The 111,182-nt window shown below is 71.9% G+C and carries 110 protein-coding genes and 1 pseudogene (2 of these 111 only partly in view); 48 read left to right on the top strand and 63 right to left on the bottom strand.

Annotated elements, in window-relative coordinates; all coding sequences use genetic code 11:
• Nucleotides 1–324: the 5' portion of a CoA-binding protein gene (locus EJC51_RS08900; protein WP_126270569.1), read on the bottom strand. Its footprint begins 87 nt before the window's first position; only the first 324 of its 411 coding nucleotides appear in the window; the start codon lies at nt 322–324; the stop codon falls past the left edge of the window.
• A 262-nt stretch (nt 325–586) separates the two neighbouring features.
• Between EJC51_RS08900 and EJC51_RS08895 the strand changes: the two genes are divergently transcribed.
• From EJC51_RS08895 to EJC51_RS08870, 6 genes are all read left to right on the top strand, one after another.
• Nucleotides 587–1,345: a hypothetical protein gene (locus EJC51_RS08895; RefSeq protein WP_207924940.1), complete on the top strand. Its 759-nt coding sequence runs from the start codon at nt 587–589 to the stop codon at nt 1,343–1,345.
• Nucleotides 1,342–1,884, top strand: coding sequence for a SixA phosphatase family protein (locus EJC51_RS08890; RefSeq protein ID WP_126270568.1), 543 nt, complete (start codon nt 1,342–1,344; stop codon nt 1,882–1,884). The genes EJC51_RS08895 and EJC51_RS08890 overlap by 4 nt, the downstream gene beginning before the upstream one ends.
• Nucleotides 1,881–2,312: a DUF6210 family protein gene (locus tag EJC51_RS08885; protein WP_126270567.1), complete on the top strand. Its 432-nt coding sequence runs from the start codon at nt 1,881–1,883 to the stop codon at nt 2,310–2,312. The genes EJC51_RS08890 and EJC51_RS08885 overlap by 4 nt, the downstream gene beginning before the upstream one ends.
• Before the next feature lie 76 nt (nt 2,313–2,388).
• On the top strand, nt 2,389–3,015 hold the full coding sequence (locus EJC51_RS08880) for a YigZ family protein (RefSeq protein ID WP_126270566.1): 627 nt from the start codon (nt 2,389–2,391) through the stop codon (nt 3,013–3,015).
• 51 nt (nt 3,016–3,066) lie between these two features.
• Nucleotides 3,067–4,230 carry an exonuclease SbcCD subunit D gene (locus EJC51_RS08875; RefSeq protein ID WP_126270565.1) on the top strand — a complete coding sequence of 388 codons (1,164 nt, stop codon included), beginning with the start codon at nt 3,067–3,069 and terminating at the stop codon, nt 4,228–4,230.
• A gap of 73 nt (nt 4,231–4,303) precedes the next feature.
• Nucleotides 4,304–7,318 (top strand): AAA family ATPase, encoded by a 3,015-nt coding sequence (locus EJC51_RS08870; RefSeq protein ID WP_126270564.1) that lies wholly within the window; start codon nt 4,304–4,306, stop codon nt 7,316–7,318.
• Here the strand turns inward: EJC51_RS08870 and EJC51_RS08865 are convergent.
• A complete protein-coding gene (locus tag EJC51_RS08865; RefSeq protein ID WP_126270563.1) occupies nt 7,286–7,732 on the bottom strand; it encodes an Lrp/AsnC family transcriptional regulator in 447 nt (148 codons plus the stop codon). The two genes, EJC51_RS08870 and EJC51_RS08865, sit on opposite strands and share 33 nt — an antisense overlap.
• Nucleotides 7,733–7,888: 156 nt before the next feature.
• Between EJC51_RS08865 and EJC51_RS08860 the strand changes: the two genes are divergently transcribed.
• The 3 genes from EJC51_RS08860 (at nt 7,889) to EJC51_RS08850 (ending at nt 9,942) form a co-directional block, all read left to right on the top strand.
• On the top strand, nt 7,889–8,374 hold the full coding sequence (locus EJC51_RS08860; protein WP_126270562.1) for a rhodanese-like domain-containing protein: 486 nt from the start codon (nt 7,889–7,891) through the stop codon (nt 8,372–8,374).
• 137 nt (nt 8,375–8,511) lie between these two features.
• On the top strand, nt 8,512–9,030 hold the full coding sequence (locus EJC51_RS08855; RefSeq protein WP_126270561.1) for an immunity 21 family protein: 519 nt from the start codon (nt 8,512–8,514) through the stop codon (nt 9,028–9,030).
• Nucleotides 9,031–9,108: 78 nt separating this feature from the next.
• Complete coding sequence (locus tag EJC51_RS08850; RefSeq protein WP_126270560.1) at nt 9,109–9,942, top strand: SDR family oxidoreductase; 834 nt, start codon at nt 9,109–9,111, stop codon at nt 9,940–9,942.
• A gap of 31 nt (nt 9,943–9,973) precedes the next feature.
• Here EJC51_RS08850 and EJC51_RS08845 read toward each other — a convergent pair whose 3' ends face one another.
• Nucleotides 9,974–11,659 carry a DUF885 domain-containing protein gene (locus EJC51_RS08845; protein WP_126270559.1) on the bottom strand — a complete coding sequence of 562 codons (1,686 nt, stop codon included), beginning with the start codon at nt 11,657–11,659 and terminating at the stop codon, nt 9,974–9,976.
• A 33-nt stretch (nt 11,660–11,692) separates the two neighbouring features.
• Nucleotides 11,693–12,184 carry an Lrp/AsnC family transcriptional regulator gene (locus EJC51_RS08840; RefSeq protein ID WP_059198292.1) on the bottom strand — a complete coding sequence of 164 codons (492 nt, stop codon included), beginning with the start codon at nt 12,182–12,184 and terminating at the stop codon, nt 11,693–11,695.
• A 60-nt stretch (nt 12,185–12,244) separates the two neighbouring features.
• Here EJC51_RS08840 and EJC51_RS08835 point away from each other — a divergent pair, with 60 nt between their 5' ends.
• On the top strand, nt 12,245–13,447 hold the full coding sequence (locus EJC51_RS08835) for a trans-sulfuration enzyme family protein (RefSeq protein ID WP_126270558.1): 1,203 nt from the start codon (nt 12,245–12,247) through the stop codon (nt 13,445–13,447).
• Here the strand turns inward: EJC51_RS08835 and EJC51_RS08830 are convergent.
• From EJC51_RS08830 to pdxR, 5 genes are all read right to left on the bottom strand, one after another.
• Nucleotides 13,444–14,838, bottom strand: coding sequence for a GNAT family N-acetyltransferase (locus EJC51_RS08830; protein ID WP_244362567.1), 1,395 nt, complete (start codon nt 14,836–14,838; stop codon nt 13,444–13,446). The two genes, EJC51_RS08835 and EJC51_RS08830, sit on opposite strands and share 4 nt — an antisense overlap.
• 126 nt (nt 14,839–14,964) lie before the next feature.
• Nucleotides 14,965–17,601: a DUF7824 domain-containing protein gene (locus tag EJC51_RS08825; protein ID WP_126270556.1), complete on the bottom strand. Its 2,637-nt coding sequence runs from the start codon at nt 17,599–17,601 to the stop codon at nt 14,965–14,967.
• Entirely contained in the window at nt 17,598–19,070 is a 1,473-nt protein-coding gene (locus EJC51_RS08820; RefSeq protein ID WP_126270555.1) for an SWIM zinc finger domain-containing protein, read from the bottom strand. Before EJC51_RS08820 ends, EJC51_RS08825 begins: the two co-directional genes overlap by 4 nt.
• A gap of 141 nt (nt 19,071–19,211) precedes the next feature.
• Nucleotides 19,212–20,798 carry an alkaline phosphatase D family protein gene (locus EJC51_RS08815; protein ID WP_126270554.1) on the bottom strand — a complete coding sequence of 529 codons (1,587 nt, stop codon included), beginning with the start codon at nt 20,796–20,798 and terminating at the stop codon, nt 19,212–19,214.
• Between the two features lie 202 nt (nt 20,799–21,000).
• Complete coding sequence (gene pdxR / locus EJC51_RS08810; protein ID WP_126270553.1) at nt 21,001–22,407, bottom strand: MocR-like pyridoxine biosynthesis transcription factor PdxR; 1,407 nt, start codon at nt 22,405–22,407, stop codon at nt 21,001–21,003.
• 122 nt (nt 22,408–22,529) lie between these two features.
• On the opposite strand from pdxR, the pseudogene EJC51_RS08805 reads away from it, so the two are divergent.
• A pseudogene (locus tag EJC51_RS08805) lies at nt 22,530–23,366 on the top strand (EamA family transporter); the annotation flags it as partial.
• Between the two features lie 45 nt (nt 23,367–23,411).
• Here EJC51_RS08805 and EJC51_RS08800 read toward each other — a convergent pair.
• Complete coding sequence (locus EJC51_RS08800; RefSeq protein ID WP_126270552.1) at nt 23,412–24,242, bottom strand: alpha/beta fold hydrolase; 831 nt, start codon at nt 24,240–24,242, stop codon at nt 23,412–23,414.
• Between the two features lie 140 nt (nt 24,243–24,382).
• On the opposite strand from EJC51_RS08800, the gene EJC51_RS08795 reads away from it, so the two are divergent.
• A complete protein-coding gene (locus tag EJC51_RS08795) occupies nt 24,383–25,264 on the top strand; it encodes an RNA polymerase sigma-70 factor (RefSeq protein WP_126270551.1) in 882 nt (293 codons plus the stop codon).
• 242 nt (nt 25,265–25,506) lie between these two features.
• A complete protein-coding gene (locus EJC51_RS08790) occupies nt 25,507–26,268 on the top strand; it encodes a GntR family transcriptional regulator (RefSeq protein ID WP_126270550.1) in 762 nt (253 codons plus the stop codon).
• A gap of 117 nt (nt 26,269–26,385) precedes the next feature.
• Here EJC51_RS08790 and EJC51_RS08785 read toward each other — a convergent pair whose 3' ends face one another.
• The 3 genes from EJC51_RS08785 to EJC51_RS08775 all read right to left on the bottom strand — a co-directional run bounded on the left by EJC51_RS08785 (nt 26,386) and on the right by EJC51_RS08775 (nt 29,490).
• The gene (locus tag EJC51_RS08785) at nt 26,386–27,543 is read right to left on the bottom strand and encodes an ROK family transcriptional regulator (RefSeq protein ID WP_126270549.1); all 1,158 of its coding nucleotides are present in this window, start codon (nt 27,541–27,543) and stop codon (nt 26,386–26,388) included.
• A gap of 100 nt (nt 27,544–27,643) precedes the next feature.
• Nucleotides 27,644–28,306 carry a response regulator transcription factor gene (locus EJC51_RS08780; RefSeq protein WP_126270548.1) on the bottom strand — a complete coding sequence of 221 codons (663 nt, stop codon included), beginning with the start codon at nt 28,304–28,306 and terminating at the stop codon, nt 27,644–27,646.
• A 14-nt stretch (nt 28,307–28,320) separates the two neighbouring features.
• Nucleotides 28,321–29,490: a sensor histidine kinase gene (locus EJC51_RS08775; protein WP_126270547.1), complete on the bottom strand. Its 1,170-nt coding sequence runs from the start codon at nt 29,488–29,490 to the stop codon at nt 28,321–28,323.
• Nucleotides 29,491–29,598: 108 nt separating this feature from the next.
• Here EJC51_RS08775 and EJC51_RS08770 point away from each other — a divergent pair, with 108 nt between their 5' ends.
• Genes EJC51_RS08770 through EJC51_RS08760 form a run of 3 tightly spaced genes read left to right on the top strand, consistent with a single transcriptional unit; the run spans nt 29,599 to nt 31,674 of the window.
• Entirely contained in the window at nt 29,599–30,519 is a 921-nt protein-coding gene (locus EJC51_RS08770) for an ABC transporter ATP-binding protein (protein ID WP_126270546.1), read from the top strand.
• Nucleotide 30,520: 1 nt separating this feature from the next.
• Entirely contained in the window at nt 30,521–31,246 is a 726-nt protein-coding gene (locus EJC51_RS08765) for an ABC transporter permease (protein WP_126270545.1), read from the top strand.
• A gap of 41 nt (nt 31,247–31,287) precedes the next feature.
• On the top strand, nt 31,288–31,674 hold the full coding sequence (locus tag EJC51_RS08760; RefSeq protein ID WP_126270544.1) for a hypothetical protein: 387 nt from the start codon (nt 31,288–31,290) through the stop codon (nt 31,672–31,674).
• Nucleotides 31,675–31,678: 4 nt separating this feature from the next.
• Here the strand turns inward: EJC51_RS08760 and mug are convergent, their stop codons facing one another.
• The 9 genes from mug to EJC51_RS08715 form a co-directional block, all read right to left on the bottom strand.
• On the bottom strand, nt 31,679–32,224 hold the full coding sequence (gene mug / locus EJC51_RS08755; RefSeq protein ID WP_126270543.1) for a G/U mismatch-specific DNA glycosylase: 546 nt from the start codon (nt 32,222–32,224) through the stop codon (nt 31,679–31,681).
• Nucleotides 32,221–33,663 carry an adenylosuccinate lyase gene (gene purB, locus EJC51_RS08750; RefSeq protein ID WP_126270542.1) on the bottom strand — a complete coding sequence of 481 codons (1,443 nt, stop codon included), beginning with the start codon at nt 33,661–33,663 and terminating at the stop codon, nt 32,221–32,223. The genes mug and purB overlap by 4 nt, the downstream gene beginning before the upstream one ends.
• Nucleotides 33,664–33,746: 83 nt before the next feature.
• Nucleotides 33,747–34,529 (bottom strand): SGNH/GDSL hydrolase family protein, encoded by a 783-nt coding sequence (locus tag EJC51_RS08745; protein ID WP_126270541.1) that lies wholly within the window; start codon nt 34,527–34,529, stop codon nt 33,747–33,749.
• 100 nt (nt 34,530–34,629) lie between these two features.
• The gene (locus EJC51_RS08740) at nt 34,630–35,643 is read right to left on the bottom strand and encodes a hemolysin family protein (protein ID WP_126270540.1); all 1,014 of its coding nucleotides are present in this window, start codon (nt 35,641–35,643) and stop codon (nt 34,630–34,632) included.
• The gene (locus tag EJC51_RS08735) at nt 35,640–36,974 is read right to left on the bottom strand and encodes a hemolysin family protein (RefSeq protein ID WP_126270539.1); all 1,335 of its coding nucleotides are present in this window, start codon (nt 36,972–36,974) and stop codon (nt 35,640–35,642) included. The genes EJC51_RS08740 and EJC51_RS08735 overlap by 4 nt, the downstream gene beginning before the upstream one ends.
• Before the next feature lie 99 nt (nt 36,975–37,073).
• Nucleotides 37,074–37,499: a GNAT family N-acetyltransferase gene (locus EJC51_RS08730; protein WP_126270538.1), complete on the bottom strand. Its 426-nt coding sequence runs from the start codon at nt 37,497–37,499 to the stop codon at nt 37,074–37,076.
• A gap of 120 nt (nt 37,500–37,619) precedes the next feature.
• On the bottom strand, nt 37,620–38,477 hold the full coding sequence (locus tag EJC51_RS08725; protein WP_126270537.1) for a TIGR03621 family F420-dependent LLM class oxidoreductase: 858 nt from the start codon (nt 38,475–38,477) through the stop codon (nt 37,620–37,622).
• Nucleotides 38,478–38,521: 44 nt separating this feature from the next.
• On the bottom strand, nt 38,522–41,089 hold the full coding sequence (locus EJC51_RS08720) for an ABC transporter permease (RefSeq protein ID WP_126270536.1): 2,568 nt from the start codon (nt 41,087–41,089) through the stop codon (nt 38,522–38,524).
• A 4-nt stretch (nt 41,090–41,093) separates the two neighbouring features.
• Complete coding sequence (locus EJC51_RS08715; RefSeq protein ID WP_126270535.1) at nt 41,094–41,939, bottom strand: ABC transporter ATP-binding protein; 846 nt, start codon at nt 41,937–41,939, stop codon at nt 41,094–41,096.
• A 198-nt stretch (nt 41,940–42,137) separates the two neighbouring features.
• Here EJC51_RS08715 and EJC51_RS08710 point away from each other — a divergent pair, with 198 nt between their 5' ends.
• Both EJC51_RS08710 and EJC51_RS08705 read left to right on the top strand, forming a co-directional pair.
• A complete protein-coding gene (locus tag EJC51_RS08710) occupies nt 42,138–42,365 on the top strand; it encodes an antitoxin (protein WP_126270534.1) in 228 nt (75 codons plus the stop codon).
• Between the two features lie 43 nt (nt 42,366–42,408).
• On the top strand, nt 42,409–42,747 hold the full coding sequence (locus tag EJC51_RS08705) for a fic family toxin-antitoxin system, toxin component (RefSeq protein WP_097273765.1): 339 nt from the start codon (nt 42,409–42,411) through the stop codon (nt 42,745–42,747).
• Between the two features lie 12 nt (nt 42,748–42,759).
• Here EJC51_RS08705 and EJC51_RS08700 read toward each other — a convergent pair whose 3' ends face one another.
• Nucleotides 42,760–43,440 (bottom strand): class I SAM-dependent methyltransferase, encoded by a 681-nt coding sequence (locus EJC51_RS08700; RefSeq protein ID WP_126270533.1) that lies wholly within the window; start codon nt 43,438–43,440, stop codon nt 42,760–42,762.
• A gap of 74 nt (nt 43,441–43,514) precedes the next feature.
• Entirely contained in the window at nt 43,515–44,201 is a 687-nt protein-coding gene (locus tag EJC51_RS08695; RefSeq protein WP_126270532.1) for an esterase/lipase family protein, read from the bottom strand.
• 115 nt (nt 44,202–44,316) lie between these two features.
• Here EJC51_RS08695 and EJC51_RS08690 point away from each other — a divergent pair, with 115 nt between their 5' ends.
• Nucleotides 44,317–46,623 carry a helix-turn-helix transcriptional regulator gene (locus EJC51_RS08690; RefSeq protein WP_126270531.1) on the top strand — a complete coding sequence of 769 codons (2,307 nt, stop codon included), beginning with the start codon at nt 44,317–44,319 and terminating at the stop codon, nt 46,621–46,623.
• Nucleotides 46,624–46,709: 86 nt separating this feature from the next.
• On the opposite strand, the gene EJC51_RS47655 is transcribed toward EJC51_RS08690, so the two are convergent.
• Nucleotides 46,710–46,892: a hypothetical protein gene (locus EJC51_RS47655; protein WP_166682844.1), complete on the bottom strand. Its 183-nt coding sequence runs from the start codon at nt 46,890–46,892 to the stop codon at nt 46,710–46,712.
• 162 nt (nt 46,893–47,054) lie between these two features.
• Here EJC51_RS47655 and EJC51_RS08685 point away from each other — a divergent pair, with 162 nt between their 5' ends.
• Nucleotides 47,055–51,392: an NACHT domain-containing protein gene (locus tag EJC51_RS08685; protein ID WP_166682843.1), complete on the top strand. Its 4,338-nt coding sequence runs from the start codon at nt 47,055–47,057 to the stop codon at nt 51,390–51,392.
• Complete coding sequence (locus tag EJC51_RS08680) at nt 51,385–51,759, top strand: hypothetical protein (RefSeq protein ID WP_126270529.1); 375 nt, start codon at nt 51,385–51,387, stop codon at nt 51,757–51,759. The genes EJC51_RS08685 and EJC51_RS08680 overlap by 8 nt, the downstream gene beginning before the upstream one ends.
• Here EJC51_RS08680 and bioD read toward each other — a convergent pair.
• Genes bioD through bioB form a run of 3 tightly spaced genes read right to left on the bottom strand, consistent with a single transcriptional unit; the run spans nt 51,729 to nt 54,961 of the window.
• The gene (gene bioD, locus EJC51_RS08675) at nt 51,729–52,484 is read right to left on the bottom strand and encodes a dethiobiotin synthase (protein WP_126270528.1); all 756 of its coding nucleotides are present in this window, start codon (nt 52,482–52,484) and stop codon (nt 51,729–51,731) included. The two genes, EJC51_RS08680 and bioD, sit on opposite strands and share 31 nt — an antisense overlap.
• Nucleotide 52,485: 1 nt before the next feature.
• Nucleotides 52,486–53,760 carry an adenosylmethionine--8-amino-7-oxononanoate transaminase gene (locus EJC51_RS08670; RefSeq protein WP_126270527.1) on the bottom strand — a complete coding sequence of 425 codons (1,275 nt, stop codon included), beginning with the start codon at nt 53,758–53,760 and terminating at the stop codon, nt 52,486–52,488.
• The gene (bioB, locus tag EJC51_RS08665; RefSeq protein ID WP_126270526.1) at nt 53,753–54,961 is read right to left on the bottom strand and encodes a biotin synthase BioB; all 1,209 of its coding nucleotides are present in this window, start codon (nt 54,959–54,961) and stop codon (nt 53,753–53,755) included. Before bioB ends, EJC51_RS08670 begins: the two co-directional genes overlap by 8 nt.
• A gap of 147 nt (nt 54,962–55,108) precedes the next feature.
• Here bioB and EJC51_RS08660 point away from each other — a divergent pair, with 147 nt between their 5' ends.
• Nucleotides 55,109–56,242, top strand: a complete 1,134-nt coding sequence (locus EJC51_RS08660) for an 8-amino-7-oxononanoate synthase (protein WP_126270525.1) — start codon at nt 55,109–55,111, stop codon at nt 56,240–56,242.
• 41 nt (nt 56,243–56,283) lie between these two features.
• Here the strand turns inward: EJC51_RS08660 and EJC51_RS08655 are convergent, their stop codons facing one another.
• Both EJC51_RS08655 and EJC51_RS08650 read right to left on the bottom strand, forming a co-directional pair.
• Nucleotides 56,284–56,505, bottom strand: coding sequence for a DUF397 domain-containing protein (locus EJC51_RS08655; protein ID WP_126270524.1), 222 nt, complete (start codon nt 56,503–56,505; stop codon nt 56,284–56,286).
• Nucleotides 56,506–56,514: 9 nt separating this feature from the next.
• On the bottom strand, nt 56,515–57,384 hold the full coding sequence (locus tag EJC51_RS08650; protein ID WP_126270523.1) for a helix-turn-helix domain-containing protein: 870 nt from the start codon (nt 57,382–57,384) through the stop codon (nt 56,515–56,517).
• A 212-nt stretch (nt 57,385–57,596) separates the two neighbouring features.
• Between EJC51_RS08650 and EJC51_RS08645 the strand changes: the two genes are divergently transcribed.
• Nucleotides 57,597–58,055, top strand: a complete 459-nt coding sequence (locus EJC51_RS08645) for an ATP-binding protein (protein ID WP_059198325.1) — start codon at nt 57,597–57,599, stop codon at nt 58,053–58,055.
• A gap of 77 nt (nt 58,056–58,132) precedes the next feature.
• Here EJC51_RS08645 and EJC51_RS08640 read toward each other — a convergent pair whose 3' ends face one another.
• The 3 genes from EJC51_RS08640 to EJC51_RS08630 form a co-directional block, all read right to left on the bottom strand.
• Nucleotides 58,133–58,606 (bottom strand): C40 family peptidase, encoded by a 474-nt coding sequence (locus tag EJC51_RS08640; protein WP_126270522.1) that lies wholly within the window; start codon nt 58,604–58,606, stop codon nt 58,133–58,135.
• A gap of 552 nt (nt 58,607–59,158) precedes the next feature.
• Entirely contained in the window at nt 59,159–59,467 is a 309-nt protein-coding gene (locus EJC51_RS08635) for a hypothetical protein (protein WP_126270521.1), read from the bottom strand.
• A gap of 7 nt (nt 59,468–59,474) precedes the next feature.
• Entirely contained in the window at nt 59,475–60,110 is a 636-nt protein-coding gene (locus EJC51_RS08630) for an ATP-dependent Clp protease proteolytic subunit (protein WP_126270520.1), read from the bottom strand.
• A gap of 63 nt (nt 60,111–60,173) precedes the next feature.
• Between EJC51_RS08630 and EJC51_RS08625 the strand changes: the two genes are divergently transcribed.
• Nucleotides 60,174–60,461 (top strand): type II toxin-antitoxin system Phd/YefM family antitoxin, encoded by a 288-nt coding sequence (locus EJC51_RS08625; protein WP_097261012.1) that lies wholly within the window; start codon nt 60,174–60,176, stop codon nt 60,459–60,461.
• 72 nt (nt 60,462–60,533) lie between these two features.
• Here EJC51_RS08625 and EJC51_RS08620 read toward each other — a convergent pair whose 3' ends face one another.
• Entirely contained in the window at nt 60,534–61,547 is a 1,014-nt protein-coding gene (locus tag EJC51_RS08620; protein ID WP_126270519.1) for an ABC transporter permease, read from the bottom strand.
• A 136-nt stretch (nt 61,548–61,683) separates the two neighbouring features.
• On the opposite strand from EJC51_RS08620, the gene EJC51_RS08615 reads away from it, so the two are divergent.
• From EJC51_RS08615 to EJC51_RS08580, 8 genes are all read left to right on the top strand, one after another.
• On the top strand, nt 61,684–62,346 hold the full coding sequence (locus EJC51_RS08615; RefSeq protein ID WP_126270518.1) for a TetR/AcrR family transcriptional regulator: 663 nt from the start codon (nt 61,684–61,686) through the stop codon (nt 62,344–62,346).
• 111 nt (nt 62,347–62,457) lie between these two features.
• Nucleotides 62,458–62,760: an urease subunit gamma gene (locus tag EJC51_RS08610; RefSeq protein WP_010355509.1), complete on the top strand. Its 303-nt coding sequence runs from the start codon at nt 62,458–62,460 to the stop codon at nt 62,758–62,760.
• Between the two features lie 11 nt (nt 62,761–62,771).
• Entirely contained in the window at nt 62,772–63,083 is a 312-nt protein-coding gene (locus tag EJC51_RS08605) for an urease subunit beta (RefSeq protein WP_059198332.1), read from the top strand.
• Nucleotides 63,076–64,797 (top strand): urease subunit alpha, encoded by a 1,722-nt coding sequence (locus EJC51_RS08600; RefSeq protein WP_097261008.1) that lies wholly within the window; start codon nt 63,076–63,078, stop codon nt 64,795–64,797. Before EJC51_RS08605 ends, EJC51_RS08600 begins: the two co-directional genes overlap by 8 nt.
• Before the next feature lie 15 nt (nt 64,798–64,812).
• Nucleotides 64,813–65,487: an urease accessory protein UreF gene (locus tag EJC51_RS08595; protein WP_126270517.1), complete on the top strand. Its 675-nt coding sequence runs from the start codon at nt 64,813–64,815 to the stop codon at nt 65,485–65,487.
• A 27-nt stretch (nt 65,488–65,514) separates the two neighbouring features.
• Nucleotides 65,515–66,192, top strand: a complete 678-nt coding sequence (gene ureG, locus EJC51_RS08590) for an urease accessory protein UreG (RefSeq protein ID WP_126270516.1) — start codon at nt 65,515–65,517, stop codon at nt 66,190–66,192.
• Nucleotides 66,189–66,944, top strand: a complete 756-nt coding sequence (locus EJC51_RS08585; protein ID WP_126270515.1) for an urease accessory protein UreD — start codon at nt 66,189–66,191, stop codon at nt 66,942–66,944. The genes ureG and EJC51_RS08585 overlap by 4 nt, the downstream gene beginning before the upstream one ends.
• A gap of 158 nt (nt 66,945–67,102) precedes the next feature.
• The gene (locus EJC51_RS08580; protein ID WP_126270514.1) at nt 67,103–68,704 is read left to right on the top strand and encodes an alpha/beta hydrolase; all 1,602 of its coding nucleotides are present in this window, start codon (nt 67,103–67,105) and stop codon (nt 68,702–68,704) included.
• 44 nt (nt 68,705–68,748) lie between these two features.
• Here EJC51_RS08580 and EJC51_RS08575 read toward each other — a convergent pair whose 3' ends face one another.
• From EJC51_RS08575 to EJC51_RS08555, 5 genes are all read right to left on the bottom strand, one after another.
• Nucleotides 68,749–69,765 (bottom strand): NAD-dependent epimerase/dehydratase family protein, encoded by a 1,017-nt coding sequence (locus EJC51_RS08575; protein ID WP_165951415.1) that lies wholly within the window; start codon nt 69,763–69,765, stop codon nt 68,749–68,751.
• 124 nt (nt 69,766–69,889) lie between these two features.
• Complete coding sequence (locus EJC51_RS08570; protein ID WP_126270512.1) at nt 69,890–70,615, bottom strand: lysophospholipid acyltransferase family protein; 726 nt, start codon at nt 70,613–70,615, stop codon at nt 69,890–69,892.
• Nucleotides 70,616–70,888: 273 nt separating this feature from the next.
• A complete protein-coding gene (gene rocD / locus EJC51_RS08565; protein ID WP_126270511.1) occupies nt 70,889–72,112 on the bottom strand; it encodes an ornithine--oxo-acid transaminase in 1,224 nt (407 codons plus the stop codon).
• Nucleotides 72,109–72,933, bottom strand: coding sequence for a dimethylargininase (gene ddaH / locus EJC51_RS08560; RefSeq protein WP_126270510.1), 825 nt, complete (start codon nt 72,931–72,933; stop codon nt 72,109–72,111). The genes rocD and ddaH overlap by 4 nt, the downstream gene beginning before the upstream one ends.
• Before the next feature lie 153 nt (nt 72,934–73,086).
• Nucleotides 73,087–73,596, bottom strand: a complete 510-nt coding sequence (locus tag EJC51_RS08555) for an Lrp/AsnC family transcriptional regulator (RefSeq protein WP_126270509.1) — start codon at nt 73,594–73,596, stop codon at nt 73,087–73,089.
• Between the two features lie 78 nt (nt 73,597–73,674).
• Here EJC51_RS08555 and EJC51_RS08550 point away from each other — a divergent pair, with 78 nt between their 5' ends.
• Genes EJC51_RS08550 through EJC51_RS08535 form a run of 4 tightly spaced genes read left to right on the top strand, consistent with a single transcriptional unit; the run spans nt 73,675 to nt 77,734 of the window.
• Nucleotides 73,675–74,445 carry a LytR/AlgR family response regulator transcription factor gene (locus tag EJC51_RS08550; protein ID WP_126270508.1) on the top strand — a complete coding sequence of 257 codons (771 nt, stop codon included), beginning with the start codon at nt 73,675–73,677 and terminating at the stop codon, nt 74,443–74,445.
• A gap of 1 nt (nt 74,446) precedes the next feature.
• The gene (locus EJC51_RS08545) at nt 74,447–74,809 is read left to right on the top strand and encodes a hypothetical protein (protein WP_126270507.1); all 363 of its coding nucleotides are present in this window, start codon (nt 74,447–74,449) and stop codon (nt 74,807–74,809) included.
• Nucleotides 74,806–76,518 (top strand): sodium/solute symporter, encoded by a 1,713-nt coding sequence (locus tag EJC51_RS08540; protein WP_126270506.1) that lies wholly within the window; start codon nt 74,806–74,808, stop codon nt 76,516–76,518. Before EJC51_RS08545 ends, EJC51_RS08540 begins: the two co-directional genes overlap by 4 nt.
• A 34-nt stretch (nt 76,519–76,552) precedes the next feature.
• Entirely contained in the window at nt 76,553–77,734 is a 1,182-nt protein-coding gene (locus tag EJC51_RS08535) for a sensor histidine kinase (RefSeq protein ID WP_126270505.1), read from the top strand.
• A 13-nt stretch (nt 77,735–77,747) separates the two neighbouring features.
• On the opposite strand, the gene EJC51_RS08530 is transcribed toward EJC51_RS08535, so the two are convergent.
• The 7 genes from EJC51_RS08530 to EJC51_RS08500 all read right to left on the bottom strand — a co-directional run bounded on the left by EJC51_RS08530 (nt 77,748) and on the right by EJC51_RS08500 (nt 85,555).
• Nucleotides 77,748–77,918 (bottom strand): hypothetical protein, encoded by a 171-nt coding sequence (locus EJC51_RS08530; RefSeq protein WP_015662072.1) that lies wholly within the window; start codon nt 77,916–77,918, stop codon nt 77,748–77,750.
• A gap of 23 nt (nt 77,919–77,941) precedes the next feature.
• Nucleotides 77,942–79,771: a serine/threonine-protein kinase gene (locus tag EJC51_RS08525; RefSeq protein ID WP_126270504.1), complete on the bottom strand. Its 1,830-nt coding sequence runs from the start codon at nt 79,769–79,771 to the stop codon at nt 77,942–77,944.
• 28 nt (nt 79,772–79,799) lie between these two features.
• The gene (locus EJC51_RS08520) at nt 79,800–81,137 is read right to left on the bottom strand and encodes a DUF6777 domain-containing protein (RefSeq protein WP_341870638.1); all 1,338 of its coding nucleotides are present in this window, start codon (nt 81,135–81,137) and stop codon (nt 79,800–79,802) included.
• Nucleotides 81,138–81,223: 86 nt separating this feature from the next.
• Nucleotides 81,224–82,174, bottom strand: coding sequence for a cytochrome c oxidase assembly protein (locus EJC51_RS08515; protein ID WP_126270502.1), 951 nt, complete (start codon nt 82,172–82,174; stop codon nt 81,224–81,226).
• A 180-nt stretch (nt 82,175–82,354) separates the two neighbouring features.
• A complete protein-coding gene (locus EJC51_RS08510) occupies nt 82,355–83,380 on the bottom strand; it encodes a 6-phosphofructokinase (RefSeq protein WP_079309500.1) in 1,026 nt (341 codons plus the stop codon).
• A 191-nt stretch (nt 83,381–83,571) separates the two neighbouring features.
• The gene (locus EJC51_RS08505) at nt 83,572–84,300 is read right to left on the bottom strand and encodes a type 1 glutamine amidotransferase (RefSeq protein ID WP_097260974.1); all 729 of its coding nucleotides are present in this window, start codon (nt 84,298–84,300) and stop codon (nt 83,572–83,574) included.
• A gap of 16 nt (nt 84,301–84,316) precedes the next feature.
• The gene (locus tag EJC51_RS08500) at nt 84,317–85,555 is read right to left on the bottom strand and encodes a MurT ligase domain-containing protein (protein ID WP_126270501.1); all 1,239 of its coding nucleotides are present in this window, start codon (nt 85,553–85,555) and stop codon (nt 84,317–84,319) included.
• A gap of 105 nt (nt 85,556–85,660) precedes the next feature.
• Between EJC51_RS08500 and def the strand changes: the two genes are divergently transcribed.
• Nucleotides 85,661–86,200 carry a peptide deformylase gene (gene def / locus EJC51_RS08495; protein ID WP_126270500.1) on the top strand — a complete coding sequence of 180 codons (540 nt, stop codon included), beginning with the start codon at nt 85,661–85,663 and terminating at the stop codon, nt 86,198–86,200.
• Nucleotides 86,201–86,261: 61 nt separating this feature from the next.
• On the opposite strand, the gene EJC51_RS08490 is transcribed toward def, so the two are convergent.
• Nucleotides 86,262–86,906, bottom strand: a complete 645-nt coding sequence (locus tag EJC51_RS08490; RefSeq protein ID WP_097260971.1) for a TetR/AcrR family transcriptional regulator — start codon at nt 86,904–86,906, stop codon at nt 86,262–86,264.
• A gap of 172 nt (nt 86,907–87,078) precedes the next feature.
• Between EJC51_RS08490 and EJC51_RS08485 the strand changes: the two genes are divergently transcribed.
• Nucleotides 87,079–88,305: an acyl-CoA dehydrogenase family protein gene (locus tag EJC51_RS08485; protein ID WP_079309504.1), complete on the top strand. Its 1,227-nt coding sequence runs from the start codon at nt 87,079–87,081 to the stop codon at nt 88,303–88,305.
• Here the strand turns inward: EJC51_RS08485 and EJC51_RS08480 are convergent.
• The 8 genes from EJC51_RS08480 to EJC51_RS08445 all read right to left on the bottom strand — a co-directional run bounded on the left by EJC51_RS08480 (nt 88,302) and on the right by EJC51_RS08445 (nt 95,896).
• The gene (locus EJC51_RS08480; RefSeq protein WP_126270499.1) at nt 88,302–88,823 is read right to left on the bottom strand and encodes a cupin domain-containing protein; all 522 of its coding nucleotides are present in this window, start codon (nt 88,821–88,823) and stop codon (nt 88,302–88,304) included. The genes EJC51_RS08485 and EJC51_RS08480 overlap by 4 nt on opposite strands.
• A complete protein-coding gene (locus EJC51_RS08475; protein ID WP_126270498.1) occupies nt 88,820–90,034 on the bottom strand; it encodes a cytochrome P450 in 1,215 nt (404 codons plus the stop codon). Before EJC51_RS08475 ends, EJC51_RS08480 begins: the two co-directional genes overlap by 4 nt.
• Before the next feature lies 1 nt (nt 90,035).
• Nucleotides 90,036–91,121: a type III polyketide synthase gene (locus EJC51_RS08470; protein WP_279631431.1), complete on the bottom strand. Its 1,086-nt coding sequence runs from the start codon at nt 91,119–91,121 to the stop codon at nt 90,036–90,038.
• A 104-nt stretch (nt 91,122–91,225) separates the two neighbouring features.
• Nucleotides 91,226–91,462: a DUF6213 family protein gene (locus EJC51_RS08465; RefSeq protein WP_126270496.1), complete on the bottom strand. Its 237-nt coding sequence runs from the start codon at nt 91,460–91,462 to the stop codon at nt 91,226–91,228.
• Nucleotides 91,463–91,487: 25 nt separating this feature from the next.
• Nucleotides 91,488–92,873 carry an NADP-dependent succinic semialdehyde dehydrogenase gene (locus tag EJC51_RS08460; RefSeq protein ID WP_126270495.1) on the bottom strand — a complete coding sequence of 462 codons (1,386 nt, stop codon included), beginning with the start codon at nt 92,871–92,873 and terminating at the stop codon, nt 91,488–91,490.
• A 67-nt stretch (nt 92,874–92,940) separates the two neighbouring features.
• Nucleotides 92,941–93,402, bottom strand: a complete 462-nt coding sequence (locus tag EJC51_RS08455; protein WP_126270494.1) for an NUDIX hydrolase — start codon at nt 93,400–93,402, stop codon at nt 92,941–92,943.
• The gene (locus EJC51_RS08450) at nt 93,399–94,937 is read right to left on the bottom strand and encodes an ATP-dependent DNA ligase (protein ID WP_126270493.1); all 1,539 of its coding nucleotides are present in this window, start codon (nt 94,935–94,937) and stop codon (nt 93,399–93,401) included. The genes EJC51_RS08455 and EJC51_RS08450 overlap by 4 nt, the downstream gene beginning before the upstream one ends.
• A gap of 29 nt (nt 94,938–94,966) precedes the next feature.
• Nucleotides 94,967–95,896 (bottom strand): NAD(P)/FAD-dependent oxidoreductase, encoded by a 930-nt coding sequence (locus EJC51_RS08445; RefSeq protein ID WP_126270492.1) that lies wholly within the window; start codon nt 95,894–95,896, stop codon nt 94,967–94,969.
• A gap of 64 nt (nt 95,897–95,960) precedes the next feature.
• On the opposite strand from EJC51_RS08445, the gene EJC51_RS08440 reads away from it, so the two are divergent.
• From EJC51_RS08440 to EJC51_RS08415, 6 genes are all read left to right on the top strand, one after another.
• Entirely contained in the window at nt 95,961–96,542 is a 582-nt protein-coding gene (locus tag EJC51_RS08440; RefSeq protein ID WP_126270491.1) for a helix-turn-helix domain-containing protein, read from the top strand.
• 171 nt (nt 96,543–96,713) lie between these two features.
• A complete protein-coding gene (locus EJC51_RS08435; protein ID WP_126270490.1) occupies nt 96,714–97,691 on the top strand; it encodes an NADPH:quinone oxidoreductase family protein in 978 nt (325 codons plus the stop codon).
• Nucleotides 97,688–98,872, top strand: a complete 1,185-nt coding sequence (locus EJC51_RS08430) for an acyl-CoA dehydrogenase family protein (RefSeq protein WP_126270489.1) — start codon at nt 97,688–97,690, stop codon at nt 98,870–98,872. The genes EJC51_RS08435 and EJC51_RS08430 overlap by 4 nt, the downstream gene beginning before the upstream one ends.
• Nucleotides 98,869–99,942 carry an acyl-CoA dehydrogenase family protein gene (locus tag EJC51_RS08425; RefSeq protein WP_126270488.1) on the top strand — a complete coding sequence of 358 codons (1,074 nt, stop codon included), beginning with the start codon at nt 98,869–98,871 and terminating at the stop codon, nt 99,940–99,942. The genes EJC51_RS08430 and EJC51_RS08425 overlap by 4 nt, the downstream gene beginning before the upstream one ends.
• A gap of 172 nt (nt 99,943–100,114) precedes the next feature.
• Nucleotides 100,115–100,972 carry a phosphatidylinositol-specific phospholipase C/glycerophosphodiester phosphodiesterase family protein gene (locus EJC51_RS08420; protein WP_126270487.1) on the top strand — a complete coding sequence of 286 codons (858 nt, stop codon included), beginning with the start codon at nt 100,115–100,117 and terminating at the stop codon, nt 100,970–100,972.
• Between the two features lie 152 nt (nt 100,973–101,124).
• A complete protein-coding gene (locus tag EJC51_RS08415) occupies nt 101,125–101,319 on the top strand; it encodes a hypothetical protein (RefSeq protein ID WP_126270486.1) in 195 nt (64 codons plus the stop codon).
• A gap of 3 nt (nt 101,320–101,322) precedes the next feature.
• On the opposite strand, the gene EJC51_RS08410 is transcribed toward EJC51_RS08415, so the two are convergent.
• Together EJC51_RS08410 and EJC51_RS08405 are read right to left on the bottom strand one after the other, a co-directional pair.
• Entirely contained in the window at nt 101,323–102,510 is a 1,188-nt protein-coding gene (locus EJC51_RS08410; protein WP_126270485.1) for a phosphodiester glycosidase family protein, read from the bottom strand.
• A 132-nt stretch (nt 102,511–102,642) separates the two neighbouring features.
• Nucleotides 102,643–103,002: a DUF779 domain-containing protein gene (locus EJC51_RS08405; protein ID WP_126270484.1), complete on the bottom strand. Its 360-nt coding sequence runs from the start codon at nt 103,000–103,002 to the stop codon at nt 102,643–102,645.
• Between the two features lie 61 nt (nt 103,003–103,063).
• Between EJC51_RS08405 and EJC51_RS08400 the strand changes: the two genes are divergently transcribed.
• Nucleotides 103,064–103,519 carry an SRPBCC domain-containing protein gene (locus tag EJC51_RS08400; RefSeq protein ID WP_126270483.1) on the top strand — a complete coding sequence of 152 codons (456 nt, stop codon included), beginning with the start codon at nt 103,064–103,066 and terminating at the stop codon, nt 103,517–103,519.
• A 13-nt stretch (nt 103,520–103,532) separates the two neighbouring features.
• Here EJC51_RS08400 and EJC51_RS08395 read toward each other — a convergent pair whose 3' ends face one another.
• Nucleotides 103,533–103,985: a MarR family winged helix-turn-helix transcriptional regulator gene (locus EJC51_RS08395; RefSeq protein WP_207924935.1), complete on the bottom strand. Its 453-nt coding sequence runs from the start codon at nt 103,983–103,985 to the stop codon at nt 103,533–103,535.
• Between the two features lie 230 nt (nt 103,986–104,215).
• Between EJC51_RS08395 and EJC51_RS08390 the strand changes: the two genes are divergently transcribed.
• Nucleotides 104,216–105,184, top strand: a complete 969-nt coding sequence (locus EJC51_RS08390) for an alpha/beta hydrolase (protein ID WP_126270482.1) — start codon at nt 104,216–104,218, stop codon at nt 105,182–105,184.
• Nucleotides 105,185–105,210: 26 nt separating this feature from the next.
• Here EJC51_RS08390 and EJC51_RS08385 read toward each other — a convergent pair whose 3' ends face one another.
• Nucleotides 105,211–106,557, bottom strand: a complete 1,347-nt coding sequence (locus EJC51_RS08385; RefSeq protein WP_126270481.1) for a YhgE/Pip domain-containing protein — start codon at nt 106,555–106,557, stop codon at nt 105,211–105,213.
• A 332-nt stretch (nt 106,558–106,889) separates the two neighbouring features.
• Between EJC51_RS08385 and EJC51_RS08380 the strand changes: the two genes are divergently transcribed.
• Together EJC51_RS08380 and EJC51_RS08375 are read left to right on the top strand one after the other, a co-directional pair.
• Nucleotides 106,890–107,678, top strand: a complete 789-nt coding sequence (locus tag EJC51_RS08380) for an SAM-dependent methyltransferase (RefSeq protein WP_126270480.1) — start codon at nt 106,890–106,892, stop codon at nt 107,676–107,678.
• A 126-nt stretch (nt 107,679–107,804) separates the two neighbouring features.
• Nucleotides 107,805–108,911 (top strand): NAD(P)/FAD-dependent oxidoreductase, encoded by a 1,107-nt coding sequence (locus EJC51_RS08375; RefSeq protein WP_126270479.1) that lies wholly within the window; start codon nt 107,805–107,807, stop codon nt 108,909–108,911.
• An 18-nt stretch (nt 108,912–108,929) separates the two neighbouring features.
• Here the strand turns inward: EJC51_RS08375 and EJC51_RS08370 are convergent, their stop codons facing one another.
• The 4 genes in view from EJC51_RS08370 to EJC51_RS08355 are tightly spaced (at most 32 nt apart) and all read right to left on the bottom strand, a layout consistent with a single transcriptional unit that may run on beyond the window.
• Nucleotides 108,930–109,580 (bottom strand): CoA transferase subunit B, encoded by a 651-nt coding sequence (locus EJC51_RS08370; protein WP_126270478.1) that lies wholly within the window; start codon nt 109,578–109,580, stop codon nt 108,930–108,932.
• On the bottom strand, nt 109,577–110,332 hold the full coding sequence (locus EJC51_RS08365) for a CoA transferase subunit A (RefSeq protein WP_126270477.1): 756 nt from the start codon (nt 110,330–110,332) through the stop codon (nt 109,577–109,579). The genes EJC51_RS08370 and EJC51_RS08365 overlap by 4 nt, the downstream gene beginning before the upstream one ends.
• A gap of 32 nt (nt 110,333–110,364) precedes the next feature.
• Nucleotides 110,365–111,096, bottom strand: a complete 732-nt coding sequence (locus tag EJC51_RS08360; protein WP_126270476.1) for an SDR family NAD(P)-dependent oxidoreductase — start codon at nt 111,094–111,096, stop codon at nt 110,365–110,367.
• Nucleotides 111,093–111,182 carry the 3' portion of a fumarylacetoacetate hydrolase family protein gene (locus EJC51_RS08355; RefSeq protein WP_126270475.1) on the bottom strand. It continues 882 nt past the right edge of the window, so 90 of the gene's 972 nt are visible here — the last part of the coding sequence; its start codon lies beyond the right edge, outside the window; its stop codon occupies nt 111,093–111,095. The genes EJC51_RS08360 and EJC51_RS08355 overlap by 4 nt, the downstream gene beginning before the upstream one ends.

Raw genomic sequence — 111,182 nt, 5'->3', positions numbered from 1 at the left:
CTCGTCGATCACGCCGAGCTGGAACCAGACCGCTGCGGCGCCCTTGGCGATCGCCTCGTCGACGACGGGGCCGGCGAGGTCGCTGTTGACGAAGACGTCGACCACGTCCACGTCGAAGGGGATGTCGGCGAGTGAGGCGTAGCCCTGTTCGCCGTGCACGGTCTCCGCTTTCGGGTGCACGGGCACGATCCGCTTCCCGTAGCGCTGGAGCACCTCGGCCACGCCGAACGCCGCGCGCCCCCGGTTCGTGGACAGTCCCACCACGGCCCAGGTGTCGCCGCTCTCGGTGAGGATCTTGCGGACCGTCGCTTCGTCTCCGTACACCGTGGGTCTCCTGGAGGGTCTCAGCCGCTGTGACGACCAGCACAACAGTGCACCGCCCCCGCTGATTCCCCACGATGCCGGAGTACGACGTCCCGCGCGCACCGCTTGTCCACGGGCCCACGCACCCCTTGTCCACGGGCCCACGCACCCCTTGTCCACGGGCCCACCCACCCCTTGTCCACGGGCCCACGCGCGGCGCCATCCTGTCCGGAATCCGCGCCACCTGCCTGCGGACGGCCACAGTCCCGCCTACGCTCACCCCGTGCTGCGCATCATCGACGCCCGAACCGGCGAGCCCGTCGAGGCCGCCCCCGCCCGCCGTGGCCTGACCCGTGTCGAGGCGCACGTGCCCGGCCTCGACGGCACCGCCCTGCGGGTACTGCTCGTCGCCGACACCCTCGTACGCGCCCTCGAACTCGGCGGTACGCCGGTCTGGGCGCTGCTCGACAGCGCGCAGCGGCGGTCCGAGGTACGGGCGGCCGCCACGGCGCTCGGCGTCCGGCCCTTCGAGGACGGCCGGGAGGCCGGAAGGGGCCTCGGCGGGGCGCAGGCCGTCCATGTGGTGGCTGAGGACAGCGCCGCACCGGACCCGGACGGAATCAGGCTGGCCGTCGCCGCCGTCGAGGGGCCGGTGGAGGGCGTGGCCGGTGCGGTCGGGGCCGTCGACCGGCTGGTGGAGGGGGCCGAGCCCGATGTACTGCGGCTCGCCTTGCTGTCCCAGCGTCGGGGGCAGCCGGCGCGGCTCGACGAGGCCGCCCTCCAGGACGCCCACGACACCCTCGTACGGTGGCGTCGTGCCGTCGCCGGCTGGGCGCGCGAGCCGTCCCGGCCGGTGCCCGACGAGGTGCGCGGAGAGCTGCGCACGGCCTGGGAGGACGACCTCGACGTACCCGGCGTCCTACGAGTCCTGCGGTCGGTCGAGACCTCCGACCTCCCGGCCGGCGCCCGCTTCGAGACGTACGCCTACGCGGACCGGCTCCTCGGTCTCGAACTCACCCGCGACATCGGCGCGTTCGCATGATCGCCCGCGCCGGAGCCGGTCCGCTGCGCCGCCTCGTCGTGCTGCGCCACGCGAAATCCGCCTGGCCGGAGGGCGTCCGCGACCACCAGCGCCCCCTCGCCCCGCGCGGTCTGCGCGACGCCCCCGCGGCGGGCCGGGCGCTCGCCGAGGCCGACTGCCTGCCCGACCTCGCCCTGTGTTCCACCGCCGTACGCGCCCGGCAGACCTGGGACCTGGCCTCGGCCCAGTGGGGCACCCCGCCCCCGGTCCGCCACGACGCCCGGCTCTACGGCGCCGAGGTGCCCGAACTCCTGGAGGTCGTGCACGAGGTGGCCGCCGAGGTCGAGACGCTGCTGCTGGTCGGCCACAACCCCGGCCTGGAGGACCTCGTCCTCGACCTCGCCGGCGACGGCCTCGACGACAGCCTGGACACGGTCCGGGTGAAGTTCCCCACGGCGGCCATCGCCGTCCTGGCCTGGCGCGGCACGGCCTGGGAGGCCCTCGCCCCGGGCACGGCCTTGCTGACGGCGGTCACGGTGCCCCGGGGGAAGAGGAAGTGAGCAAGCGGTATGTGTTCCTGGACCCGGACGGCAGCGGCGCCGATCGCGGCTGGGCCTTCGTGGTCGTGGCGGCACCGACCGGCGTGGTCTACCAGACCCAGGGCGGCGGCTTCGGCTGCGTCCCGTACGAGCAGGAGGGCTATCTCGTCCCCCTGTTCGGACGGGACCTCGACGAGGACCTGAAGGCGATCTTCGTGGGCGAGCTGAAGGGGCAGGGCGCACGCGGCCTGGAGTGGCCGGCGCCGCTCCTCGACCGGCTCCGGGACGCGGTCGCGCAGCTCCGGGTCTACGGCTCGGCGAACCGCGACGACACCTGGCCCGCCGCCCTCGCCCTGGACGGGTCCCGGCTGGCCGAGGCCGACGAGGCGTGGGTGCCGGTGCTGACCCCGGACGGGCCGGGGTATCTGGCCTGGGAGAACTCCGACTGAGCCCGTGGGCATGGCCTGCGGGACTCCGGCTGAGCCGGCCCACAGCCCTGCCCTGGCCACGGACTAGGCTGGCCCGATGCAGGACGAGTACCGCACAGTCGCCCGCGCGGGCGTGCACGAGACCGAGGTCAACCGTTCCCGCTTCCTGTGCGCCCTCGCCCCGGCGGCCACCGAACAGGAGGCCCAGGACGTCATCGCGGCCGTCCGCAAGGAGCACGCCGACGCCACCCACAACTGCTTCGCCTACGTCATCGGCGCCGACGGCGCGATCCAGAAGGCGAGCGACGACGGCGAACCGGGCGGCACCGCCGGCGTCCCCATGCTCCAGATGCTGCTGCGCCGTGACATGCGGTACGTCGTCGCCGTCGTCACCCGCTACTACGGCGGCGTCAAGCTCGGCGCCGGCGGCCTCATCCGCGCGTACGGAGGCGCGGTCGGCGAGGCCCTGGACACCCTCGGCAGCATCACCCGCCGCCGCTTCCGTCTCGCCACGGTGACCGTGGACCACCACCGCGCGGGCAAGCTCCAGAACGACCTGCGCTCCACCGGCCGCGAGGTCCGCGACGTCCGCTACGGCGAGGCGGTCACGATCGAGATCGGCCTCCCGGACGCGGACGTACCGGCCTTCGAGGCATGGCTCGCGGACGCGACCGCCGGGACGGCCGGGTTCGAACTGGGTGGAGAGGCCTATGGAGATGCCTGACATGCAGGTAACCGCCCGTGTTGTCAGACCCGGCCGTTAGTCTCGGGGATCATGAGACTGCTGCACACTTCCGACTGGCATCTCGGCCGGGCGTTCCACCGGGTCAGCATGCTCGGGGCGCAGGCCGAGTTCATCGGCCGGCTCGTCGCGACCGTGCGTGAGCGCGGCGTGGACGCCGTGGTCGTGTCGGGAGACGTGTACGACCGCGCGGTGCCGCCGCTGGCCGCGGTCGAGCTGTTCGACGACGCCCTGCACCGACTCGCCGACCTCGGGGTGCCGACGGTGATGATCTCCGGCAACCACGACTCGGCGCGTCGGCTCGGGGTGGGCGCGGGCCTCATCGACCGCGCGGGCATCCATCTGCGGACCGAGCCGGCGGCGTGCGGGACGCCGGTGGTGCTGCGGGACGCCTTCGGTGACGTGGCCTTCTACGGTCTGCCGTACCTCGAACCGGCCCTGGTGAAGGACGAGTTCGGGGTGGAGAAGCCCGGGCACGAGGCCGTGCTCGCCGCCGCCATGGACCGCGTCCGCGCCGACCTCGCCACACGCGCGCGTGGCACCCGCTCCGTCGTCCTCGCGCACGCGTTCGTGACGGGCGGCGAGGCCAGCGACAGCGAACGGGACATCACGGTCGGCGGGGTCGCCGCCGTACCGTCCGGCGTCTTCGACGGCGTCGACTACGCGGCCCTCGGGCACCTGCACGGCTGCCAGACCATCACCGACCGCGTCCGCTACTCCGGCTCCCCACTGCCGTACTCCTTCTCCGAGGCCGACCACCGCAAGACGATGTGGCTCGTCGACCTCGACGCCGAGGGCGCGGTGACCGCCGAGCGCGTCGACTGCCCGGTGCCGCGTGCGCTGGCCCGGCTGCGGGGGACGCTGGAGGAACTGCTCGCCGATCCGGGACTCGCCCGGCACGAGGAGGCGTGGGTCGAGGCGACCCTCACCGACACCGTCCGCCCCGCCGACCCCATGGCCCGCCTCACCGAGCGCTTCCCGCACACCCTCAGCCTCGTCTTCGACCCCGAGCGCGCCCCGGACGACCCCGAGGTGTCCTACGCCAAGCGGCTCGCGGGGCGCAGTGACCAGGAGATCGCGGAGGACTTCGTGGCCCATGTGCGGGGGGCGGGCCCCGACACGGACGAACAGGGCGTGCTGCGGGACGCGTTCGACGCGGTGCGGGCGGACGAGGCGGTCAAGGAGGTCGCGCGGTGAGGCCGGCGCGGGCTGACGGCGGGGGAGCGGGGCCGGTGCGGCTGCGCCGGCCGAAGACGGGGGAGGGCGCCCGGTGAGGCTGCACCGGCTGGACATCACGGCCTTCGGGCCCTTCGGCGGTTCCCAGAGCGTCGACTTCGACGAGCTGTCCGTCGCCGGCCTCTTCCTGCTCCACGGACCGACCGGCGCGGGCAAGACCTCCGTCCTCGACGCCGTCTGCTACGCGCTGTACGGCTCCGTCCCCGGTGCCCGCCAGTCCGGCCAGGGCCTCACCCTGCGCAGCGACCACGCCGCCCCCGGCACCCGCACGGAGGTGCGTCTCGAACTGACCGTCGCCGGACGCCGGTTGGAGATCACCCGGCAGCCGCCCTGGGAGCGCCCCAAGAAGCGCGGCTCGGGCAGCACCCTCGACAAGGCCCAGAGCTGGCTGCGCGAGTACGACGCCCGGACCGGCTCCTGGAAGGACCTCAGCCGCTCCCACCAGGAGATCGGCGAGGAGGTCACCCAGCTGCTCGGCATGAGCCGCGAGCAGTTCTGCCAGGTCGTGCTGTTGCCCCAGGGCGACTTCGCCCGCTTCCTGCGCGCGGACGCCGAGGCGCGGGGCCGGCTGCTGGGCCGCCTCTTCGACACCCATCGCTTCGCCGAGGTCGAGAAGCGGCTCGCCGAGCGCCGCCGCGCCACCGAGGCACAGGTCCGCGACGGGGACACCGAACTGCTCGCCGACGCCCACCGCATGCAGCAGGCGGCGGGCGACGCGATGGCCCTGCCGGGCGCCGCTCCCGGGGAGCCCGGTCTCGCCGACGCCGTCATGAGCGCCGCCGCCGTCGCCCGCAGCACCGCCCGCGAACAGCTCACCATCGCCCACAGCCGGCTCACGGCCGCCGAGTCCGCGCAGGCCGCCGCCGAGCGCGCGCTGACCGACGTACGCGAAGTGGCCCGGTTGCAGCAGCGGTTCGCCGAGGCGCGGCAGCGGGCCGCGCTGCTGGAGGAGCGGTCCGAGGGCTACCGGCAGGCGCTGGCGCGCATGGAACGGGCCCGCAAGGCCGAGGCCGTGGCACCGGCGCTGGAGCTCAGGGAGGCCGCCGACGCCGAGCACCGCCGGGCGGACGCGGCCCGGGCACGCACGCGTGCCTCGCTGCCGGACGCCTTCGCCGACGCCGGCGCGGCCGGGCTCGCGTCCGCCGCCCGCCGGGCCGCCGAGGAGCTGGGCGGGCTGGAGTCGGCGCGCCGTGCCGAGCAGCGGCTGGCCGACCTGGTCGCGGAGCGGGCCGGCCTGGACCGGCAGGAGCGTGCCGACGACGACGTGCTGCGCGAGGCGGACGACTGGCTCGCCGGCTGGGAGGCGACCCGCGCCGCGCTCCAGGCCCGCATCGACTCCGCCCAGGAGGCGGCGACCCGGGCCGAGCAGCTCGGCGTGCAGCGGGAGCCGGCGCAGAGGCGGCTGGGCGCGGCGCGGCTGCGGGACCAGCTGGCCGGCGACACCGACACCGCCGCCGAACAGGTCCGCCTCGCCCAGGCGGACGCGCTGGCGCTCAAGGCCCGTTGGCTGGACGTCAAGGAGCAGCGGCTGAACGGCATCGCCGCCGAACTCGCCGCCCAGCTGACCGACGGAGAGCCCTGCGCGGTCTGCGGGGCGACCGAGCACCCGGCCCCGGCCCGCAAGGACGCCGGGCATGTCGACCGGGAGGCGGAGGAGCGGGCGCTGGCCGCCTACCAGCGGGCCGAGGAGCGGCACAGCGAGCAGGAACGGCGCCTGGGCACCGTACGCGAGGCACTCGCCGCCGCCACCGCGGAGGCCGGTGACGCCTCCACCGAGCAACTCGCCGAAGCGGCCGAGGAGTTGGAGCGGCTCTACGCGCAGGCCCGGCACGCCGCCTCCGTGCTGCACCCCGCGCACGAGGAGCTGCGCCGCGCCGAGCAGGAGCACGAGCGACGTACCGCCGTCCGCCAGGAGGCCGCGGTGCGCGCCGCCTCCCGCGTCGGCCGCCGGGACCGACTGGACCGTGAACGGGTCGCGCTGGAGGAGGAGTTGGCGCAGGCCCGCGGCGCCCTGGACAGCGTCGCCGCGCGCGCCGCCCAGCTGGAGCGGCAGGTCAGACTGCTCACCGACGCCGCCGACGCGGCCCGCGTCGCCGAGGACACCGCGCAGCGGCTCAAGGACGCCGACGCCCGGCTGGCCGACGCCGCGTTCCGGGCCGGGTTCGACACCCCGCAGGCCGCGGCCGAGGCGCTCCTCGACGACGCGGCCCACCGCGACCTCCAACGGCGGCTCGACGACTGGCAGGCGCAGGAGGCCGCCGTACGGGCCGTCCTCGCCGAGCCCGACACCGCGGCCGCCGCCCAGCAGCCGCCCGCCGACCTCGCCGTGGCGGAGCAGGCCGCCGCCCTCGCCGCCCAGCGGGTCCGCGACGCGGCCTCCGCGTGCGACGCCGCCGCCCGGCGCTGCGCCGACCTCGACCGGCTCTCCGCGCGCGCGGCCGTCTCCGTGCGCCGCCTCGCCCCGCTGCGCGAGGAGTACGACCGGGTCGCCCGCCTCGCCTCGCTCACCGCGGGCACCTCGGCGGACAACGAACGCAAGATGCGCCTGGAGTCGTACGTGCTGGCGGCGCGGCTGGAACAGGTGGCCGCCGCCGCGACGGTCAGGCTGCTGCGGATGTCCTCGGGCCGCTACACCCTCGTGCACTCCGACGACCGCGCCGGACGCGGCCGCAGCGGGCTCGGGCTGCATGTCGTCGACGCCTGGACCGGACGGGAGCGGGACACGGCCACGCTGTCGGGCGGCGAGACGTTCTTCGCCTCGCTCGCCCTGGCCCTCGGCCTCGCGGACGTCGTCACCGACGAGGCGGGCGGGGTGCGGCTCGACACGCTCTTCATCGACGAGGGCTTCGGCAGCCTCGACGACCAGACCCTCGACGAGGTCCTCGACGTGCTCGACTCGCTGCGGGAACGGGACCGCAGCGTCGGCATCGTGAGTCATGTCGCCGACCTGAGACGGCGTATCCACGCCCAGTTGGAGGTCGTGAAGGGGAGGGCCGGCTCGTCCCTGAAGGTGCGCTCAGCGGCCCAGCGGGCGGCGCGGCAGGGGTGAGGAGTAGACGACGCTCGTCGTCACCGCGCCCAGCGAGCCGATCTTGCCGGACACCTCCTCCAGGTGCCGCATCGACCGCGCGGCGACCTTGATGACGAAGCAGTCGTCGCCCGTGACGTGGTGCGCCTCCAGGATCTCCGGCGTCGCCTCGACCAGGTCGTGGAACGGCTTGTAGTTGCCGTTCGGATAACGCAGCCGCACGAACGCCAGGATCGGCAGCCCCAGCCGGTCCGGGTCGACGACCGCCGCGTACCCCTGGATCACGCCCGCCTCCTCCAGTCGGCGCACCCGTTCCGTGACCGCGCTCGCGGACATGGAGACGGCGCGGGCGAGCTCGGCGAAACTGGCCCTGCCCTCCCGCTGGAGGACATCGAGGATGCGCCAGTCGGTGGCGTCCGGGGAAAACTCGGTCATGCCGGAGAGATACCAGGGGAATCACCGGCGGATCAAGTGGAACGCCGGGGATCGCCACTTCAGGGAGATGATCGTCCGACGTAGATTTCTGGGTGCGGGGAGGGCGACGAGGCCCGACGAGAAGTCCCGCGCGTCTTGTCAGGGAAAGGCCCGAGCATGAGCAGCGTCAGCACGAACACCGTCAACCCCGTCCTGCGGGTCGCCCCCGCGGCCCCGGCCGAGGCTGCCGCCTACTTCCGTGCGAGCCTCGTCTTCCACGCCGACGTCTCCGACGTCGCCGCCGCGCTCTCGGCCGAGGGCGACCCCGGCTTCGTCGTCCTGGACTCCCGCTCCACCGAGGCCTGGGACCAGGGCCACATCCCCGGCGCCGTGCACCTGCCGACCGCCCTCATCCCCGAGCAGGCCGAGCAGCTCCTCGACAAGTCCGTGCCGGTCGTGACGTACTGCTGGGGCCCGGGCTGCAACGGCGCCACCCGCTCGGCGCTCGCCCTCGCCGAACTCGGCTACCAGGTCAAGGAGATGCTCGGCGGCTTCGAGTACTGGGCGCGCGAGGGCTTCGCGTACGAGACCTGGGAGGGCAGGCGGACCCGCGAGGCCGACCCCCTGACGGCGCCGGTGGACGCGGAGAACTGCGGCTGCTGAACGGGGCTACGGCGCCGCGTCGGCCGTTGCCGAACGGGACCGCGGCGCGACGGTGCGAAGCCGCTGCTGAATGGTGGATTCCGGATCTTCCCGTGAACGGCGACGCGCACTGTCATGTACCAGGTAGATTCCGCGCCATGGTGCGATACGCGGAGCCGGGCGCGGCGGAGTGGGTGGAGTCGGGCGGCGGGCCGCTCATAGCGGTCCCGGAGACCGTGCTGCCGTTCTGGGCCGGCGCCGACGGCGACGAGACGGCCTCGGACTACGACCGGGCCTGCGAGGTCGACGGCTACGTCGGCCTGCTGCCCGTCGGCGACAGCGTGGCCCTGGTCCTCGGCGACGAGCCCGCCTCCACCACGTATCTGCCGGACCGCGGCGTCTTCGTACGCTGGTCGGCGGCGGAGTCGGAGGAGCAGCTGCTCGCCGAGGTGCCGGCGGCGCTCGACGCGGCGGTGTGGGGGCCGGAGGTCGCCTGGAACGTCCCCGGTCCGGTGCTGTTGTTCGACGCCGCCTGGCCGGGGACCGACTCGCTGCGCACCGACCACGTCTGGATCGCCCTCGACCCCGGCCGCTACGCGGTGCGCGCGGCACATGTGCGGCCCGGACCGGAGACGTGGCTGGGACTCGTCCAACTGCGGCCGCTCGCGCACGGATAGCGACGCGGGCACCCCGGCGCATGGACGGCCGGGAAAATCCCGTGCGCCACACGAAACGCTTCCCCATCATGGTCGTCCATGCCCCGCCTTCCCCACCCCACCCCCGAAGAACTCCGCCGCGACCCCCTGCCCCTGCGCGGCCGTACCGCCCTCGTCACCGGCGCCAGCAGACGCGGCGGCATCGGCCACGCGGTGGCCCGACGGCTGGCCGCCTACGGGGCGAGCGTCTATCTGCACCACCATGTGCCGCACGACGCCGCCCAGCCCTGGGGAGCGGACCGCCCCGAGGACGTGCTCGCCTCCGTGCGGGGAGCGCTCGGCGATCCCGAGGCGCGGGTCGTGACCGGACCCGGTGACCTCACGGAGCCCGCCGCCCCGGCCGAACTGATCGCCACCGCCGCCGACGCGCTCGGCGGCCGGCTCGACATCCTGGTCGCCAACCACGCCCTGAGCGGCGGCGACGGCACCCTCGACGAGATCGACGCGGCCATGCTGGACGCGCACTGGGCGGTCGACACCCGCTCGGTGCTGCTGCTCGTACAGGCTTTCGCGCGGCAGCGGGTCGGCGTCTCGGGAGGCCGGATCATGATGATGACCTCCGGCCAGGACATCGCCGGAGGCATGCCGGGCGAGATCGCCTACGCGCTCCAGAAGGGCGCCCTCGCCTCCGTCACCCGCTCCCTGTCGACGACGCTCGCCGAGCAGGGCATCACCGTGAACACCGTCAACCCGGGCCCGGTGGACACGGATTACCTGACCGGCGAGGTGTACGAGGCCGTCGCAGCCCGCTTCCCCGCCGGACGCTGGGGGATGCCCGACGACCCGGCCCGCCTCATCGCATGGCTCGCGACGGACGAGGCGGGCTGGATCACGGGGCAGGTGATCGACTCGGAGGGCGGCTTCCGGCGCTGAGCTCTACAGCTGTGGCAGCTCAGCCCAGCCCTTACAGCTGCGCCAGCTCGTCGACCAGGTCGTCGAGGCCCAGCGAGCCCTGCGACAGCGCCGCCATGTGCCAGGCCTTGAGGTCGAACGCGTCGCCGTGCCTCTGCCGGGCCTTCTCGCGGCCCAGCAGCCAGGCACGCTCGCCCAGCTTGTAGCCGATGGCCTGGCCGGGGATCGTCAGATAGCGGGTCAGCTCGCTCTCCACGAAGTCCGCCGGCCGGCTGCTGTGCGCGCCGAAGAACTCCTGGGCCAGCTCCGGCGTCCAGCGCTCGCCCGGGTGGAAGGGCGAGTCGGCCGGGATCTCCAGCTCCAGGTGCATGCCGATGTCCACGATCACCCGCGCCGCCCGCATCATCTGCGCGTCGAGGTAACCGAGCCGCTGCTCCGCGTCCGTGAGGAACCCGAGCTCGTCCATCAGCCGCTCCGCGTACAGCGCCCAGCCCTCGGCGTTGGCGCTCACGATGCCGACCGTGGCCTGGTAACGGGAGAGGCTGTCGGCGATGTGCACCCACTGCGCCAGCTGGAGGTGATGGCCGGGGACCCCCTCGTGGTACCAGGTGGACACCAGGTCGTAGGCGGGGAAGCTGGTCTGGCCCATCGTCGGCAGCCAGGTGCGTCCAGGCCGGGAGAAGTCCTCCGACGGGGGCGTGTAGTACGGCGCCGCCGCACCGCCGGGCGGGGCGATCCGCGCCTCCACCCGCCGTACCCGCTCGGCCAGTTCGAAGTGCGTGCCGTCCAGCGACTCGATCGCCTGGTCCATCAGACCCTGCAACCACGCACGCACTTCGTCGACGCCGTCGATGCGGGTGCCGTGCTCGTCGAGGTGCTTGAGCGCCACCCACGGCGTCTCGGCCCCCGGCAGGATCTTCTCCGCCTCCCGCTTCATCTCGCCCAGCAGCCGGTGGAACTCGGACCAGCCGTACGCGTACGCCTCGTCCAGGTCCAGGTCCGTGCCGTTGAAGTAGCGCGCCCAACGGGCGTAGCGCTCCCGGCCGACGGTGTTCGAGGCGCCCTCGATCGTCGGCGCGTACACGTCCCGCATCCAGTCCCGCAGCTCCACGACTGCCGCCGTCGCGGCGCGCGCGGCCTCGTCCAGCTCGGCGCGCAGCGCCTCCGGGCCGTCCGCCGCGAAGTCCTCGAACCAGCCGCGCCCCTCCCCGGTGTCCGCCCACTCCGTGAGCTGTTCGACGAAGGTGGCGGTCGGCCGCGGCGCCGCGTACAGCTTGCGCTCCAGACCGAGCGCGAGGGACTCGCGGTACCCGGCGAACGCGGCCGGCACGGCCCGCAGCCGCTCGGCGATCGCCGCCCAGTCCTCGTCGGTCTGGCTCGGCGTCACCGTGAACACCTCGCGCACCGAGTGCGCGGCCGTCGCCATGTTGCCGACCGAGCGCAGGCCTTCGTCCGCCTCGTGCACGGTGAGTTCCGCGGTGAGCCGCTCGCGCAGCAGCCGGGCGCAGCGCCGCTCGATGTCACTGTCCGCGCCGGGCTGCCGCTCGGCCTCGTCGAGGCGGGCGAGCGTGGCCCGTTGGAGCTCGGCGAGCTTCTCCTGGCCCGCGGGCGAGGTGTCGGGAAGGCGGTTCGAACTCTCCTTCACGCCGAGGTAGGTGCCGGTGACCGGGTCGAGGGCGATGAGGGCGTCGACGTAGGCGTCGGCCACCTCACGGGGCAGGCTGTTGGTCTGTGACATGCGGTCCATCCTCGTACGAGGGGACGCCGCACGTCACCCGGATTGAGCCGAGGGCGTAGGCGGGAGCAGCGGCCCGCAGTCCCACTGCTGGAAGATCAACCGGGTCTCCACCCGGGCCACTTCGCGATGGGCCGTGAACTCGTCGAGGACGAGCCGCTGTAGATCCGTCATGTCCGCGACCGCGACATGGACGAGGTAGTCGTCGGGCCCGGTCAGATGGAAGACGGTCCGCGACTCGGGCAGCGCCCTGATCCGCTCGACGAAGGGCCCCACCAACTCCCGCCGGTGCGGCCTGACCTGCACCGACAGCAGTGCCTCAAGGCCGCGCCCGAGCTTCGCGGGGTCCAGCCGCAGCTGATGGCCGAGGATCACCCCGGCCCGGCGCAGCCGGGTCACCCGGTCCAGACAGGTCGACGCCGCGACCCCCACCTGGGCGGCGAGGTCGCGGTAGGTGGTCCGGGCGTCGTTCTGCAACAGCCGCAGAAGATGAAGGTCCACCGGATCCAGTACGACAGATTCGGCCATGGCCCGAACGTAACACGGTGTTCAACCCCGCCGACCCGTTCGGTGTTCACCCTGTCCCGCATGGAGACGACGCCTGTGCCCACCAGAGCCCTGGCCACCGAGGCCGTCCACGCCGGCCGCGACGACCTCGCCCGGCAGGGACTGCACGCCCCGCCCATCGACCTGTCGACCACCTACCCCTCGTACGACAGCCGCGCAGAGGCCGCCCGGATCGACGCCTTCGCCGCCACCGGCGCCGACCCGGACGGCCCGCCCGTCTACGGCCGCCTCGGCAACCCGACCGTCGCCCGCTTCGAGACCGCCCTGGCCCGCCTGGAAGGCACCGAGTCCGCGGTCGCCTTCGCCAGCGGCATGGCCGCGCTGAGCGCGGTCCTTCTGGTACGGGCCTCGATGGGCCTCCGCCATGTGGTCGCCGTCCGTCCCCTCTACGGGTGCAGCGACCATCTCCTCACCGCCGGCCTGCTCGGCTCCGAGGTGACCTGGACGGACCCGGCCGGCATCGCCGACGCCCTGCGCCCCGACACGGGCCTGGTGATGGTCGAGTCCCCGGCCAACCCGACGCTCGCCGAGGTGGATCTGCGCGCGGTCGCCCACGCCTGCGGCACGGTCCCGCTCCTCGCCGACAACACCTTCGCCACGCCCGTCCTCCAGCGCCCGGCGCAACAGGGTGCCCGGCTGGTGCTGCACAGCGCCACCAAGTACCTCGGCGGCCACGGTGACGTGATGGCGGGGGTGGTGGCCTGCGACGAGGAGTTCGCCGGCCGGCTCCGCCAGGTCCGCTTCGCCACCGGCGGCGTCCTGCACCCGCTGGCCGGCTATCTCCTCCTGCGCGGCCTGTCGACGCTCCCGGTCCGCGTCCACGCGGCCTCCGCGACCGCCGCGGAACTGGCCCGCCGCCTCGCCGCCGACCCGCGCGTCGCCCGCGTCCACTACCCGCGCATCGGCGGCGCGATGATCGCCTTCGAGGTCCACGGCGACCCGCACGAGGTGATCGCGAACGTCCGCCTGATCACCCCGGCGGTGAGCCTCGGCAGCGTCGACACCCTGATCCAGCACCCGGCGTCGATCAGCCACCGCATCGTGGACGCCGACGACCGCCGCAACGCCGGGGTGAGCGAGGGCTTGCTGCGGATGTCGGTGGGCTTGGAGGACGTAGAGGATCTTTGGGCGGATCTTGACGGCGCCCTTGGGGTGACGTCCCTCAGGGGTGCGGGGAACTGCGCGACCAGCGACAGGGCACCCGCGCCCGCGATCCGTCACTAGCCCCTACGGCGCTCGGGCGAACCCGCGCTCACCTGCTCCGCAACACCCTCCGGAGCCAGCCGCGCGGTGATCACCAGGGTCCCCTCCTCGATCTGGTAATCGAGGGGGAGGCCCAGATCCCGCATCGCCGCGACCATGCCTGTGTTGGACGACTGAGTCACCGCGTACACGCTCTCGCACCCGGCCTCACCGGCCATCCCCACCAGCCTGCGCATCAACTCGCCCCCGATCCCACGCCGCTGCCACTCGTCCTCGACGAGCAGCGCCACCTCGGTCTCGTCCCCGTCCCACAGCAGATGGCCGAGCCCGACCAGCCGCCCCGACGTGGTCTGAACGGCCAGCGTCCGCCCGAACCGCGGACTGAGCAGATGGTTCAGATACCGGTCCGCGTCACCGACCGGCCCGTGATAGCGCAGCGACAACGTGCGCGGGCTGCACCGCTCGTGCATCGCCTTCGCGGCTTCCAGATCCCCGATGTCCGCCCGCCGCACCGTGATGTCGTTGCCCTCGGGCAGCGTCAGCACGTCCTGGCTGTGCGGCACGCGCGGTCCGAGGACCGTGTCCAGCTCGACCAGCGCCCGCGCGCGGGCGAACTCGGTCGGGGTGAACGGCAGATACGGCCGCTCCACGGTGATCACTCCGCCTTCCGGTGCCCGCAGCTTCATCACGGTGTCCTCAAGCACCCCTTCAACAGGCACGCCCTCCGGACCTCGGCCCCCTCCGGCCGGCGTGCCGGGAAGCGACCTGATGGTGCACCGGCCCAGCAACTGCCGCAGTGCCAGGGGAAGTTCCGCGGCGTCGAGCGCGGTACGGGTGGCGAGCCCGAGCACCCGCGTCGGCGCGTCGACCAGGTCGTGGGCGTCGGCCCGCTCGATCCACGTGCCGGCACCGCCGGCCTGAGCGATCGCCCGGGTGATCTCCGCCGCCGACAGCTCGCCGGGCGCCCGCAGCAGGAACTCGTCCACCGTGCCCTCGGCCAGCGGGTGCGTCTGGAGGCTGAGAATGTCGACCCGGTGGCCGGCGAGGGCCGTGCACAGCGCGGCCAGCGACCCCGGTTCGTCCTTCACCGTCGTCCGCATCCGCCACAGCACGCTCTCCCCGGTGTCGGCGGACGGCCCGGCCTGCGCCTCCGTGGAGGGCGGCCGGGCATCGGTATCGCTCACCGGCGGCGCGTGACCGTGGTGGCGTGCCCACCATGTGTGGAACGCCGCCGTGGCGACCAGCACGACCGCCGACACCAGCAGCAGCTCGGGACCGTCGGGGCCGTGCCCGATCACATTCGCGAGGGCGTCCGCCACCGCGACCGCCGTGAACAGTGCTGCCAGTTCGATGACGTCCCGGCGCCAGTGGTGGACCGGACGTCCATGCTTCGCACGCGTCACATCAGACATTTCTCGACTCATGCAGCCACTGTGAAGGAAGGGTGTTGCGTGATCACGAACGCTTTGTGACCGGGCGGTAAAGACTGGATCTGGGGTTTTTGTCGCATTCCTTACTGTTCTTTCACGCCTGTTCTGTCACGCCGCCTCCTCGGCCAGCGCCCCCTGGAGCCGCCGGGCCTGCGTCACCAGCCGGGACGACCCGCGGCGGGCCGCCGCCCCGGCGAGATGCGGCAGCTCACCCCGCGCTCCGGACCGCTCGGCGCACTCCGCGGCCACCGCCAGCAGCTCCCCGAGCCCCCGGGCCCTGGCGGCCGGTCCGTCCGCACCGCCGGCCGCGAGGTCGCCGAGCAGCAGCGGCAGGGTGTGGCGCAGCATGCCCCAGATCGTGGCGTTCGCCCCCGTCGCGGCCGCCGTGCGCAGCGAGTCGGCCAGTCGCAGCGGCTTCACCACTCCGTCCCGCACCATCTGCCCGAGGTCGGTGCCCAGCAGTGCCGCGTCGAGCTGCTCCCGCGCCGCGAGCACCAGCAACGCGTCCACCGCGGCGAGCCGGTCCTCCTCGTGTCGGGCGCCGAGCCCGTAGGCCACGCACAGGTGGACGGCGTCACCCGCCTCGCCGCCGGACTCGGCGAGCAGGGGGAGTACGGCCGCGGCACCGCGGGTGTCCTCGACGGCGACCGTGGAGAGGTCGCGGAGCATCCGGGCGGCGACGAGCTCGCGGCGCTCGGGGAGCAGGGCGAGCCAGTGCGGACGTATCGAGTAGTCCCAGTGGTAGCAGTACCAGCGCTCCCGGTAGACGCTCACCGGCTGCCCCAGCGGCCGGAACTCGCGCGGGAAGTCGTCCTGGAGCTCCTCGAGTTGGTCGAACTCGACCAGAACGCGGGCGTGGGCCGTGCGGCGCCAGCCGACCGGGAGCTGCGGGCCGCCGGAGGTGAGCCAGCGGGCCAGCTCGGTGCCTTCCGGGGTGCCGAGAGCTGCCGCGCGCTCTGCCGCCGCTGCCGCCACCGGGTCCCCGCGCCGTACCCGCAGCAGCGCCTGCGCGAAGTCGGCGTCCGAGGGCCGGGCGCCCAGCCGCCGGTAATCGATCAGGCGCTCCACCAGGTCCGCCGGTTCCAGGAGACCCGTGCTCCAGGTCGGCGTGGACAGCAGGAACGGCAGCGGGTCGGTCCGCATCCGGTACGCCACCTCGGCGATCCGCGCCTGGAAGGCACGGTCCAGGGCGCTGTGCACACAGGTCTGCCCCGTCGTCCCCTGGGTGACGGCCGCGTGGAGGGCTGCCGTCCGCACCTTGCCCAGCAGCGAGGCGAGCACGAGATGGAGATGGGTGAAGTTGGTGAAGTACGTGTTCTCCTCGACGCGTTCCTCATTGGCGGTGACCCACCACAGCCGCGCCACGGCCGGGCCGAGCGCCTCGACCAGGGCCTCCCGGTCGTCGTGGGCGTGACGCACCAGCCCGTCCAGGGTGCGCTCGAACGCCGCCACGTCATCGCCGGTCACCAGCAACGCGCCGACCTCCTCGGCGAGTTCGGCCACCGACTCCGGAGCGGGCGCCAGCCGCACGGGCTCCGGCACCGGGGGCAGCACCTCCTCGTACACCACCGGCCCCGTGGCCGCCGGGGTCGCGCCCAGCGAGGCGACCGCCCTGGCGTGCAGCGTCGGGATCAACTGCTCTGCGGCTAGCGCGAGTTCGCTTCGCGCGCCGGGGCCGGCCTTCTTGAGGTGCCGTTCCACCAGCTTCAGCGCCCGCTCCTGGATGTCCGAGTCCTCGTGCCCGAAGGCCTGCGCGGCCGCGGGGAGCAACTCGTCGGCCGTGGCGGTGTCGCGCGCCATGACCTTGCCCAGCAGGACGAGTTGGGCGCGGACGAGCTTCTTCTCGGCGCGGAACAGCACCGCGCCCGACATCTCGGCCAGCTGCCGCGCCGACAACTCGCCCTCCAGCGCGAGGCCGCCCAGCACCGACTGCGCGTACCCGGCCACCACCGAGGGGGCGTCCGCGGCCAGCGCCAGCCACTCCGCCGTGCGCTCCCGCTCCTCGTCGCGGGTGAGGGCGAGGGCCTTGAGGAGTCGCAGGAATCCCCGGTGATCGGCGGCGGATCCGCCCCGCAGCAGCCGGGACACGCACGCCTGGACCGTCGCCGCGCGCTCCAGCGCGCCCTCGGTGGTGAGCTGGGCCAGCGCCCCGGTCCAGCTGTCGGGGCCCTCCTCGGCCGGCCATTGCAGGGTGCCGCCGATGTCGTCCGTCTCGAACAGCGCGGCCACCAGCTGCGGGAGATGCGGATCCTTGCGGAGCCGGCCGAGCAGGGTGTCCCCGCGCTGCCAGGCACTGCCGATGTTCCGGACCCAGCCCTCGACATAGGCCGGTGTCGTCGGGACCCGGCAGGCCGATAGCCGGACCAGGCCCGCCATGAGCTCGTACGGCACCCGCGCACTCGGCGGGCGCTGGGCGAGCCGGTGCACCACATCGGCGAGCCAGTCGGACTCCCGGTCTGCCAGGACGTCGATCAGCACCGCCGGGGGCGCCTGCCACCAGCGCATGTCGGCGGACGCCAGCCAGTTCGCCACGGCGGCCGCACCGGTCTGACAGGCCGCCCCCGCCACCTGGAGCGAGGGGTAGGCGCGCCTGGCCTGCGCATTCCACCGATCCGCCCGCAGTTCCCTGCGCAGTTCCTTCAACTCCGGCAGGAACGCCCGTCGTTCGGCGTCCGTCATCCCGTCCAGCAGGCCCGGCAGCTCACCCATCCGGCCCGCCCGCACCGCCGCCATCAACGCGCTCATCGCACACCCCCGTCGCCCCGCACCGTCTCCCGACCCGCCGCGGCAGCCCGCTCCACCGCGGCACCCCGCTCCACCGCGGCACCCCGCTCCACCGCGGCACCCCGCTCCACCGCGGCACCCCGCCGCACCATCCGCACGGCCAGCGCGTGCTTGCACGGACCGCGCCCGCCCCGGTACTTCGCCCACCACACACAGCTGCACGTGAACACCCCCGCCGTGTCCCGTACCCGGTGCACATGGCCGTCCTCCGCCGTCACCGTGCCGCCCGCGCCGTCCAGCGCGACCGAGCCCGCCGCCACCAGGGCCCGGGCCGAACGCAGCCGGGGGTTGTGACGCTCGACGCGCTCGGCGTCGTAGGGCAGTTCGCGATGGAAGTAGGCCGCCTCCGCCGTGTCGTACCCGACGCGGCCCGAGGTGCCGAGGCGTATCAGGGCTGCCCGGACCCGCTCGGCCGTGAGGCCCGCCGCCGCGGCGAGGTCGGCCACGTCGATCCGGGGCTCCCAGGCCAGGAGGACCGAGATCAGCTCCGCGTCCTCGGCGGCCTCGTCGCCGGCGAGCGCTTCCAGGACGCCGCCCTCGCCGGAGAAACCGCGCGAGGCGTCGGGAGACAGGGTGAGGGTGAGCCGCATGCCCGGCAGGACGGCCTCCCAGGCACTGGCCGTCGCGTCGGCCCCGGTCACCACCGTGGGGCCGTACACCCGCAGCGTGGTCGCGTGCCGGAGCACCCGCTGGAGGGCGATCAGCCGCTCCGGGCCCGGCAGACAGACCGCACCCGGCACCGCACGGGTCGTCGGACGCAGCGTGCCGCCCGCCGGCACCACCCAGCGCGGGCCGCCGCTCCGCGCCGCGGCGCGCGGCAGCGAGCGCAGGAACCGCACGGTCTCGGCGGCGGACAGCTCGGCCCGCAGGTCGAAGCCCGCCGCGATCACCTGGGCCTCCGCGAAGCCCCGCAGCCAGCGGTCGGGGAGCGGCACCTTCTTCTCCACGACCGGACCGTCCAGCGTGGTCACGGCCAACTCCTCGGGCCCGACCCGCAGATGGAGCGGATCGTCCGCGCCGATCCGCGACAGGGCCTCGCGCAGGGGGTTGTTCACGTCGACGTTGGTCGTGCCGTGCCCGACCTCGCCGCCGTCGAGGCCCGCGTCGAGGACGTCCAGGCGGGCGTACACCCCGCCGCAGCCCGAGAAGGACTCGAAGCGCAGCCGGTCGCCGTTGCCCGTCACCACCGGGTCGAGCGAGGCGCGCAGCTGCCGCTGGTAATAGCGGGCCGCCGCCACGTCGGCGACCGCGAGCAGACCCGCGGAGGCCACCTGAGGCGACGTCAGGAAGCCGGTGAAGAACCGCGGATGGTCCGCCATGCCCGCGGGGGTCGCACCCCGCGAGGTCTCCAGTCCCAGGCGCTGGGCACCCGCCGCGGACTCCAGCGCGGAGGGTCGGCGATAGGCCACGGCCTGCAAAGATCGCGTCATGGAAAAACCGTAGAGGCGACCACTGACAATCGGCTCTGACCTGCGAAAACGCCCTGCGGGAGCGGGAGTTGCGACGGCCGCGTACCGGGGGATGACGCCGGTACGCGGCCCACCGTCGAGGGTACGGGAGCCGGTGCGGGGCTACTGACCCACGCGGCCCGGCTGGAGTGTCCGGGTGAACAGCACGGTGCCGTCCTGCTCGCGCAGCCGGACCGTCAGTTCGCCGCTGTCGCCGTCGATGTCGACCTCGCCGAAGAACTGGTAGCCGCCGGCGGGGGAGACGTTCGACGCGGTCGGCGCCTTCACGAACACCCGCTCCGGGCCGAAGGTGTTGTCGAGGGCGTTCGCCGGGAAGGCGCCGGCGTTCAGCGGCCCGGAGACGAACTCCCAGAACGGCTCGAAGTCCGTGAACGCGGCCCGCGACGGCTGGTAGTGCTGCGCCGAGGTGTGGTGCACGTCGGCCGTCAGCCACACCGTGCCGGTGATCCGCCGGTGCTTGATGTGCCGCAGCAGCTCGGCGATCTGCAGCTCACGCCCGAGCGGCGCGCCCGGGTCGCCCTGCGCCACCGCCTCGATGTTCGCCTTGCCCTCGGTGGTGTCCGGCACGACCAGCCCGAGCGGCATGTCGGAGGCGATCACCTTCCACACCGCACGCGACCGCGACAGCTCCCGCTTGAGCCACTCCAGCTGCTCGCGTCCGAGGATGCCCTGCGGGTCCACGGTCTGGTCGTCGGCCGAGTTGGCGTTGCGGTACGTCCGCATGTCCAGCACGAACACGTCCAGCAGCGGCCCCTGCCGCAGCACCCGGTAGACCCGGCCCTCGCGCTTGCCCGTCGGAAGCGTGGAGATCGGGAAGTACTCGCCGAACGCCCGCCGGGCCCGCGCCGCGAGCACGTCGACGCTCTTCTCGGTGTAGCGGGTGTCGGTGCTCGCGATGACCTCGCCCGGGTACCAGTTGTTGCGCACCTCGTGGTCGTCCCACTGGATGATCGACGGTACCTGGGCGTTGAACCGCCGCAGGTTCTCGTCGAGCAGGTTGTAGCGGAAGTTGCCGCGGAACTCGGCCAGCGTCTCCGCGACCTTCGCCTTCTCCTCGGTGGTGACGTTCCGCCACACGCTGCCGTCGGGCAGCGTGGCGGTCGCCGAGATGGGGCCGTCGGCGTAGATGTTGTCGCCGCTGCACAGGAAGAAGTCCGGGTCGAGCGCGGCCATCGCCTTGTAGATGGTGTAGCCGCCGAAGTCCGGGTTGATGCCCCAGCCCTGGCCCGCCAGGTCGCCCGACCACAGGAAGCGCACGCCGTCGCGACGCCCGGCCGACGCGGTGCGGAAGGTGCCGGTGACCGGCTCGCCGGTGCGGCGCGGGTCGTCCGGGTCGGCGAGCAGCACCCGGTAGTGGATCTGCTCACCGGCGGGGAGGCCGTGCAGGCGGGTGGTGCCGGTGAAGTCCGTGCCGGCGCCGAGCAGCGGGCCGTGCCAGCGGTGCGCGTTGCGGAACGACTCGGTCGCGGACGTCTCGACGATCATCCGCGCGGGACGGTCGGATCTCACCCACACCAGCCCGGAGTGCGCGGTCACGTCTCCGGTCTGCACACCCCACCCCGCCTCGGGACGCCCGGACAGCGCGAACGCCGGTGCCGCGCCGGCCGCGGCGGGCAGGGTCAGGGCCGCCGACGCGACCAGGGAGCCGCGCAGCACGCTGCGGCGGCCGGGGAACGGACGTTGGGACATGGATGCGCCTCCAGGGACGGGATCCGGCCAGTGTGCGATGCCATGACTACTGGTGCGCCGCAGCGCACACGGAAACCGCAAGTGAACAACTGACCGCATTCGCAAAGGAACCGGCGTTCGAGACAGAGTCCGCGCGTCTACGGTCGCCGGCGCTGGGCGGTCTCCGGCGGCCCGCGCGTGTACGGCCCTCAGCGCCGGGTGCTCATCCGGAGGCCGCCTCGGCCATCAGCCGTATGCCCGCACGGATGCGCGCGGGCGACAGGTGGGCGTAGCCGACCACGAGCCGCACCTCCGCCGAGTCACCGGCACGCGCGTGCGTGCACGCCGACAGCGGGCGTACGGCCACCCCGGCCGCGGCCACCCGGGTGAGGAAGCGTCCCTCGGGCCCGTACCGCTGCGGCAGCGTGGCGATGACATGCAGCCCGGCGGCGATCCCGGACACCCGCGAGCCGGGGAAGTGCTCCTCCAGCGCGGCCACGAGCGCGTCGCGTCGCTCGCGGTAGGCGCGCTGGCAGCGGCGCAACTGACGGTCGTAGTCGCCGCGCTCCACGAACCGGGTGAAGGCCGCCTGGTCGAGGGTGGGATGACCGAGGTCCATGGTCCGCTTGCGCTCGATCACCTCGTCGGCGAGCGCCTCCGGCACGAGCAGCCAGCCGAGCCGCAGCCCCGGGGCGAGGGACTTGCTGACCGAGCCCGCGTACGCCACCCGTTCCGGGTCGAGGCCCTGGAGCGCGCCGACGGGGGCGCGGTCGTAGCGGAAGTCGCCGTCGTAGTCGTCCTCCAGGAGGAACCCGTCCACGGAGCGCGCCCAGTCGAGGAGTTCGGCCCGGCGCCGCGCGGAGCAGGCGATGCCGGTCGGGTACTGGTGGGCGGGCGTCGTCACGACGGCCCGTACGCCGGACGCCCGCAGCGGTTCCAGGGCGAGCCCTTCGTCGTCCAGGGGGACGGGCACGGGGGTGACGCCCGCCGCCGCGTACAGGTCGTCGTGCTGAGGGCTGCCGGGATCCTCGACGCCCACCGTGCGCAGCCCGCGCGTGTGGAGCGCGAAGCCGAGCAGCGTCGTCGCCTGGGCCACCCCGGAGACCACCACGATCCGTTCGGGGTCGGCGACCACGCCCCGGCGGCGCGCGAGGAGTCCGGCCAGCGCGGTGCGCAGCCGGGGCAGCCCGCGCGGGTCGGGATAGCCGAGCTCGTGGTGCGGCAGCTCCGCCAGCACCGCGCGCTGGGCCGCGGCCCAGGCGGTCCGGGGAAACAACGACAGGTCCGGGGTGCCCGGCACGAAATCGGCCCGGGCGCCCGGCGGACGGGGCGCGAGGTCACGCGCGCGGGGCGGTGCGGCCCGTACGGCACCGCCCACCCAGGTCCCCGCGCCCCGGCCGCTGCGCAGATACCCCTCCGCCGTCAACTGCTCGTACGCCTCCGTGATCAGCCCCCGCGACACCCCGAGGTCCGCCGCCAGATCCCGGCTCGACGGCAGCCGGGTCCCCGGCGTGAGCCGCCCCGACCGCACCGCCTCCCGCAACGCGGCCTGCAACGACCGCCCACGCGCGCGTGCGGGCGCGGAAGCCGCCGGGAGCAGCACCTCCCAGGCGACCGAGCCGTCTCGCATCACCGGCGCCCCTGCCTCTCCTACGTCCACGCCCGGCTCCCCGCACCCGTCCCGATTGGTCCCCGATCACGTCCCGCAAATGGACCTTAAACCGGACCGCCCCGCTGCCTAGCGTCGCTCCCATGAACGCCACCACCACGCGCGGAGCGCTGCTCGCCGCGTTCGCCTGCGTCCTCGTCGGCGCGTCCTTCACGGCCAACAGCAAGCTCGGCGACTACCCGTACGCGGGCGGCCAGTTCCTCCGCTACGGGCTGGCCTGTCTGCTGCTCCTGCCCCTCGCCGGGCGGGGCGCCCCCGCCCGGCTGCGGGCGCTCGGGCCGCGCTCCTGGGGCCGTCTCGCGCTGCTCGCGGCCGTCGGCATGGTCGCGTTCAACATGGCCGTCATCGCCGCCGAACGGACCGCGGAACCCGCCGTCCCGGGCGTCTTCGTGGGCTGCGCGCCGGTCGTGGTCGCCGTGGTCGTCCCGGCGCTCGACGGCCGCCGGCCCCAACGCGCGGTCCTGTACGGGGCGTTGCTCGTGGCCGTCGGGGCCTTCACGGTCCAGGGCTGGGGGCGTACGGACGCGGCCGGGATCGCCTGCTCCGTGGGCGCGCTGGCCGGTGAGGTCGGCTTCGCGGTCCTCGCCGTGCCCGTACTGCGTCCCCTGGGGCCGCGGCTGCTGTCCGCCACGGTGTGCGGTGTCGCCGCTGCCGAGTCGCTGGCGACCGGGCTTCTCCTGGACGGCACGGCGTGGCTGCGCCGGCCCACCGGCACCGAAGCCGCCGCGCTGCTGTGGCAGGCGGCGGTCGTCACGGTCGTCGGCTTCGTGTGCTGGTACATGGGCATGCAGCGGATCGGCGCGGAGCGCGCCACGCTGTTCTCCGGCCTCATCCCGGTCGCCGCGGCCTGCACCGCGCCGCTCGTCGGCACGGGCGCCTACGGCGCCGCCCAGGCGGTCGGCAGCGGCCTCGTCGGCGCCGGAGTCGCCCTGGGGTCAGGGGCGTTCGGCAGAACCAGGAAGACGTCAGCGGCTGCCGTCGAGGATCACGCGCGCGACGAGCGCCGGGTCGTCGTTCATCGGGCAGTGGCCGCAGCCGGGCAGCCGCACGAGGCGGGCCTTGGGGATGATCTGCTTGGCGCGGACTCCCTGGCGGCGCAGCAGGAGCCGGTCCTTGCTGCCCCAGGCCACGGTGACCGGGATGCCGGGGATGTCGTCCGTGAACCGGACGGAGCCGCCCGCACGCAGGGTGTCGGCGAAGCCCGTGGCGTTCACCAGCGCGAGCGTCTCGGCGACGACGGCCTCGGGTGAACGGCGGCCGGGGCGGGCGTAGATGGTGCTCGTCAGCGCGGTCCGGCCGGCCGCCGACCGCGACAACCGCTCGACCAGGGGCAGCGGCATCCGCTGGGCGATGCCCCGCATCGTGAGCAGCACGGAGAAGGCGTAGCGCCGCTCGGCCTCCGACCAGAAACCCGCGGGGGACAGCGCGGTGACGGACCGTACGAGCTTCTCCCGGCCGAGTTCCAGGGCGAGCAGGCCGCCGAGCGAGTTGCCCGCCACATGCGGCCGGTCCAGCTCCAGCTCCTCGCAGAGCGCGCCGAACACGGCGGTCGTGGTGGCCAGGTCGTACGACAGCCCGTCGGGCAGCCCCGGAGAGGCGCCGAAGCCGGGCAGGTCCACGGCGATCACGTCGCGTTCGGTGGCCAGGATGTCCACGACCGGGTCCCAGGCCTGCCGGTGGTGACCGATGCCGTGCAGCAGGAGCAGCGGCTCACCGCTGCCCACGCGCGCGTAGTCGACGGTCACGGACCGCGGGCCGTGCGGGGAAGGGACCTTGAACGAGACGGTGGCGGCCATGGGGGTGTGCTCCTCGTCTGGGGCTCGCTGACGGACGCTGGTGGACAGCTTGTCAGCAATTACTACCGGCGGGTAGCCCTTGTGGGTCGGACCCCTGGCTCCGCCTGGACAGCACGAGGTGCGTCGGATGGGATGGAGCCGTGAGTACCGACACCGTGACCGACGTCTTCGAAGAGCACCGCCCCGTCCTGCTGGGAGTGGCCTACCGCATGCTGGGGCGGGTGGCCGACGCCGAAGACGTCGTCCAGGAAGCCTGGTTGCGCTGGTCCGGAGCCGACCGGGACGACGTGCGCGAGCCGCGCGGCTACCTCGTACGGATCACGACCCGCCTCGCCATCGACCGGCTCCGCCAGATCAAGGCGCGCCAGGAGGCCTACGTCGGCCCCTGGCTGCCGGAGCCGTACGTCACCGACTTCGGGGACGTCGTCCCCGACACCGCGGAGCGGGCCGTGCTCGCCGACTCCGTCTCCCTCGCCGTCCTCGTCGTCCTGGAGTCGCTCTCGCCCCTGGAACGCGCGGTGTTCGTGCTCCGGGAGGCCTTCGGATACCCGTACGCGGACATCGCCACCATGCTGGACCGCGAGGAGCCCGCGGTACGCCAGCTCGCCGGACGGGCCCGCAAGCACGTCGAGGAACGCCGGCCCCGCTACGAGGTCGACCCCGTCCAGCGCCGGGACCTCACCGAACGCTTCCTCGCCGCCGCCGCGGAGGGCGACCTGGAGGGGCTCATGTCGCTGCTGGCGCCGGACGTCCGCCTCGTCGGCGACAGCGGCGGCAAGTCGCGGGCACCGCTGCGGGTCATCGAGACGGCAGACCGCGTGGGCCGCTTCGTCGTCGGTGCCGCCCGCAAGGGCGTCGAGGACATGACGTGGCGCATCGTGGAGGTCAACGGCGGCCCCGCGGTGCTGGTCCTGTCCGGCGGCAAGGCCGACTCGGTCTTCCAGGTGGACATCGCCGACGGCCGCATCCAGTCCGTCTACATCGTGCGCAACCCCGACAAGCTGCAATCGCTTTCCGCCTAGCGGCGCCGACGCCCGAAGCCCCCGTCCGGTGCGACGGGGGCTTTGCCGTCATGTCACGAACACCGCCCGGTACGAACGCTTCGTGAACGCTCCACGGCACCGTCCCTGTGAGTGCCGCGGGGGATCGAGGATTGGTCTTGACCAAGGGTGGGGGCCGCCCTATGGTCGCAGATAAGTGCAACAACCTTTAATAAACAAGGGCGCTAAAACGCCGCCGGACCACGGCGATTGCGGAGGACAGGGTGGGGACCACGCAACTGGAATCGGTGCCGGAACCGAAGTACTGGCATCTCAAGACGGTGCTCAGTGAGGCCTTGGACTCCGAGTTCTCCGTGGGCGAGATCCTGCCCAACGAGCGAGACCTCGCCGCCCGCTTCGGCGTCGCCCGCGCCACGCTCCGCCAGGCCCTCGAACAGCTCGAACTCGAAGGCCGCCTCCAGCGCCGCCGCGGGGTCGGTACGACGGTCGCGCCGCCGCGCGTGGGGGTAGCCGTCGGCACCGAGCAGCACGCCTGGCCGGGCACCGCCACCGACGCCTGGCAGCTCGCCGACAGCGCGCTGGAGGTCCCGCCGGCCGCCGTCGCCGCCGCGCTGGAGACCGGCGCCGAGGACACCGTGCACATCGTGCGCCGCTCCCGGATGACCCACGGTCAGCCGGTCGCCGCGGAACTGCTCTACGTGCCGCAGTCGTCGGTGCCCGAGCTGTCGGCCATCGACGCCCCCTCCGGGACGGCACGCGCGCGTGCGGTGCTGCGTGAGCTCCAGCGACTGGAGCTGGAGGGGCAGGACAGCGCGGTCGAACTCGGCTCGGCCCGCGCGGACGACGCCAAGCAGCTGGACCGGCTGCCGGGCGCCCCGGTCCTCGTCGTCACCACCCGCTTCTTCGCCGGGGGCCGCACCGCGGCGCTCTCCGTCGCCACGTACCGCGCCGACACCTGCCGGCTGACCTTCGGCGACTCCGGCGGCGTGGAGATCCACCAGCAGCCGGAACGCCAGGCGTCCTGACCGTCGCCACGGCCGTCGCACGACACACCTCGCGCCCCGGAGCAGCTCCGGGGCGCGAGGTGTGTCCGTGACGGAATCGGTCACCGCCGCGCGGTCCGTCGCGGTACACCGAATCGGTCACCGCCGAGCCGTCACCGTGCCCTCCACCGCGAACAGCTGCTCCTCCACGTGGTCCAGGGCCAGCCGCAGCGCGCCCGTCGGCACCGCCGCCTCGCCGAGGAGCGACAGGGTGACCTTCGGCGGCCGCAGACAGTAGCGCGCCAACTCGCGTCGCAGCGGCTCCAGTACGCCGTCCAGACCGGCCGCCCAGCCGCCGATCACCACCAGCTCCGGGTCGAGGGCGAGCGCGAGCGCCGCCACGTCGTGGACGAGCCGCTGGATGAACCGCTCGACGGCCGCGCGCGCCCGCTGGTCGCCCTCGCGGGCCTGCGCGAAGACCTCGGCGACCGCCTGCTCGTCGAGCGGGTGCAACGGCTCGTCCGTGGTGGACAGCAGCGTCTCCGGCGTCACCTCACGGCCCAGCAGATGCAGCGCGCCGATCTCACCGGCCGCCCCGCCGAACCCCCGGTGCAGCCGCCCCCCGATGAGCGACCCGGCGCCGGGACTCAGCCCGGCCAGCACGAACACCACGTCGTCGGACTCGGTGGCCGCGCCCTTCCAGTGCTCGGCGACCGCCGCGGCGTTGGCGTCGTTCTCCACCAGCACCGGGCACTTGAAGGACCGGCTCAGCCGCTCGCCCAGCCGCAGCCCCGTCCACTCCGGCAGCGCGGCACACAGCCGCACCGTGCCGTCCGCCTCCACGATCCCCGGCGAGGCCACCCCGACGGCCCGCAGCGAGCCCCGTGACACCCCGGCCCGGCGCAGCAGCTCCGCCACCGCGGTCCGCAGCCGCTCCAGCCGCTCGTCGGCGGGGGCCGACTCGGCCACGTCCTTCGCGACCGCGCCGAGCACCCGGCCGTCCAGGTCCGACAGGAGCGCGGCAACCCGGTGCGAGCCGATGTCGAGGCCCAGCAGATGACCGGCCTCGGCCCGGAACCGGAACCGCCGCGCGGGCCGCCCCTGACGCCGTACGACGCTCTCGTCCGCGGCCTTCTCGACGACGTACCCGGCCTCGATCAGTCCCTCGACCACGCCCTCGACCGTCGGCCGGGACAGGCCCGTCACGCGGGTGATCTCGGTGAGCGTCGCGCAGTCCGTGGCGCGCAGCGCGTGCAGCACCACCGCGGAGTTGATCCTCCGCAGCAGCGAGGGATCCCCGCCGGTCAGCCGCCCCACCGTCCGTCCTCCCAGCTAGTGCGCGTGTTGGGCGGATCGTACTCGGCACGGCGGACCCCGGCGAGCGCGGGGACGCAGAGATCGCTTGCTGCCTCGCCGGTCAGCCGGGTGCCACGAACCCCGACTCGTACGCCGCGATGACCGCCTGGGTGCGATCGCGCGCGCCGAGTTTCGCCAGTACGGCGCTGACGTGCGACTTCACCGTCTCGGTACCGACGACCAGCCGCTCGGCGATCTCCGCGTTCGACAGCCCGCGCGCCATCAGCCGCAGCACCTCCGCCTCCCGCTCGGTCAGCTGCGCCCGCTCCATCGCCGCGCGGGCCGCGCGGTTCCCGCCGCCCTCGCCGTACTCGGCGGCGAGCTGCCGCACGGAAGCCGGGAACAGCAGCGACTCGCCCTCGGCGACCAGCCGCACCGCGTGCACGATCTCGGCCGGCCGCGCCCGCTTCAGCAGGAAACCGTCGGCCCCGGCCCGCAGCGCCTCGTACACGTACTCGTCGTTCTCGAACGTGGTCACCACGAGGATCTTCGGCGGCTCCGCCACCGTCCGCAGCACCGCGCGCGTGGCCTCGATCCCGTCCAGCAGCGGCATCCGTACGTCCATGGCGACCACGTTCGGCCGCAACTGCCGCACCAGCGGAATCACCGCCGCCCCGTCCGCGGCCTCCCCGACCACCTCGATGTCGGGCTGCGCCTCCAACACGGCCCGCAGACCCGCGCGTACGAGGGGTTCGTCGTCGACGAGGAGAACGGTGACCGGCATCCGGCCAGCGTAGATCAGCGCGCCGGCAGCTCTACATGCACCTGCCAGTCACCCTGGTCCGGCCCGGTGTGCGCCCGCCCGCCCAGCAGTGCCGCGCGCTCGCGTATCCCGCGCAGCCCGCTGCCGCGGCCGGGCCCGGGTATGTCCGCGGTGAGCGGATTGCGGACCTCCAGCACGAGCGCGCCCTCGGCCACCGCGACGCGGACCCGGACGGGGACGGCGCCCGCGTGCCGCAGCACGTTGGTCAGCGACTCCTGGAGGATGCGGTAGCCCTCGCGGGAGACCGGGCCCGGGACGGTGTCGAGGGGGCCGGTCATGTCGACCTCGACCTTCGCGCCGGACGCCCGCGCGGACTCCAGCAGCCGGTCGGCGTCGGTGAGCGTGGGCCGGGAGCTGACCGGACGCTCCGACTCGCGCAGGATGCTGAGGACGCGTTCCAGGTCCTCCAGGGCGGCCCGGCCCGTCTCCTCGATGGCGTCCAGCGCACGGTCGGTGAAGGCCGGGTCGGCCGCCGCACGCGCGGCGCCCGCCTGGACCACGGCCACGGTCAGGGCGTGGCCGATGGAGTCGTGCAGTTCCCGGGCGATACGGGTGCGTTCCAGGAGTTGTTCGGTGCGCTCCTCCATGGCGGCCAGGCGGTCGGCGGGGGAGGGGCCGAGGAGGCGGCGGGCGAGCGCGGTGATCAGGTGTCCCGAGCCGACCACGGTGGCCGCCAGGACGGCCAGCGCCGGGAGCACCAGCAGGGCGTGCCACCAGTGGTGGCCGTCGAGCAGGAACAGCACGCCCTCATCGGTGTCGCCGCCGAACGGGGACAGCGCCAGGTCCACCGACGCCAGCATCAGCTGGAAGGTGAACATCGAGGTCACGCAGCCGAGCAGCAGCCGCCCCTCCAGCCACAGGACCACCCGCCCCCGGTCGCTCCAGGACGCGGACGGCGCGACGACGATGTCGGCGCTCTCACTGTCGTGCCGGTGACCGGTGAGCAACAGCCGTGCCTGGAGCCCCTCCACGGTCCGCATCGCGGGTACCAGCCCGGCGGGCACGAGCACCGCGCCCGCCACCACCCAGGTCCACCAGGCCTCCTCGATGAACAGCCACATCGACGGCCACACGATCGCGATGTACAGATGCAGCAATCGTGTGTACGTCACCGCCCGACCGAACGGGCGCAGCAAGCGGGCCATTGCGTCATCCTGCCAGCCGCCACTGACACCGAGCCTCCCCCGCACGGGGGAGACGATCTCCACCCGCGGGGGAGGCCCCGGCCCGCCCCCAGAGGCCAGGCTGAGGCCATGACCAGCATCGAAGTCCAGGCCCTCACCAAGGAGTTCGGCAGCCGGCGAGCCGTGGACGACCTCACCTTCACCGTCCGCCCCGGCCGCGTCACCGGCTTCCTCGGCCCCAACGGCGCCGGAAAGTCCACCACCCTGCGGCTCGTCCTCGGCCTCGACCGGCCGACCTCCGGCACCGCCACGGTCGGCGGCCGCGCCTACCCCACCCTCCAGGAGCCGCTGCGCCACGTCGGCGCCCTGCTGGACGCGCAGGCCGCGCACGGCTCACGCACCGGCCGCGACCATCTGCGCACCCTGGCCGCGAGCAACCGCATCCCGGACCGCCGCGTGGACGAACTGCTGGAGCAGACCGGCCTCGCCCCGGCGGCCCGGCGCCGGGTGAAGACGTACTCGCTGGGCATGCGCCAGCGGCTCGGCATCGCGGCCGCCCTGCTCGGCGACCCCGCGGTGGTCATGCTCGACGAGCCCTCCAACGGGCTCGACCCCGAGGGCATCATCTGGATCCGCGAGTTGCTGCGCCGGCTCGCGGGGGAAGGGCGCACGGTCCTGGTCTCCAGCCACCTCATGAACGAGACCGCGTCCTTCGCCGACCACCTCGTGGTGCTGGGCCGCGGCCGGCTCCTCGCGGACACCCCGATGCGGGAGTTCATCCACGCGCGTGTGCAGCCGAGCGTACGCGTCCGCACCACGGACCCCACCGCCCTCAAGGCGGCCCTCGCCGAGCACGGACATGACGCCGCCGAACACGAGGACGGGCACTGGAGCGTGCGGCACGCACGCGTGGACGACATCGGACGCCTCGCCTCCGCCGCCGGCGTCCCCCTCCTCGAACTGGCCGCCGAGGAAGGCACCTTGGAGCAGGCCTATCTGGACCTCACCGCCACCGAGACCGAGTTCACCGCACAGCCGCAGGAGGCCTGAGATGCCGTTCGTTCCCGTCCTTCACGCGGAGTGGCTGAAGATCCGCACGCTCCGCTCCCTGCTCGGGGCGCTGCTGACGCTGTTCGCGGCGACCACGGCGTTCTCCGCGATCGCCGGCGCCTCCGACACGTCCGACCCCGACTTCGACCCGCTGTTCATGGCGCTGTCCGGCATCATGCCCGGCCAGATCGCCGCGATCTCCTTCGGCGCCATGGCGATCTCCTCGGAGTTCCACGGGGGTGGACTCCGGCTCTCGCTCGCCGCGGTGCCGCAGCGGGGGCGGTGGTTCGCGGCCAAGCTCACCGCCATCGCCGTACCGGCCCTGCTGGTGGGCCTGGTCACCGCCTTCGCCGCCCTCGCCGTCGCCCGCGCGGGTCTCGGCGACGCGGCGAGCGGACTCGACGTCGGCGAGCAGGCGCGCGGCGTCGTGGGCTGCGGTGTCTACGTCATGCTGATGGCGCTGTTCGCGGCCGGCCTGGCGGCGTTGCTGCGCAGCGGGGTGGGCGCGTTGTCCCTGCTGATCCCGTTCATCCTCGTCGTCTCGTTCGTGATCGGGGACGTGCCCGGAGGCGTCACCGACTTCATGCCCGACCGGGCGGGCCAGATCGTGCTGTACGAGACGTACGACGGACGGTTGGGGTCGTGGTCCGGGCTGGCGGTGACCGCGCTGTGGACCGCGGCGGCGATCGCCGCGGGTGCCTGGAGCGTGCGACGCAGGGATGCCTGACGGCACACCAGTTGTCAGTGGGGCCCGGTTTACTGGATCACATGGACATCGCGAAGGACCTGGCCCTGATCGACCTGCTGTGCGCCCGTGACTTTCCCTCGGAGCACGAGCGCTACCACACCGCGTGGTTAGGGCCGGGGGACTGGCCGGACGTGAGCGACTGCTACGCCTACGAAGCCGCGATCGTCGAGCGGCTGACACAGCGTTGGGGGGAGGCGTTCCGCCGGGGGACCGTGACGCTGGAGGAGCGCACAGCCCGGGGTGAGGTCATACCCGAGCCCTGGGCGACGCTCACCGCCCTGGCGATCGACGTGCGCACGTGGGTCGTGCCCGAGAGCGGCCGTCACGTCACCGTGGCGGTGGCCGACCGGGAGGAGGAGAGCCGGCCGCGGCTCTGGCTGGCCGTCACGGAGACGGCCTCGCCGTGACCGGTCAGGCCTCCGCGGCGACCCGCAGCCGCGCGAACTCCTCGGCCATCGTCGCCGCCGTCCAGTGCGCGTTCAGCCCGCTCGGATTCGGCAGCACCCACACGCGCGTGTCCCCGATCGTCCGCTCCTGCGGACCCACCTGGGCCTTCTTGTCGTCGAACGCCGCCCGGTACGCGGTCACTCCGACGACCGCCAGCCACCGCGGCCGCAACCGGGCCACCTTCAGCGCCAGTTGCCGCCCGCCCTCGCGATACTCCTCCGCGCTCAGCTCGTCCGCCCGCGCGGTCGCCCGTGCGACGACATTGGTGATGCCGAGCCCGTACGACAGCAACTCCTGCTGTTCGGCGGGCTTCATGAGCCTCGGTGTGAAGCCCGACAGATGCAGCACCGGCCAGAAGCGGTTGCCCGGACGGGCGAAGTGATGGCCCGTCGCGGCCGTCATCAGACCGGGGTTGATCCCGCAGAACAGCACGCGGAGACCGTCCGCGACGACGTCCGGTACCAGACGGTCGCGGGCGGCCTCCAACTCGGCGGCGGTGAAGCGCGTCAGAGGATGGCTCCGGGGGTGTAACCGGCGGCCTCCGGGTGCTGCTTCGCGATCTCCTCGATCCGGCCGACGACCACGCCGACCTGGTCGGCCGCGGCGCCCGTGAAGGACAGCTTGTCGGCCATCAGCGCGTCCAGCTGGGCGCGGTCGAGCGGGATGCGCTCGTCGGCGGCCAGCTTGTCGAGGAGCTCGTTGCGCTCGGCACCCTGCTCGCGCATCGCGAGCGCCGAGGCCACGGCGTTCTCCTTGATCGCCTCGTGCGCGACCTCACGGCCGACGCCCGCGCGGACCGCGCCCATCAGCACCTTGGTGGTGGCGAGGAACGGCAGGTAGCGGTCCAGCTCGCGGGCCACGACCGCCGGGAAGGCGCCGAACTCGTCGAGCACGGTCAGGAACGTCTCCAGCAGACCGTCCAGCGCGAAGAACGCGTCCGGCAGCGCGACCCGGCGCACCACCGAGCAGGACACGTCGCCCTCGTTCCACTGGTCGCCCGCCAGCTCGCCGGTCATCGACGCGTAGCCGCGCAGGATGACCATCAGGCCGTTGACGCGCTCGCAGGACCGCGTGTTCATCTTGTGCGGCATCGCCGAGGAGCCCACCTGGCCCGGCTTGAAGCCCTCGGTCACCAGCTCGTGCCCGGCCATCAGTCGGATCGTCTTGGCCAGGGACGAAGGCGCCGCCGCCAGCTGCACCAGCGCCGTGACGACCTCGTAGTCCAGCGAGCGCGGATAGACCTGGCCGACGGAGGTGAAGGCCTGGGAGAAGCCGAGGTGCCCGGCGATCCGGTCCTCCAGCTCCGCCAGCTTGCCCGCGTCCCCGCCCAGCAGGTCGAGCATGTCCTGCGCGGTGCCGACCGGGCCCTTGATGCCGCGCAGCGGGTAGCGGCCCAGCAGCTCCTCGACGCGCCCGTACGCCACGAGCAGCTCGTCGGCGGCGGTCGCGAACCGCTTGCCCAGCGTCGTGGCCTGCGCGGCCACGTTGTGGGAGCGGCCGGCCATGACCAGCTCGGCGTACTCGCCGGCCAGCTTGCCGAGGCGGGCCAGCACGGCCACCGTGCGGTCGCGCATCAGCTCCAGGGAGAGCCGGATCTGGAGCTGCTCGACGTTCTCGGTGAGGTCGCGCGAGGTCATGCCCTTGTGGACGTGCTCGTGCCCGGCGAGGTCGTTGAACTCCTCGATCCGCGCCTTCACGTCGTGCCGCGTGACCTTCTCGCGCTCGGCGATGGAGGCCAGGTCGACGGTGTCGAGGACACGCTCGTAGTCGGCGATCGCCGCGTCCGGGACCTCGATGCCGAGGTCCTTCTGGGCCCGCAGCACGGCGAGCCAGAGCTGCCGCTCCAGCTTCACCTTCTGCTCGGGCGACCAGAGCGTGGCGAGCTCGGCGGAGGCGTAGCGTCCGGCGAGGACGTTGGGGATGCGGGGCTTGGCGGGAGCGGAAGTCACGTGTACGGATTCTACTGGCGAATCGTGCAGGCCAGCGCCATGGGTGACTTCGGCGGAACCTACGAGAGCTGCGTCACGCCAGGTCAGGCCGCCGGGCCGTCGTACGGCAGCAGCTCCGGGCGCTTCGGCGGCAGCCCGTCCCCGGACGACCGGCCCGTCAGACGCCGCCCTATCCAGGGCAGCAGGTGCTGCTTGGCGAAGCGGGCGTCGGCGATGCGCCGCGCGACCCAGTGGGGCGGCACCGTGGCCGCCATCGGCGTACGCCACTCGGTGTCCTCGGGGTCGTAGCCCAGCGTCTGCCACACGGCCTCCGCGACCCGGCGGTGCCCCTCGGGCGTGAGGTGCAGCCGGTCCACGTCCCACATGCGCTGGTCGCTCAGCGACGGCGCCCCGTACAGATCGACCACCAGGGCGCCGTGCCGCTCGGCCAGCTCGTCGACGCAGGCGAACAGCTCCTCCATGCGGGGCCGGAAGCGCTGCTGGACGGGGCCCTCGCGGCCGGGGCTGCGCATGAGGACCAGCTGCTTGCAGGAGGGGGCGAGCCGCTCCACGGCCTCGGTCAGCAGGTCCCGGACCCGGACCATGTCGCACTTGGGGCGCAGGGTGTCGTTCAGCCCGCCGACCAGGGTGATCACGTCCGGCTGCATGGCGGCCGCCACGTCGACCTGCTCGTCGACGATCTGCTGGATCAGCTTGCCGCGCACCGCGAGGTTCGCGTAGCGGAAACCGGGTGTGCGGGCGGCCATCCGGCCGGCCAGGACATCGGCCCAGCCGCGGTAGGAGCCGTCCGGCAGCAGGTCCGACATGCCCTCGGTGAAGGAGTCGCCGACCGCGACGAGGCTGGTGTATGTGGGGTTCTTCTCCATGGCGACAGAAATGGTATCCCGTGCACATACCCTCCGGTCGGTCCCCCTGGCGACCTCAGAGCTCAGGCCCTCCGGTCGGTCCCCCTGGCGACCCCGGAGCTCAGGCCCGCTGCCCGAACAGCCTGCGCAGCACGTCCTCCATCGTCACCAGCCCCGCCAGGCGCCCGTCGTCCCCGACCGCCGCCGCCAGATGCGTCCGGCTGCGCCGCATCGCGGTCAGCACGTCGTCCAGCGGCGTGCTCTCCCGCACGCGCGCGATGGGCCGCATCTCCCGCACCCGGAACGGTACGTCCCGCGGCGAGGCGTCCAACGCGTCCTTAACATGGAGGTAGCCGACGATCCTGCGTGTCTCGTCCACGACCGGGAACCGGGAGAACCCGGACTCGGCCGACAGCCGCTCCAGCTCCTCCGGAGTGACCCCCACGCGCGCGTAGACGACGCGTTCCAGGGGGAGCACCACGTCGCCCACCGGGCGGCGGCCCAGCTCCAGCGCGTCGTGCAGGCGCTCCCGGGTGCGGTCGTCGATCAGGCCCGCGTCGTCGGAGTCCTTCACCAGACGGGCCAGCTCGGCGTCCGAGAAGGTCGCTGTGACCTCGTCCTTCGTCTCGATCCGCAGCAGCCTGAGCAGGGCGTTCGCGAAGGCGTTGATCGCGAAGATCACCGGGCGCAGCCCCCGGGCCAGGGCGACCAGCGGCGGCCCCAGCAGCAGCGCGCTGCGTACCGGCTCCGCCAGCGCGATGTTCTTCGGCACCATCTCGCCGAGCAGCATGTGCAGATAGGTCGCCAGGGCCAGCGCGATCACGAACGACACGGCATGCCCGGCGCCCTTCGGTACGCCCAGCGCGTGGAACACCGGCTCCAGCAGATGCGCGATGGCCGGTTCGGCGACGACACCCAGGACCAGCGTGCACAGAGTGATGCCGAGCTGCGCGGCCGCCATCAGCGCTGACACGTGCCGCAGCCCCCACAGCACGCTCTTCGCGCGCCGGTCCCCCTCCTCGGCGTACGGCTCGATCTGGCTGCGGCGCACGGAGATCAGCGCGAACTCGGCGCCCACGAAGAAGGCGTTGACCACGAGGGTCGCGAAACCGATCAGCAACTGGACGACGGTCACGGCCCGACCTCCCCGTCCGCAGGACCGTCGAGCGGCCCGTGCAGCAGCACCCGCGCGGCCCGGCGCCCCGAGGCGTCCACGACGTCCAGCCGCCAGCCGGCGACCTCGACGGTGTCGCCGACGACGGGGATACGGCCCAGCTCGGTCGCCACGAACCCCGCCAGCGTCTCGTACGGCCCCTCGGGCACCCGCAGTCCCACCCGCGCGAGCTGGTCGACACGGGCCGAGCCGTCGGCCGAGTACAGCGCGCGGCCCTCGTCGTCGCTCCCGGCCGGGGCCAGGTCCGGCGTCTCGTGCGGGTCGTGCTCGTCGCGGACCTCGCCGACGACCTCCTCGACGATGTCCTCCAGCGTCGCCACCCCGGCGGTGCCGCCGTACTCGTCGATGACCACGGCCATCGTGCGCTTCCCGGACAGCCGGTCCAGGAGCCGGTCCACGGTGAGGGACTCCGGGACGAGCAACGGCTCGCGCATCAGCTCGGAGACCGGCACCCGGGGCCGCCGCTCGGCGGGGACGGTCAGGACGTCCTTGATGTGCGCGGTGCCCACGACCGAGTCGAGACTGCCGCGGTAGACCGGGAAGCGGGACAGGCCTGTCGCGCGCGTGGCGTTGGCGACGTCCTCGCAGGTCGCCTGCGCGTCCAGCGCGATGACCTGCACGCGTGGCGTCATCACGTTCTCCGCGGTGAGGTCCGCGAGGTTCAGGGTGCGGACGAAGAGTTCCGCGGTGTCGGCCTCCAGCGCGCCCTCCTTGGCGGAGTAGCGGGCCAGCGCCGCCAGCTCCTGCGGCCCGCGCGCGGCGGCCAGCTCCTCAGTGGGCTCCACGCCGAGCCGGCGTACGACACGGTTCGCGGTGTTGTTGAGATGCGTGATGAAGGGCCGGAACGCGGCGCTGAACCAGCGCTGCGCGTTGCCCACCCGCTTGGCCACGGCCAGCGGCGAGGAGATCGCCCAGTTCTTCGGGACCAGCTCGCCGACGACCATCAGGAACACCGTCGACAGCGCCGTACCCAGCACCAGCGCGAGCGAGGAGGCCGTCGACGCGGAGATGCCGAGCGACTCCAGGGGGCCGGCGATCAGCTTGGCGATCGAGGGCTCGGCCAGCATGCCGACGACCAGGTTGGTGACGGTGATGCCGAGCTGCGCCCCGGAGAGCTGGAAGGTCAGATTCCGTACGGCCTTCAGGGCGCCCGACGCGCCCCGCTCGCCGCGCTCCACGGCCCGCTCCAGGGCGCCGCGCTCGACCGTGGTCAGCGAGAACTCCGCGGCGACGAAGGCACCGCAGGCCACGGAGAGCAGGATCGCCACGAGCAGCAGGAGCACTTCGGTCATCGGGTCACCTCCGTCCCATGATCGGACAGGGCGTCGCAGCCCACACCTTGCGTCGGGAGGCCGGGTGACCCACCGACGGCAAAGGAAAAGTAAAGCCGCTCAAACCGTGAGGTGCTTCACCCAGCGCCGCCACTTCTCCTCCGGCGCGTACCCGGCCGCCCGCCACGCCGCCTGCCCCGTCTCGTTGCGCACCAGCACCATCGCGTCCCCGCGGCGCCCGCCGAGTGCCACGAACCGCTCCTCCGCGGCGGCGAGCAACGCCGAGCCGATGCCCTGGCGGCGGCGCTCCGGATGCACCGCGAGCCGGTAGAGATGGCAGCGCCAGCCGTCGAAACCCGCGATCACCGTGCCGACCAGCTCGCCGTCCCGCTCGGCCAGGATCAGTGCCTCGGGGTCCCGGGCGACGAGCCGCTCGACGCCGTCCCGGTCGTCGCTGATGCTCGTGCCCTCGGCGGCCGTCTTCCAGAAGGCCAGCACGGCGTCGAGGTCCTCGGGGACGGCGGCCCTGATGTGCAGATCAGTCATACGACGATCCCATCACGCACCCCGCGACGAGACCCGGAATTCCAGCATCCGGACAGCATGCGGACGGCGTCGGGACAGCACGCAGGCGGCGTTCGGACCGCATCCGGACGCGGGCCGCGGTCACTTGCCGCCCAGCTCCGCGACGACCGGCGCGAACGCCTCCAGGTGCGGCTCCAGCACGGTCAGATAGCTGAACCCGTACTTCTCGCGCAGCGCGAGCACCTTCGCGGTGACCTCCTCCTTGCTGCCGACCAGCAGGATGGGCAGTTCCAGCGCCTGCTCCACGGTGAAGCCCGGGACCCGGTCGACGAGCGGTCGTACGGCGGCCTCCGGGTCGTCGGTGACGGCCACCATCTGGAGGAGCAGGTTCAGTTCCGCCGGTTCCGCACGGTCCGCAGCCAGCTCCCGGTACCGGGCGAACCGCGCGTCGAACTCGTCGAGGGTCGTCGGCACCAGCTTGCCCTCGGTGTTCCCCGGCGCCAGATACGCGCCCGTGAACGCGGCGATGTCCGCGTGCTCGGCGGCGAGCCGCAGCATCCGCTCGCCGTTGCCGCCGAGCAGCAACGGCACCTTGGTGTCGAGGAGGCGCCCCAACTCCTCGACCGTGTGCCGGAGATGGTCCACGCGCGCGCCCGGCGACCCGAAGGGCAGCCCGGCCCGGTCGTGCTCGGCCTGTACGTACCCGGTGCCCAGACCGAGTTCGAGACGCCCGTCGGTCAGCGCCTGCGTCGTCGCGACCTCGCGGGCGAGCAACGCCGGGTTCCAGAAACCCGCGTTGAGCACGAACGTGCCGAGCCGCGGCCGTTCGGTGGCCGCGGCCGCCGCCACCAGCGCCGGGAACGGCGCGGGCATGCCCAGATGGTCCGGGACGAGGATCACGTCGTAACCGATCTCCTCGGCCCGGCGACACTTGGCGCGCCACTCCGCGGCGGGCGCGGGGTCGATCAGGTTGACGCCGAAGCGGAACGGACGCGACATGAACTCTCCTCGGACAGCTACGACTTGAGGTCACGCCGATTCCATCACTCGTGCGCGATGGCCGCCAGCACATTCATGCGCGATGCACGCAACGCCGGCAGCAGGGCCGCCACGATGCCGACGACCGCCGAGCCGACCACGACCGCGACGATCGTCGACCACGGGATCGCCAGCGCGTTCATGCCCTGCAACTCCAGCACCTGCTGCACGCACACCCCCCACACCAGCCCGAGCGCCAGCCCCAGGACCGCGCCGAAGACGGCGATCACCACCGATTCCAGGCGGATCATCCGGCGCAGTTGGCGTCGGCCGAGCCCGATGGCGCGCAGCAGTCCGATCTCCCGGGTGCGCTCCACCACCGACAGGGCAAGGGTGTTGACCACGCCGAGCACCGCGATGACGATCGCGAGGCCGAGCAGCGCGTACACCAGGTAGAGCAGCACGGCGATCTGGTCGTGCACCAGCTTCTTGTAGTCGGCCAGGTCGCGGACCTGGACCTGCGGATAGGGGTCGAGGGACTTGTCGAGCCGGGCGCGCAGCTGGTCGGCGCTCGTGCCCGAGGCCGCGTTGACGTACAGCGCGGAGTCCTGGCCGCCCGGCACGTACTTCTCGACCGTGGCGATGCCGAAGAACAGCCCGCCCTGCATGCCGAACCCGTCCGAGCCGTCCTGGTCGGTGAAGGCGGCGACCTTCATCTCGGTGCGCTGCCCGCCCGGGAACTCCACGGGGAGCGTGTCGCCGATCCGCACGTCGTGGTCCTTGGCGAAGTCGACGTCCATGCCCATGCTGCCGGGCGCCAGCGCCGCCGCCGAGTCCCCGTCCGCGTACGTGACATGGGCGACGTCGTCCACCTTGTCGTCGTAGCCCGCGGCGGTCGTCTCGACGCGCTTGCCGTCCGGCAGCCGCACCGCCAGCGGCGCGAACCGCTGCCGTACGACGAGACCGACGCCCTCGGTGTCGCGCACCGCGTCGGTGACGGTCTGCGAGAACGGTACGAAGTTGCTGTTCTGGACGACGAAGTCGGCGCCCAGCGTCTTGTCGATCTGCTGGTCGAAGGACTTGGACATCGACGCGCTCGCCACCGACATGCCACCGACCAGGGCGAGGCCCACCATGAGGGCCGCCGCGGTGGCGCCCGTACGACGGGGATTGCGCAGGGCGTTGCGCTGGCTCATGCGGCCGATCGAGCCGAACAGGGCCGGGAAGGCCGCGCCGAGAACCCGGATGACCGGGCGGACCAGCAGCGGTCCCGCGATCACGGTCGCGATGAGGGTGAGGACGACGCCCAGCCCCAGCAGGGACGCGGACGAGGACGTCTTCGTCGCCGTCGCACAGCCCACCAGCGCCGCCGCGCCGAGCGCCCCGACGATCGAGCCCACGATCGCCCGGGTCCTGAGCGGTTTTCCGATACCCGCGATCTCGGCGTCCGCGAGCGCGGCCATCGGCGAGACGCCCGCCGCGCGCCGCGCCGGCAGATACGCCGCCACGAAGGTGACCCCGACGCCGACGACGTACGCCGCCACGGGAGTTCCCCAACCGACCACCATCTCCGTGGTCTTGAGGTTCATCCCGAAGACACCCATCAGCTTGATCAGCCCGGCGGCGAGCCCGATGCCCCCCGCCAGGCCCAGCGTCGAGCCGACCAGACCGAGCAGGATCGCCTCCGTCAGCACCGAGCGGCGCACCTGCCGGCGGTCCGCGCCGAGCGCCCGGAGCAGGCCCAGCTCCCGGGTGCGCTGGGCGATCAGCATGGAGAACGTGTTGACGATCAGGAACACGCCGACCAGCACCGCGATCCCGGCGAAGCCGAGCATCACGTACTTGATGACGTCCAGGAACCCGCCGAGATCCTCCGCGGCGGAGTCGGCCTGCTCGTCGGCGGTCCTCACGTCGTAGGTACCGGTGTCGAGCGTGGCGGCGATCCGGCTCTTGAGCTGGGCGTCGCTCACACCGGGGGCCGCGTCCACCGAGATGCCCGTCGCCTTGTCCGGTGAGCCGAGCAGCTGGTCCGGCGCGGTGGCCGGGTCGAGGAAGACCAGGGCCGCGCCCGGGTTGGTCGTGGTGAAGGTGGCGATGCCGACGATCCGGACCTTGAACGTGCCCGGCTGAGCCAGCACGGTCAGCGTGTCGCCGATCCTCACGTGCTTCTTGTCGGCGGTGTCGGCGTCCAGGAGCGCCTCGGCGGCGCCGTGCGGGGCGTGGCCGGAGGTGAGCTTCACGGGGCTGCGGTCGGTGACGTACCAGTCGGAGGCGATGGTGGGGGCGCCGGTGGTCGGGCCGACCGACTCGTTGTCGCTGTCGACGACCGTGATGTTCTCGACGCTCACGTCCGCGTGGGTCGACGCGACACCGTCGACCTTCGCCACCTGCTGGGCCAGTGAGGCGGGCAGGGTGCGGGCCTCACCGGTCGGCACCTGGGAGTCGAGGTCGTCCTTCGGTTCCACGGTCACATCGGCGGACGTGGAGGCGAACAGCCGGTCGAAGGTCCGGGTCACCGTGTCGGAGAAGATCAGGCTGCCCGCGACGAAGGCCACGGACAGGACGATGGCCAGCGCGGACAGCACCAGCCGTCCCTTGTGCGCGAGGAAGCTGCGGAGCGTCGCCTTCAGCACCGATTCAGTCCTTGTCGAGGGAGACGTCGGGGGTTGCCTCGCTGTCGGCCTGGCCTTCAGCGGTGTCCACCTGGCCGCGGATCACGTCGAACCGCTTCATCCGCTCCAGCACCGCCTCCGCCGTCGGCCGCGCCATCTCGTCGACGATCCGTCCGTCCCCGAGGAAGAGCACCAGGTCGGAGTGGGCGGCGGCGCCGGGGTCGTGGGTGACCATGACGACGGTCTGCCCGAGGTCGTCCACGGCGTCGCGCAGGAAGCCGAGCACCTCCAGACCGGCCCGCGAGTCGAGGTTGCCGGTCGGCTCGTCCGCGAAGATCAGCTCCGGCCGGGAGGCCAGCGCCCGCGCGCACGCCACCCGCTGCTGCTGACCGCCGGAGAGCTGGGCGGGCCGGTGCTTGAGCCGGTCCCGCAGCCCCAGCGTGTCGATGACCTGGTCCAGCCACTTCTCGTCGGGCTTCTTGCCCGCGATGTCCATGGGCAGGGTGATGTTCTCGGCCGCGTTCAGCGTCGGGATCAGGTTGAACGACTGGAACATGAACCCGATCCGGTCCCGCCGCAGCCGCGTCAGCTCGCGCTCCTTGAGCCCCGTGATCTCGGTGTCGCCGAGCCAGACCTGACCGGCGGACACGTTGTCGAGCCCGGCCAGGCAGTGCATCAGCGTGGACTTGCCGGAGCCCGAAGGGCCCATGACAGCCGTGAAGCGGCCGCGCGCGATGTCCACGTCCACCGAGTCCAGGGCGAGCACCGTGGTCTCACCCGAGCCGTACGCCTTCGTCAGTCCGCGGGCGCGGGCCGCGATCCCGTCGGCCGAGGCATGGCCGGGGGCGTGCTCCGCAGCAGATGTGGACAAGACTGCCTCCTCGCTCGCTGGACGTACCGACTCCCTTGTCCGGCCGAGGGTAGTGTGACCCCGCCCACACCCGATATCCCCCGTGAGTGCAAGGCCGTCTCCACCCCAGGTCGGGCCCCTGATACCGATGTAAGGGGCAATCTCCATCCCCGGGTGGACCCCTTGCCGGTGCTAGCGGTTCGGCGCTAGCGTCGAGGTATGGCGAAGACCCAGCTGAACGTACGCGTGGACGAGGGCACCGCCCGCGCGGCTCGCGAACGCGCCCTGGCCCGCGGCATGAGCGTCAACCGTTACATCGAAGAGCTGGTCAAGCAGGATGCCGGCCAGGTCGGGCAGACCTTCGTGGAGGCCGCCGCCGACTTCATGAAGCAGTACGAGAACGTGTTCGCCGAGGAGTTCGGCGCCGACCGCGAGGGACGTCGCTGACCTCTTGAGCGACAACGTGAGAATCGACCTCGCCTGGCTCCTCATGCTCGCCGAACACAAGACACCGGGTGACCCGCAGGTCGTCGACTGGGGAGCCCTCGTCGCGGCCGTCGCGCGCCACCAGGCCGAGATATTCGACGTACCCGTCTACGACAGCCCGCAGGCCCGCGCCGCAGCCCTGCTCCAACTCCTGATCCACGTACCGGCGTTGGAGCGCTCCAACGCGCTGTTCGCGTCCTCCGTCGCCTACGCCTACCTGGTCGCCAGCGGCCTCAAGGTCGTCACCTCGCCCGAGCAGGTCCGTGACCTGGCCCGGCTGGTCAAGAGCGGGGAGGCCTCGGTGCACGACATCGCGGAAGAGCTGCGGCAGTGGAGCCTGTGAGCGCCGGGCCGATCACTCGGCGGGACGCCAGGCGGTGCCCAGCACACAGAAGGACGCCGGCGTCCTCGGCCCCTTCTCCGGCATGAACACCCGCCGGTAGGGCCCGAGTTCGAACCCCGCCTCGCGCAGCGCGGCCACCGGCTCCCGGGACAGATGGCAGCCCCCGGCGAGCGGCGGCCACACCGTCCGGTCCAGCGCCCGCTGGGTGAACCGCATCGCCGCTCCGCCGCCCCGGCCGTGCTCGAAGAACCGCAGGACACCGCCGGGCCGCAGCACCCGCCGTATCTCCGCGAGCGCCCGCGGCACATCCCGCACGCTGCACAGCACCAGGGAGACCACGGCCGCGTCGAACGCCTCGCTCTTGACCGGCAGCGCCTCCGCTGCGCCCGGCACCACGTCCACGGGCACCTCGGAGCGCAGGGCGGCCTCCACCGCCAACTGCCGCAGACCGCGCTCCGGTTCGATCGCCACGACCTCCGCGACCGTCCGCGGATAGTGCGCGAAGTTCAGTCCGTTGCCCGCGCCGATCTCGATGACCCGCCCGGACAGCCCGGACAGCAGCCGGTCACGCACCCCGGCCATGCCCCAGCGGGTCTCGGCGGTCACGCTCGCGCGGGCGTAGTAGCGGGCGAACAGCGGGTGGTGCACGGGATCACTCGGCAACCTGCCCGAGCCGGCGGACCGTAGCGGCATGGCGACCTCCCGAAAGGACGGGCCCTACCGTGATTGTCCCCCGGTACACGATCCGTGCACCTCCCGCCCGGAAGCTACGCCACGAAGTCGCGCACCTGCTGGTAGACCCCGTAGTCGTTGTTCATGTCGGTGTGCGAGACACAGCCGACCTCGACATTGGTCGCCCCGCTGAGGATCGCGGTGGTGTCGGGGGTGAGGGCGTCGTCGCAGTTGGACCAGTAGCTGGCGTAACGGACGCTGCCCGGGGTCTCGTCACCGGAGTTGAGCGAGGTCAGGAACGAACTGCCCGTGTACATCTCGGCACACGACGTGTACAGCCAGGAGCACCAGGAAGCGGTCGTCGTGCCGTGGTTGACACCGGCCACCGAGACGAAGTCGTCCACGTACGACGTCCCGCCCAGGTTCTTGAGGTAGTAGCGGGAGTTCAGCGCGCCCATCGAGTGCACGACCAGGTCCACCTTCGAGGCGCCGGTCTGCGACAGCACGGTCTTCACGTAGCTGGAGAGCTGGCTCGCCGTGGTGACGTTCGACTTGGACCAGTCGTACGAGAACGCGTACAGCTGCGAGGACGTGTAGCCGTCGGCCTTGAAGTCGGCGATCCAGTCGTCCCAGCTGCTCGCGTCACTGCTCAAACCATGGACGAAGACGATCGGATCGTGGGTCGCGGCCTGAGCGGGGGCCGCGGACAGGGAGAGCGACAGAAGGAGCGCGGTGACCACGGCCGAGACGGCCGCTGACGTGCGGCGCATGCGGAGTTGCATGATGCCTCCTGATACGGGTGGGGTTGTCAGGAGGGTGCGGCCGGGTCTACGCGCGCCGCATCGGCGAAATCGCCGGTCTTTACGGCTCAATTAACTCGCCAGTAACGTCGATGGCGTGGTGACTCCGGTGAACCCCCCACCCCTTGCCCCCACTTCGCCACCGCCGGTCACGGACGCGTGGCAGGCCCTGCTCTCCGCCTTGCCCGAGGGCGTCCGGGTACGGCTCCTGCACGCCGTGCACGGCGATCCGCGCGCGGCGGCCGAGGCCGTACGACTGCTCGGCGACCGCCGCTCGGCCGGCCTCGACCCGCTCCCCGCCGAACCCGCCGAACTGGCCCCGTCGCTGCTGCGCGCCCACCGCGCGGAGATCCGCGCCCTGCCCGACGACACCCGCCTCCTGCTCCTCCTCGCCGCCGCCGACCAGTACCCGGTCGCCACGCACGCCTTCCTGCGCGCGGTCGCCGCCGCCCGCCTCGACACCCGCCCCCTGGAGGCCGCCGAGGCCGCGGGGCTCGCCCACGCGCGGGCCGACGGGGTCGTCTTCCGTGACGCCTGGACGAGGATCGCCGCGTACGAGACCGGCTCACCGGCGGACCGGCGCGACGTCCACCGGCTGCTGGCCCGCGTCCTGAGCGCGGAAGGTGAGACGCCGCTGCGTTCCTGGCACCGGGGCGCGGGCGCCCTCGGCCCGAGCGCCCGGCTGGCGGCGGAGCTCAGCACGGCCGCCGCGGCGGCCCGCGACGAGGGTCGCCTCCCGCTGGCGCGCGCCCTCGCCGAACGCGCGGCCGCGCTGTGCCCCGACCGGGCCGGGCAAACCCGTCTGTTGACACGTGCCGCCGTGTACGCCTGGCAGTCCGGTGCGGGCGACCGGGCGCGAGCCCTGGCAGCGCGCACCGAGGACGACGCGCTGACCGGCGTACTCGCCCTGCGGGCCGGGAACGCGGCGGAGGCCTTCGACGCGCTGCTGACGGCGGCGGTGCGCGAGCAGGAGGAGGGGGGAGGCGACGTGGGCGCGCTCTCGGACTCGATAGGCCGGAACGTTTCTCCCGCACCATCCGCACCATCCGCACCACTGGACACCACGCGCCCCACCCTCACCACCCTCGGCGTCCCCAACCCCGCCCTCCACCTCCTCGCCCGGGCCACCGAGGCCGCCATCTACACCGGTGACCTGCGGCGATGCCGGGAGGCCGACCGGGTGGCGCGGCGGCTCGGGATCGAGCCGCCCGGGACGCTCGGCGGGCTCGCGGCGGCTTTCGAGGGCCGGTACGAGGACGCGCGCGACCTGCTCGGCGCGACGGCCGGACGCTGCGGCCCCGGCGGTGACCCCACCCTCCTGATCCACTCCGCAATCGCCGCCCTGCTGCTCGGCGACCACACGCGGGCCAGCGCGGCGACCGTCCGCGCAGCCGCCTCCGCGCGCGTGCGCGGCGCGACGGTCGCCGTGGCGCAGGCGATGGAGTTCCGTGCCTACGCCGACTTCTGGACCGGGCGCCCGCGCGCCGGGGAGGCCGCCGCGGCCGACGCGCTCTGGCATGCCTACGCCACCGGTCAGGACAACGGCGCCTGCCATCTCCAAGCGGCCCTCGCCATGTTCGCGGCGCTCACGGGCGACGCCGACGTGTGCCGGGAACGGGCGGCGACGGCCCGGTCGTACGCCCTCGGGCGCGGTCTCGGTCTGCCCGCCGCGCTCGCCCAGTGGGCGCTCGCCTATCTCGACCTCAGCAGCGGCCGGTTCGCCGCGGCGGCGGCCCGGCTGCGGGCGCTCGCCGGCTTCGGCCCCGGCCATGGCCACCGGGCCATCCGGCACCTGGCCACCCCGCACTACGTCGAGGCGGCCGTCCGCACCGACGACACCCGGGTGGCCCGGGTCGCGCACGCCGACTACCACCGCTGGGCGAGCGCCGTCCGCAGCCCCGACGACCTGGCGCTCAGCGCCCGGTGCCGGGCCCTGCTGGCGCCCGGCGCCGAAGCGGTCGACCACTACCGCACCGCACTCGATCTGCACGCCCGAGGCACCCGCGACTTCGAACGTGCCCGCACGGAGCTGCTGTTCGGCAGCGCCCTGCGCCGACTGCGGCACCGCACCGAGGCCCGCGACCGCCTGCACAGCGCCCTGGAGGCGTTCGAGCACTTCGGCGCCCCGCACTGCGCCGCCCAGGCCCGCGCGGAACTCCGCGCGCTCGGCACCCCCGCAACTCCCGCTTCAGCGAGCCCGGTCGATCCCACCACCCGCCTCACCGCCCAGCAGCTCATGGTCGCCCGCATGGCCGCCGAGGGCGCCACCAACCGCGAGATCGCCACGAGACTGGCCCTCAGCCCCCGCACGATCGACCACCATCTGCGGGGCGTCTTCGCGCGGTTGGGGATCCGGTCACGGATCGAGCTGGTGCGGTTGCTGAGCGAGGGCGACGCGCGGTAAGGGTGTTTGCGAGACACATGCAGAGGGGCGCCTCCTCGAAGGAGACGCCCCTCTGCGGCCTCATCGCCGACGTGGCCCGATGCTCGTCACCGCCGGAGCGAGCGAGCCCCTTCCCACAGGACCCGGAACAGCGCCGGAATCCGCTTGAGGACCTCGATGGCGAAATGCGCCGGGTTCTCGGCCTTGAGCGAGCCGCGGACGAGAACGAAAGCCAGTGTGAGCACCATGGGCGTGATCACACTGAGGGTGAACCAGACGAAGACCTGCACGAGGCGACCCCTCCCGGAAAGTCCCCGACGTCCTCGGGGAATCGCCGTCGTTCGGCGAGTAAGGGCAGTCAAGGACGGGGCTGGTGCACGGCTGTTGCGTGCCGCGATGCACGTGGGTGCATTTCCGCATCCATGTGCCAGTGGCTTGAGTACGCTGAAGGTGTGGGGACGACGCACGACGCACGTGCAGCACTGGAGACAGTCCTTTCCGCTGCCCTTCGCACCGACCAGCCGCGTGACAAACTCAGCGCCGCACTGATAGGCGTGCAGACGTTCTCGTTCATGCGCGACAGCCTCAGCGGACTCGGTACGACTCCGGACACGATCGATGTCGAACACGCCTGCTCGAGGGTCAGGGACGCACTGTTCGTCGAACTGCCCAAGAAATACGGTCCTCTCGTCGAGGAACTGAACCTCACCCTTCCTCAGTCCAGAGTGGTGCTGAGCGTGCTCGGTGGCATGACGATCACTCAAGCAGTACGCGAGCTTGAAGAGATGGGAGAGCACCACCACCGGAGCTGGGGCTCGCGGCTGATGCCCGTGGCTGCGAAGCGGCTCGCAGCCTGGGTGATCAAGCGAGAGGAGGGCGCGCGTCCGGCTGCTGCGGACGACAGGCTGCGCGCCTACATGGACAAGCTCGTGCTCCACTGCGGCGAACTACCGTCCTGGTTCCCACCCCTGTCCTTCACCGAGATATCCCAGGAAGTCATCGTCACCCCACCGGCCGACTCCGGTGGACAGAGCGACCCTCCCGGGGAACGGTCGGCGACGGCGATCTCGCTGGGCAAGAGCACGGGTACGACCGCCCCGCGCCGGATGCAGCTGTCCAGCGCGCTGGACCGGTATCACTTCCTGACGCTCGTCGGTGGACCGGGCTCGGGCAAGAGCTGGGCGGTGCGCGCACGCGCGCTGAGTCTCGCGAAGGAGCAGTCGGTCGACGGCCACCCCCAACGCATCCCGATCCTGATCGCGGCTCCGAAGCTGGAAACCGTCCTGGCCGAAGCCAAACCGAGCTCCGGCGACCCGGCGGCGCTGGCCAAAGCCTTGGCCGAGGCTCTGCCCTCGGACGTCGCCCAGGTGCCGGACGCTGTGACCGAGGTCGCGCAACTGCTGCAGACGCAAAGCCCGGTGGAGTTGCTGATCGACGGTTATGATGAGGTGCGCGAACAACAGCCGCTGCTCGCGGCGAAGTTGAGCGAAATAATCGACCTGCTGCACCCGAGGCACAGCAGGTTCGTCCTCACCACACGCCCCTCGGCGGTGCCGCAGCATCGCGTGGCGAAGCAAACCGTGCTGTGCGAGGTGCAGCCGTTCGGGACCGCGGAGCAGCTCCGTTTCGTCCGAGCGTGGTTCGAGGGGCGCACCGAGCGGTCGTTGCACGTCCGGCGATGGGTCACCGACCGCCGCATCGAGTGGCTCCGCTCGCCCCTGCTGCTGGCCCTGCTGTGCAAAGTCTCGGAGGGCAAGGACGACACGCCTCCGCGTACCGAGCACGAGCTGTGGAAACGGGCGCTCAAGCGCCTTACGGCCGAGGAGGACCGGCATGCAGGACTGTCGGAGACGGATGACGAGCGGGTCCGACTGCGGTTGCATCTGCTGAAAGACGTGGCCTCGCTGTTCCAGAACGACTCCGGACTGTGCACCGAGGTGCCGATCGCCACGATCGAGGACCGGTTGGCAGGAGCGCCCCAGTGGCAGGCTCTGGAAAGGCTCATCGCGCCGAGAACCGCCATCGACGATCTCGTGGCGACCGGCGTCGTGCAGAAGGCGAAGTGGCGGGACGACTATGTCCTGGTGTTCCTGCACGATGCGATCCGGGATCATCTCCTGGCCCAGCATCTGGCCGAGCACGGCACATGGTTCGGGTATGTGTGGCGCATCTGGGCCCAGCCCGAGTGGGAACAGGTGATCGGGGCCACCGGCACTTTCCTGGCCGAGCCGGACGTGCTGATACGGGAGTTGGAGATCCGCTTCAGTGACGATCCGCTCAATGCCGCTCGCTTCACCGCCGGTCTCGTCCTCGCGGCGGGGGCGTGCGTCAGCGAGGAGAAACGTGAGCGGATCCGTGACGAACTGCTGGTGCTGCTGTGCTCGAACGACTTCATTGATCGGAGCCGCAGTGCGGTCCTCCTGTCCTCCATGAAGGATTCGCGAACCGTCGGGCTCGTGCGGAACCTGCTCCACCCGTCCCTGCCCACTCATGTGATCACCGCCGCACTCCGCGCCATCGCGGGCGGCACGGCGCACGAGTCACTGGAAGCCCTGATCGACTGCGCCCGCCGTGACGACTTCACGCCGGAGGAACGGGAATCCGCGGTCGACGCGCTGGCGGAGACCACGACCAAGGCGGCCCTCGACGCGCTGGAATCGCTCGCTGCCGACGAACGGGCGCATCCCGTCGTGCGCGCGGCGGCCGCCCTGCACGCCCTGCGCTCCTTCGACACGTCCGCAGCAGTGCGGAAACTCCTGGTCACCTCCGACGTGAGCGCGCGCCTGAGCCAACGCGAACTCGCAGAACGCGTGTTGCGCCATGCCGACACCGCACTGTCCCTGGCCGAGGAGATCGCCACGGGCACCCTGGAGCCGAGCGACCCGTACTGCGCGGCTCTGATCCTGTCTGTGGACCCGGCGGCCGCGGAACACGGTGAGAAGCACCTGGTCCGCGGCCTGCCGGGAAACATGGTGGTCGACGTGACAGCCGATGCCGTTGAGAGACTGCGGTCCGCAGCGCTACAGGACCCCTTGCTGGTGGTACTGGCCCGGTACATCCTCGAACCCGGAGCGCCGACAGAGCTGCGATGGCTCATGGCGTGCACTGTGAAGTCCGCAGACACACCGACCCTTATCGGCATCTGGGATGCCTTCGCCGACGAACTGTCGAAGAAGCGGCTGGTGGACGTGGGGCAGTTCCTGCTGGAGGAGGCGGACCGACTGCCTCCGGAGATCCGTGAGAAGCTCTGCAGCGCGATCGACGGTGGTGTATTCGGTCCCCTCGTCCAGGCTCTACGAGTCCCCGGCCGCGACCCGCTTCCGGAGCCCCGGCAGGCGGCGGCTCTGGACACCGGTGGAGAGGTTGGAGCCCTGCAGTCCGCACAGTCCGTCTCGGAGGCCGAGCCCGTCGCGCTGCCTACCATCGAACAGATACTCAACTCCACGCAACCTATGACGCGTCGATACCAGCTCCTGCGTGCCGTGCGGCGTGCCATCCCGGCACAGGGCCCCGAGCGGCGCGATTCCGCGGTGCTCACCGCGGTCATGGCGGTGGGCAGCGTGACGGACTGGATCGATGTGCAGCCCCGGGTGGCACCGCTGGCGGAGGCTCGACTGGTGGTGACTCCGCATGCCAACGCCGACGTCGAACTGGCCCGGCTGCGCGCCAAATGGCCGGACCGCCAGGAAGAAGTGGAGCACACCCCCGCCCCGTTCAGCGCGCAGGTGCTCGACGCCAGGGCCGAGGCCGCTCTGATGTCCAACGACCTGGATGAGGCCGCCACGATGGCGCTGGCATCCATCGGCGCCCGACAGGCGGACATGCTGGCGCCGACCATGGATTCGGTGTCCGCTCTGTTCGCCGCCGGTGCCACGTCCGGCCGTACCTGGAGCACCCACCGGCAGGTCCATGCCTATCTGAGCAGGCTTCCGCGAGGGTACCGGCAGGAGATCCTCAAGGCGTGGCTGGCCGCGGCGAATTCCGACTTCAGCACAGTCGCCGGAGTGCTCGAGAAGCTACCCGCCTTCACTCGTTCCCTGCCCGATGTGGCCGGCCTGCGACTGGCTGCGGGAGTGTCCGGCGAAGAAGCGCTGAAACATGTCGTGTCCTGGGCCGGGTGTATGCGCGTCGCGGTACTGCTGCAAGCCGTGCGTGCCTTCGACGTCAGCCCGATTGTCGCGGCACGCCTGGACGCCGCACGTGCCGCGCTCACCCGTCAGGCGCACGCACTCTGCACCTCTTGGCCGCCCGTCAAGCTGGACGCTCCGTCCAACCAAGGGACTCCCAGATGGTCGTGGACATTGGTGGAGATCGCGACCACCCAACTGAAGCGCGGACGTGCGGACATCGCCGTGGCCATCTACGAGTCGGTCGTGGACAAGTCGCCGGACAACGCCCGGTTCCTCAACAACCTGGGCTTCTGCCAGATCCCGCTCGACCGTGACCTGGCCCTGCGCACGCTGGACAAGGCGGCTGGGCTCTTCGCGGTGCCCTTCGCAGTCAACGTGGCCAACCGGATGCTGCTCCACCTGCTGAACGGCAATGCGAAGACCGCCTTGGAGATCGGCGACGACTACTACCGCAGAGGATCTCCTGCCACCCCCGGCTCGTGGTTGTGGAACATGGACGCCTCGTCGGTCCTGGAGGAGGACGTCGACGAGCAGGCTTACATCATGGAACTCGGCCGGAGGGCCGCGGTGAGCTTGGGCGAGTACGACCTGGCGGAGGTGTGGGAGCAACGTCTGCGCTCCCGGCGAGCCGGTGCAGGAGGGGCGGGCGACGATGGATGACGACGAGACGAACACGGACGCGGGAAACCTCCTTCCCTCGCCCGCTGCCGTACGCGTGCAACTGACCCTGGACCTGGACTTCCAGCTCCAGGTGCTTCTCACCTACCGGCGGGACAAACCCTCGGACACGGCGAGCGAGATCAAGATGATCCGGCGCAGGAGGGACTCCGAACTCGTCGAACGAGTTGCCCGCGTGGTGCCTCCGGAAGACTTCGAGAGAGCGACGACGCCCCAAGGGGCGCTCGACATCGCCGCTCTGGAGCAGCGATATCCCTATGTCCGCATCATGCACGTCATGAGGACGGGCTGGACCGTCCAAGAGGTTCAGCTGAGCATTCAGAACTCTCTCCGGGGCTCTGAGGACTGAGGCCGCTCCGAAGGAGCCTCCCGCCCCCGGAACACCTCCGCGTCCCACACCCCGTCCAGCCGCGGCGCCAGCCAACTCGGCGCCGCCGCGCGGAAGTCCGGCGGTGCCAGTGCGCCCGCGCCCATCGGCAGCGCCCCCAGCAGCGGCGCGGCGGCGACCTCGGGCAGGTCGGTCACATTGCACCGCATCGCCAGATCGGGTGAGTTGGGCCAGCCGCCGATGACGACGCCCGCCAACTCCAGTCCCCGGGAGCGGAGTTCACGGGCCGTCAGGTCGGTGGCGTTGAGCGTGCCCAGTCCGGCCGTGGCCACCACCAGCACCGGCGCTCCCAGGAGTTGCGCCGCGTCCGCCAGCGTTCCGCCCGCCTCGTCGAACCGGACGAGCAGCCCGCCCGCGCCCTCGACGAGCACCAGATCGTGCTCGGTGGCGAGTTTGGCGGCCGTCTCGGCGATCTCCGGCGGGCGCACCGCGGCGCGGCCCGCCCGGCGCGCGGCCGTCGCCGGGGCCAACGGCTCCGGGTAGCGGGCGAGTTCGGCCGTCGTCACCGGCCCCGCGAGTCGCGCGACCTCCTGGGCGTCGCCCGGCTCGTCCGGTCGTACGCCCGTCTGGGCCGCCTTGAGCACGGCCACCGACCGGCCCGCGGCGACGGCGGCGGCGGCGACCGCGGCGGTCGTGATCGTCTTGCCGACCTCCGTGCCGGTGCCCGTGATCACCAGTACAGACATCTCAACCCTCTCCCGCGGCCGCGCACACGGCCCGCGCGATCCGTGCCACGTCCGCGTCGCCCGTGACGTACGGCGGCATCGTGTAGACGAGGTCGCGGAACGGCCGCAGCCACACGCCCTCGCGCGCGGCCGCCTCCGTGGCCGCCTTCATGTCCACCTCGTGATCGAGCTGGACCACACCGATCGCACCGAGGACGCGGACGTCCCGGACCCCCGGCAGCTCCCGCGCCGGCGCCAGGCCCTCCATCAGCCCCGCCTCGATCCGCTTGACCTCGGACTGCCAGTCCTGCCCGAGCAGCAGCTCGATCGACGCGCAGGCCACGGCCGCCGCGAGCGGGTTGCCCATGAACGTCGGGCCGTGCGCCAGCACCGGGACCTCGCCACGCGAGATGCCGTCGGCCACGCGGGCCGTGCACAAGGTGGCCGCCATCGTCAGGTAGCCGCCGGTCAGCGCCTTGCCCACACACATCACGTCCGGGGTCACCGCCGCGTGCTCCGCCGCGAACAGCGCGCCCGTACGCCCGAAGCCGGTCGCGATCTCGTCGAAGACCAGCAGCACGTCGTGCGCGTCGCACGCCTCGCGCAGCACCCGCAGATAGGCGGGGGAGTGGAAGCGCATCCCGCCCGCCCCCTGGACCACCGGCTCCACGATCACCGCGGCCAGTTCGTCGGCGTGCCGCTCGATCAACTCGCGCAGCCGGTCGGCGTACGACTCCTCGTACTCGGCCGGCGGAGCGTCCGCGAACACCTGGCGCGGGAGCACGCCGGTCCACAGGTCGTGCATCCCGCCCTCGGGGTCGCACACCGACATCGGCTGCCAGGTGTCCCCGTGGTAGCCGCCCCGCCAGGTCAGCAGGCGCTGCTTGCCCGCGCGGCCCAGCGACCGCCAGTACTGTAGGCACATCTTCGCCGCGACCTCGACCGACACCGACCCGGAGTCGGCCAGGAAGACATGCTCCAACCCGTCGGGCGACATGTCGACAAGGTGCTTCGCGAGGCGTACGGCGGGCTCGTGGGTGAGCCCGCCGAACATCACGTGGCTCATCCGGCCGAGCTGCCCGGCGGCGGCCTCGTTCAGCACCGGGTGGTTGTAGCCGTGGATGGCCGACCACCAGGACGACATGCCGTCGACCAGCTCCCCGGCGGAGGTGCGCAGCCGCACCCCGCTCGCCGACTCCACGACGAGCGGTTCCACGCGGCCGGGCATCGGCCCGTACGGATGCCAGACATGCCGCCGGTCGAGCTCCAGCAGCTCGGACACGGGCAGCTCAGGCATTGGGCGCGAGATCCGTCCCGGCACCGCGACGGCGTACGGCGACCAGATCCGTGCGCGGCTCGTTGACCTCGGGAACGGCGGCCGGCTCAGGGGAACCGCACACGGAACCACAGCCGGTCCCGCACCCGGCCTCGGCATGCGAACCGCACCCGGCCTCGGCATGCGAACCGCATCCGCCCGCCGCGGCGGCCACGTCCGCCCGGTGCTGCGGCAGCGTGACCTCGCCCGCGCCCTCCACCTCGAAGCCGGCGTCCGCGATCATCTCCAGGTCGGCCTTGCCCGCCTGGCCCTCGGACGTCAGGTAGTCACCGAGGAAGATCGAGTTGGCGATGTTCAGGGCGAGCGGCTGCATCGTGCGCAGATGGACCTCACGGCCGCCCGCGATCCGCACCTCGGCGTCGGGGCAGACGAACCGGACCATCGCCAGGATGCGCAGACAGCGCTGCGGGGTGAGGTTCCACTCCTTGGCCAGCGGCGTGCCCTCGAACGGGATCAGGAAGTTGACCGGAACCGAGTCCGGGTCCAGCTCACGCAGCGAGAAGACCACGTCGACCAGGTCCTCGTCCGACTCGCCCATGCCCGCGATCAGACCCGAGCAGGCCGACAGCCCCGCCGCGTGCGCCTTCTGCACGGTGTCGACGCGGTCGGCGTAGGTGTGCGTCGTCGTGATGTCGCCGTACGTCGCCTCGGACGTGTTGAGGTTGTGGTTGTAGGCGTCCGCGCCGGCCTCGCGCAGCCGCTCGGCCTGGCCGTCGGAGAGCAGCCCGAGACAGGCGCACACCTCGACGTTCTCGTTCTGGTCCTTGATCGCCTTGATGGTGCCCGCGACCCGGTCCACGTCCCGGTCCGTCGGACCGCGCCCGCTCGCCACCAGACAGACCCGCTTCGCGCCGCCCGCGAGACCCGCGGCGGCGGCCTTGGAGGCCTCGTCGGGCTTGAGCCAGGTGTACTTCAGGATCCCGGCCTCGGAGCCGAGCCGCTGCGAGCAGTAGGAGCAGTCCTCGGGGCACAAGCCGGACTTGAGGTTGACGAGGTAGTTCAGTTTCACGCGTCGGCCGAACCAGTGCCGGCGCACCTTTCCGGCCGCGGCCACCACGTCGAGCAGGTCGTCGTCGGAAGTGGCGAGGATGGCGAGCGCCTCGTCGCGGGTCGGCAGCTCGCGCCGAAGCCCCTTGTCCACCAGCGTGTTCAGCAGGTCCATGAAAGCTGATCCTGTCCTAAGGAGCCGTCTCCGGCCAAGGAGAGTTCGTACAACAGCGGCCATTCGCTGTGTGGGTATTGCCACACAGTGGGCGGCTGCTTGTCCCACTAGTGTCTGTTCGCTGCCTACAAAACCTCCGGAGGACCCATGGCGTTCGGCTGGATCGACCAGCAGGTGCGGGTACGCACCCGCAGGGGCCTGGTGCGGACCCTGCGCCCGCGCCCCGCCGATTCGCCGCTGCTCGATCTCGCGAGCAACGACTACCTGGGGCTGACCCGTCATCCCGAGGTGGTCGAGGGGGCCGCGCGGGCCGCCCGGACCTGGGGCGGAGGCTCCACCGGATCTCGACTCGTCACCGGCACGACCGAGCTCCACGCTCAGCTGGAACGCGAGCTGGCCGATTTCTGCGGGTTCGAGGCGGCCCTCGTCTTCTCCTCCGGCTACGCGGCCAACCTCGCCGCGGTCACCGCGCTGGCCCCGCTCCGCTCGCTGGTCGTCTCCGACGTCGGCAACCACGCCTCGCTGATCGACGGCTGCCGGCTGGCCCGGGGCACCTCACAGGTGGTGGAACACGCCGACCCGGACGCCGTGCGCAAGGCGTTGCAGACACATGAGGGACCGGGCCCGGCCGTCTTCGTGTCCGACACGGTGTTCTCCGTCGACGGCGACGCCGCCCCGCTGGCCGCGCACGCCGAGGCATGCCGGGAGTACGGCGCCGGTCTGGTGCTCGACGACGCCCACGGCCTCGGCGTGCTCGGCGACGGCGGCCGAGGCGCCCCGCACGCGGCGGGGCTCGCGGGCGCCGACGACGTCGTCGTGACGGTCACGCTGTCCAAGTCGCTCGGCAGTCAGGGCGGGGCCGTGCTCGGCCCGGCCCGGGTGATCGACCACCTGGTCAACACGGCACGGACGTTCATCTTCGACACGGGGCTGGCTCCGGCGGCGGCCGGGGCCGCCCTGTCGGCGCTGCGCCTGCTGCGCCGCGAGCCCGAGCGGGCGGCCCGGGCACGCGAGGTGGCCGCCGAACTGCACGCACGCCTGACCGCCGCGGGTCACGAGGCGGTACGACCGGACGCCGCGGTGGTCTCCGTGCGCGCGCCGTCCCCGGAGGGGGCCGTGCAATGGGCGGCCGACTGCCGTGCCGCAGGCCTGTCCGTGGGCTGTTTCCGTCCTCCTTCCGTGCCCGACGGCATCTCACGGCTGCGGCTGACCGCCCGCGCGGACCTCTCCGAGGCGCAGATCGAACGCGCTGTACGGGTGATCGGTGAGACACGACCATGAGTCGGCGTGACACGGCCGGGTCCGTTCGGGATCGGAACTGATCAGAACGCGGCCGTGAACTCCGCCCAGCTCCCGGGGGAGAAGAGCAGCGCGGGTCCGGACGGGTCCTTGGAGTCGCGTACGGCGACGAGTCCGGCCCGCGGGCCGGACGCTGGCCGAGCGGTCTCGACACAGTTGTTCGCTCCCGTGCTGTAACTGCTGCGCAGCCAGCGCACGTCGAGCAGATCGGTACTGGTAGGAACGTTCCGAGGCAGTGCAGACATGGTGCCTCCTTACGCGCCGTCACCTATCGCGGCGATGTAATCCAACGAGTCCTCGGGCGAAAGGGCGTGGATCTTGAGGGTGTTGAAGGCCTCGGTGTAGGCCCGGAGGTCTTCTTTCCGCTCGAGGTAGAGGCTACTCGTCAAGTGGTCGAGAACAACCACGTCCAGATCAGAAGTGCGCGAAAATGAGAAGATTACGAAAGGGCCGGTGATGCCGATGTGTGCTCCCGCCGCGAACGGCAGCACCTGAAGTCTGACTTGGGGGAGCCGGGCCGCCTCGACGAGCCGCCGCAACTGCCGGGCCATCACCTCGGGTCCGCCGATCTCCCGGCGCAGCACCCCCTCGTCCAGCACCGCGGCGAGTTCCAGCGGCGGGTCGGCCCGCAGCACGTCCTGCCGGGCCAGCCGCACCTCGACCAGCGCGTCGAGCCTGTCGTCGGTCTCGCCGTCGAGGCCACCGACCGCGGCCCGGGTGACCGCACGGGCGTACTCGGGCGTCTGCAACAGCCCGGGGACGACGGAGATCTCCAACGTACGCATCGCGGTCGCCTGCGACTCCAGGCTGATGAAGTCCCGGTACGTCGGGGGCAGCACCCCGCGATAGGCGTGCCACCAGTGGTGGCGTCCGCCGCCCTCGTCGGACCCCGCCAACATCAGGAGCAACTCCCTGAGTTGGCTGTCCTGGACCGCGTAGACATCCAGGAGTAACCGCACATCGGCCGGTTTCACCCCGCTGGCGCCGGTCTCGATCCGGCTCACCTTGGACTGGTGCCAGCCCGCCAGCCGGGCCGCCTCACCACTGGTGAGCCCCGCACCGGTGCGCAACGCACGCAATTCGGCGCCCAGTTTCCGGCGGCGTACCGCGGGACCGTGCTGCATGGGCTACTCCTTACTCCTTCCGAGCCACCCAAATACGGTCTTCCGTCGGAGAGTTCACCGCTTCGAGCGACAGATATATGCATATCTTGGTGGATCGGCACCGTGACCGGCCTGGTAATGGCAGTCTGGCGAAGAAGCACCAGTCCGGGACCGTACTCGAACCATCCGCTCCGTGTCGGACTGCGGTCCCGTGGGAAAGGGACGACCTCGCCATGGCAGACCATCTGGAAGCATCCGTCACTCTGCCGAGCGATCCCGCCTCGGTCTCCGCGGCCCGCGCCTACGTCCTGAGCACCCTCTCGGAGTGGGGCCTGCCGGCGGACACGGAGGCGGCGGAGACGATCCGGCTCATCGTCTCCGAACTCGCCACCAACGCGGTACAGCACACCTTCGGTCAGTCACCCACCTTCACGGTGGACATCCAGCTCGACCGCGACGAGCAACTGCGCATCGGAGTCACCGACAGCCACCCCCGCTTCCCCAAACGGCTCCCGGCCGCTGTCCAGCAGGACAACGGCCGAGGCATGGTGATCATTCGCTGGCTGACCGCGGAGTGCGGCGGCAAGCTGAGAGTCCGCCCCACCCGCGAGGGCGGCAAGACGGTCTCCATCGAACTCCCGTGGACGGTACCGGCGCAGCCGGTGTCGGCGGCGGGTCAGCAGGAGCCCTGACCGACGGCGTCCTCAACGGGTCCGGAGGTCCCGCGGGGGTGGCGGCGGGTCAGGTCGCCGCCACCCCCGCGGGAAGGTCACTTGACCCGGCCGTACCAGACGCTCTTCGTCCAGATCTTCTGGAGCTTCACGACCTCCCCGCTCTTCGGGGAGTGCCAGATCTTCCCCTTCCCCGCATAGATCCCGACGTGGTACACGTTCGACCCCGAGTGGAAGAACACGAGGTCGCCGGCCTTGCGGCTGCCGGCCGAGATGTGGCGGGTCTTGTTGTACTGCTGGGCCGCCGTGCGGGGCAGTTTCTTGCCCGCCTTCTTGTACGAGTACAGCGTGAGCCCGGAGCAGTCGAACCTGTGCGGCCCCGCGGCGCCCCACTTGTAGGGGGAGCCCTTCTTGGAAGCCGCGACCTGGAGTGCCTTCGTCGCCGGTGTCGCGGCCTCGGCGTCGGAGGCGACGCCCGGGACCACGATGGAGCCGCCCACTGCGGCGATGGTGAGGGCCGAGGCGGTACCGGCTCGGGCCATCAGCGACGGGACACGATTGAGCGCAGACATGCGCAACCCTTCGTCAGCCGCCTGTGAAGGATGACCTGTCGGATTCGGGCTGGCGAAGTTGCCCGGCCGCGTACTGCGGCTTCACCCCAAGGGCTGCTCGGAACGGCCGTTGAGCGCTGTTCCGGCGACCCGTCGTGCTTGGGTCCTCCACTCCTGCCGATCCACTCCTGTCGACCGGTCATCCGGGTGGCGGCAGGACTCGGCGTCCACCCGGATCGCCCCGCCGCTGTGGCGGGGGCTTGTCGTCAGACAGGGATCTTCACGCACCGACACCCGAAAAACCCAATGGAATCGGGGATTTGTGGCGTTACTCACCACTCACCCGTTCGGGTGGACACTCCTCTGTTCGAGGGACTGTCCAGGGGGTCAAGGAGCCTCGGACCAGCGACGGAACGACTCATTCCGGCCTCGGGCTACGCGCGTTGCGCAACCCTGACGGCCCCACAGAACGACCGGCGACTACTCCAAATGGGGGTACGTCTTTTGGTCCGTTTCAAGGCCGGTCCGGACGCCTCGCGTCGTGGCCGGCGGTCCGGACCGGGTGCGTCCGCGTCAACTGCCGGAGAGCGGTGGCACCGTGACCCGCGCTGTGCGCCGCTCACCGTCCAGGACGCGCAGCGCCCGCGCCAGGGTTGCGGCATGCAGCTCCGTCTCGCCCCGCTGGTGCATCAGCGTCAGCGCGTCACGCAGCTCGGCCGCCTTGGCGACCAGCGCCTGCGCGGCCCGCAGTCCGCGGTAGGTGTCGCCGTGGTGCGCCGGGTTGATCCGGCCGAGCAGGTCGACCACGTCGAGGTAACGGTCGATCAACTCGCCCTCGGCGCGTGTCAGCGCGGGCAGCGGCGGGAGTTCGGGTGGCAGCATCGCCCGCTCACCGGGTGCCGGGAGCGGGGCGCGAGGCCTTGCGACTGGGGATGATCCGATCCACCAGGCCGTATTCCAGGGCCTCTTGAGCGGTGAGGATCTTGTCCCGCTCGATGTCCGCGGTCACTTGCTCCCGGGTGCGCCCGGTGTGCCGGACGAGCATCTCCTCCAGTCGGTCGCGGACGCGCCCCAACTCCTCGGCCCGGATGGCCAGATCGCTGGCCTGTCCCTCCACCGGCTCGGACAGCGAGGGCTGGTGGATCACCATGCGGGCACCCGGCAGCGCGAACCGCTTGCCAGGGGTGCCGGCCGCGAGCAGCACGGCCGCGGACGATCCGGCCTGCCCCAGGCAGATCGTCTCCACTTCGCACGTGACGAACTGCATCGTGTCGTAGATCGCCGACATGGCGCTGAAGGAGCCGCCGGGGGAGTTGATGTAGAGGGAGATGTCCCGGTCCGGGTCCTGGTACTCGAGGTGCATGAACTGGGCCATCACGTCGTTCGCCGAGATGTCGTCCACCGGGGTGCCGAGGAAGACGATCCGCTCCTCCAGCAGCTTCGAGTACGGGTCCATCGTCTTGCTGCCGGAGCTCGTGCGTTCGGTGAACTCGGGCAGGACATGGCGGGCGGTCGGTCGGGTCATGGGTACCCCTCCTTCGGCGTCTGTAAAAAATGTACAGGATGTACGTGACGTTATGATGGGGGTATGGCCTACGAGATTCCGGTGACGCAAGCCAGGGCTGAGCTCGCCGACCTGATCAACCGAGTGGTGTACGGCGGTGAGCGGGTCGTCGTCACGCGGCACGGCAAGCCGCTCGTCGCCCTGGTCTCCGCCGCCGATCTCGAACGGCTGGAGGAACTCCAGGAGCTTCCGGAGCCCGCCGAGGAGCAGGTGATCAGCGCGGTCTCGACCGTGCGCGAGCTGTCCTCGCCCCCCCGCGAGCCGCAGCGGTTCGGCATCGCGGCCCACCATCGGGGCACGGGCGCCTCCTAGCCGGACACGAAAAAGACCGCACACCCCCGTCCGCTACAGCGGAGGTGCGCGGTCCGTCCCAGAGTGCCCGGGTCAGCCGGCGGGCACCAGCTCCCGTTCGGCCGCGGACGGGGCGCTCTTCTTGCGCCCCTTGAGCGCGTTCCCCAGCAGGACGGCACCCAGACCGAGCGCGGCCCACCAGGTCAGGGTGAGGACGGGGCCGGTCGCCGCGGCGCCGTCGAAGTACGCCACCGACCTCAGCAGGGTCGCGCTCGCGCCCGGCGGCAGCCACTGGCCGATCGCGCCGGCCGGCTCGGGCAGCAGCTGCGGCGCCGAGGGGGCCGCCGAGAAGGGGTTGCCGAAGAGCATGATCACGCCGGACGCGATCCCGATCCCGGCGGTGCCCAGAAGTGCGGCGAGACCGGCGACGGCACTGCTCACCGCGAGCGTCGCGAGCCCGAACACCCCCGCCTCCGCCCACCAGTTGCCGGTGACGACACCGAGCCAGCTGTCCGTGATCCCGGCGGCGGCCATGCCCGCCAGGGCCGAGGCGCCGACCAGGGCTACCGCGGCACGCGTCCCGCGCAGTCCGACCGACGTCACCGCCGCCCCCGCGGCGATCCCGGCCAGGGCCAGCGGCAGCACGCTGGCGTTCAGGGCCGCGCCGCGCGGGTCCTTCGCGGGCGCCGCCACGACGTCGACCGTCCTGACCTGGGTGCCGTTGGCCGCCGCCGGCTGGGCCACGGCCTGCTGGAGCAACTGCGCCACCACCGGGCTCGCGGCCGACGCGGTCAGCAGCTCGGGACCCTGGGCGGTGACGACGACCGCCCCGTACACGGTCCGGTTCTCGATGGCGTCCCGGGCGGCGGCCTCGTCCGCGTAGTGGTGGATCTCGAACGCGCCCTTGTGTCGCGCCAGTTGCTGCTCGACCTGGGCGGTCGCGGCGGCCGGACCGGCGACGCCGAGCGGCAGGTCGCGGGGCGCGGTGCGGGCGGCGGGCCAGGCGAAGGCCCACAGGGCGAGCGCCGCGAGGAGCGGGACGAGGACGGCGACCGCCAGGAGGCGGCGGGGGGCGCCGGCGGGTGTCGTAGCGGAAGCGGTGGACATGAGGTGGCCTTCCTGGCTCGGGCTGGCTCGGAGGGGTTCGATTTAAAGAGAATGATCGTTCGTTTTTCTTTCTCTCCCACCGTCGTGCCGGGAGCGCGTCTTGTCAAGAAGGAACGTTCGTTTTACATTGAGGACCATGGCCCGCGTATCCCAGGAACACCTCGACGCCCGCCGCCGGCAGATCCTCGACGGTGCCGCGGTCTGCTTCGCCCGCAACGGCTTCCATGCCACCTCCATGCAGGACGTGCTGAAGGAGGTCGACCTGTCGGCCGGGGCCGTGTACCGCTACTTCACCGGCAAGGAGGCCCTCATCGCGGCCATCGTCGAGGAGGTGCTCGGCCAGGTCCGCGCCGGTTTCGAGGAGGCGGCCCTCAGCAGCCCGCCCCCGCCGCCGGACGTCCTGGTCGCGACGGTGCTCGGCCGGATCCTCGCCACCAAGGAGTTCCTGACCGTGGACGGGCGTCCGGCCTTCCCGCGGCTCGTCGTCCAGGTATGGACGGAGACGCTTCGCAACGAGGAACTCGCGGCCGTTCTGCGGGACGGCTACGGCGCGGTGCAGCAGACCTGGGGACGGATCGTCCAGGCCTACCAGGACACCGGGATGATGCGGTCGGACGTCCCCGCGGACCACGTGGCCCGCACCATGATGGCCGCGGCCATGGGCTTCCTCGCCCAGCAGGCCCTGTTCGGGCCGGTGTCGAGCGAGATCCTCCAGGACGGGCTGCGGGCACTGATGAGCGTGCGGGACCTCCCGGACGCTGAGCACCGCGTCACGACCGGTGGATCACAGCTCGGTTAACTTGCTTGAAACCCGGTCCAACTAGCCTTCCGGCACGCCACCAGGGATTTTGCCCGGCGGCTGCGGCAACCGGACCCCGCACGGTCCGGAGCGAGGACTGTGAGGTGGGACGTGCAACTGACCCCGCACGAGCAAGAGAGGCTGCTGATCCATGTGGCGGCCGACGTCGCCGAGAAGCGCCGGGCCCGCGGACTCAAGCTCAACCACCCGGAGGCCGTCGCCCTCATCACCTCGCACATTCTCGAGGGAGCGCGTGACGGCCGTACCGTCGCGGAACTGATGGCCTCCGGGCGCAAGCTGCTCACCCGGGACGACGTCATGGAGGGCATCCCCGAGATGATCCACGACGTCCAGGTCGAGGCCACCTTCCCGGACGGCACCAAGCTCGTCACCGTCCACGACCCGATCGTCTGACGGGGGCTGCCGTGATTCCCGGAGAGATCCTCTTCGCCGAGGACCCGATCGTCTACAACGAGGGCCGTGAGGTCACCCGCCTGACCGTCCTCAACGCCGCCGACCGGCCCGTCCAGGTCGGCTCCCACTACCACTTCGCCGAGGCCAATCCCGGCCTGGAGTTCGACCGCGCCGCCGCGCGCGGCAAGCGGCTGAACGTCGCCGCCGGCACCGCCGTGCGCTTCGAGCCCGGAATCCCCGTCGACGTCGAACTCGTCCCGCTGGCCGGCGCCCGGATCGTGCCCGGACTGCGCGGGGAGACCGGAGGTGCCCTCGATGCCTGAGATCTCGCGTGCCGCGTACGCCGACCTGTTCGGTCCGACGACCGGCGACCGCATCCGGCTCGCCGACACCGATCTGATCGTCGAGATCGAGGAGGATCGTTCCGGCGGGCCCGGGCTCGCCGGTGACGAGGCCGTCTTCGGCGGTGGCAAGGTGATCCGCGAGTCCATGGGCCAGGCGCGCGCTACGCGCGCAGACGGCACCCCGGACACCGTCATCACCGGTGCCGTGATCATCGACCACTGGGGGATCGTCAAGGCCGACGTCGGCATCCGCGACGGCCGGATCACCGCCATCGGCAAGGCCGGCAACCCCGACACCATGGACGGCGTCCACCCGGACCTGGTGCTCGGCCCCGAGACCGAGGTCATCGCGGGCAACGGGCGCATCCTGACGGCCGGCGCGGTCGACGCGCACGTCCACTTCATCTGCCCGCAGATCGCCGACGAGGCGCTGTCCGCCGGTGTGACGACCCTGGTGGGTGGCGGTACCGGTCCGGCCGAGGGCTCGAAGGCCACGACCGTGACGCCCGGCCCGTGGCACCTCGCCCGGATGCTGGAGGCGATGGAGCAGTACCCGCTCAACATCGGCTTCCTCGGCAAGGGCAACACCGTCTCGCACGAGGCGATGCTGTCCCAGATCCGGGGCGGGGCGCTCGGGTTGAAGCTCCACGAGGACTGGGGTTCGACGCCCGCTGTCATCGACGCCTCGCTGACGGTGGCGGACCAGACCGGCATCCAGGTCGCCATCCACACCGACACCCTGAACGAGGCCGGCTTCGTCGGCGACACGCTCGCGGCGATCGCCGGACGCGGCATCCACGCGTACCACACCGAGGGTGCGGGCGGCGGGCACGCGCCGGACATCATGACCGTCGTCTCCGAGCCGCACGTGCTGCCCAGCTCGACCAACCCGACCCGGCCGTTCACCGTCAACACCGCCGAGGAACACCTCGACATGCTGATGGTGTGCCACCACCTCAACCCGGCGGTGCCGGAGGACCTGGCCTTCGCCGAGTCCCGGATCCGGCCGACGACCATCGGCGCGGAGGACATCCTCCACGACCTCGGCGCCATCTCGATCATCTCGTCCGACGCCCAGGCCATGGGCCGGGTCGGCGAGGTCATCATGCGGACCTGGCAGACCGCGCACGTGATGAAGCGGAAGCGGGGCGCGCTGCCGGGGGACGGCCGCGCGGACAACCAGCGGGTGCGGCGGTACATCGCCAAGTACACGATCAACCCGGCCGTCGCCCAGGGCCTCGCCCGGGAGATCGGCTCGGTGGAGACCGGCAAGCTCGCCGACCTCGTGCTGTGGGAGCCGGCGTTCTTCGGCGTCAAGCCGCATCTCGTCGTCAAGGGCGGGCAGATCGCCTATGCGCAGATGGGCGACGCCAACGCGTCGATCCCGACCCCGCAGCCGATCCTGCCGCGCCCCATGTACGGGGCGATCGGGCGGGCGCCCGCGACCAACTCGTTCAACTTCGTCGCGCCGCTGGCGATCGAGGACGGGCTGCCGGAGCGACTGCAACTCGGCAAGCGCTTCGTCGCGATCGAGTCGACCCGTGGGGTGACCAAGGCGGACATGCGGGAGAACGACGCGCGTCCCTCGGTGCGGGTCGATCCCGACAGCTTCGCCGTACACATCGACGGGGAGCTGGTGGAGGCGACTCCGGCGGCGGAACTGCCCCTGGCCCAGCGTTACTTCCTGTTCTGATGGGGCGGGATCGCGATGTCTAGGGCCGCACTGCTCGTCCTGGCCGACGGCCGCTTTCCCGCCGGGGGGCACGCGCACTCCGGCGGGGCCGAGGCGGCCGTCAAGGCCGGGCGGATCAACGGGGCTTCGAGCCTGGAGGAGTTCTGCCGGGGGCGGTTGCACACGGCGGGACTGGTGTCGGCGTCCCTGGCCGCCGCGGCCGTACTCGGGGTGGATCCGGTCGGGTTGGACGCGGCGGCGAACGCCCGTACCCCGTCCCCCGCGTTGCGGACCGCCGCGCGCAAGCTCGGGCGGCAGCTGATGCGGGCCGCGCGGGCCACCTGGCCCTCGGCCGAACTCGACGCGCTGGCAGGCGAGTTCCCCAAGGGCGCGCATCAGCCGGTGGTGCTGGGGGTCGCGGCCCGGGCCGCCGGACTGGACGCCGTCGACGCGGCCTACTGCGCAGCGTACGAGAGCGTGAGCGGGCCGGCGTCGGCGACCGTACGGTTGCTCAGCCTCGACCCCTTCGACGCCACGGGGGTGCTGGCCCGGCTGGCGCCGGAGCTGGACCGGGTGGCGGACCGGGCGGTGGAAGCGGCGCGCGAGGTCGCCGAGGTGGGCGCCGACGCCCTTCCCGCCGCCTCCGCGCCCTTGTTGGAGATTTCCGCGGAGCTGCACGCCGCATGGGCCGTGCGGCTGTTCGCGTCGTAGTTCGTCGCAGTTCAAGGAGCCGTAATCATGCATCTCGACCACTCCCACGACGGCCCCGCCGCTGTCAGCGCGGACGCGCACCGCCCCGACGGCGCCCGCCGCGCCCTGCGGATCGGCCTCGGCGGCCCCGTCGGTTCCGGCAAGACCGCCACGGTCGCCGCGCTGTGCCGCGCCCTGCGCGACGAGCTGTCCCTCGCCGTCGTCACCAATGACATCTACACCCGCGAGGACGCCGAGTTCCTGCTCCGGGAGGCCGTGCTGCCGCCCGAGCGGATCACCGCCGTGGAGACGGGCGCCTGCCCGCACACCGCGATCCGGGACGACATCTCCGCCAACCTCGAAGCCGTCGAGGACCTGGAGGACGAGGTCGGGCCGCTGGACCTCGTGCTCGTCGAGAGCGGGGGCGACAACCTCACCGCCACCTTCTCCAAGGGGCTCGTCGACGCGCAGATCTTCGTGATCGACGTGGCGGGCGGGGACGACATCCCGCGCAAGGGCGGTCCCGGCGTCACCACCGCCGACCTGCTCGTCGTCAACAAGACCGACCTCGCCCCGTACGTCGGCTCGGACCTCGCGCGGATGGCGGCCGACGCCAAGGCGCAGCGCGCCGAACTGCCGGTCGTCTTCCAGTCGTTGCGGACCGAGGCCGGAGTCACGGACGTCGCCGCGTGGGTGCGGGCGCAGCTCGCCGCGTGGACGGCATGAGCGGCGGCGTACAGGCGACCGCGCGGATTCTCGCCCGCGACGACGGGCGCGGCGGCACCTCGCTCCCCGTGCTGGAGGGCGACGGGCCGCTGGCGCTGCGCCGGACGCGGGGGAGCGGCACCGAGGCGCGGGTCATGCTCGTCGGCGCGATGAGCGGGCCGCTCGGCGGCGACCACTTCACCGTCGCGGCGACGGTGGAGGAGGGCGCCCGGCTGCACCTCGGGTCGGCCGCCGCCACCATCGCCCTGCCCGGGCAGGCCAAGGGCGAGGCACGCTACGACGTCCGCCTCACCGTCGCCGACGGCGGTGAACTGCACTGGCTGCCCGCGCAGTTGATCTCCGCGAACGGCAGTGAACTGTACGTCTCGACACACCTCGACGTCGGTGCGTACGGTCGGCTCGTGCTGCGCGAGGAGCAGGTGCTCGGGCGGGTCGGCGAGGAGCCGGGGCGGCTGAGCAGCCGGCTGGTGCTGCGGGTCGGCGGGCGGACCGTGCTGGACCAGGAACTCGCCTGCGGGCCCGGGGCGCCCGGCGGCTGGGACGGCCCGGCCGTGCTGGCGGGGCATCGAGCGGTCGGGCAACTCGTCGTCGTACGACCCGAGTTCACCGCGCATCCGGTGGCTGCCCGGGTGCTGGGGGACGGTGCCGTGGTCATGCCGCTGGCCGGACCCGCCGCCCTGGTCAGTGCCGTGGCGCCCGACGCGCTGCGGCTGCGGAGACTGCTGGACGAGGCCCTGACGTCGCTCGGGTGACGAAGGCCGGGTTCCGTAGGCCGGGCGCCGAAGATCGGGTAGCGAACGCGCCTCTCCGTTTATCGGATTGGTAAAGAAAAGCCCACGGACCCTGTTCTCAGGGAACCCACAGCCGACAGGATCTCCGTACTCATCAAAGACGTACGGGGAGGTCGCACTTGAAGCGCCACAGACCGACAAGGCGGGCCACGGCTTTCGGCTCGGCCGGAGTGCTCGTCACGGCGACCCTGATAGCCGGGGCCGTGGCGGCGCCCACCGCCAACGCGAACGCGGGCGCACGGCACGGCCAGGACCGTGAGGCCCGCGGCGCCGCCATCGCCGCCGCCCGGGCCGAGAAGGCCGGCATCGACTGGCAGGACTGCCCCGCCGACTGGGGGCTGGAGAAGCCCATCCAGTGCGGCTGGGTCACCGTGCCGCTCGACTACGCCAAGCCCAACGGCAAGCAGATCAAGCTCGCCGTCGACCGCATCGGCAACACCGGGACCCCCGCCGAGCGCCAGGGCGCGCTCGTCTACAACCCCGGCGGACCGGGCGCCTCGGGCCTGCGCTTCCCGCGCCGGGTCACCACCAAGGCGCCGGTGTGGGTCAACACGTCCAAGGCGTACGACTTCGTGGGCTTCGACCCGCGCGGTGTCGGCCACTCGGCGCCCATCTCCTGCATCGACCCGCAGGAGTTCGTCAAGGCGCCCAAGATGGACCCGGTGCCCGACTCCGAGGCCGACAAGCTCGCCCAGCGCAAGCTGGCCCGCGAGTACGCCGAGGGCTGCTACAAGCGCAGCGGCGAGATGCTGCCGCACATGACCACGCCGAACAGCGCACGTGACCTGGACGTCATCCGCGCCGCGCTCGGCGAGAAGAAGCTCAACTTCCTCGGCGTCTCCTACGGCACCTACTTCGGCGCCGTCTACGGCACGCTGTTCCCGGGCCACGTCCGTCGCATGGTCGTCGACAGCGTCGTCAACCCGTCGCGCGAGAAGATCTGGTACGAGGCCAACCTCGACCAGGACGTCGCCTTCGAGAAGCGCTGGAACGACTGGCAGGACTGGGTTGCCGCCAACGACGCCGCCTTCCACCTCGGCACCACCCGTGCCGAAGTCCAGGCGAAGTGGCTGGAGTTGAGGGCCACGGCGAAGAAGAGCCCGATCGGTGGCGTGGTCGGCCCGGCCGAGCTGATCGGCTTCTTCCAGAGTGCCCCGTACTACGACTCCGCGTGGGTCTCCACCGCCACGGTGCTCAGCAAGTACTTCGCCGGTGACACCCAGGCGGTCGTCGACGCGGCCGCGCCCGACCTCACCGACACCGCGGGCAACATCTCCTCGGAGAACGGCAACGCCGTCTACACGGCCGTCGAGTGCACCGACGCCAAGTGGCCCACGAGCTGGAAGAAGTGGGACCGGGACAACACCCGCCTGCACAAGGACTACCCGTTCCTCACCTGGGCCAACGCCTGGATGAACCTGCCCTGCGCCACCTGGCCGGTCAAGCAGCAGACGCCGGTGGACGTGAAGACCGGCAAGGGCCTGCCCGGTGTGCTGATCGTGCAGTCCGAGCGGGACGCGGCGACGCCGTACGGCGGTGCGGTCGAGCTGCACAAGCGGTTCAAGGGCTCCCGTCTGATCACCGAGAAGGACGCGGGCTCCCACGGTGTGACCAGCCTGGTCAACCCGTGCATCAACACGCGGGTGGACGCCTACCTGCTCAGCGGCACGCTGGACGCCGCCGACGTGACGTGCGGACCGCACGCCACGCCGAAGCCGTAAGGGTGTGACAGGCAGGGGCGGCCCGGAGACGGGCCGCCCCTTTCTCATGCCCTGAACCAGGCGTCCTCCGCCGCGTAGTCGAAGAGGTCCCCGTACGCCTGGAGCATCTTCGGGTACGCCTCCCGCCAGTCCCGCCCGGCCAGTCGAGCCTCGATCGAGGCGACGGTCTCGGCCAGCCGGTCGGCGTACCGCACCACTGCCCGGTACCCCAACTCCCGCTCGGCGGCGGACATGTCGCACACCACCGGCACGGGCACGGACCACGGGGTGTCCCCGACGGTGGGCACGGGCGGCGGCCCGTCGACGAGGACATCCTCCCGCTCCTCCACCCCCATCACCGCATCGACGGCCCGCGCGATCTCCGCCACCGTCGGCGCGTCCGGATCGACCGCGTTGAGGACACGGCTGCCCGGGCGGGCGGCGGCCAGCCGGATCAACTCCGCGATGTTGTGGACGCTCGCCGGGTGGAACCGGCTCTCCCCGCCGTAGGCGAGGACCCGCCGGGTCCGTCCGTCGAGGTTGCGCTTGACGAAGTACAGCTCGCGCGGCGACCGGCAGTACGGCCCGTGGATGGCACCGGCCCGCAACAGGGTCGTGGGCAACTGCTCACCGGCGGCGAGCAGTTCACGTTCGAGGACGACCTTGCGCGTGCTGTACGAGGTGTCACCGGCCCGGACCGTGCGCTGCTGCTCGGTGATCGGCACGGGGTACTCGGGGAAGCCGTCCGGTTCCTCCTGCGTGTCGAAGTTCCGCCCCTTGTCGTCCTCGTACACCGACACACTGGAGATGACGACGGCGGACCCGATCCGGTCGGCGAGCGAGACCAACTGCCGAGCGTGGCCGCCTCCGTAGGCGACGACGTCGACGACGACTTCGCATCCGTCACCGACGACCTCGGCGAGCACGGCGTCGTCCTCCCGGTCGCCCGGCACGGCCCGGACCTCCCCGGGCCACCCGTCGTCGCGCCCACCACCCCGCGAGAGGGCGGTGACGTCCCACCCGTCGCGGGCGAGCACACCCACCGCCGCCCGCCCGATCTGTCCGGCGGCCCCGATCACCACAGCACGTCGTGTCATACGGCGACGCTACGACGACCGGGCCGACCCGCGCGGGGATCTCTGCCCACAGCAGAGCCCACGGCAGAGCCCACAGCAGAGCCCACGGCAGAGCTCACCCCGGGCGGCCTCACCCGAGCGGCATCCGCGGGAACCGCCGCTCCTTCTCCGCCTTGGCCTCGGCCTCCTGCGCCTTGACGACGGCCGCGTACTCGTCGACGTACTCCTGGCCGGAGAGGCTGAGGATGGCGTAGATGATCTCGTCGGTGATGGCGCGCAGGATCGCCTTCTCGTTCTCCATGCCGGCGTAGCGGGAGAAGTCGAGGGGCTTGCCGAAGCGGATGACCACGGGGTGGATGTTGGGGATGACCTTGCCGGGCGGCTGCGCCTCGAAGGTGCCGATCATCGCGCAGGGGATGACGGGCACCCCGGCCTTGAGCGCCATGACCGCGACGCCGACCTTGCCCTTGTACAGCCGCCCGTCGTGCGACCGGGTGCCCTCCGGGTAGATCCCCAGCAGCTCGTCCTTGGCGAGCACGCCGAGCCCTTCGCGGATGGCCGCCTGCCCCGCCTCCTTGCCGGTGCGGTCGACCGGGATCTGCCCGGCGCTGCGGAAGAAGAACGCCGTGAGCCGGCCCCTCACGCCGGGCCCGGTGAAGTACTCCTTCTTCGCGAGGAACGTGATGCGCCGCTTGAGGATCGCCGGCATCAGGAAGTGGTCCGAGAAGGACAGATGGTTGCCCGCGATGATGGCGGCGCCGCTGGCCGGCACATGCTCAAGACCCTCGATCCGAGGCCGGAAGACCAGTCTCAACAGGGGACCCAGCAACACGTACTTGAGCAGGTAATAGAACAAGGGGACGCTCCTCACTCCGGCATATCGGCTCAACCGCCGCGTTCCAGCAGGTCAACCGGCGTGTCGTGGGGGTGCCAGTGTAGGTGCATGCGGGAGCGCGGGGAACGGGGCGCGGGTGGGGATGACCGCGGGGGACCCAGCCTGGTGCGGGTGAGGTTCGGCGGCAACGTGATCGAGTGCACGATGACGGAAACACGTGCATGAGTGGCGGACGCGGGGGTCTTGTGCGGGACGAGGTGCGGCTCTCCGTCACCGGAGAGCCGCACCTTCAGCTCAGTCCCGCGTCAGCACCTTCTCCAACGCCCCCAGCGCACCGGTGAGTTCGTCCGCCGTGATGGTCAGCGGCGGTGCCAGTCGGATCGTCGAGCCGTGAGTGTCCTTCACCAACACCCCTTCCCGCAGCAGCCGTTCGCCGATCTCGCGGCCGGTGCCGAAGGCCGGGTCGATGTCGACGCCCGCCCACAGGCCCCGCGCGCGGAAGCCGAGGACGCCCTTGCCGACCAGTTCGGTCAGGCCGTCGCGCAGGACCACGCCCAACTCGGTGGCCCGGTGCTGGAATTCGCCCGTCTCCAGGAGTTCCACCACCGCCGTGCCGACCGCCGCCGCGAGCGGGTTGCCGCCGAACGTCGAGCCGTGCTCGCCGGGGCGCAGCACGCTCAGGACGTCACGCCGGGCCACCACCGCCGACACCGGCACGATGCCGCCGCCCAGCGCCTTGCCCAGGAGCAGGACGTCCGGCACGACCGACTCGTGGTCCACGGCGAGGGTGCGGCCCGTGCGGCCGAGGCCCGACTGGATCTCGTCGGCGATGAAGAGGCAGCCCTTGCGGCGGGTCAGCTCGCGGACGCCGGTCAGATAGCCGTCGTCGGGGATCATCACGCCGGCCTCGCCCTGGATCGGCTCCAGCAGCACCGCGGCCGTCGTCTCGTCGACCGCCGCTTCCAGGGCCGCGAGGTCGTTGTAGGGCACGATCCGGAAGCCCGGCGTGAAGGGGCCGAAGCCCGCCCTCGCCGTCTCGTCCGTGGAGAACGACACGATCGTCGTCGTACGGCCGTGGAAGTTCTCCGCCGCGACGACGATCGTCGCCCGGTCGGCCGGGACGCCCTTCACGTCGTACGCCCATTTGCGGGCCACCTTGATGCCGGACTCGACCGCCTCGGCGCCCGTGTTCATCGGCAGCACCATGTCCAGGCCGGTCAACTCGGCCAGCCGCTCGGCGAATTCGGCCAGCTTGTCGTTGTGGAAGGCGCGGGAGGTGAGGGTGAGGCGGTCCAGCTGGCGGTGGGCGGCCTCGATCAGGGCCGGATGGCGGTGGCCGAAGTTGAGGGCCGAGTACCCCGCCAGCATGTCCAGGTAGCGGCGGCCCTCGACGTCCTCGACCCAGGTGCCCTCGGCGCGGGCGACGACCACCGGAAGCGGGTGGTAGTTGTGCGCCAGGACCGGCTCTTCGGCGCGGATCAGGTCGGCGGAGGTGCGCGTGGTCACGGGAGCGGTCATGAACGGATCTCCTGAGTGCAGCACTTGATGCCGCCGCCTGCCTTGCGGAACTCGGACAGGTCGACGGGCACGGGGACATAGCCGCGGTCGGCGAGGGCGGCGGACAGGGACTCGGCCTGGGGCGCGATGAAGACGTTCCGGCCGTCGGACACGGAGTTCAGACCGAAGGCCAGCGCGTCGTCCAGGGTGGCCAGCACCGCGTTCGGGAACAGGCGCGCCAGCACCTCCCGGCTGCCCGGCGAGAACGCCTCCGGGTAGTAGGAGATGTTGTTGCCCTCGGCGGAGTCGTCGAGGACGAACAGCGCGGTGTCCAGGTGGTAGAAGCGCGGGTCCACCAGCGTCAGGCTGATCACCGGGTGCCCGAAGAACTCCTGCACCTCGCGGTGCGCCTCCCGGGTGGTACGGAATCCGGTGCCGGCCAGCATGTACCGGCCCGTCCAGACCAGATCGCCCTCGCCCTCGCAGACCGACTCGGGGCGGTGGACGTCGAAGCCGGCCGCCTTGAACCAGGTGTCGTAGTGCGTGGACTCGGGGCGCCGCTCGGGCGCGTGGAAGAGGGAGCCGAAGACGCGGCCGTCCACGACGACCGCCGAGTTCGCCGCGAAGACCATGTCCGGGAGACCGGGGGCCGGCTCCACGCTGTCGACGGTGTGGCCGTGGGCCCGGTAGGCGCCGATCAGCGCCTGCCACTGTTCCCGGGCCAGGTCCACGTCGACGCGGACATCGGGTTGCATCCAGGGATTGATCGCGTACTGCACGGCGAAATGTCTGGGTTCGCAGACGAGGAATCGCCGTCGGCGCGGCACACGGGAGTCGGACACAGAGGGGTTCCTCCGCTTCCTGCGGTGTCGACTGGGGTTGACACCAAGGTAGGAAGTGACGGTCACACCCGACAAGCAACGAGAATTGCGTGTCTGCGCAGGAATGCTGCGTCTTCGACCGTGAGCGCGCAGCTTCGCTGCGTGCTCGGATGTTTATTCGGGTGAGGACGAGGGTGAGGGTGCGGGAGCCGGCTGGGTGGCGCCCGCCTCGGGGCTCTCCGGGAGCAGATGGGACAGCACCATCACGCTGATCGTCTTGCGGATGAAGGGCTCCACGCGGATGCGTTCCAGCACCTCCTCGAAGTGCTCCACGTCCCGCGCCCGCACATGCAGCAGCGCGTCCGCGCCCCCGGTCACCGTCATCGCCGCCGTGATCTCCGGATGGTTGCGCACCACCTCCGCGAGCCGCCGCGGCGGGGCCGCGCCCTCGCAGTACACCTCGACGTACGCCTCGGTGCGCCAGCCCAGCGCGGACGGCTGCACGGTCGCCGTGAACCCGGTGATGACCCCGGTCTCCCGGAGCCGGTCGACCCGCCGTTTGACGGCCGTGGAGGACAGTCCGATCGCGGCGCCGATCTCCGCGAAGGACGTCCGGGCGTTCGCCATCAGCGCGCTGATGATCTTCCGGTCGAGTGCGTCGAACGCGGGGGGCCTGCTGTTCATGGCGGCACGATACCCAGCGGGAACGTCCACGCCTCGGCACATGTCCAGACGTACGAATTACTCCTACACTCCGGGTTCATGCTGCGCGCCCTGGCTGTCGACGACGAACGCCCCTCGCTGGAGGAACTGCTCTACCTCCTCAACGCCGACCCCCGCATCGGCAGCGCGGCGGGCGCCGGCGACGCGACCGAGGCGCTGCGCCGTATCAACCGCGCGCTGGAGTCGGGGCCGGACGGCCCGGAGGCGATCGACGTCGTCTTCCTCGACATCAACATGCCCGGCCTCGACGGCCTCGACCTGGCCCGGCTGCTCACCGGCTTCGCCAAGCCCCCGCTGGTCGTGTTCGTCACCGCCCACGAGGACTTCGCCGTCCAGGCCTTCGACCTCAAGGCCGTCGACTACGTCCTCAAGCCGGTCCGCAAGGAACGGCTCGCCGAGGCCGTACGACGCGCCGCCGAACTCGTACGACGCCCCGCCGAACCCGACGAGCAGGCCCCCCGCATCCCCGTGCACGAACCCGACCCCGACCACATACCCGTCGAGCTCGGCGGCGTGACCCGCTTCGTCTCCGTCGAGGACATCACCCATGTGGAGGCCCAGGGCGACTACGCCCGGCTGCACACCACCAGGGGCAGCCATCTGGTCCGCATCCCGCTGTCCGCCCTGGAGGAGCGCTGGCGCTCCCGCGGCTTCGTCCGCATCCACCGCCGCCATCTGGTCGCCCTGCGCCACATCGGCGAACTCCGCCTCGACGCCGGCACGGTCAGCGTCCTGGTCGGCTCCGAGGAACTCCAGGTCAGCCGGCGCCACGCCCGCGAACTGCGCGACCTGCTGATGCGGAGGACCTGACATGCCGCACCAGGACCCCTCCGAACGCCGGGTCGTCGTCACCGGCCCGCCCCGCCGCACCCGGCGCGCGTCCGGCTACTACCGCCCGCGCACCGAGATCGACGAACAGACCACCCTCGGCCACACCTACGTCCGCTCCCTCATGCGCAGCCAACTCCGCGCCGGACTCACCGTGTTCGCCGTCCTCGGCCTCCTCATCGGCCCGCTCCCGCTGCTGTTCGCCGCGCTGCCCGACGCCCGCCGGCTGGAGTGGGCGGTCCTCGGCTTCGGCGTCTACGTCCCGCTGGTGCTGCTCGCCCGCTGGTACGTGCGGCGCGCGGAACGCAACGAGCGGGACTTCGTGCGGCTCGTAGAGGACCGATGAACTCCAGTTACGCCGTTCCGGCGGTCGCCCTCGTCGTCGTCGCCACCGTCCTCGTCGGCGCCTTCGGCCTGCGCATCTCCCGCACCACCTCCGACTTCTACGTCGCCTCCCGCACCGTGGGGCCACGGCTGAACGCGGCCGCCATCAGCGGCGAGTACCTGTCGGCGGCCTCGTTCCTCGGCATCGCCGGACTCGTCCTCGTCCAGGGCCCGGACATGCTCTGGTACCCGGTCGGCTACACCGCCGGATACCTGGTCCTCCTGCTCTTCGTCGCCGCCCCGCTGCGTCGCTCCGGCGCGTACACGCTCCCCGACTTCGCCGAGGCCCGGCTCGCCTCGCAGGCGGTACGGCGACTGGCGGGGGCCTTCGTCGTCGGGGTCGGCTGGCTGTACCTGCTGCCCCAACTCCAGGGCGCCGGGCTGACGTTGCAGGTGCTGACCGGGGCGCCGGACTCGCTCGGCGGCATCATCGTCGCCGTCGTGGTCGTCGCCACCGTCGCCGCCGGCGGCATGCGCAGCATCACCTTCGTGCAGGCCTTCCAGTACTGGCTCAAGCTCACCGCCCTCCTCGTCCCCGCCCTCTTCCTGATCCTCGCCTGGCAGGGCGACGGCGCCCCCAGCCACGCCTTCGAGGAACCGGCGACCTTCCGCGAGCAGCGCGTGGTCCGCGTCGGCGACAGCCTCGACCTGAAGCTCGACCGCCCGCTGGCCGTCACGGTCGACGGCACGGTGGACGGCCGCACTCACACGGACACCGAGCTCCGTCTCGGCCCCGGCACCCATCACATCGACGCCGGCACCCTGCTCACCTTCGCCGCGGGCGACCCCGTCCCCGAGGCCGACCGCCGCAGCGACGCCGGCCTGTCGCCCTCCCAGGCCGAGAGCCGCGGCGAACGCCCGCTGTACGCCACGTACGGCCTGATCCTCGCGACCTTCCTCGGCACCATGGGCCTGCCGCACGTCGTCGTCCGCTTCTACACCAGCCCGCACGGCGTCGCCGCCCGCCGCACCACCGTCGCCGTACTGGGCCTGATCGGCGCCTTCTACCTGCTGCCGCCCGTCTACGGCGCCCTCGGCCGCCTCTACGCCCCCGAGCTCACCCTCACCGGGGACGCGGACGCCGCCGTCCTGCTGCTGCCGGACCGGGTGATCGGCGGCCTCGGCGGCGACCTGCTCGGCGCGCTGGTCGCCGGAGGTGCCTTCGCCGCGTTCCTCTCCACCGCCTCCGGGCTGACCATGGCCGTCGCGGGCGTGCTCACCCAGGACGTGCTGCCGTCGCGGGGCGTGCGGCACTTCCGCCTCGGCACGGTCATCGCCATGGCCGTACCGCTGGCGGCGAGCGCCCTGGTCGGCGGGTTGCCGGTCGCCGACGCGGTGGGCCTGGCGTTCGCCGTGTCCGCCTCCTCCTTCTGCCCGCTGCTCGTGCTCGGCATCTGGTGGCGGCGGCTCACCCCGCCGGGCGCGGCGGCCGGGATGCTGATCGGCGGCGGCTCCGCGCTGGTGGCGGTCGCGGCGACCATGGCCGGATTCCCCGGTTCCGGCGCGGTGCGCGCCCTGCTCGCCTGGCCGGCCCTCTGGTCGGTGCCGCTGGGGTTCCTCACCATGGTGCTGGTGTCCCTGGCGACCCCCGGCAAGGTCCCGGCCGGGACGGCGGCGATCCTGGCCCGGTTCCATCTGCCGGAGGAGCTGCGGACGGAGGTGAAGGCATGAGCGCATGCCGCGAGCACACCGGGGAGGCGGGGCGATGAGCGGATTCCTCGCCGGGCTGTGCGTGGCGATCCTGCCCCTGCTCGCCGCCGGCTTCTGGCTCGGCCGCCGTACCGCGCGCTCCGAGAACCTCGGCGGCCTCGGCACGCCCGTCGAGCACGCCACCTTCGAGACCCTGCACACCGCGTCCCTCGCCGCGCCGCCGCTGCGCGCGGGACTGACGGAGGAGACGGCCCGCAAGTCGGCCCGCAGGCTACGGACGTTGCTCGGCACGGACGCCCTGTGCCTGACCGACCAGGAGCGGGTCCTCGTCTGGGACGGCGTCGGCGGCCATCACCGCGACGAGATCATGAAACGCCTCGCCGGGCCGCTGGAGACCGGCCGCGGCGAGGCCTTCCCGCTGACCTGCGACGCCCTCGACTGCACCGTGAGCTGGGCGGTGGTCGCCCCGCTCACCGTCGACGACCGGGTCCACGGCGCCCTCGTGGCCTGTGCGCCCCGCGAGTCGGCCGTGCTGGTGCGGGCCGCTGGAGAGGTCGCCCGCTGGGTCTCCGTCCAGCTGGAACTCGCCGACCTCGACCGGTCCCGCACCCGCCTCATCGAGGCCGAGATCAAGGCCCTGCGCGCCCAGATCTCCCCGCACTTCATCTTCAACTCCCTCGCGGTCATCGCGTCGTTCGTCCGCACCGACCCCGAGCGCGCCCGCGAACTGCTCCTGGAGTTCGCCGACTTCACCCGCTACAGCTTCCGCCGGCACGGCGACTTCACCACCCTCGCCGACGAACTCCACGCCATCGACCACTACTTGGCGCTGGTGAGAGCCCGCTTCGGCGACCGCCTCTCCGTCACCCTGCAGATCGCCCCCGAGGTACTGCCGGTCACGCTGCCCTTCCTGTGCCTCCAGCCGCTCGTGGAGAACGCCGTCAAGCACGGCCTGGAAGGCAAGACGGACAAATGCCACATCCAGATCACGGCACAGGACGCGGGCGCCGAAGCCCTCGTCGTCATCGAGGACGACGGCGCGGGAATGGACCCCTCCGTACTGCGCCGCATCCTCGCCGGCGAGGTCAGCCCCTCGGGCGGCATCGGGCTGTCCAACGTCGACGACCGGCTGCGCCAGGTGTACGGCGACGACCACGGCCTCGTCATCGAGACCGCCGTCGGCGCCGGCATGAGGATCACCGCCCGGCTGCCGAAGTACCAGCCGGGCGTCCACTAGGCGTCGGCCGGGCTCAGGTACTGCGGGTGACGACCATCCCGAGCGTGATCAGTCCCAGCACGACCCAGCCGAACCACAGCCAGCCGTTGCTGCCGAGCGCCACCGTGTAGGCGGTCACCACGACGAGTCCGCCGACGGTGAGCACCCCCATCGTTCTGGTCGAGCCGTCCGTGGAACCGGGCATCGCGACACCCTCCTCGGGATTCCTCAGGATCCGTCCCCCTCCATGGTGCCCCCGTTCTGCTTCCTGACGGTGCAGACGACGAAATGCGTGCCCGCCTTCCACGGGCCCTCGCTCGTCCAGGACCCCGCCCGGTACACCGACGGATCGAACCCGTACTCGCCCGGCGCCACATCCTTGCCGCAGGCCAGGTCCGCCGCCTCGGCGCCGGCCTCCTCCAGCGTCACGTCCTGGGCCAGTCGGGTGAACCCGAGGACCTCCTCGTCGTGCGGCCCCGCACAGGACACCAGCCGCGCGTCCCGGTTGGACCGCACCTCCAGACAGTCCCGCTTCTGCATGGACGACACGTCGAGGAACTTCGTCCCCGGCTTCCGGTGCCCGCCGAGCGGCCCGTACACCGGCCCGTGCGCGCCCACCACCAGACATGCCGTACGGCGTCCCGAGGCCGTGAACCCCTGCGCGGTCGGTACGAGGGCGAGACCGCGCACATCGGCCAGCTTCCCGCGGATCTCCTGGGTCACCTCCTCGCAGCGCGCCGGACCCCGATCCCGCGCCTCGGCCGCCGACGCGGCGGCGACGAAGGCCATCACCTGCCCGTCCGGCGGCCCGCCGCACTGCGCGTCCAGCGCCACCTGCGGCGTCCCCTGGAAGGGCACCCCGCCCGGCCAGTCCACGGTCACACAGTCACCGTCGCGCAGGGCTCTGCCGAGCCCGACGTCCGTCCCGTACGGCGATGCCGTCGCGTCGCCACCACCGCCCCCGGGCGGCTGCTGCGCCACGGCGTACCAGACCCCGCCCCCGGCGAGCGCAAGGCCCAGCAGACCGGCGAGGGCCGAGTGCAGGGCCCGCGGACGGGTACGGCGCCGACTCCCGCCACCACTGGTGACCAGCGGAGGCGCTGCCGGCGGACTGGGCGGTGGCGGCGCCGGCTGCGCCCACGGCGGCTGTGAGCCCAGGTCGGTCTGGGTCCGGGTGAACGGATCGGCCTGCGGCGTGACGATCTGCGACAGCGCCGTCTCCGTCTGCGCGGCGGAGATCCGCAGCTCCGGCTCCTTGACCAGCATCGCCGCCAGTACGGGGGCCAGGGCGCCCGCCCGCACCGGTGGCCGCGGCTCCTCCGTCACCACCGCGCTGATCTCCGCGAAGTGCGAGTCGCGCTCGAAGGGACCGCATCCCTCCACCGCGTGGTAGAGCGTGCACCCCAGCGAGAACAGGTCGGCGGCCGGCGTGGGCGAGCCGCCCGTGGCCCGCTCCGGCGCCAGATAACCGGCCGTACCGACCAGCACCGACGTCAGCGTGTACCGCGTCTCCCCGGCGTCCGGCTGCACCGAGATGCCGTAGTCGGTGAGCAGGACGCGGCCGTACGGCGCCCCGCCGCGGTCCGGCGCGAGCAGGATGTTCGCCGGTTTCACGTCCCGGTGCATGACGCCCCGCTCGTGGCCTGCGGTCAGCGCGTCGAGGACGGCGAGCCCGATGCGGGCGCACTCGGCGGGCGCCAGCGGGCCGCGCCGGGCGATCAGCTCACGCAGGTCGACCGCGCCCGGCACGTACTCCATGACGATCCAGGGCAGCCCGTCGTGCTCCAGCACGTCGTGCACGGTCACCACATGCGGATGACCGCGCAGCCCGGCCGCGTGCCGGGCCTCCGCGCGAGCCCGCGCGACCCGGGCCTCCCGCTCGTGACCGGCCTCGGACGGGTCCCGGAAGACGATCTCCTTGAGCGCGACCTCGCAGGCGAGTCTCTGGTCGTGGGCGAGCCACACATGGCCCATGCCGCCGCTGCCGAGCTGGTTCAGCAGCAGATAGCGGCCGGCGATGACCCGGCCCACTCCCGATGTCGATGGTCCTGAAGGCATCCGGTGACTCCCGGGTTCTGCGGGGGCGCTACGTGGCGACGCTTGCGGTGGGCTCCTCGGGCGCGGACTCGGTGCTGGGCGGCGGCACGACGGTCGTGACCGGCGGCGGGGCGGCGGTCGTCACCGGCGGCGCGCTGGTCGTCACCGGGGGAGCGCTCGTGGTCTCCGGCGGTGGCGGGGACGGCGGCGGTGCGCTGGTCACGGTCGACGGCGAGGTCGACGGTGAGGTCGGGGTCGACGGGGGCGTGGACGTCGACGTCGACGTCGACGGGCCGGACGGTGTGCTCGTCGAGGGGCTGGTCGAGGGACTGGTCGACGGCGACTTCGACGTGCTGCCGCTCGATTCCGGCGCCGAGGTACCGGGCGTCGACGGCCCGGACAGCGAGGGCTCCGACGGCGGGGGAGAGGTGGTGTCGCCGTCTCCGGGCGACGAACCCTCCGCCACGCTCAGCATCACGTACTGCCCGAACCGCAGCTCGGTCCCGGCCGGCGGGTCGGTCGCCGTGACCCGCGCGCTGTCCGCCGGCACCGACCCGGTGTCGTACCCGGCCGCGAGGCCCTTGTCGGCCAGCGCCTGCCGGGCCTCACCGAAGGTCTTCCCCGCAAGACCGGGGACGGCCTCGGTCTTCCGGGTGTCGAAGGCGGCGTCCTTCGCGCCCCCGGTGCCGACCGGCCGGTTGATCCCGCGGTCGGGATCGTCCACGTCGACCAGGGCGATCTTCTCCAGCGGACGGGCCGCGGGCCGCACCGCCACGACCGAGGAACGGTCGTACCCCTTCCACTCCTTGTTCCCGTCCTCGAACTTGACCGAGATACGGTTCGTGTCACCCGTGAAAGGACGCAGGGGATTTCCGCAGCTGCACTTCACGGCCGGCTGTCCCCGGTGATCGACGAGAATCGCGATTCCGGCCTGGAGCAGCGAGTCGTAGGGAACGGCCTTTCCCTTTTTGTAGTCGTGATTCTTGACGAGAGTGTCGTGACGCAGCAGAACCGGTGTGAGTCGATCCAGATATTCCGGTATCTCACCGGTGGTGATTCCCAGGGCACGCGCCCACGCCTGTGCCTTCTGGTCGTTCCCGGGATCGGTGAGGAATGCCTTGAGTTTCTTGACGTCACAGACGGTCGGTTGCTTCGAGCCGCCGTACAGCCCCGGAGTGTCGCCCTGCTGAAGGCTGCCTCGCACGGGCTGCGCCTTGACGTCCGGCGCGTCCTCGCCGAGTCCGCTCCGCTCGTCGAAGAACGGCGCGAGTGACGGCACCCCGGCCGCGACCGCCTTCACCACCAGCGAAGGCGTACCTCTGTCGCAGCCACTCACCGCGAGAACGAGAACCAACAGACACGCGACCTTTGCCGCGAGCCTTTGCATAAATGCGCGAAATGTCATCACCGCTCCCCCCGGCGGTTCCCCCAACGCGCTTCATGCTACTGAATGACCCAGTCCCAAAAGGCCTTTCAGCGCCCACGTGCGTTCAATGAGGCCAAATAGGCGTTGTATGCCTCGAGTTCCTTGTCGCCGTCCCGGTCGGCGGCCCGGTCCTTGCGCCGGGCCTGCCGCTGCTCCGAGCCGTACCACTGGAACAGCAGCGCGAGCAGCACCAGCACGGACGGGATCTCACTGAACGCCCAGGCGATCCCGCCCGCGGCGTTCTGGTCCGAGAGCGCGTCGATACCGAGCGAGGCGGGCGGATTCTTGAACGTCTCGACCATCGGGGTCGACGCCATCATCAACGCGATCCCGAAGAACGCGTGGAACGGCATGCCCGCGAACAGCTCCAGCATCCGCATCAGATAACCCGGCCGGTGCGGCCCCGGGTCGACACCGATGATCGGCCAGAAGAAGACGACACCCACCGCGAGGAAGTGCACCATCATCGCGAGGTGCCCGGTCCTGGACCCCATCAGGAAGTCGAAGAGCGGAGTGAAGTACAGCGCGTACAGGCTCGCGATGAACAGCGGGATCGTGAACGCCGGGTGCGTGATGATCCGCATGTACCGGCTGTGCAGCAGCGCCAGCAGCAGCTCGCGCGGCCCCTTGCGCCCCTTGCCGGCGGCGGGCAGCACCCGCAGCGCGAGGGTCACGGGAGCGCCGAGCAGGATCAGGATCGGCGACAGCATGCTGATGACCATGTGCTGCACCATGTGCACGCTGAACATGACCATGCCGTAGTCGTTGAGCCGGGTGCACATCACGAGCATGATCGTCAGCACACCGACGACGAACGACACCGTCCGCCCCGCCGACCAGGCGTCCCCACGCCGCCGCAGCCGGAAGACCCCGTACCCGTACAGCCCGAGCCCCACCAGGCAGGCGACGAGAAAGAACGGGTCGGCCGACCACTGAAGCCCCCGCCCCAGCGTGAACGGCGGCAGATCCATGGTCATGCCGTGCCCGCTGTGATCCATTACGCCGGCTCCTGATTCGTGGGGGTTGTGCACTTACGTCCGCCCCAAGACTAGAACTGCCCCCGGCGACCTTTGTCACCGGGGGCAAGCTGATGTCCCTCAGGGGCGCGGGGCTGTATTAATTTGCGGCTCCGCCGCGTGGGCGCGAGCCACCACGAACGACTCGCACCCGCCAGACGACTAGAGGACGCACTCCGCTTCGGCGTACCGCTCCTCAGGAACCGTCTTCAACGTCTCCACCGCTTCCGCCAACGGCACCATCACGATGTCCGTCCCCCGCAGCGCGGTCATGTGACCGAACTCGCCCCGGTGCACGGCCTCCACCGCATGCCACCCGAACCGCGTGGCAAGAACACGGTCGTACGCGGTCGGCGTACCGCCCCGCTGCACATGCCCCAGGATCACCGGCCGCGCTTCCTTCCCCAGCCGCTGCTCCAGCTCGATGGACAGCTGCCGCGCGATCCCGGCGAAGCGCTCGTGCCCGTAGATGTCCTTGCCGCCCTCGTCGAACGCCATGGACCCCGGCGCCGGCTTCGCGCCCTCCGCCGCGACGACGATCGCGAACCGCTTGCCGGCCTCGAACCGCTCGCCGACCCGCCGCGCCAACTCCTCGATGTCGAAGGGCCGTTCCGGCACGACGATGGCGTGCGCGCCGGCCGCCATGCCGGAGTGCAGCGCGATCCAGCCGGTGTGCCGCCCCATGACCTCGACGACGAGCACGCGCTGATGCGACTCGGCGGTGGTCTTGAGCCGGTCCAGGGCCTCCGTGGCCACGCCCACGGCCGTGTCGAAGCCGAAGGTGACGTCCGTGACCGCGATGTCGTTGTCGATGGTCTTCGGCACGCCGACGATCGGCAGCCCCGCGTCGGACATCAGCCGGGCCGCCTTCAGCGTGCCCTCGCCACCGATCGGGATGATCGCGTCGAGGCCGAGCTCGGCGACATGTCCCTTGGCCCGCTCCACTCCGTCACGCAGATGGGAGGGCTGGACCCGGGAGGAGCCGAGGATGGTGCCGCCGCGGGCGAGGATGCCGCCCACCGCGTCGAGGTCGAGCTTGAGGTAGTCGCACTCCAGGAGACCCTTCCAGCCGTCCCGGAAGCCGATGACCTCGTCGCCGTGGTCGGCGACGGCACGGTGCACGACGGACCGGATGACGGCGTTCAGGCCGGGGCAGTCGCCGCCGGACGTGAGGACACCAATGCGCATAGCCCGAAACAACCTTCTCAACGTGGGCCGGGGACCGGACCACGCTGTCCGGCTCGATCCCCGCCACCCTAGCGGCAGGAGGGGGCGGGACCGAACCGTGCGTCCGCCTGCTGGACGGCCCCGCTCAGGTGTGCGGACACATCGTCAGACGGGCTGGTGAAGTGACCCTTGAGTACTGGTGAACTCCCAGCTCACGCGGGCTGCTGCGCGGAGGCGATGCGCTCGTTGCGCAGCGCCTCGTACCAGCGGTCGTCGGTCGGCGGCAGCGCGTTCACGTCGAGCGCCAGCTTCAGCAGCAGGTCGGCGATGAGCGGGTTCCGCGCCAGCACGGGACCGTGCATGTAGGTACCGAAGACCGTGTCGTTGTACGCGCCCTCCGTGCCGTCTCCCGTGCCGTTGCCGTTGCCCAGGCGGACGTTGGCGAGCGGGCGGGCGGTGGGGCCGAGGTGGGTGACGCCCTGGTGGTTCTCGAAGCCGGTCAGCGGGGGCAGCCCGAGGCGCGGGTCGATGTCGGCGAGGACGTCACCGACGCACCGCGCGCCCTCACCACGGACCGAGACCACGTCGAGCAGGCCGAGACCCGGCTCACGCTGGCCGAGGTCGTTGATGAACTCGTGCCCGAGGATCTGGTAGCCGGCACACACCGAGAACACGATCGCGCCGTTCTCCACCGCCCGGTGCAGTCCGCCGTCCCGGCGCAGCCGCTCCGCCGCGAGCCGCTGCGGACGGTCCTCGCCGCCGCCGATGAGGTAGATGTCCCCGGAGGTCGGGATCGGCTGGTCGCTGCGCACGTCGAGGCGGGCCACGTCGAGGCCCCGCTGCCGCGCCCGGCGCTCCACGACCAGGACGTTGCCCTGGTCGCCGTACGTGCTGAGCAGGTCGGGATAGATCCAGACGACCCGCAGCTGGTTGTCGCTCACAAAAGTCCCCTGAGTGTCAGTTGCCGACGCGGCGGCGCAGGTCCTGGAAGGCGGTGTAGTTGGCGATGACCTCGATGCGGCCCGGCGGGCACAGCTGCACGGCCTGGTCGAGGTTCTCGCAGACCTGGAAGTGCTGGTTGGCGACTTCCAGACGCACCGCGAGGTCGAGCTTGCGGTCGCCGATGACGCAGATCGGGTGGCCGGTCAGCCGCGTGTAGTCGACGTCCCACAGCCAGGAGGTGTCGGTGCCGTCGGCGCCGCGCGCGTTCACCGAGAGGATCACCGGGGTGGGCGGCGGATCGATGAGGCTGAACGTTTCGAGCCAGCCGGCCGGGTTCTTCGCGAGCAGCAGCCGCAGATCACGCTGCTGGAACTGCACCACGTCATACCGCCCGGCGACGGCCTGCACCTGGTACATGCGCTCCAGCGCGACCTGCGGCGGTACGCCGAACACGGCGGCGACGGCGGCCGAGGAGGCGGCGTTGGCCTTGTTGGCGCGGCCGGGCAGCTGAAGATGGATCGGCCAGGCGGAACCGTGCGGGTCCAGCACGTGGTCCCCGGACAGCGCCCAGCTCGGCGTCGGCCGCCGGAACCCGCACTCCCCGCAGAACCAGTCGTCGCCCGGCCGCTGCATCACACCACCGCAGGACGGGCAGGACCAGGCGTCGTCCTTCCACATCTGCCCGGCGGCGACCCAGACGACGTTGGGGGAGGAGGAGGCGGCCCACACGACCAGCGGGTCGTCGGCGTTGGCGATGATGACGGCCTTGCTGCCGGCCAGCCCCTCACGCCAGGCCTCGGCGAGCATGCGCGTCTCGGCGGCACGGTCGAGCTGGTCGCGGGAGAGGTTGAGCAGCGCGATGCACTTCGGCGCGGTGTCCCGGGCGACGCCGGCGAGGTACTTCTCGTCGACCTCGATCACGCCGTAGCGGGCGTCCGAGCTGCCGGCGAGAGCCGAGGTGATGCCGGCGGGCATGTTGGCGCCGAGCGCGTTGGACACGACGGGCCCGGCGGCCCGCAGCGCCTCGGCGATCAGCCTGGTGGTCGTGGTCTTGCCGTTGGTCGCCGAGACAAGAACCACATCCAGGTTCTGGGCGAGCCGGGCGAGGAGGTCGGGGTCGAGCTTGAGCGCCACCCGGCCGCCGATCACCGAACCGCTGCCGCGCCCCGCGGCGCGCGACGCCGCTGCGACCGCCTTGCCCGCGGTCACGGCGATCTTGGCCCGCGGCGTGAGCGGGTCCGAGTTGCCTGCCATCAGTTCTCGATCCTCCTTGCGTACGCGCCGCGCCTGACGGCAACGTGGTGGTGGTCAGCCTATCGAGATCCATTCGCAGTCCCGAATCGCCGTACCCTTGCGGCCATGCGAAACAGCTCCATTCCGGGCACCCGTGGACGGGTCCGGCCCCTCACCCTGCTCGGTGACCCCGTCCTGCACGCCCCGTGCGAGGACGTCACGGACTTCGGCCCGGAACTGGCGACGCTCGTGGAGGACTTGTTCGCGACGATGTACGCGGCGCAGGGAGTCGGCCTCGCCGCCAACCAGATCGGCGAGCCGCTGCGGGTGTTCGTCTACGACTGCCCGGACGACGAGGATGTACGGCACCTGGGACATGTGGTCAACCCGCGCCTGGTGGAGGCGGACGGACTGGTGCTGCGGGGCCCGGAGGGCTGCCTGTCCCTGCCGGGCCTGGAGGCGGGAACGGAACGCCACGACCACGCGGTGGTGGAGGGTTTCACGATGACGGGGGAGCCGGTGCGGGTGCAGGGCACGGGTTGGTTCGCGAGGTGCTTGCAGCATGAGTGCGACCACGTGGAGGGCCGGGTCTACGTCGATCACCTCACGGGGTGGCGGAAGCGACGGGTATTGCGGCAGGCCGCCAAGGCGCCGTGGGGGCGTTGAGTTCGTGCGGCTGCGGGCCGTCGGTGGCTGGTCGCGCAGTTCCCCGCGCCCCCAGGGGGTTTCAGAACCCGGGACCACCGACCTTGTCCCCTGCGGCAGCCAACCGCCCCCACAACAGATCCGCCAGACTCCGCACCAACTCAGCCCGAGAACAAGGCCGTTCCCCCAGCCACCAGTCCCCGGCCGCATGCATCATCCCGACGATCCCGTGCCCCCACACCCGAGCCAGTTGCTGACTCCCGGGCCCGAGATCCACCCGGTCCTCGATGACCTGCGCCAACTCCTCGCCCATCCGCCGCAGCAGCGGAGCCGAGTGCTTGCCGACGTCGAACCCCTGGTCCCCGACCTGACCCCCCTCCGCGGGATGCATCAGGAACCGGTACACCTGAGGCCGCGCCTCGATCGCCGCGAGGTAGGTGTCGAGCGTGGCCTCCACCCGCTCCCGCCGCTCCGCGGGCGCGTCCAGCGCGGCCCGGAGAGAATCCAGCAGCGCGTCTGTATGCCGCTTGGCCAACGCCGCGTAGAGTCCCCCCTTGTCACCGAAGTGACGGTAGAGGATCGGCTTGGTGATGCCCGCTTCCGCGGCGATCGCGTTCATGGAGGCCTGCGGTCCGTCACGCAGGACCACCCGGTCCGCGGCCTCCAGCAGCTCGCGCCGACGGCGGTCGGCGGACCGTTGCTGATCGGTCCGCTGCGTGGTGTCCATGAGCTCTCCCCACCCGTGCTGATTCGGTAATGCCTGCGCAAGCTAACACTCACCATGCCTCATGCATCGAACGGGCTGCCGAGGTGTCATCAGGAGTTGACTTTTCCTACCGGTCGGTAACAGACTCGGGTTACCGCTAGTAACATGCATTTGCGCCGCCGCTGGAGGGGACATGGCCGAGTTCACCATGGAGCTCAACGACGAACAGAAGGAGGTCCGGGACTGGCTGCACGGCTTCGCCGCCGACGTCATCCGCCCCGCGGCCGCCGAATGGGACGAGCGTGAGGAGACTCCCTGGCCGGTCATCCAGGAGGCCGCCAAGGTCGGCATCTACTCGCTCGACTTCTACGCCCAGCAGTACTTCGACTCCACCGGCCTCGGCATCCCCATGGCGATGGAGGAGCTGTTCTGGGGCGACGCGGGCATCGCGCTGTCGATCGTCGGCACCGGTCTCGCCGCCGTCGGCGTCCTCGCCAACGGCACCGAGGAGCAGATCGGCACCTGGATCCCGCAGATGTACGGCGACGTCAACGACGTCAAGGTCGCCGCGTTCTGCTCCTCCGAGCCGGACGCCGGTTCGGACGTGGCCTCGATGCGCACCCGCGCGGTGTACGACGAGGCCAAGGACGAGTGGGTGCTCAACGGCACCAAGACCTGGGCGACCAACGGCGGCATCGCCAACGTCCACGTGGTCGTGGCCGTGGTCGACGCGGAGCTCGGCTCCAAGGGCCACGCCTCCTTCATCATCCCGCCGAACACCCCCGGCCTGTCCCAGGGCCAGAAGTTCAAGAAGCACGGCATCCGCGCCTCGCACACCGCCGAGGTCGTCCTGGAGAACGTGCGCGTGCCCGGCTCCTGCCTCCTCGGTGGCAAGGAGAAGCTCGACGAGCGCCTCGCCCGGGCCCGCGAGCGGGCCAAGCAGGGCGGCGAGCGCGTGAAGAACGCGGCGATGGCCACGTTCGAGGCCTCCCGCCCGGCGGTCGGCGCGATGGCGGTGGGCACCGCCCGGGCCGCGTACGAGGTCGCCCTCGACTACGCCAAGACCCGCGAGCAGTTCGGCCGCCCGATCATCGACAACCAGGGCGTCGCCTTCCAGCTCGCCGACATGCGTACGTCCATCGACGCCGCCCGGCTGCTGGTCTGGCGCGCCTCCTGGATGGCGATCAACGGCAAGCCGTTCACCGCGGCCGAGGGCTCGATGTCGAAGCTGTTCGCCAGCGAGACGGCCAAGAAGGTCACCGCCCAGGCGGTCCAGATCCTCGGCGGCAACGGCTACACCCGCGAGTACCCGGTCGAGCGCATGCACCGCGACGCCGCGATCTACACGATCTTCGAGGGCACGAGCGAGATCCAGCGCCTGGTCATCGCCCGCACCCTCTCGGGGATGCCGATCCGCTAGCGGTGCCTGAGCGGCGTCAGCTGCTCGATGTCGTACCGCCGGCGCAGCTCCTCGATCGCCGCGTGATCCGGCGGGCCCCCGCCGCCCAGGATCTCGAGCAGTTCCTCGAAGTACCGCTCGTGATCCGGCGGCGGGGACGCCTGGAAGAACATCTTGGCCGGGGTGTCCGTCGGGTTCGCGAACGCGTGCGGACAGCCCGGGGGTACGACGATCACCGTGCCCGGTGTCGCCCGTACCACCCGGCTGCCCGAACTGGACTCCCAGTGCTGCCAGTTGTCGGGGGTGCGCACCCTCGGCTCGAAGGCGAGCACGTCCAGCTCGCCTTCGAGGACGTAGAACAACTCCTCGCTGCGGGTGTGCACATGGGCGCCCACGTCGAAGCCGGGCGGGACGACGACCTCGAAGGTGGAGGCCGCGCGCGAGTGCGACCCGGTCACCTTGAACGTCACGTGCTGGGCGGGGGTCTGCACCACCCGGCCGTGCCCCGGGGGGACCAGCAGCCCTTCGGGAGCCGTCACCACGTCACCGGAAGCGCCTCGGGACCGCGGATCAACGCGCCCTTCTTGAAGGGGACCTGGTCCGCGGGGACCGCCAGCCGCAGCCCCGGGAGCCGGTCCAGCAGCGCGTCCACCAGCAGTTCGGACTCCAGCCGGGCCAGCATGCCGCCCGGGCAGTAGTGCGGGCCGAAGCCGAAGGACACATGCGGGTTGGGGCTGCGGGTGAAGTCGATCGTCTCCGGGAACGGGAAGACGTCCGGATCGCGGTTGGCGGCCAGGTACGACACGTAGACCGGGTCGCCGGCCCGGATGCGCACGCCCCGGATGCCCACGTCCTCCAGCGCGATCCGCGACAGGCCGACCGCGTTGCGGTGCGGGATGTAGCGCAGCAGTTCGTCGATGGCCCGGGGGCGGATCGACGGTTCCGTGCGCAGCCGGTCCGCCAGGTCCGGGCGGGTCAGCAGCAGGTAGAACATCTGCCCGCTGTTGTTCGTCACCGCCTCGCCGCCGATCTGGAGCAGCACCGCGAGCCCCACGGCCTCGCCCAGCGTCACCTCGCCGCGGCCCACCGCGGCGCCGAGCAGTGAGGCGACGTCCTCGCCCGTGCTGCCCTCCCGCAGCCCGATGAGATCGCCGAAGTAGGCGCCCATCTCCTTCTTGGCCTTCTCGCTGACTTGCTTGCCGTGCGCGGAGGACAGGATCAGCTGGGTCCACGTGTGCATGACGTGCCGGTCGGCCGCCGGGACGCCCATCAGCTCGCAGATCACGGCGATGGGGAACGGGGTCAGCACGGTGGCGGTGAGATCGGCGGGCGGCCCGTCCTGCACCAGCTCGTCGACCAGTTCGTCCAGCATCCGGCGGGACTTCTCCCGCACCCGCTCCACGCCCTTCGAGGTCAGCGCGGCGGCCACCGTGCGGCGCAGCCGGGTGTGGTCCGGCGGGTCCAGGAAACCGACGGCGCCCCGCTCGGGGATGAAGTGCGGGGCGAGCCGGGTGACCGGCTGGTCCATGACGGCCTCCCGGCTGAACCGGGGGTCGTTGGTCACCATCCGGACGTCGTCGTACCGGGTGACCAGCCAGGCCCAGCCCTCGCCGTTGGGCAGCTGGATCCGGGTGACCGGCCCCTCCCGCATCAGCTCGGTGAGCACCGGGTCGAAGTCGGTCCCGCTCAGGTCGAGGGCCGGCCAGTGCCGGATGGGCGGCAGGATCTCGGTGATCGTCTCTTCGGTCATGTCAGTCCGTCTCGTCGGTGCGCCGCCAGCGGCCCAGGGACATTTCCGCGGTGATGCCGGGCCCGAACCCGGCGAGCAGCCCGCGCGCCCGGTCGGGTGCCCCGCCCGCGTCGAACAACCGGCGCAGCGCGTCCAGGACGACGGCGCTGGCGATGTTCCCGTACTCGGTGAGCGTGGCCCGGCTGAACCGGAAGGCGTGCGGGTCGACCTGCAAGAACTTGCTGAGGTCGTCGAGGATGCGGGGCCCACCCGCGTGGACTATGTAGAAGTCCAGGTCGGCGGCGTCCCAGCCGTGCCGTCCGGCGAGTTCCTGGAGCGCCGGCGCGAGCGGCTCCATGGTGGCCGGCACCCGTTTGTCCAGCTGGAAGTGGAAGCCCGTGGCCCGGACGTCGTACATGATCCAGTCCTCGGTCTTGGGGATCAGGTAGGAGCCGTTGCGCTCCAGGGCGATGCCCTCGCCGCCCTTGCCGCGCACCACGGCGGCCGCGATGCCGTCGCCGAACAGGCCGTTGGACAGCAGGTTCCCGATGCCGAGGTCGGTGGGCTGGTAGCACAGCGAGCAGAACTCGCAGGCCACGATGAGCGCGTTGGCCTCCGGGTAGGCGGTGCAGAAGTCGTGCGCCCGGTTGATGGCCGCCCCGCCGGCCGCACAGCCCAGCTGGGCTATGGGGATCTGCCGGGTGGTGCTGTCGAAGTCCATCTCGTTGATCAGCCAGGCGGTCAGCGACGGCATCATGAAGCCCGTGCAGGAGACATAGATGATGACATCGATGTCAGATGCCAGGACCTCGGCGTCGTCCAGTGCTCGTTGCACCACCGCCGGCACCCTGGCCTTCGCCTCGGCCACATAGACCTTGTTGCGCTCCTCGAAGCCGGGATGCTTCAGGGTCTCCTCGATCGGCTGCACGATGTGCCGTGTGCGGACCCCGGTGTTCTCGATCAGCCGGAGGGCCAGCGGCAGTTGGGGATGGTCCGAGTGCCGGGAGCGCGCCAGCTCCAGCGTCTCCTCCATCGTGATCACGTGCTCTGGAACGGACACCGAGGGTCTGCACAAAGTCGCCATGATCCGTGCCTGCTTTCGCCTCAGAGGGTGGTCCAGTCCACGATCACCCGAGGGGCAGACGACTTCGCGCGGGGTTACTCCGTTTCAGGGACGGGTCGGGTTCCAAACAGGGGCCGGTGCAACGACCTTCACGACGCGCCGCCGCTACTGTGCGCAATGCAGGCCACATCGATGCGATCGGCGAGCTTGGCCAATTCGATGGTCAACGCGGCCACCGTGTCCTCGTCGAGGCCCTCCTCGCCCGCCTCGACAAGGTGCAGCCACCGCCCCCCGACCGTGCGCAACAACTTGCTCACATCGGCCGCAGACACCTGCAAGGTGCCCCGGTCGTCGACGATCAGCGGCAGAGTCACTTCACGGTTCACACCGGGGATGTTAGCCGCGCAAGCGTCACGCTCCGTGCCAAACCGTCGTGATGTTGCAGAACTCGCGGATTCCGTGCCCGGACAGCTCACGCCCGTAACCGGACCGCTTCACGCCGCCGAACGGGAACGCCGGATGCGACGCGGTCATCCCGTTGACGTACACGGCACCGGCTTCGAGATCCCGTACGAAACGGTCGACCTCGGCCTCGTCCCGCGTCCACACGTTCGAACTCAGGCCGAACGGCGAGTCGTTGGCGAGCAGCACCGCCTCGTCGAGGTCGTGCACCCGGTACAGCGTGGCCACCGGCCCGAAGGCCTCCTCACGGTGGATGCGCATCTCGCGGGTGATGTCGGTGAGGACGGTCGGCCGGTAGTACCAGCCGTCGCCCTCGGGCCGCTCGCCGCCGCAGAGCACCCGTGCGCCGCTGCGGGTCGCGTCGTCGACGAGTTCCTCCAGGTCCGCGCGTCCCTGCTCGGTGGCGAGCGGGCCGACGTCGGTGGCCTCGTCCATCGGGTCGCCGACCTTCAGCGTCTGCATGCCCCGCACGAACTTCTCGGCGAAGGCGTCGTACACGTCGGCGTGCACGATGAAGCGCTTCGCGGCGATGCACGACTGGCCGTTGTTCTGCACCCGTGCCGTCACGGCGATCTCGGCCGCCCGGTCGATGTCCGCGGACGGCATGACGACGTACGGGTCACTGCCGCCGAGTTCGAGGACCGTCTTCTTCACCATGTCACCGCAGGTCGCGGCGACCGAGCGGCCCGCGGGCTCACTGCCGGTGAGGGTGGCCGCCTTGACGCGCTCGTCGCGCAGGATCTCCTCGACCGCGCCGGACCCGATGAGCAGGGTCTGGAAGGTGCCCTCGGTGTAGCCCGCCTGGTGGAACAGGTCCTCCAGGAACAGGGCGGTCTGGGGGACGTTCGAGGCGTGCTTGAGCAGGCCGACGTTGCCCGCCATCAACGCGGGCGCGGCGAACCGGACGACCTGCCAGAGCGGGAAGTTCCACGGCATCACCGCGAGCACCGGGCCCAGCGGGCGGTAGCGCACCAGGGCCCGGGACGCGCCGGAGTCCTTCACGTCGGCGTCGGCGGGCTCCTCGTCGGCCAGCAGCGACTCGGCGTGCTCGGCGTACCAGCGCATCGCCTTGGCGCACTTGGCGGCCTCGGCGCGGGCCTGCTTGACGGGCTTGCCCATCTCGGTGGTCATGACCCGGCCGATGTCCTGCTGCATGCCGTCGAGCAGCTCCGCCGCCCGGTGCAGCAGCTTGGCGCGTTCGGCGAACGGCGTCGTCCGGTAGGTGCGGAAGGTGGCCTCCGCGAGCTGGAGCCGGCGCTCGATCTCCTCGGCGCCCATGGCCTCGTACGTCTTGAGCGTCTCGCCGTTCGCCGGGTTCACCGTCGCGATGGGCATGACCGACCTCCTGGGGGAGCGGACCTGTGTTTCGACCTTCCCGCGCGGCGGGCCCCGCCGCAACGTGTCAGGGCGAGTGCTCCGCCAGCCGGTCGAGAAACGTGGCCTGTGCCGTGACGATCACCTCGCGGGCGCGCTCCACGGGAAACCAGGCCACGCGGTCCAGCTCCGGGAACTCCTGCTGCCGTCCCGACTTCGGCGGCCACTCCATCCGGAACGTGCCCGGGACGACGGTCGCGGGGTCGAGGTCGGCCTCGATCGCCCAGACGGTGACGAGCTTGCCGCCCGACTGCCTGACCTCGCCCAGCGGCACGGCGTCCCCGTCCGGCGGCGCCAGCCCGAGCTCCTCCCGGAACTCACGCCGGGCGGCCTCCCAGGCCGGCTCCTCGTCGGGCACGTACTCGCCCTTGGGGACCGTCCACGCCCCGGCGTCCCGGCGGGCGAAGAACGGGCCGCCCATGTGGCCCAGGAGCACCTCGATGCCGGCCTCGGTGCGCCGGAACAGCAGCAGACCGGCGCTCGTCCTCACGGCTTCACCTCGGGATGCGCGGCCAGCAGGGTCTCCACGGTGTCCGCCTCCTCCGGGCGCTTGTCCTCGCGGTAGCGGACCACGCGGGCGAAACGCAGGGTGACGCCGGCCGGGTAGCGGGTGGACCGCTGCAGACCGTCGTAGGCGATCTCCACGACGAGCTCGGGACGTACGGTCACCACGTAGCCGTCGGTGCCGGTGGCCAGTGCCTGGAGCCGCTCGGTCTGCCAGGTCAGCATCGCGTCGGTCATGCCCTTGAAGGTCTTGCCGAGCATCGCGTACGAGCCGTCCTCCCGCCGCGCTCCCAGGTGCAGGTTGGACAGCTTGCCGGTGCGCCGGCCGTGACCCCACTCGGCGGCCAGGACGACCAGGTCGAGGGTGTGGACGGGCTTGACCTTCAGCCAGGACGCGCCACGGCGGCCCGCGCTGTAGGGGGCGTCGAGGGACTTCACCACCACGCCCTCGTGGCCGCGCTCCAGCGTCTCGGCGAGGAAGGACTCCGCCGCGCCGACGTCGTCCGGCCCGGACACCAGCGTCCGGCGCACCCGCATCGGCTCGGGGACGAGCCGGGCCAGTTCCGTGTGCCGCTGCGCGAAGGGCAGGTCCAGGAGGTCGTGGCCGTCGACCGACAGGGCGTCGAAGAACACGGGGGAGACGGGGACCTGTTCGGCCGCCGTGGCCACGTCCACGCGGGAGCCGACCCGGCCCGCCGTCTCCTGGAAGGAGCGGGGCCGCCCGGCCGCGTCGAAGGAGATGACCTCGCCGTCGAGGATGAAGCGGTCACCCCTCAACTCGCGGGCCGCGGCCGTCAGTTCGGGGAGGCGGTCGGTGATGTCGTCGAGGGTGCGGGTGTACACGTGGACGGTGTCGCCGTCGCGGTGCACCTGGACGCGGATGCCGTCGAGCTTCTCCTCGACCGCGCACGCGCCGAGCTTCCCGACCGCCTCGGCCACGGACGTGGCGCTGTGCGCCAGCATCGGCAGCACCGGGCGGCCGACGGTGAGACGGAAGCGGTCGAGGGCCTCGGGGCCGTCCGCGAGCAGTGCCTCGGCGACGGTCTGGAGGGAACCGGCGAGCATGACCGCGCGGCGGACGTCGGCGGACGGCGTCTGGGTGGCCTGGGCGAGGCCCTCGGTGGCGACGGCGTCCAGGGCGCCCTGGCGTACCTCACCGCTGAGCAGACCGAGGAGGAAGCGTTGTTCCGGCTCGGTGGCCGCGCCCATCAACTCGCCCACGAGTCTCGCTCGTTCGGCCTGGGAGCCGGTGCCCGACACTTTGCCCAGCTCGGTGAGCAGGGCGTCCACGGCGGCGACGGTGAGGCTCGGCTCGGCGGCCGGGGGGACCGGACGGCTCAACACCTTCCAGCCCACCCCCAGTCGCCCCTGGGGAAGCCGTCCCGCGAGGTACGGGATGGCGATCGGCACGTCGTCGGGCTCCGCCTCCCGGAACAGCTCCGCGAGCAGCGCGATCTTCTTCGACCGTGCCGAGGTCGCGGCGACCTCCTGGGACACCTGGGCCAGCCGGGCAAGAAGCATGCAGCAATCGTGCACCGGAGGCGGCGGGTCTACACCTGGACGGCCGAGTCGAGGTCGGTCATGAGCAGCTCCCCGTTGATCGTGGCCCCGGCCCGGTAGCCGCCCGCCGCCGCGTTGATCACCTGCTCGGCGAAGCCCATCGCGTTGCCCACCGCCCACACGCCGGGGACGGTCGTCTGCCCCGTCGCGTCGACCACGGGGTACGCGCCGAACGGGGTCTCGTTCAGCTCGGCGCCGAGCTGGGCCAGGAGGCCGTTCTGCGGAACCGCGCGCGGCGCGACGAACAGCGCCTGACGTGCGTGTACCGAGCCGTCGGTCAGGCGTACGCCCGTCAGGCGGTCGGCCTCGACCCGCAGGCCCGCGACCTCGCCCGGCACCACCTTCACGCCCGCCGCCGCGAGCCTGCGCAGGTCGTCGTCCGACAGGTCGGACTCCGCGACCGTGTGCAGGAAGAACGTCACGTCCTTCGACCACTGGGACACGATCAGCGCCTGGTGCACGCTCAGCGGGGTCGTCGCGAGGACGCCGAAGGCCTGGTCGCGGACCTCCCAGCCGTGGCAGTACGGGCAGTGCAGGACGTCCTTGCCGAAGCGCTCGGCGACGCCGGGGACGGCCGGGAGCTCGTCCTTGAGGCCGGTGGCGACGACCAGGCGGCGGGCCTGGAGCGTGCGACCGCTCTCCAGGGTCACGGCGAATCCCTCGGCCACCTCGACCACCCGGTCCCGGACCAGCTCGACGCCGTACCGGGCGATCTCCTCGCGGCCGGTCGCCAGGAACTCGGCCGGGGACATGCCGTCCCGGGTCAGATAGCCCTGCATGTGGGCGGACGGCGCGTTGCGGGGCTCGCCCGCGTCGACGACGAGCGTCCGGCGCCTCGCGCGGCCCAGGACCAGCGCCGCGGAGAGGCCGGCCGCGCCGCCACCGATCACGATCACTTCGTATGCGTGGGTGTCAGTCATGCCGCCACGGTCGCGCTGCCGGTGCGGGATTGACAAACGTCTTTGCCGATTCTGCAATACGGGCATGAGTGCTGAAGAAGTAGAGGGTGTTCTCGCCGACGTGGGGCCGCGGCTGCGGCGGATCCGTAAAGAGCGCGAGGTGACTCTCTCCGCGCTGTCCGAGGTGACCGGCATCTCCGTCAGCACCCTGTCCCGCCTGGAGTCGGGGCTGCGCAAGCCCAGCCTGGAGCTGCTGCTGCCGATCGCGCAGGCGCACCAGGTGCCGCTGGACGAGCTGGTCGGGACGCCGCCGGTGGGCGATCCGCGGGTGCGGGCCACGCCGCTCGTGCGGCACGGGCGCACCTACTGGCCGCTGACCCGGCAGCCCGGCGGCCTCCAGGCGTACAAGGTGCTGGTGCCCCAGCGCACCGAGGAGCCCGAGCTGCGTACCCATGAGGGTTACGAGTGGCTGTACGTGCTGGCGGGGCGGCTGCGGGTCGTTCTCGGCGAGCACGACGTGGTGATGAGCGCGGGGGAGGCCGCCGAGTTCGACACGCGGGTGCCGCACTGGTTCGGGTCCACGGGGGAGGGGCCGGCGGAGTTCCTGAGTCTGTTCGGGCCGCAGGGGGAGCGGATGCACGTACGGGCGAAGCCGAAGCGGCCGTGAGGCCGCGGTGGTGGTGAAGCCGAAACGGTCGGGAAGCCGAAGCGGTCGGGAAGCCGCGGCGGTCGTGAAGCCGTGGCGGTCGTGACGGACGCTACTGTTCCCTGAACGGCAAGCGACCGCTTAGTATGCGACTACCCCAGGTCGTACGACGTAGTCGCGTGGAGGCATCGCATGCAGGCATGGCAAGTGCACGAGAACGGTGAGCCGGGTGAGGTGATGCGGCTCGCGGACGTCGAGACGCCCACACCCGGCGACGGCCAGGTCCTGTTGAAGGTGCGTGCCGCGAACATCAACTTCCCGGACGTGCTGATGTGCCGCGGCCACTACCAGGTCAGGCCGCCGCTGCCGTTCACGCCGGGCGTGGAGATCTGCGGCGAGACCGAGGACGGGCGCCGGGTGCTCGCCAACCCCGCGCTGCCGTACGGCGGTTTCGCCGAGTACGCCGTCGCGGACGCCGCCGCCTTGCTGCCCGCGCCCGAGTCGCTGGACGACGCCGAGGCCGCCGCGCTGCACATCGGCTACCAGACGGGCTGGTTCGGTCTGCACCGGCGGGCCGGCATCGAGGCCGGTGAGACGCTGCTCGTGCACGCCGCCGCCGGCGGGGTCGGCAGCGCCGCCGTGCAGCTCGGCAAGGCGGCCGGCGCCACGGTCATCGGTGTCGTCGGCGGAGCCGACAAGGCCGCCGTGGCCCGGGAGTTGGGCTGCGACGTCGTGATCGACCGGCGTGCGGAGGATGTCGTCGCCGCGGTCAAGGAGGCCACCGGCGGGCGGGGCGCCGACGTGATCTACGACCCGGTCGGCGGCGACGCCTACACCCAGTCCACCAAGGTCGTCGCCTTCGAGGGGCGGATCGTGGTCGTCGGCTTCGCGAGCGGCACCATCCCCAGCCCCGGTCTCAACCACGCCCTGGTGAAGAACTACTCGATCCTCGGTCTGCACTGGGGCCTCTACAACACCAAGAACCCCAAGCTGGTCCAGCACTGCCACGAACAGCTCACCGAACTCGCCGCCCGGGGCGCCATCAAGCCGCTGGTCAGCGAGCGGGTGCCGCTGACGGAGGCCGCCGCCGCGGTGCAGCGTGTCGGCGACGGGGTGACCACCGGCCGGGTCGCCGTCGTCCCCACCCTCGGCAAGGGAGCCGCCGCATGATCGACGCAGCCGAACTCAAGCGCCGCACAGCGGAGTTGCTGGCCGCCCAGCCGCCCGCCACGACCGACCGTCTGGACTTCCTGCGGGCCCGCTTCGACGCCGGCCTCGCGTGGGTGCACTACCCCGAGGGCCTCGGCGGCCTCGGCGCGGCACGCTCCCTCCAGGCCGTCGTGGACGCCGAGCTGGAGGCCGCGGGCGCCCCCGACAACGACCCCCGGCGCAACGGCATCGGCCTCGGCATGGCCGCGCCGACCATCCTCAAGTACGGCACCGAGGAGCAGAAGCAGCGCTATCTGCGGCCCCTGTGGACCGGTGAGGAGGTCTGGTGCCAGCTCTTCAGCGAGCCCGGCGCCGGCTCCGACCTGGCCGGTCTCGGCACCCGTGCCGTCCGTGAGGGCGACGGCGACTGGGTGGTCAACGGGCAGAAGGTGTGGACGTCCAGCGCGCACAACGCCCGCTGGGCCATCCTCATCGCCCGCACCGACCCGGACGTGCCCAAGCACGCGGGCATCACGTACTTCCTGTGCGACATGACCGACCCGGGCGTGGACGTCCGGCCGCTGCGCCAGATCACCGGCGAGGCCGAGTTCAACGAGGTCTTCCTCACCGACGTCCGCATCCCCGACTCCCGCCGCCTCGGCGCGATCGGCGACGGCTGGAAGGTCGCGCAGACCACCCTCAACAACGAGCGCGTCGCCATCGGCGGCATGCGGCTGCCCCGCGAGGGCGGCATGATCGGCCCGGTCTCGAAGACCTGGCGCGAGCGCCCCGAACTGCGCACCCACGACCTGCACCAGCGGCTGCTCAAGCTCTGGGTCGAGGCCGAGGTCGCCCGCCTCACCGGCGAACGCCTGCGCCAGCAGCTCGCCCTGGGGCAGCCCGGCCCCGAGGGCGCCGGCATGAAGCTCGCCTTCGCCCGCCTCAACCAGGAGATCAGCGGTCTGGAGGTCGAACTCCGCGGCGAGGAAGGCCTGTTGTACGACGACTGGACCATGCGCCGGCCCGAGCTGGTCGACTTCGTCGGCCGCGACGCCGGCTACCGCTACCTCCGCTCCAAGGGCAACAGCATCGAGGGCGGGACCAGCGAGGTCCTGCTGAACATCGTCGCCGAGCGCGTCCTGGGCCTGCCGTCCGAGCCGCGCACCGACAAGGACGTCGCATGGAAGGACCTGGCCCGATGAGCGACCTGCTGTACTCCGAGGAGGAAGAGGCGCTCCGGTCCGCCGTACGGGACCTGCTCGCCGACCACTGCGACGCTCCCGGCGTCATCGCCCGCACCGAGTCGGACGCCCCGCACGACCTCGCCGCCTGGAAGGCGCTCACCGACGGCATGGGCCTCGCGGGTCTGCTGGTGCCGGAGGCACAGGGCGGCCAGGGCGCCACGCATCGCGAAGTCGCCGTGGTGCTGGAGGAGTTGGGGCGCGCGGTGGCTCCCGTCCCGTATCTCACCAGCGCGGTCGTCGCCACCGAGGCCCTGCTGGAGCTCGGGGACGAGGCCCTGCTCGCCGAGCTGGCGGCGGGGCGGAGGATCGGCGCCCTCGCCGTCGCCCTGAACGTCGCCGCGGGCGGCGCCTACAAGGTCGTACGCCATGAAGGCGGTGCCCTGCACGGGGAGCTGACCGGTGTCGCGGACGCGGCGGTCGCGGATGTGCTGCTCGTGCCCGCGGACGATGGAGGGCTGTACGCGGTCGACGCCGCCGACGCGACCGTCACCCCGCAGGTGTCCTTCGACCTGACCCGGCCGCTCGCGACCGTGACCTTGAACGGGGCACCCGGCAGGCTCCTCGGCGACGCCGAGCCCGCCGTACGCCGCGCCCTGCGGACCGGTGCCGGGCTGCTCGCCTCCGAGCAACTCGGGCTGGCGGACTGGGTGTTGACGGAGACCGTGCGCTATCTCAAGGAGCGCAAGCAGTTCAACCGTCCCGTCGGCGGCTTCCAGGCGCTCAAGCACCGGCTCGCGCAGCTGTGGCTGGAGGTCGTCAACCTCCGGGCCGCCGCCCGCAACGCCGCCGACGCGCTCACCACCGGCACGGACGCCGACGTGGCGGTCGCCGTCGCCCAGGCCTACGCGGCGCCCGTCGCGGTGCACGCCGCCGAGGAGGCGCTCCAGCTGCACGCCGGTATCGGCATGACATGGGAGCACCCGATCCACCTGTACCTCAAGCGGGCCAAGTCCGACTCGATCGCCTACGGCACGGCGGGTGTCCACCGCGAGGCCCTGGCCGGACTCGTGGACCTGCAAGCCCCCTGACGTTCACCGAACAAAGCCCGCCCCACCTGGGGCGGGCTTTTTCGTGTGCCCCGCGCGGCGCCGGTGAACGCACAGCGGCAGTCCGGCCAACTCCTGTCACGAGCATGCCTATTGGGGGGCCTGCGACCGCATACTCGCCCATGTCTCGTACCGCCCCAAAGGGAGGCAGAACATGGCCCTCACCACCCGTCGCAGAGCCCTCACCACCATCGGCGCCGCCCTCGCGGGCGCGGTCGCGCTGCCCGCCACGCAGGCCCTCGCGGGCGAACAGAAACACCGGCCGCGGCCGTTGTGGCGCGCCCACGCCCACAACGACTACGAGCATCCCCGGCCGCTGTTCGACGCCCTCGACCACCGCTTCGGCAGCGTCGAGGCCGACATCTTCCTCGTCGGCGACCAGCTCCTCATCGGCCACACCGTGGACGACCTCGACCCGAGCCGCACGCTGGAGTCCCTCTACCTGGACCCGCTGGCCAGGATCGTCAGGGCCAACCACGGCTCGGTGTACCGGGGTTGGCGCAGGCCGGTGCAGCTGCTCATCGACATCAAGACCGAGGGCTCGTCGACGTATCTGGAGCTGGACCGCCATCTCCAGCGGTACAAGCACCTGTTCACGACCTACGCCCACGGCAGGGTGTTCCCCGGGCCGGTCACCGCCGTCATCTCCGGTGACCGCGCGGCCCGTACGCCCATGGAGGCGCAGACCGTCCGGCGCGCCTTCTACGACGGCCGCCTCACCGACCTCGGCTCCTCGGCGCCCGCCTCCTTCATCTCGCTGATCAGCGACAACTGGACGCTCAACTTCACCTGGCAGGGCGTCGGCGCCTTCCCCGAGGCCGAGCGGCAGAAGCTGCGCGGCATCGTCGACGCCGCCCACGCGCGCGGCCAGCAGGTGCGCTTCTGGGCCACCCCGGACGTGGCGGGACCCGCCCGCGACGCACTGTGGGGTGAACTCCTCGCCGCCGGCGTCGACTACCTCAACACCGACGACCTGGCGGGCCTGGAGACCTTCCTCGACGCCCGTCGCTAGGGCCGGTCCGGCATGATCCGCCGGACGGGCTTCAGGCCGGGAAACCACACGTTCGGCGGACAGGTCAGCCGCCCGGACGAACCCTCCGCTACGCCACACTTGCGGCCGAACGCCGTGAACCGGACGGGACGGCGTGGCGGAGGAGGTTGGCGATGGCGATTTCCATCTCAGTGGTGCTGCTGCTCCTGATCCTGGCGGTGATCTTCCTGCGCAACGGCGGGCTGAAGGTCTCCCACGCCCTGGTGTGCGCGCTGCTCGGGTTCTTCCTGGCCGGAACGAGCATCGCGCCCACCATCACCAGCGGTCTGACGGCCACCGCGGACATCGTCAGCAGCCTCAGACCCTGATCCTCAGCCCGCCGAGAAGACCCCGATGCCGTTCGGGACGGGGCGTTCCGCGCCACCCGTGGGGTGGTTGCGTACCGTCACGGCGGTCGCGCCGGGGTCGCGGGCGACCAGCGTGGACGAGCCGCCGCCGTCCAGGCTGAAGCCGTCCACCGCGCCCAACCCCCGCAGGGTGTCCGCCACTTCGGCGATCGTCAGCCCGGTGCGGTACTCCGGCGCCCCGTCCACCGCGAGCAGCAGCAGGCGCCGGCCACCGTCCGAGACGCCCACGGCGGTCCGTACGGCCGAGGTCGCGGCGTCCAGGCCCGGCAGCGGCACCCCGCCGCTCAGGACCGGGAAGCCGCCGACAGCGAAGCGGTACGGAACCCGGCTCGTGGCCGAAACAAGCCGGTGCCGTACCCGTACCGCTTCGCCCACGGACAGCTTGCGCAGCTGCTGCGCGCCCTCCTCCCGGCCGACGAGGACGGTGGTTCCTTCGTCGACGGGACCGCTGCCCGGGGTGTCGGCCGTCGCCGTGACCCGGCCGTGGCGGATCGTCACCTCGTAGGTGTCCGTGCTGCACGGGGCGGCCCGGTCGGTGTCCGTGCCGCAGGTGGCGCGCAGCCGGGAGACGCCGCCCCAGGCGCTGGTGTAGGCGCCGATCGAACCCACCGGCAGCGCGTACTGGTTGAACCCGCCCAGCGGCAGTTGCCCGCTCCAGCCGCGGACGCTCCCGGCCAGCGTCAGGCCGTCGAGCCGGAGCCTCCGGTCGACGCCCATGCCGAGCACGTCCCGCGTCGAGGTGCCGGGCGGCAGCGCGGGCCCGAACCGCTGCCCGTCCGGCACCGCCGCCTTCAGGGCACGCCCGCTCGCGATCGCCGGGCCCACGCTCGCCCCGGTCGCCTCGACGCCGGGATGCTGGGTCTCGGTGATGTTGAAGAAGTCGCCGTTGACCCCCGCCACCGCGCCCTGGGCGTCCGCCAGTTGGGACACCGGCGCCCGCGCGGCCACCGCCCCCGGATACAGCAGGTCGAGACGGACCTTCGGATCGCGCAGGTCGGCCCGGATCACATGGATGCGGGTCGGGCCCTTGGCCGCCTGGACGTCGTACTGCTGGTAGGTGACACCCGACGCGACCCGCACGACCGCGGCCCGCACGGCACCGGCCGGTGCCGCCCCCGTCAGGGCCGCACCGGCCAGCGCGCCGAATGCCATGAGAAACGTCAGTGCCCGTCTGCCCGCCCGGAACCTTGTTCGGCGATGCGTCACAGTCCCCCCTGAGGTCCCGTCAACTGTCCCAGGACCCAAGAGGGGTGCACCAGACGGCGAGGGCCGTCCGGGGGGTGACTAGGGGGCGACCAGGCGTGAACGGATCAGGAACCGTACGCCCTCGGGCGCCTCCAGGGAGAAGCCGCTGCCGCGGCCCTCGACGACGTCCACGATCAGGCGGGTGTGGCTCCAGGCCGCGTACTGGCTGCGGGACATCCAGAACGTCACCGGCTCCGCGACGCCCTCGACCTCCAGCTCCGCGAGCAGTACGTCCGAGCCGCCGGTGCGGAACTCGCCCTCCGGGTAGCACATCGGGGCGCTGCCGTCGCAGCAGCCGCCGGACTGGTGGAACATCAGCGGGCCGTGGGCCTCGCGCAGCCTGCGCAGCAGGTCGGCGGCGGCGGGGGTGAGCTCGACGCGCGGGATCTCCTCATCCATACGACCCAGCGCAGCACACGGGAGGTTGCGACAAGGTTGCAGCCGGGAGCAGGGTGAGCGCATGTACGCGACGCGCATGTCATGGCACGTGAAGGCGCCCCGCGCGGCCGTCTACCGGATGCTGGTGGACGCCGACGCGCTCGCGAAGTGGCGGGTGCCCGACGGGATGAGCAGCGAGGTGCACACCTTCGAGCCGCGTGAGGGCGGCGCGTTCCGGATCTCGCTCACCTACGACCTGCCGACCGGCACCGGCAAGTCCGGCTCGCACACCGACACGTACCACGGCAGGTTCCTGAGGCTGGTACCGGACGAACTGGTCGTCGAGGAGTTCGAGTTCGAGACCGGCGACCCGGGCCTGCGCGGCACGATGACCATGACGACGACGCTCACCGAGGTGGACGGCGGCACGGAGGTCGTCGTGCTGCACGAGGGGATTCCCGACGCCGTGCCCGCCGACCAGAACGAGGAAGGCACCCGGATGGCGCTGGCCAATCTGGCCCGGCTGGTGGAGGGATGAGCCGCGGCTGAGGTCAGCGCTCGCTGACGTTGGCGGTGAGCAGGCGGAGCAACTGCTTGGCCGTGGCGTCCTGCTCGGGCGTCAGGCCCATGGCGTCCCCGATGGCGAGGGGCACCGTCGCGGCGCGCTCGCGCAGCCGCGCCCCCGCCTCGGTGAGCGTGAGCGCGACCGAGCGCTCGTCCTCCGGGCGCCGCTCCCGGCGGAGCAGACCGCCTGCCTCCAGGCGCTTGAGCAGCGGGGAGAGGGTGCTGGACTCCAGTTGGAGCGCCGCGCCGAGGTCGCGGACCGAGATCGAGTCCTGCTCCCACAGCACGAGCATGACCAGGTACTGCGGATAGGTCAGCTGGAGTTCGTCGAGCAGCGGGCGGTAGCGCGCGGTGACCGCGCGGGAGGCGGCGTACAGCGCGAAGCAGAGCTGGTCGTCGAGGAGCAGGGAACCGTCCTGCTTCGGTTCGGCGGCGGTCATGACCGGGCTCCCTCCGTCTCATGCTGATCGAGTGGTCTCGTGCGATCTCGTGCGATCACGCGGTCGAGTCCTCTCGATCGTATCGCGGCATAGAAAGTCGCGAGGTATGAAATCGATCTCGATTAAGTTGTGCGCGACTTAATCGAGCGCTACATTCGTGATGTGCCGCCGCTCCGGCGAACCCCGTCGACGGAGCCTGCCCGCGGCCACGCTCTTCCGAGGAGATCGCCATGTCCGACCAGACCGGCCCCCGCCCCGTCCTCGAACCCGCCGCCCAGGCCTTCGCCGAGGCGACCGCCAACCCGCCCTATCTCTTCGATCTCGGCCCGGTGGAGGGCCGTAAGACGGTCGACGAGGTGCAGTCCGGGGACATCGCCAAGCCCGCCGTCGACGAGGAGTGGATCACCGTCACCGGCGGCCCCACCGGCAGCGTCCGCACCCGCATCGTCAAGCCCGAAGGCGCCACCGGCAGCCTTCCCGTGATCGTCTACATCCACGGCGCGGGCTGGGTCTTCGGCAACGCCCACACCCACGACCGCCTGGTCCGCGAACTCGCCGTCGGCGCGAACGCCGCCGTCGTCTTCCCCGACTACGACCTCTCCCCCGAAGCCCGCTACCCCATCGCCATCGAGCAGAACTACGCCGTCGCCCGATGGGTCGCCGAACAGGGCACCTCCAAGGGCCTGGACGCCGGCCGGATCGCGGTGGCCGGGGACTCGGTGGGCGGCAACATGGCCGCCGCCCTGACCCTGATGGCCAAGCAGCGCGGCACCCTCCCCCTGGTGCAGCAGGTGCTGTTCTACCCGGTCACCGACGCGAACTTCGACACCCCCTCCTACCACCAGTTCGCCACCGGCTACTTCCTGCGCCGCGACGCCATGCAGTGGTTCTGGGACCAGTACACGACCGACGCCGCCGAACGCGCCCAGATCACCGCCTCCCCGCTGCGCGCCACCACCGACCAGCTCACCGGCCTGCCCCCGGCCCTGGTCATCACCGGCGAGGCCGACGTCCTGCGCGACGAGGGCGAGGCCTACGCCAACAAACTCCGCACCGCCGGCGTCCCCGTCACCGCCGTCCGCTACCAGGGCATCATCCACGACTTCGTCATGCTCAACGCCCTGCGCGACACCCACGCCGCCGAAGCCGCCATCAACCAAGCCGTCACCACCCTGCGCACCGCCTTCGGCGCCGCGTAACTCGGCCCATGGCGCCGCGGCTCCGCTCACGCGGGCTGCGGCGTCAGGCGTTTGTGGCCCTTGCGGTCGTAGTAGAGGGTCATCGCGAAGCCGAACAGCAGCCCCACGGCGGTGCCGATCGCGATCATCAGCCAGGAGCGGCTCAAGCCGGCGTCCCCGCGCGCGTCGAAGTAGAGGATCGCGCGGACGCCGTCGCTGAGCTGGCGCATGGGCTCGAAGTGGGACAGGAAACGGTAGAAGCCGGGGACCGCCTGGAGCGGGACGGTGGCGCCCGAGGACGGCAGGCCCAGGACGATGAACACGAACATGGAGACCAGCTGGCCGATGCCGCCGAACGCGGCGTTGATGGCCTGCACACCGATGCCGACGGCCAGCGACGCGCAGTACGAGTAGATCCACAGCAGCGGCAGATGGGTCGCGTCCATGTCGAGGAGCGTGACGCAGGCCAGCATCACCAGGGAGACGGTGATCAGGGTGATGCCCGCGGTCATCGCCATCTTCAGCAGCAGGGTCTGGGTGCGGCTGATGGGCACCGTGGGCAGCCGGGTGTGCCAGGGGCCGATCTCGTTGTCGGCGTAGCCGAGCGAGGTGTCGACGCCGTTGCTGATGACGTTGGCGCCCATGAATCCGGCCAGTACCAGCAGCAGCGTGTAGTAGAACGCGGTCAGCCCGAGCCCGCTGTGGGTGCCGAGGGGATGGCCGACCTGGGTGGCGACGGCTACGGGGTCGGCGAGGAGCAGCTTGTCCGTGGCCGTGGCCCGTGGCGCCGCCTGGACGAGCTGTTCGCCGATGGTCTGCGAGGCCTGGTGCGCCGCCTGGGTGTTGATCTGACTGGCGAGGGACGAGCCGAGGCTGCCCTTGCCGGGGTTGGTGAGCACGGTGATCGTCGGCCGTTCGGCGGCGCCGGTCGTGGTGAGCGCGGCGACCGAGTCCGTGAAGTCGGCGGGGATGACGAGCGCGCCGTAGACCTTGCCGGAGTCCAGCTGGTCCTTGGCCTCGGCCGGGCTCAGCCGCCGCCACTCGGCCTTGTGGTTCGAGGTGTCGGCGAGGATCGACCGGGTGATCTGCGTGCCCAGGTTCTGCTGCTGGCCGGGCAGCGGCTTGCCGGTGTCGCCGTTGACCAGGGCGATCGGCAGGTTCTTGAGCTCGCCCTGCGGGTTGACGATGCCGCCCATGTAGAGGAGGGACAGCAGCAGGGCGAGCAGTCCGCTCAGGACGGTGGGCACGATCCAGAGCTTGGGGCGCCGCAGCAGGGCGGCTGCACTGGCCTGGGGAGTGGCGGGGGCGGCTGCACGGGCCTGAGGAGCGGCGGGGGCGGCGGCACGGTCCGAGGGATCGGCCGGGCCGGGGCCCTGGGGGTCTGCGTCGGTCATGGCTCTCCGTCGGTCGCGGCGACGCGGTGCCCTTCATGGGGACGGTGTCCTCATGAAGGCGTGTCCTTCATAGGTACGCGACCACGGGCCCGCGCGCACCCAGACGGTGAGGTGCGGGGCCGGGAATCACCCCCGCACCCGCGGCGGCTCACCCGGCTCGGCGCAGCGGCGTCTCCGACGGCGGAGAGGACCAGCCCGCCACCACCGGCGAACCGGCGGCGAGCCGGGCGGGCGTCCCGGGCAGCCGGCGAACTCCGGCAGGCCGCGCAGAAGTTGATGTGTGAAACTGTCGTCAGTCGATCACACATGTCGATCAGCAAGGGGAGTGCAACGTGACGCAGGACGGCATCGTCGGGGAGATCGACACCAGCAGGCCGCACCCCGCCCGGATCTACGACTATCTGCTGGGCGGCAAGGACCACTACGAGGTGGACGAGGAGGCCGGCGAGCGGCTCGTCTCCGTCGCGCCCGAGGCGCGGGTCAGTGTGCGGGCCAACCGGGACTTCATGCGGCGGGCCGTGCGGTACGTCGTCGGGGAGGGCGTCCGGCAGATCCTCGACATCGGCACCGGCCTGCCCACCTCGCCGAACGTGCACGAGATCGCCCACGAGGCGGCGGCCGACGTGCGTGTGGCCTACGTCGACAACGATCCGATCGTGAAGCGGCACGCCGACGCGCTGCTCAGCCGCACGGGGGAGACGAGCATCGTCCTCGCCGACCTGCGCGATCCACGCAGCGTCGTGGACCACCCCGAGGTGCGGCGGATCATCGACTTCGACGAGCCGGTCGCCCTGCTGCTCGTCGCGATCCTGCACTTCGTGACCGACGCGGAGAAGCCGGCGGAGATCGTCGCCACCCTGCGGGACGCGCTCCCGGACGGCAGCTTCCTCGTCCTCTCGCACGCCACCGGGGACCTCTTCGAGCGCAGCGACGCGCAGGCCGTCTACAACAACGCGACGGCCAGCATGAACCTGCGGAGCCACGCCGAGGTCGAGCGCCTCTTCGACGGCTTCGACCTCGTCGACCCCGGACTGACCCAGGTCCCGTTCTGGCGCCCCGACGGCCCGCTGCCGGACGAGGCCGCCTCGATCGGCTTCTACGGGGGAGTCGGCCGGAAGTAGCGAACGCGAAGCGCGCCGGGCCCGTGCGGGGCCTTTCCTTCACGGGACTCGCACACGGTCCGCCCATTGCTTTAGGTTTCAAGTGTTACCGTCGCGCTCATTCCCCCCAGGCACAGGAGTCCCGTTGTGCAAGACGGCAACGTAGTGGTGATCGGCGGCGGTTACGCGGGCGTGCGCCTCGCCAAGCGACTGGACACGACGGCACGGGTCACGCTCGTCGACCGCAAAGAGGTCTTCTTCCACCGCATTGCCTCGCTACGGGCCGGCGTGCGACCCGAGTGGACGGTGACGCCCTTCATCCCGTACGACCGCCTGCTGACCCGCGGCCGTGTGGTCACCGGCAAGGCGGTCCGCATCGACACCGACGGGCGCGAGGTGCAGCTGGCCACGGGCGAACGCCTGCCGTACGACGTGCTGGTGATCGCCACCGGAGCCGACTACCCCGAACCCGCGCGCTTCTCCGGCACCACCGCCGAGGAGGCCGCCAAGTCGTTCGGTGAGCACCAGCGGAGGGTCGCCACGGCCCAGCACCTCCTCGTCGTCGGCGGCGGCCCCTCCGGCGTCGAGCTCGCCGCCGAGATCCGCCTGGCCCGCCCCGACGCCCGGGTCACCCTCGCCCACGCCGGCCCCGAGCTGCTGCACTCCACGGGCAGCGCTCGCGCCGGTCACAAGGCCCGCGCCTGGCTGGAGTCCCACGGGGTGGAGGTGCGCCTCGGCTCCTTCATGTCGCCCGGCAACGACTTCGGGACCTACCGCGACGCCCGCGGCACGATCCTCGGAGCCGACGCCTCCTTCTGGGCGACCGGGACCACCCCCAACACGCTGTGGCTGAGGCTGGCCGGACACGGCGCCTGGCTGAACGGGACGGGGCACGTCAAGGTCGACGCCATGCTCCAGGTCGAGGGACACCCCGACGTGTTCGCGGTCGGGGACGTGAACGACGTCGGCGAACTCAAGGTCACCCCGGCCGCGCTCGCCCAGGCCGAGGTGGCGGCCCACAACATCCGTTCCTATCTGCGGAGTTCGGGCAGGCACAGCAAGACGCCGCGGTCCTACCGGGCGGTGCACCGCACCCCGCTCATCGTGCCCTTCGGTGCGGCCGACGGGGTGACGATGCTGCCCGTGCCGGGCGGCGAGAGCGCGGTCCTCGGCGGCCGCACGACCACACTGGCCAAGGCGAAGACCCTCATGACCCCGTACATGAGGCGGCAGTTGGGCTACACGGCCGCGTGAGGGCAGGCGGCGGTCGAGCTACGCCGCCGCGTGACTCCCGGGGCGCGCCACAGGGGCGTCCGTCCGTTCGGCGATGTCCTCGGCGGTGACGCCCGGCGCGCACTCCACGAGGACGAGGCCGTCGGGCGTGACGTCGAGGACGCCCAGGTCGGTGATGATCCGCTGCACACAGCGCTCCCCGGTGAGCGGCAGTGTGCACTCCTTGACGATCTTCGGGGCGCCGTCCTTGGCGGTGTGCTCCATGAGGACGATGACGCGGCGGGCGCCGTGGACGAGGTCCATCGCGCCGCCCATGCCCTTGACCATCTTGCCGGGGATCATCCAGTTGGCGAGGTCGCCGTGTGCGGAGACCTGCATGGCGCCGAGGACGGCGGTGTCGATGTGGCCGCCGCGGATCATGCCGAAGGAGAGCGCCGAGTCGAAGAAGGACGCCCCCGGCAGCACGGTGACGGTCTCCTTGCCCGCGTTGATGAGATCCGGGTCGACCTCGGCCTCCGTGGGGTAGGGGCCGGTGCCGAGGATGCCGTTCTCGGAGTGCAGGACGACCTGGACGCCGGGCGGGAGATGGCCGGGGATCAGGGTGGGCAGGCCGATGCCGAGGTTGACGTAGGAGCCGTCGGCGAGTTCGGCGGCGGCGCGGGCGGCCATCTGGTCGCGGGTCCAGCTCATGCTCGTACCGTCCTCTTCTCCACCTGCTTGTCGGCGGCCTGACGTGCCGTCAACTCGACCATCCGCTGGACGAAGACGCCGGGGACGTGCACGTCGTCGGGGCTCAACTCGCCCGGTTCCACGAGCTCTTCGACCTCGGCGACCGTGATCCGGCCCGCCATGGCGGCGAGCGGGTTGAAGTTCGCGGCCGACCTGCGGAACACCAGGTTTCCGTGGCGGTCGCCGCGCCAGGCCCGTACGAGGGCGAAGTCGGTGGTGATGCCGTGCTCCAGGACGTGCGGGCGGCCCCGGAAGGTGCGGATCTCCTTCGCGGGGGACGTGACGGCCACCGAGCCGTCGGCCGCGTGGCGCCAGGGCAGGCCGCCGTTCGCGACCTGGGTGCCGACGCCCGCCGGGGTGTAGAACGCGGGGATGCCCGCGCCGCCGGCCCGCAGCCGCTCGGCCAGCGTGCCCTGCGGCACCAGCTCCACCTCCAGTTCGCCGGAGAGGTACTGGCGGGCGAACTCCTTGTTCTCGCCGACGTAGGAGCCCGTCACGCGGGCGATCCGGCCGGCGGCCAGCAGGACGCCGAGGCCTCGGCCGTCCACGCCGCAGTTGTTCGAGACGACCTCCAGGCCGCGGGCACCCTGGGCGTGCAGGGCCTGGATGAGCACCTCGGGGACGCCGCTGAGGCCGAAGCCGCCGACGGCCAGCGACGCGCCGTCGGGGATGTCGGCGACCGCCTCGGCGCCGCTCGCGCTGACCTTGTCCATGGGACCTTTCCGATCGTGCGGTTCTTGCTGCTTCAGTGCGTCTTGAGGGCGTCGGAGATCGACTTGACCCCGCCGTGCGCGGTGAGGCCGCCGTCGACCGGGATCTCGGCGCCGGTGATGAACGACGCCGCGTCGGAGAGGAGGAACACGACGAGCGGGGTGATCTCCTCGACGGTCCCGGTGCGGCCGAGCGGCGTCTCGCGGAGGTTCGCCTCGCGGAAGGCGGGCGCGGCGGACGCGGTCATCTCGGTCTCGATGAACCCGGGATGGATGGCGTTGACCCGGATGCCCCGCGGGCCGAGCTCCAGGACGGACGCCTTCGTCAGGCCTCTGAGCGCCCACTTGCTCGCCGTGTACGCCACCGGGTAGTGACCGGTGAGGGCGGCGGTGGAGCCGACGTTGACGATCGAGGCGCCAGGCCGCATCAGCGGGGTGAGGTGCTGGATGCCGAGGAGCGGTCCGGTGACGTTCACGGCGTGCACGCGCGCGAAGTCCTCGGGGCGTACGTCGTCCAGCCGGGCGCGCCAGGTGATGCCCGCGTTGTTGACCAGGCCGTGCACCTGGCCGTACGACTCCCCGAGGTCGGCGGCGAGTTCGGCCCACTCCTTCTCGCTGGTGACGTCGAGGCGGCGACAGCCCGGGGCGTCCGTCACGTCGGTGGCGATGACCCGGGCGCCCTCCCGGGTGAGGGCCTCCGCCTCCGCCGCACCCTGGCCGCGGGCGGCGCCGGTGACCACGACCACCTTGCCCAGCAGCCGCTTCACGGCCGCTCCCGGCCCCGCCGCCGCCCGGCCGGGAGCGGCACCGGTGCGACGCCGGCGACGACCGTGTTGGAGACGGTGCCGATGCC

This window comes from Streptomyces aquilus, from assembly GCF_003955715.1.
GTDB classification, from domain to species: domain Bacteria; phylum Actinomycetota; class Actinomycetes; order Streptomycetales; family Streptomycetaceae; genus Streptomyces; species Streptomyces aquilus.
The sequence above is the reverse complement of the archived record's forward strand: the minus strand, read 5'-3'. Positions and strand labels throughout refer to the sequence as shown.

What these genes read in the sequence shown, in the direction of transcription:
- EJC51_RS08890 (WP_126270568.1), top strand. Translation starts at nt 1,342, where the DNA reads ATGATCGCCCGCGCCGGAGCCGGTCCGCTGCGCCGCCTCGTCGTGCTG.
- EJC51_RS08880 (WP_126270566.1), top strand. Translation starts at nt 2,389, where the DNA reads ATGCAGGACGAGTACCGCACAGTCGCCCGCGCGGGCGTGCACGAGACC.
- EJC51_RS08875 (WP_126270565.1), top strand. Translation starts at nt 3,067, where the DNA reads ATGAGACTGCTGCACACTTCCGACTGGCATCTCGGCCGGGCGTTCCAC.
- EJC51_RS08865 (WP_126270563.1), bottom strand. Translation starts at nt 7,732, where the DNA reads ATGACCGAGTTTTCCCCGGACGCCACCGACTGGCGCATCCTCGATGTC.
- EJC51_RS08860 (WP_126270562.1), top strand. Translation starts at nt 7,889, where the DNA reads ATGAGCAGCGTCAGCACGAACACCGTCAACCCCGTCCTGCGGGTCGCC.
- EJC51_RS08855 (WP_126270561.1), top strand. Translation starts at nt 8,512, where the DNA reads ATGGTGCGATACGCGGAGCCGGGCGCGGCGGAGTGGGTGGAGTCGGGC.
- EJC51_RS08850 (WP_126270560.1), top strand. Translation starts at nt 9,109, where the DNA reads ATGCCCCGCCTTCCCCACCCCACCCCCGAAGAACTCCGCCGCGACCCC.
- EJC51_RS08845 (WP_126270559.1), bottom strand. Translation starts at nt 11,659, where the DNA reads ATGTCACAGACCAACAGCCTGCCCCGTGAGGTGGCCGACGCCTACGTC.
- EJC51_RS08840 (WP_059198292.1), bottom strand. Translation starts at nt 12,184, where the DNA reads ATGGCCGAATCTGTCGTACTGGATCCGGTGGACCTTCATCTTCTGCGG.
- EJC51_RS08835 (WP_126270558.1), top strand. Translation starts at nt 12,245, where the DNA reads ATGGAGACGACGCCTGTGCCCACCAGAGCCCTGGCCACCGAGGCCGTC.
- EJC51_RS08830 (WP_244362567.1), bottom strand. Translation starts at nt 14,838, where the DNA reads ATGTCTGATGTGACGCGTGCGAAGCATGGACGTCCGGTCCACCACTGG.
- EJC51_RS08825 (WP_126270556.1), bottom strand. Translation starts at nt 17,601, where the DNA reads ATGAGCGCGTTGATGGCGGCGGTGCGGGCGGGCCGGATGGGTGAGCTG.
- EJC51_RS08820 (WP_126270555.1), bottom strand. Translation starts at nt 19,070, where the DNA reads ATGACGCGATCTTTGCAGGCCGTGGCCTATCGCCGACCCTCCGCGCTG.
- EJC51_RS08815 (WP_126270554.1), bottom strand. Translation starts at nt 20,798, where the DNA reads ATGTCCCAACGTCCGTTCCCCGGCCGCCGCAGCGTGCTGCGCGGCTCC.
- pdxR (WP_126270553.1), bottom strand. Translation starts at nt 22,407, where the DNA reads ATGCGAGACGGCTCGGTCGCCTGGGAGGTGCTGCTCCCGGCGGCTTCC.
- EJC51_RS08800 (WP_126270552.1), bottom strand. Translation starts at nt 24,242, where the DNA reads ATGGCCGCCACCGTCTCGTTCAAGGTCCCTTCCCCGCACGGCCCGCGG.
- EJC51_RS08780 (WP_126270548.1), bottom strand. Translation starts at nt 28,306, where the DNA reads ATGCCGGTCACCGTTCTCCTCGTCGACGACGAACCCCTCGTACGCGCG.
- EJC51_RS08775 (WP_126270547.1), bottom strand. Translation starts at nt 29,490, where the DNA reads ATGGCCCGCTTGCTGCGCCCGTTCGGTCGGGCGGTGACGTACACACGA.
- EJC51_RS08770 (WP_126270546.1), top strand. Translation starts at nt 29,599, where the DNA reads ATGACCAGCATCGAAGTCCAGGCCCTCACCAAGGAGTTCGGCAGCCGG.
- EJC51_RS08765 (WP_126270545.1), top strand. Translation starts at nt 30,521, where the DNA reads ATGCCGTTCGTTCCCGTCCTTCACGCGGAGTGGCTGAAGATCCGCACG.
- EJC51_RS08760 (WP_126270544.1), top strand. Translation starts at nt 31,288, where the DNA reads ATGGACATCGCGAAGGACCTGGCCCTGATCGACCTGCTGTGCGCCCGT.
- EJC51_RS08745 (WP_126270541.1), bottom strand. Translation starts at nt 34,529, where the DNA reads ATGGAGAAGAACCCCACATACACCAGCCTCGTCGCGGTCGGCGACTCC.
- EJC51_RS08735 (WP_126270539.1), bottom strand. Translation starts at nt 36,974, where the DNA reads ATGACCGAAGTGCTCCTGCTGCTCGTGGCGATCCTGCTCTCCGTGGCC.
- EJC51_RS08730 (WP_126270538.1), bottom strand. Translation starts at nt 37,499, where the DNA reads ATGACTGATCTGCACATCAGGGCCGCCGTCCCCGAGGACCTCGACGCC.
- EJC51_RS08725 (WP_126270537.1), bottom strand. Translation starts at nt 38,477, where the DNA reads ATGTCGCGTCCGTTCCGCTTCGGCGTCAACCTGATCGACCCCGCGCCC.
- EJC51_RS08710 (WP_126270534.1), top strand. Translation starts at nt 42,138, where the DNA reads ATGGCGAAGACCCAGCTGAACGTACGCGTGGACGAGGGCACCGCCCGC.
- EJC51_RS08705 (WP_097273765.1), top strand. Translation starts at nt 42,409, where the DNA reads ATGCTCGCCGAACACAAGACACCGGGTGACCCGCAGGTCGTCGACTGG.
- EJC51_RS08700 (WP_126270533.1), bottom strand. Translation starts at nt 43,440, where the DNA reads ATGCCGCTACGGTCCGCCGGCTCGGGCAGGTTGCCGAGTGATCCCGTG.
- EJC51_RS08695 (WP_126270532.1), bottom strand. Translation starts at nt 44,201, where the DNA reads ATGCAACTCCGCATGCGCCGCACGTCAGCGGCCGTCTCGGCCGTGGTC.
- EJC51_RS08680 (WP_126270529.1), top strand. Translation starts at nt 51,385, where the DNA reads ATGGATGACGACGAGACGAACACGGACGCGGGAAACCTCCTTCCCTCG.
- bioD (WP_126270528.1), bottom strand. Translation starts at nt 52,484, where the DNA reads ATGTCTGTACTGGTGATCACGGGCACCGGCACGGAGGTCGGCAAGACG.
- EJC51_RS08670 (WP_126270527.1), bottom strand. Translation starts at nt 53,760, where the DNA reads ATGCCTGAGCTGCCCGTGTCCGAGCTGCTGGAGCTCGACCGGCGGCAT.
- bioB (WP_126270526.1), bottom strand. Translation starts at nt 54,961, where the DNA reads ATGGACCTGCTGAACACGCTGGTGGACAAGGGGCTTCGGCGCGAGCTG.
- EJC51_RS08660 (WP_126270525.1), top strand. Translation starts at nt 55,109, where the DNA reads ATGGCGTTCGGCTGGATCGACCAGCAGGTGCGGGTACGCACCCGCAGG.
- EJC51_RS08655 (WP_126270524.1), bottom strand. Translation starts at nt 56,505, where the DNA reads ATGTCTGCACTGCCTCGGAACGTTCCTACCAGTACCGATCTGCTCGAC.
- EJC51_RS08650 (WP_126270523.1), bottom strand. Translation starts at nt 57,384, where the DNA reads ATGCAGCACGGTCCCGCGGTACGCCGCCGGAAACTGGGCGCCGAATTG.
- EJC51_RS08645 (WP_059198325.1), top strand. Translation starts at nt 57,597, where the DNA reads ATGGCAGACCATCTGGAAGCATCCGTCACTCTGCCGAGCGATCCCGCC.
- EJC51_RS08640 (WP_126270522.1), bottom strand. Translation starts at nt 58,606, where the DNA reads ATGTCTGCGCTCAATCGTGTCCCGTCGCTGATGGCCCGAGCCGGTACC.
- EJC51_RS08635 (WP_126270521.1), bottom strand. Translation starts at nt 59,467, where the DNA reads ATGCTGCCACCCGAACTCCCGCCGCTGCCCGCGCTGACACGCGCCGAG.
- EJC51_RS08630 (WP_126270520.1), bottom strand. Translation starts at nt 60,110, where the DNA reads ATGACCCGACCGACCGCCCGCCATGTCCTGCCCGAGTTCACCGAACGC.
- EJC51_RS08625 (WP_097261012.1), top strand. Translation starts at nt 60,174, where the DNA reads ATGGCCTACGAGATTCCGGTGACGCAAGCCAGGGCTGAGCTCGCCGAC.
- EJC51_RS08620 (WP_126270519.1), bottom strand. Translation starts at nt 61,547, where the DNA reads ATGTCCACCGCTTCCGCTACGACACCCGCCGGCGCCCCCCGCCGCCTC.
- EJC51_RS08615 (WP_126270518.1), top strand. Translation starts at nt 61,684, where the DNA reads ATGGCCCGCGTATCCCAGGAACACCTCGACGCCCGCCGCCGGCAGATC.
- EJC51_RS08600 (WP_097261008.1), top strand. Translation starts at nt 63,076, where the DNA reads ATGCCTGAGATCTCGCGTGCCGCGTACGCCGACCTGTTCGGTCCGACG.
- EJC51_RS08595 (WP_126270517.1), top strand. Translation starts at nt 64,813, where the DNA reads ATGTCTAGGGCCGCACTGCTCGTCCTGGCCGACGGCCGCTTTCCCGCC.
- ureG (WP_126270516.1), top strand. Translation starts at nt 65,515, where the DNA reads ATGCATCTCGACCACTCCCACGACGGCCCCGCCGCTGTCAGCGCGGAC.
- EJC51_RS08585 (WP_126270515.1), top strand. Translation starts at nt 66,189, where the DNA reads ATGAGCGGCGGCGTACAGGCGACCGCGCGGATTCTCGCCCGCGACGAC.
- rocD (WP_126270511.1), bottom strand. Translation starts at nt 72,112, where the DNA reads ATGACCGCTCCCGTGACCACGCGCACCTCCGCCGACCTGATCCGCGCC.
- EJC51_RS08555 (WP_126270509.1), bottom strand. Translation starts at nt 73,596, where the DNA reads ATGAACAGCAGGCCCCCCGCGTTCGACGCACTCGACCGGAAGATCATC.
- EJC51_RS08550 (WP_126270508.1), top strand. Translation starts at nt 73,675, where the DNA reads ATGCTGCGCGCCCTGGCTGTCGACGACGAACGCCCCTCGCTGGAGGAA.
- EJC51_RS08545 (WP_126270507.1), top strand. Translation starts at nt 74,447, where the DNA reads ATGCCGCACCAGGACCCCTCCGAACGCCGGGTCGTCGTCACCGGCCCG.
- EJC51_RS08540 (WP_126270506.1), top strand. Translation starts at nt 74,806, where the DNA reads ATGAACTCCAGTTACGCCGTTCCGGCGGTCGCCCTCGTCGTCGTCGCC.
- EJC51_RS08535 (WP_126270505.1), top strand. Translation starts at nt 76,553, where the DNA reads ATGAGCGGATTCCTCGCCGGGCTGTGCGTGGCGATCCTGCCCCTGCTC.
- EJC51_RS08530 (WP_015662072.1), bottom strand. Translation starts at nt 77,918, where the DNA reads ATGCCCGGTTCCACGGACGGCTCGACCAGAACGATGGGGGTGCTCACC.
- EJC51_RS08525 (WP_126270504.1), bottom strand. Translation starts at nt 79,771, where the DNA reads ATGCCTTCAGGACCATCGACATCGGGAGTGGGCCGGGTCATCGCCGGC.
- EJC51_RS08520 (WP_341870638.1), bottom strand. Translation starts at nt 81,137, where the DNA reads ATGCAAAGGCTCGCGGCAAAGGTCGCGTGTCTGTTGGTTCTCGTTCTC.
- EJC51_RS08515 (WP_126270502.1), bottom strand. Translation starts at nt 82,174, where the DNA reads ATGGATCACAGCGGGCACGGCATGACCATGGATCTGCCGCCGTTCACG.
- EJC51_RS08510 (WP_079309500.1), bottom strand. Translation starts at nt 83,380, where the DNA reads ATGCGCATTGGTGTCCTCACGTCCGGCGGCGACTGCCCCGGCCTGAAC.
- EJC51_RS08500 (WP_126270501.1), bottom strand. Translation starts at nt 85,555, where the DNA reads ATGGCAGGCAACTCGGACCCGCTCACGCCGCGGGCCAAGATCGCCGTG.
- def (WP_126270500.1), top strand. Translation starts at nt 85,661, where the DNA reads ATGCGAAACAGCTCCATTCCGGGCACCCGTGGACGGGTCCGGCCCCTC.
- EJC51_RS08490 (WP_097260971.1), bottom strand. Translation starts at nt 86,906, where the DNA reads ATGGACACCACGCAGCGGACCGATCAGCAACGGTCCGCCGACCGCCGT.
- EJC51_RS08485 (WP_079309504.1), top strand. Translation starts at nt 87,079, where the DNA reads ATGGCCGAGTTCACCATGGAGCTCAACGACGAACAGAAGGAGGTCCGG.
- EJC51_RS08475 (WP_126270498.1), bottom strand. Translation starts at nt 90,034, where the DNA reads ATGACCGAAGAGACGATCACCGAGATCCTGCCGCCCATCCGGCACTGG.
- EJC51_RS08460 (WP_126270495.1), bottom strand. Translation starts at nt 92,873, where the DNA reads ATGCCCATCGCGACGGTGAACCCGGCGAACGGCGAGACGCTCAAGACG.
- EJC51_RS08450 (WP_126270493.1), bottom strand. Translation starts at nt 94,937, where the DNA reads ATGCTTCTTGCCCGGCTGGCCCAGGTGTCCCAGGAGGTCGCCGCGACC.
- EJC51_RS08445 (WP_126270492.1), bottom strand. Translation starts at nt 95,896, where the DNA reads ATGACTGACACCCACGCATACGAAGTGATCGTGATCGGTGGCGGCGCG.
- EJC51_RS08440 (WP_126270491.1), top strand. Translation starts at nt 95,961, where the DNA reads ATGAGTGCTGAAGAAGTAGAGGGTGTTCTCGCCGACGTGGGGCCGCGG.
- EJC51_RS08435 (WP_126270490.1), top strand. Translation starts at nt 96,714, where the DNA reads ATGCAGGCATGGCAAGTGCACGAGAACGGTGAGCCGGGTGAGGTGATG.
- EJC51_RS08430 (WP_126270489.1), top strand. Translation starts at nt 97,688, where the DNA reads ATGATCGACGCAGCCGAACTCAAGCGCCGCACAGCGGAGTTGCTGGCC.
- EJC51_RS08425 (WP_126270488.1), top strand. Translation starts at nt 98,869, where the DNA reads ATGAGCGACCTGCTGTACTCCGAGGAGGAAGAGGCGCTCCGGTCCGCC.
- EJC51_RS08420 (WP_126270487.1), top strand. Translation starts at nt 100,115, where the DNA reads ATGGCCCTCACCACCCGTCGCAGAGCCCTCACCACCATCGGCGCCGCC.
- EJC51_RS08415 (WP_126270486.1), top strand. Translation starts at nt 101,125, where the DNA reads ATGGCGATTTCCATCTCAGTGGTGCTGCTGCTCCTGATCCTGGCGGTG.
- EJC51_RS08410 (WP_126270485.1), bottom strand. Translation starts at nt 102,510, where the DNA reads ATGGCATTCGGCGCGCTGGCCGGTGCGGCCCTGACGGGGGCGGCACCG.
- EJC51_RS08405 (WP_126270484.1), bottom strand. Translation starts at nt 103,002, where the DNA reads ATGGATGAGGAGATCCCGCGCGTCGAGCTCACCCCCGCCGCCGCCGAC.
- EJC51_RS08400 (WP_126270483.1), top strand. Translation starts at nt 103,064, where the DNA reads ATGTACGCGACGCGCATGTCATGGCACGTGAAGGCGCCCCGCGCGGCC.
- EJC51_RS08395 (WP_207924935.1), bottom strand. Translation starts at nt 103,985, where the DNA reads ATGACCGCCGCCGAACCGAAGCAGGACGGTTCCCTGCTCCTCGACGAC.
- EJC51_RS08390 (WP_126270482.1), top strand. Translation starts at nt 104,216, where the DNA reads ATGTCCGACCAGACCGGCCCCCGCCCCGTCCTCGAACCCGCCGCCCAG.
- EJC51_RS08385 (WP_126270481.1), bottom strand. Translation starts at nt 106,557, where the DNA reads ATGACCGACGCAGACCCCCAGGGCCCCGGCCCGGCCGATCCCTCGGAC.
- EJC51_RS08370 (WP_126270478.1), bottom strand. Translation starts at nt 109,580, where the DNA reads ATGAGCTGGACCCGCGACCAGATGGCCGCCCGCGCCGCCGCCGAACTC.
- EJC51_RS08365 (WP_126270477.1), bottom strand. Translation starts at nt 110,332, where the DNA reads ATGGACAAGGTCAGCGCGAGCGGCGCCGAGGCGGTCGCCGACATCCCC.